Source organism: Allobosea sp. P4_H5, from assembly GCF_056400825.1.
Map to the genome: position 1 here is coordinate 161,782 of NZ_JBFUKM010000008.1, position 110,296 is coordinate 272,077.

At 66.7% G+C, this 110,296-nt stretch carries 110 protein-coding genes, 1 tRNA gene and 1 other RNA gene (2 of these 112 running past the window's edge); 77 read left to right on the plus strand and 35 right to left on the minus strand.

Features of this window, described 5'->3' with window-relative positions; all coding sequences use genetic code 11:
* Both AC1DS0_RS18105 and murB read left to right on the plus strand, forming a co-directional pair.
* Positions 1-41, plus strand: partial view of an endonuclease domain-containing protein gene (locus AC1DS0_RS18105; protein WP_476815677.1) — the 3' end only. The gene continues 388 nt to the left of window position 1, outside the view; the window shows 41 of its 429 coding nt (coding positions 389-429); its start codon lies off the left edge, out of view; the stop codon is at positions 39-41.
* Positions 42-45: 4 nt separating this feature from the next.
* Complete coding sequence (murB, locus tag AC1DS0_RS18110; RefSeq protein ID WP_476815678.1) at positions 46-969, plus strand: UDP-N-acetylmuramate dehydrogenase; 924 nt, start codon at positions 46-48, stop codon at positions 967-969.
* Here the strand turns inward: murB and AC1DS0_RS18115 are convergent.
* Positions 924-1,844, minus strand: coding sequence for a DMT family transporter (locus AC1DS0_RS18115; RefSeq protein WP_476815679.1), 921 nt, complete (start codon positions 1,842-1,844; stop codon positions 924-926). The genes murB and AC1DS0_RS18115 overlap by 46 nt on opposite strands.
* Before the next feature lie 105 nt (positions 1,845-1,949).
* On the opposite strand from AC1DS0_RS18115, the gene AC1DS0_RS18120 reads away from it, so the two are divergent.
* The 8 genes from AC1DS0_RS18120 (at position 1,950) to recN (ending at position 11,803) form a co-directional block, all read left to right on the plus strand.
* Positions 1,950-2,465, plus strand: a complete 516-nt coding sequence (locus AC1DS0_RS18120) for a MarR family winged helix-turn-helix transcriptional regulator (RefSeq protein WP_476815680.1) — start codon at positions 1,950-1,952, stop codon at positions 2,463-2,465.
* A 110-nt stretch (positions 2,466-2,575) separates the two neighbouring features.
* Positions 2,576-3,490 (plus strand): D-alanine--D-alanine ligase, encoded by a 915-nt coding sequence (locus tag AC1DS0_RS18125; protein ID WP_476815681.1) that lies wholly within the window; start codon positions 2,576-2,578, stop codon positions 3,488-3,490.
* Positions 3,487-4,422, plus strand: a complete 936-nt coding sequence (locus tag AC1DS0_RS18130) for a cell division protein FtsQ/DivIB (protein WP_476815682.1) — start codon at positions 3,487-3,489, stop codon at positions 4,420-4,422. Before AC1DS0_RS18125 ends, AC1DS0_RS18130 begins: the two co-directional genes overlap by 4 nt.
* Positions 4,419-5,744: a cell division protein FtsA gene (ftsA, locus tag AC1DS0_RS18135; protein WP_326875064.1), complete on the plus strand. Its 1,326-nt coding sequence runs from the start codon at positions 4,419-4,421 to the stop codon at positions 5,742-5,744. Before AC1DS0_RS18130 ends, ftsA begins: the two co-directional genes overlap by 4 nt.
* A gap of 129 nt (positions 5,745-5,873) precedes the next feature.
* Positions 5,874-7,583, plus strand: coding sequence for a cell division protein FtsZ (ftsZ, locus tag AC1DS0_RS18140; protein WP_476815683.1), 1,710 nt, complete (start codon positions 5,874-5,876; stop codon positions 7,581-7,583).
* Positions 7,584-7,913: 330 nt separating this feature from the next.
* Positions 7,914-8,861: a UDP-3-O-acyl-N-acetylglucosamine deacetylase gene (lpxC, locus tag AC1DS0_RS18145; RefSeq protein WP_476815684.1), complete on the plus strand. Its 948-nt coding sequence runs from the start codon at positions 7,914-7,916 to the stop codon at positions 8,859-8,861.
* A gap of 278 nt (positions 8,862-9,139) precedes the next feature.
* Entirely contained in the window at positions 9,140-10,054 is a 915-nt protein-coding gene (locus AC1DS0_RS18150; RefSeq protein ID WP_476815685.1) for an outer membrane protein assembly factor BamD, read from the plus strand.
* 60 nt (positions 10,055-10,114) lie between these two features.
* Complete coding sequence (gene recN / locus AC1DS0_RS18155; RefSeq protein WP_476815686.1) at positions 10,115-11,803, plus strand: DNA repair protein RecN; 1,689 nt, start codon at positions 10,115-10,117, stop codon at positions 11,801-11,803.
* Positions 11,804-11,979: 176 nt separating this feature from the next.
* On the opposite strand, the gene aidB is transcribed toward recN, so the two are convergent.
* Entirely contained in the window at positions 11,980-12,798 is an 819-nt protein-coding gene (gene aidB / locus AC1DS0_RS18160) for an AidB family quorum-quenching N-acyl homoserine lactonase (protein WP_476815687.1), read from the minus strand.
* 233 nt (positions 12,799-13,031) lie between these two features.
* On the opposite strand from aidB, the gene AC1DS0_RS18165 reads away from it, so the two are divergent.
* The 4 genes from AC1DS0_RS18165 (at position 13,032) to AC1DS0_RS18180 (ending at position 18,458) form a co-directional block, all read left to right on the plus strand.
* Positions 13,032-15,137, plus strand: coding sequence for a DEAD/DEAH box helicase (locus tag AC1DS0_RS18165; RefSeq protein WP_476815688.1), 2,106 nt, complete (start codon positions 13,032-13,034; stop codon positions 15,135-15,137).
* Positions 15,138-15,509: 372 nt separating this feature from the next.
* Positions 15,510-16,736, plus strand: coding sequence for an ABC transporter substrate-binding protein (locus AC1DS0_RS18170; protein ID WP_476815689.1), 1,227 nt, complete (start codon positions 15,510-15,512; stop codon positions 16,734-16,736).
* A gap of 52 nt (positions 16,737-16,788) precedes the next feature.
* Positions 16,789-17,658 carry a carbohydrate ABC transporter permease gene (locus AC1DS0_RS18175; protein WP_476815690.1) on the plus strand — a complete coding sequence of 290 codons (870 nt, stop codon included), beginning with the start codon at positions 16,789-16,791 and terminating at the stop codon, positions 17,656-17,658.
* Positions 17,655-18,458 carry a carbohydrate ABC transporter permease gene (locus AC1DS0_RS18180; protein WP_476815691.1) on the plus strand — a complete coding sequence of 268 codons (804 nt, stop codon included), beginning with the start codon at positions 17,655-17,657 and terminating at the stop codon, positions 18,456-18,458. Before AC1DS0_RS18175 ends, AC1DS0_RS18180 begins: the two co-directional genes overlap by 4 nt.
* 166 nt (positions 18,459-18,624) lie before the next feature.
* Here AC1DS0_RS18180 and AC1DS0_RS18185 read toward each other — a convergent pair whose 3' ends face one another.
* A complete protein-coding gene (locus tag AC1DS0_RS18185; protein WP_476815809.1) occupies positions 18,625-19,404 on the minus strand; it encodes a DUF2189 domain-containing protein in 780 nt (259 codons plus the stop codon).
* Positions 19,405-19,626: 222 nt separating this feature from the next.
* On the opposite strand from AC1DS0_RS18185, the gene ligA reads away from it, so the two are divergent.
* Positions 19,627-21,777, plus strand: coding sequence for an NAD-dependent DNA ligase LigA (gene ligA / locus AC1DS0_RS18190; protein ID WP_476815692.1), 2,151 nt, complete (start codon positions 19,627-19,629; stop codon positions 21,775-21,777).
* A 205-nt stretch (positions 21,778-21,982) separates the two neighbouring features.
* On the opposite strand, the gene pepT is transcribed toward ligA, so the two are convergent.
* Positions 21,983-23,212: a peptidase T gene (gene pepT, locus AC1DS0_RS18195; protein ID WP_476815693.1), complete on the minus strand. Its 1,230-nt coding sequence runs from the start codon at positions 23,210-23,212 to the stop codon at positions 21,983-21,985.
* Complete coding sequence (locus AC1DS0_RS18200) at positions 23,187-24,257, minus strand: AraC family transcriptional regulator (protein WP_476815694.1); 1,071 nt, start codon at positions 24,255-24,257, stop codon at positions 23,187-23,189. The genes pepT and AC1DS0_RS18200 overlap by 26 nt, the downstream gene beginning before the upstream one ends.
* A 72-nt stretch (positions 24,258-24,329) precedes the next feature.
* Here AC1DS0_RS18200 and AC1DS0_RS18205 point away from each other — a divergent pair, with 72 nt between their 5' ends.
* The 5 genes from AC1DS0_RS18205 to AC1DS0_RS18225 all read left to right on the plus strand — a co-directional run bounded on the left by AC1DS0_RS18205 (position 24,330) and on the right by AC1DS0_RS18225 (position 28,497).
* Complete coding sequence (locus AC1DS0_RS18205; protein ID WP_476815695.1) at positions 24,330-25,541, plus strand: MFS transporter; 1,212 nt, start codon at positions 24,330-24,332, stop codon at positions 25,539-25,541.
* Positions 25,542-25,626: 85 nt separating this feature from the next.
* The gene (locus AC1DS0_RS18210) at positions 25,627-26,490 is read left to right on the plus strand and encodes an AraC family ligand binding domain-containing protein (protein ID WP_476815696.1); all 864 of its coding nucleotides are present in this window, start codon (positions 25,627-25,629) and stop codon (positions 26,488-26,490) included.
* A gap of 17 nt (positions 26,491-26,507) precedes the next feature.
* The gene (locus AC1DS0_RS18215; RefSeq protein WP_476815697.1) at positions 26,508-27,218 is read left to right on the plus strand and encodes an AzlC family ABC transporter permease; all 711 of its coding nucleotides are present in this window, start codon (positions 26,508-26,510) and stop codon (positions 27,216-27,218) included.
* The gene (locus AC1DS0_RS18220; protein WP_476815698.1) at positions 27,215-27,514 is read left to right on the plus strand and encodes an AzlD family protein; all 300 of its coding nucleotides are present in this window, start codon (positions 27,215-27,217) and stop codon (positions 27,512-27,514) included. The genes AC1DS0_RS18215 and AC1DS0_RS18220 overlap by 4 nt, the downstream gene beginning before the upstream one ends.
* A 20-nt stretch (positions 27,515-27,534) precedes the next feature.
* Positions 27,535-28,497 carry a PLP-dependent cysteine synthase family protein gene (locus tag AC1DS0_RS18225; protein ID WP_476815699.1) on the plus strand — a complete coding sequence of 321 codons (963 nt, stop codon included), beginning with the start codon at positions 27,535-27,537 and terminating at the stop codon, positions 28,495-28,497.
* Between the two features lie 159 nt (positions 28,498-28,656).
* Here AC1DS0_RS18225 and AC1DS0_RS18230 read toward each other — a convergent pair whose 3' ends face one another.
* Positions 28,657-30,495, minus strand: a complete 1,839-nt coding sequence (locus AC1DS0_RS18230; RefSeq protein ID WP_476815700.1) for an aminopeptidase P family protein — start codon at positions 30,493-30,495, stop codon at positions 28,657-28,659.
* A 299-nt stretch (positions 30,496-30,794) separates the two neighbouring features.
* On the opposite strand from AC1DS0_RS18230, the gene AC1DS0_RS18235 reads away from it, so the two are divergent.
* Both AC1DS0_RS18235 and AC1DS0_RS18240 read left to right on the plus strand, forming a co-directional pair.
* Complete coding sequence (locus AC1DS0_RS18235; protein ID WP_476815701.1) at positions 30,795-31,040, plus strand: hypothetical protein; 246 nt, start codon at positions 30,795-30,797, stop codon at positions 31,038-31,040.
* Positions 31,041-31,098: 58 nt separating this feature from the next.
* Positions 31,099-31,227: a hypothetical protein gene (locus AC1DS0_RS18240; protein WP_476815702.1), complete on the plus strand. Its 129-nt coding sequence runs from the start codon at positions 31,099-31,101 to the stop codon at positions 31,225-31,227.
* 26 nt (positions 31,228-31,253) lie between these two features.
* Here AC1DS0_RS18240 and AC1DS0_RS18245 read toward each other — a convergent pair whose 3' ends face one another.
* A complete protein-coding gene (locus AC1DS0_RS18245) occupies positions 31,254-32,201 on the minus strand; it encodes a 50S ribosomal protein L11 methyltransferase (protein ID WP_476815703.1) in 948 nt (315 codons plus the stop codon).
* 110 nt (positions 32,202-32,311) lie between these two features.
* On the opposite strand from AC1DS0_RS18245, the gene AC1DS0_RS18250 reads away from it, so the two are divergent.
* Positions 32,312-32,704 carry a VOC family protein gene (locus AC1DS0_RS18250; RefSeq protein WP_476815704.1) on the plus strand — a complete coding sequence of 131 codons (393 nt, stop codon included), beginning with the start codon at positions 32,312-32,314 and terminating at the stop codon, positions 32,702-32,704.
* Positions 32,705-32,788: 84 nt separating this feature from the next.
* On the opposite strand, the gene AC1DS0_RS18255 is transcribed toward AC1DS0_RS18250, so the two are convergent.
* Positions 32,789-33,544 (minus strand): SDR family oxidoreductase, encoded by a 756-nt coding sequence (locus AC1DS0_RS18255; protein WP_476815705.1) that lies wholly within the window; start codon positions 33,542-33,544, stop codon positions 32,789-32,791.
* A 124-nt stretch (positions 33,545-33,668) separates the two neighbouring features.
* On the opposite strand from AC1DS0_RS18255, the gene AC1DS0_RS18260 reads away from it, so the two are divergent.
* On the plus strand, positions 33,669-34,064 hold the full coding sequence (locus tag AC1DS0_RS18260; RefSeq protein WP_244543479.1) for a winged helix-turn-helix transcriptional regulator: 396 nt from the start codon (positions 33,669-33,671) through the stop codon (positions 34,062-34,064).
* Positions 34,065-34,093: 29 nt separating this feature from the next.
* On the opposite strand, the gene AC1DS0_RS18265 is transcribed toward AC1DS0_RS18260, so the two are convergent.
* The 6 genes from AC1DS0_RS18265 to AC1DS0_RS18290 all read right to left on the minus strand — a co-directional run bounded on the left by AC1DS0_RS18265 (position 34,094) and on the right by AC1DS0_RS18290 (position 39,696).
* Positions 34,094-34,582, minus strand: a complete 489-nt coding sequence (locus AC1DS0_RS18265; RefSeq protein ID WP_476815706.1) for a hypothetical protein — start codon at positions 34,580-34,582, stop codon at positions 34,094-34,096.
* A gap of 125 nt (positions 34,583-34,707) precedes the next feature.
* On the minus strand, positions 34,708-35,292 hold the full coding sequence (locus AC1DS0_RS18270; protein WP_476815707.1) for a TetR/AcrR family transcriptional regulator: 585 nt from the start codon (positions 35,290-35,292) through the stop codon (positions 34,708-34,710).
* Between the two features lie 110 nt (positions 35,293-35,402).
* A complete protein-coding gene (locus tag AC1DS0_RS18275; RefSeq protein WP_476815708.1) occupies positions 35,403-35,822 on the minus strand; it encodes a GNAT family N-acetyltransferase in 420 nt (139 codons plus the stop codon).
* A 124-nt stretch (positions 35,823-35,946) separates the two neighbouring features.
* On the minus strand, positions 35,947-36,117 hold the full coding sequence (locus tag AC1DS0_RS18280; protein ID WP_476815709.1) for a hypothetical protein: 171 nt from the start codon (positions 36,115-36,117) through the stop codon (positions 35,947-35,949).
* Between the two features lie 191 nt (positions 36,118-36,308).
* Positions 36,309-38,690 (minus strand): UvrD-helicase domain-containing protein, encoded by a 2,382-nt coding sequence (locus AC1DS0_RS18285; RefSeq protein ID WP_476815710.1) that lies wholly within the window; start codon positions 38,688-38,690, stop codon positions 36,309-36,311.
* A 121-nt stretch (positions 38,691-38,811) separates the two neighbouring features.
* A complete protein-coding gene (locus tag AC1DS0_RS18290) occupies positions 38,812-39,696 on the minus strand; it encodes an alpha/beta hydrolase (RefSeq protein ID WP_476815711.1) in 885 nt (294 codons plus the stop codon).
* Positions 39,697-39,885: 189 nt separating this feature from the next.
* Here AC1DS0_RS18290 and AC1DS0_RS18295 point away from each other — a divergent pair, with 189 nt between their 5' ends.
* Both AC1DS0_RS18295 and AC1DS0_RS18300 read left to right on the plus strand, forming a co-directional pair.
* Positions 39,886-41,532 (plus strand): acyl-CoA dehydrogenase family protein, encoded by a 1,647-nt coding sequence (locus AC1DS0_RS18295; RefSeq protein WP_476815712.1) that lies wholly within the window; start codon positions 39,886-39,888, stop codon positions 41,530-41,532.
* 103 nt (positions 41,533-41,635) lie between these two features.
* A complete protein-coding gene (locus AC1DS0_RS18300) occupies positions 41,636-42,493 on the plus strand; it encodes a DMT family transporter (protein WP_476815713.1) in 858 nt (285 codons plus the stop codon).
* On the opposite strand, the gene AC1DS0_RS18305 is transcribed toward AC1DS0_RS18300, so the two are convergent.
* Both AC1DS0_RS18305 and msrB read right to left on the minus strand, forming a co-directional pair.
* Entirely contained in the window at positions 42,484-43,371 is an 888-nt protein-coding gene (locus tag AC1DS0_RS18305) for a LysR substrate-binding domain-containing protein (protein ID WP_476815714.1), read from the minus strand. The two genes, AC1DS0_RS18300 and AC1DS0_RS18305, sit on opposite strands and share 10 nt — an antisense overlap.
* A 275-nt stretch (positions 43,372-43,646) precedes the next feature.
* The gene (gene msrB, locus AC1DS0_RS18310; RefSeq protein ID WP_476815810.1) at positions 43,647-44,081 is read right to left on the minus strand and encodes a peptide-methionine (R)-S-oxide reductase MsrB; all 435 of its coding nucleotides are present in this window, start codon (positions 44,079-44,081) and stop codon (positions 43,647-43,649) included.
* Positions 44,082-44,297: 216 nt separating this feature from the next.
* Between msrB and AC1DS0_RS18315 the strand changes: the two genes are divergently transcribed.
* From AC1DS0_RS18315 to AC1DS0_RS18330, 4 genes are all read left to right on the plus strand, one after another.
* Complete coding sequence (locus AC1DS0_RS18315; RefSeq protein WP_476815715.1) at positions 44,298-45,548, plus strand: BtaA family protein; 1,251 nt, start codon at positions 44,298-44,300, stop codon at positions 45,546-45,548.
* The gene (locus AC1DS0_RS18320) at positions 45,545-46,210 is read left to right on the plus strand and encodes a class I SAM-dependent methyltransferase (RefSeq protein WP_476815716.1); all 666 of its coding nucleotides are present in this window, start codon (positions 45,545-45,547) and stop codon (positions 46,208-46,210) included. The genes AC1DS0_RS18315 and AC1DS0_RS18320 overlap by 4 nt, the downstream gene beginning before the upstream one ends.
* Before the next feature lie 46 nt (positions 46,211-46,256).
* Positions 46,257-47,057, plus strand: coding sequence for a potassium channel family protein (locus AC1DS0_RS18325; RefSeq protein WP_476815717.1), 801 nt, complete (start codon positions 46,257-46,259; stop codon positions 47,055-47,057).
* Positions 47,058-47,164: 107 nt separating this feature from the next.
* Positions 47,165-47,758 carry a YdeI/OmpD-associated family protein gene (locus AC1DS0_RS18330; protein ID WP_476815718.1) on the plus strand — a complete coding sequence of 198 codons (594 nt, stop codon included), beginning with the start codon at positions 47,165-47,167 and terminating at the stop codon, positions 47,756-47,758.
* Between the two features lie 22 nt (positions 47,759-47,780).
* On the opposite strand, the gene AC1DS0_RS18335 is transcribed toward AC1DS0_RS18330, so the two are convergent.
* Entirely contained in the window at positions 47,781-48,347 is a 567-nt protein-coding gene (locus tag AC1DS0_RS18335) for a thioesterase family protein (protein ID WP_476815719.1), read from the minus strand.
* 152 nt (positions 48,348-48,499) lie between these two features.
* Here AC1DS0_RS18335 and AC1DS0_RS18340 point away from each other — a divergent pair, with 152 nt between their 5' ends.
* Positions 48,500-49,933 (plus strand): FAD-binding oxidoreductase, encoded by a 1,434-nt coding sequence (locus tag AC1DS0_RS18340; RefSeq protein ID WP_476815811.1) that lies wholly within the window; start codon positions 48,500-48,502, stop codon positions 49,931-49,933.
* A gap of 97 nt (positions 49,934-50,030) precedes the next feature.
* Positions 50,031-53,783, plus strand: coding sequence for an AsmA family protein (locus AC1DS0_RS18345; protein WP_476815720.1), 3,753 nt, complete (start codon positions 50,031-50,033; stop codon positions 53,781-53,783).
* Positions 53,784-53,878: 95 nt separating this feature from the next.
* On the opposite strand, the gene AC1DS0_RS18350 is transcribed toward AC1DS0_RS18345, so the two are convergent.
* Positions 53,879-54,487 carry a LysE/ArgO family amino acid transporter gene (locus AC1DS0_RS18350; RefSeq protein ID WP_476815721.1) on the minus strand — a complete coding sequence of 203 codons (609 nt, stop codon included), beginning with the start codon at positions 54,485-54,487 and terminating at the stop codon, positions 53,879-53,881.
* A gap of 93 nt (positions 54,488-54,580) precedes the next feature.
* On the opposite strand from AC1DS0_RS18350, the gene AC1DS0_RS18355 reads away from it, so the two are divergent.
* On the plus strand, positions 54,581-55,489 hold the full coding sequence (locus AC1DS0_RS18355; RefSeq protein WP_476815722.1) for a LysR family transcriptional regulator ArgP: 909 nt from the start codon (positions 54,581-54,583) through the stop codon (positions 55,487-55,489).
* Here the strand turns inward: AC1DS0_RS18355 and AC1DS0_RS18360 are convergent.
* From AC1DS0_RS18360 to AC1DS0_RS18385, 6 genes are all read right to left on the minus strand, one after another.
* On the minus strand, positions 55,473-55,715 hold the full coding sequence (locus AC1DS0_RS18360) for a ribbon-helix-helix domain-containing protein (RefSeq protein ID WP_476815723.1): 243 nt from the start codon (positions 55,713-55,715) through the stop codon (positions 55,473-55,475). The two genes, AC1DS0_RS18355 and AC1DS0_RS18360, sit on opposite strands and share 17 nt — an antisense overlap.
* A gap of 10 nt (positions 55,716-55,725) precedes the next feature.
* Positions 55,726-55,926 carry a DUF4169 family protein gene (locus tag AC1DS0_RS18365; RefSeq protein ID WP_476815724.1) on the minus strand — a complete coding sequence of 67 codons (201 nt, stop codon included), beginning with the start codon at positions 55,924-55,926 and terminating at the stop codon, positions 55,726-55,728.
* 6 nt (positions 55,927-55,932) lie between these two features.
* Complete coding sequence (gene fumC, locus AC1DS0_RS18370) at positions 55,933-57,327, minus strand: class II fumarate hydratase (RefSeq protein WP_476815725.1); 1,395 nt, start codon at positions 57,325-57,327, stop codon at positions 55,933-55,935.
* Between the two features lie 18 nt (positions 57,328-57,345).
* Complete coding sequence (locus AC1DS0_RS18375; RefSeq protein ID WP_476815726.1) at positions 57,346-57,939, minus strand: SspB family protein; 594 nt, start codon at positions 57,937-57,939, stop codon at positions 57,346-57,348.
* A gap of 273 nt (positions 57,940-58,212) precedes the next feature.
* Positions 58,213-58,599, minus strand: a transfer-messenger RNA (tmRNA) gene (gene ssrA / locus AC1DS0_RS18380).
* Between the two features lie 93 nt (positions 58,600-58,692).
* Complete coding sequence (locus tag AC1DS0_RS18385; RefSeq protein ID WP_476815727.1) at positions 58,693-58,989, minus strand: hypothetical protein; 297 nt, start codon at positions 58,987-58,989, stop codon at positions 58,693-58,695.
* 297 nt (positions 58,990-59,286) lie between these two features.
* On the opposite strand from AC1DS0_RS18385, the gene AC1DS0_RS18390 reads away from it, so the two are divergent.
* The 8 genes from AC1DS0_RS18390 to AC1DS0_RS18425 all read left to right on the plus strand — a co-directional run bounded on the left by AC1DS0_RS18390 (position 59,287) and on the right by AC1DS0_RS18425 (position 65,972).
* The gene (locus AC1DS0_RS18390) at positions 59,287-60,081 is read left to right on the plus strand and encodes a thymidylate synthase (protein WP_476815728.1); all 795 of its coding nucleotides are present in this window, start codon (positions 59,287-59,289) and stop codon (positions 60,079-60,081) included.
* Positions 60,078-60,560, plus strand: coding sequence for an N-acetyltransferase family protein (locus AC1DS0_RS18395; RefSeq protein ID WP_476815729.1), 483 nt, complete (start codon positions 60,078-60,080; stop codon positions 60,558-60,560). Before AC1DS0_RS18390 ends, AC1DS0_RS18395 begins: the two co-directional genes overlap by 4 nt.
* On the plus strand, positions 60,523-61,080 hold the full coding sequence (locus tag AC1DS0_RS18400) for a dihydrofolate reductase (RefSeq protein WP_476815730.1): 558 nt from the start codon (positions 60,523-60,525) through the stop codon (positions 61,078-61,080). Before AC1DS0_RS18395 ends, AC1DS0_RS18400 begins: the two co-directional genes overlap by 38 nt.
* Positions 61,081-61,249: 169 nt before the next feature.
* The gene (gene hflK / locus AC1DS0_RS18405; RefSeq protein ID WP_476815731.1) at positions 61,250-62,443 is read left to right on the plus strand and encodes an FtsH protease activity modulator HflK; all 1,194 of its coding nucleotides are present in this window, start codon (positions 61,250-61,252) and stop codon (positions 62,441-62,443) included.
* A complete protein-coding gene (gene hflC, locus AC1DS0_RS18410; RefSeq protein WP_476815732.1) occupies positions 62,440-63,366 on the plus strand; it encodes a protease modulator HflC in 927 nt (308 codons plus the stop codon). Before hflK ends, hflC begins: the two co-directional genes overlap by 4 nt.
* 136 nt (positions 63,367-63,502) lie before the next feature.
* On the plus strand, positions 63,503-63,688 hold the full coding sequence (locus tag AC1DS0_RS18415; RefSeq protein ID WP_091840576.1) for a DUF2065 domain-containing protein: 186 nt from the start codon (positions 63,503-63,505) through the stop codon (positions 63,686-63,688).
* Between the two features lie 262 nt (positions 63,689-63,950).
* Positions 63,951-65,489 (plus strand): Do family serine endopeptidase, encoded by a 1,539-nt coding sequence (locus AC1DS0_RS18420; protein ID WP_476815733.1) that lies wholly within the window; start codon positions 63,951-63,953, stop codon positions 65,487-65,489.
* A 141-nt stretch (positions 65,490-65,630) separates the two neighbouring features.
* Positions 65,631-65,972, plus strand: coding sequence for a DHCW motif cupin fold protein (locus AC1DS0_RS18425; protein ID WP_476815734.1), 342 nt, complete (start codon positions 65,631-65,633; stop codon positions 65,970-65,972).
* A gap of 3 nt (positions 65,973-65,975) precedes the next feature.
* Here AC1DS0_RS18425 and serB read toward each other — a convergent pair whose 3' ends face one another.
* A complete protein-coding gene (serB, locus tag AC1DS0_RS18430; RefSeq protein ID WP_476815735.1) occupies positions 65,976-66,866 on the minus strand; it encodes a phosphoserine phosphatase SerB in 891 nt (296 codons plus the stop codon).
* Between serB and miaA the strand changes: the two genes are divergently transcribed.
* The 9 genes from miaA to AC1DS0_RS18475 all read left to right on the plus strand — a co-directional run bounded on the left by miaA (position 66,834) and on the right by AC1DS0_RS18475 (position 75,247).
* On the plus strand, positions 66,834-67,829 hold the full coding sequence (miaA, locus tag AC1DS0_RS18435) for a tRNA (adenosine(37)-N6)-dimethylallyltransferase MiaA (protein ID WP_476815736.1): 996 nt from the start codon (positions 66,834-66,836) through the stop codon (positions 67,827-67,829). The two genes, serB and miaA, sit on opposite strands and share 33 nt — an antisense overlap.
* A gap of 210 nt (positions 67,830-68,039) precedes the next feature.
* Positions 68,040-69,803: an acetolactate synthase 3 large subunit gene (locus tag AC1DS0_RS18440; protein ID WP_476815737.1), complete on the plus strand. Its 1,764-nt coding sequence runs from the start codon at positions 68,040-68,042 to the stop codon at positions 69,801-69,803.
* Positions 69,804-69,934: 131 nt separating this feature from the next.
* On the plus strand, positions 69,935-70,642 hold the full coding sequence (locus AC1DS0_RS18445) for an aspartate/glutamate racemase family protein (protein ID WP_476815738.1): 708 nt from the start codon (positions 69,935-69,937) through the stop codon (positions 70,640-70,642).
* On the plus strand, positions 70,639-71,352 hold the full coding sequence (locus tag AC1DS0_RS18450) for a glutathione S-transferase family protein (protein WP_476815739.1): 714 nt from the start codon (positions 70,639-70,641) through the stop codon (positions 71,350-71,352). Before AC1DS0_RS18445 ends, AC1DS0_RS18450 begins: the two co-directional genes overlap by 4 nt.
* Positions 71,349-71,885: an acetolactate synthase small subunit gene (gene ilvN / locus AC1DS0_RS18455; protein ID WP_476815740.1), complete on the plus strand. Its 537-nt coding sequence runs from the start codon at positions 71,349-71,351 to the stop codon at positions 71,883-71,885. The genes AC1DS0_RS18450 and ilvN overlap by 4 nt, the downstream gene beginning before the upstream one ends.
* Positions 71,886-71,905: 20 nt before the next feature.
* Positions 71,906-73,180 (plus strand): FAD-dependent oxidoreductase, encoded by a 1,275-nt coding sequence (locus AC1DS0_RS18460; RefSeq protein WP_476815741.1) that lies wholly within the window; start codon positions 71,906-71,908, stop codon positions 73,178-73,180.
* Positions 73,177-73,392: a hypothetical protein gene (locus AC1DS0_RS18465; RefSeq protein ID WP_476815742.1), complete on the plus strand. Its 216-nt coding sequence runs from the start codon at positions 73,177-73,179 to the stop codon at positions 73,390-73,392. The genes AC1DS0_RS18460 and AC1DS0_RS18465 overlap by 4 nt, the downstream gene beginning before the upstream one ends.
* 70 nt (positions 73,393-73,462) lie before the next feature.
* Entirely contained in the window at positions 73,463-74,203 is a 741-nt protein-coding gene (locus AC1DS0_RS18470; protein ID WP_476815743.1) for a helix-turn-helix domain-containing protein, read from the plus strand.
* 318 nt (positions 74,204-74,521) lie between these two features.
* Positions 74,522-75,247, plus strand: a complete 726-nt coding sequence (locus AC1DS0_RS18475) for a haloacid dehalogenase type II (RefSeq protein WP_476815744.1) — start codon at positions 74,522-74,524, stop codon at positions 75,245-75,247.
* Positions 75,248-75,261: 14 nt separating this feature from the next.
* Here the strand turns inward: AC1DS0_RS18475 and AC1DS0_RS18480 are convergent, their stop codons facing one another.
* From AC1DS0_RS18480 to AC1DS0_RS18490, 3 genes are all read right to left on the minus strand, one after another.
* The gene (locus AC1DS0_RS18480) at positions 75,262-75,816 is read right to left on the minus strand and encodes a DUF924 family protein (RefSeq protein ID WP_476815745.1); all 555 of its coding nucleotides are present in this window, start codon (positions 75,814-75,816) and stop codon (positions 75,262-75,264) included.
* Between the two features lie 70 nt (positions 75,817-75,886).
* Positions 75,887-76,177: a type II toxin-antitoxin system RelE/ParE family toxin gene (locus AC1DS0_RS18485; protein WP_476815746.1), complete on the minus strand. Its 291-nt coding sequence runs from the start codon at positions 76,175-76,177 to the stop codon at positions 75,887-75,889.
* A complete protein-coding gene (locus AC1DS0_RS18490; protein ID WP_476815747.1) occupies positions 76,165-76,443 on the minus strand; it encodes a CopG family ribbon-helix-helix protein in 279 nt (92 codons plus the stop codon). Before AC1DS0_RS18490 ends, AC1DS0_RS18485 begins: the two co-directional genes overlap by 13 nt.
* Before the next feature lie 188 nt (positions 76,444-76,631).
* Between AC1DS0_RS18490 and AC1DS0_RS18495 the strand changes: the two genes are divergently transcribed.
* From AC1DS0_RS18495 to AC1DS0_RS18525, 7 genes are all read left to right on the plus strand, one after another.
* Positions 76,632-77,282, plus strand: a complete 651-nt coding sequence (locus AC1DS0_RS18495; RefSeq protein ID WP_476815748.1) for a TetR/AcrR family transcriptional regulator C-terminal domain-containing protein — start codon at positions 76,632-76,634, stop codon at positions 77,280-77,282.
* A 34-nt stretch (positions 77,283-77,316) separates the two neighbouring features.
* Positions 77,317-78,336 carry a ketol-acid reductoisomerase gene (gene ilvC, locus AC1DS0_RS18500; RefSeq protein WP_100963369.1) on the plus strand — a complete coding sequence of 340 codons (1,020 nt, stop codon included), beginning with the start codon at positions 77,317-77,319 and terminating at the stop codon, positions 78,334-78,336.
* A 283-nt stretch (positions 78,337-78,619) separates the two neighbouring features.
* Positions 78,620-78,805 (plus strand): hypothetical protein, encoded by a 186-nt coding sequence (locus AC1DS0_RS18505; RefSeq protein ID WP_476815749.1) that lies wholly within the window; start codon positions 78,620-78,622, stop codon positions 78,803-78,805.
* 26 nt (positions 78,806-78,831) lie between these two features.
* Positions 78,832-79,053, plus strand: coding sequence for a hypothetical protein (locus tag AC1DS0_RS18510; protein WP_476815750.1), 222 nt, complete (start codon positions 78,832-78,834; stop codon positions 79,051-79,053).
* Positions 79,054-79,333: 280 nt separating this feature from the next.
* Positions 79,334-80,161, plus strand: coding sequence for a helix-turn-helix transcriptional regulator (locus tag AC1DS0_RS18515; RefSeq protein WP_476815751.1), 828 nt, complete (start codon positions 79,334-79,336; stop codon positions 80,159-80,161).
* Positions 80,162-80,251: 90 nt separating this feature from the next.
* Positions 80,252-80,632, plus strand: a complete 381-nt coding sequence (locus AC1DS0_RS18520; protein WP_476815752.1) for a DUF1127 domain-containing protein — start codon at positions 80,252-80,254, stop codon at positions 80,630-80,632.
* Positions 80,633-80,656: 24 nt separating this feature from the next.
* On the plus strand, positions 80,657-80,809 hold the full coding sequence (locus tag AC1DS0_RS18525) for a hypothetical protein (protein WP_476815753.1): 153 nt from the start codon (positions 80,657-80,659) through the stop codon (positions 80,807-80,809).
* A 60-nt stretch (positions 80,810-80,869) separates the two neighbouring features.
* Here AC1DS0_RS18525 and AC1DS0_RS18530 read toward each other — a convergent pair whose 3' ends face one another.
* Complete coding sequence (locus AC1DS0_RS18530) at positions 80,870-81,238, minus strand: ComEA family DNA-binding protein (protein WP_476815754.1); 369 nt, start codon at positions 81,236-81,238, stop codon at positions 80,870-80,872.
* Positions 81,239-81,544: 306 nt separating this feature from the next.
* Positions 81,545-82,081 (minus strand): DedA family protein, encoded by a 537-nt coding sequence (locus tag AC1DS0_RS18535; protein ID WP_476815755.1) that lies wholly within the window; start codon positions 82,079-82,081, stop codon positions 81,545-81,547.
* 190 nt (positions 82,082-82,271) lie between these two features.
* Here AC1DS0_RS18535 and AC1DS0_RS18540 point away from each other — a divergent pair, with 190 nt between their 5' ends.
* The 3 genes from AC1DS0_RS18540 (at position 82,272) to AC1DS0_RS18550 (ending at position 85,364) form a co-directional block, all read left to right on the plus strand.
* Positions 82,272-83,141, plus strand: coding sequence for an ABC transporter ATP-binding protein (locus AC1DS0_RS18540; protein ID WP_476815756.1), 870 nt, complete (start codon positions 82,272-82,274; stop codon positions 83,139-83,141).
* Positions 83,138-83,929, plus strand: a complete 792-nt coding sequence (locus tag AC1DS0_RS18545) for an ABC transporter permease (protein WP_476815757.1) — start codon at positions 83,138-83,140, stop codon at positions 83,927-83,929. Before AC1DS0_RS18540 ends, AC1DS0_RS18545 begins: the two co-directional genes overlap by 4 nt.
* 67 nt (positions 83,930-83,996) lie before the next feature.
* Positions 83,997-85,364: a DUF3592 domain-containing protein gene (locus AC1DS0_RS18550; protein ID WP_476815758.1), complete on the plus strand. Its 1,368-nt coding sequence runs from the start codon at positions 83,997-83,999 to the stop codon at positions 85,362-85,364.
* Here the strand turns inward: AC1DS0_RS18550 and AC1DS0_RS18555 are convergent.
* On the minus strand, positions 85,361-85,873 hold the full coding sequence (locus AC1DS0_RS18555) for a hypothetical protein (RefSeq protein WP_476815759.1): 513 nt from the start codon (positions 85,871-85,873) through the stop codon (positions 85,361-85,363). The genes AC1DS0_RS18550 and AC1DS0_RS18555 overlap by 4 nt on opposite strands.
* Positions 85,874-86,128: 255 nt before the next feature.
* Here AC1DS0_RS18555 and AC1DS0_RS18560 point away from each other — a divergent pair, with 255 nt between their 5' ends.
* Entirely contained in the window at positions 86,129-87,154 is a 1,026-nt protein-coding gene (locus AC1DS0_RS18560; RefSeq protein WP_476815760.1) for an ABC transporter substrate-binding protein, read from the plus strand.
* A 166-nt stretch (positions 87,155-87,320) separates the two neighbouring features.
* Here the strand turns inward: AC1DS0_RS18560 and AC1DS0_RS18565 are convergent, their stop codons facing one another.
* The gene (locus tag AC1DS0_RS18565; RefSeq protein WP_476815761.1) at positions 87,321-88,058 is read right to left on the minus strand and encodes a cupin domain-containing protein; all 738 of its coding nucleotides are present in this window, start codon (positions 88,056-88,058) and stop codon (positions 87,321-87,323) included.
* A gap of 345 nt (positions 88,059-88,403) precedes the next feature.
* Between AC1DS0_RS18565 and AC1DS0_RS18570 the strand changes: the two genes are divergently transcribed.
* The 7 genes from AC1DS0_RS18570 to AC1DS0_RS18600 all read left to right on the plus strand — a co-directional run bounded on the left by AC1DS0_RS18570 (position 88,404) and on the right by AC1DS0_RS18600 (position 95,096).
* Positions 88,404-88,820 carry a hypothetical protein gene (locus tag AC1DS0_RS18570; protein ID WP_476815762.1) on the plus strand — a complete coding sequence of 139 codons (417 nt, stop codon included), beginning with the start codon at positions 88,404-88,406 and terminating at the stop codon, positions 88,818-88,820.
* Positions 88,821-88,885: 65 nt separating this feature from the next.
* Positions 88,886-89,293, plus strand: a complete 408-nt coding sequence (locus AC1DS0_RS18575) for a nuclear transport factor 2 family protein (protein WP_476815763.1) — start codon at positions 88,886-88,888, stop codon at positions 89,291-89,293.
* Positions 89,294-89,391: 98 nt separating this feature from the next.
* Positions 89,392-90,240: a pyridoxal kinase PdxY gene (pdxY, locus tag AC1DS0_RS18580; protein ID WP_476815764.1), complete on the plus strand. Its 849-nt coding sequence runs from the start codon at positions 89,392-89,394 to the stop codon at positions 90,238-90,240.
* Between the two features lie 5 nt (positions 90,241-90,245).
* Positions 90,246-91,367: an endonuclease/exonuclease/phosphatase family protein gene (locus AC1DS0_RS18585; RefSeq protein WP_476815765.1), complete on the plus strand. Its 1,122-nt coding sequence runs from the start codon at positions 90,246-90,248 to the stop codon at positions 91,365-91,367.
* Positions 91,364-92,263 carry a PhzF family phenazine biosynthesis protein gene (locus AC1DS0_RS18590; RefSeq protein ID WP_476815766.1) on the plus strand — a complete coding sequence of 300 codons (900 nt, stop codon included), beginning with the start codon at positions 91,364-91,366 and terminating at the stop codon, positions 92,261-92,263. Before AC1DS0_RS18585 ends, AC1DS0_RS18590 begins: the two co-directional genes overlap by 4 nt.
* Positions 92,260-92,997, plus strand: coding sequence for an NUDIX hydrolase (locus AC1DS0_RS18595; protein WP_476815767.1), 738 nt, complete (start codon positions 92,260-92,262; stop codon positions 92,995-92,997). The genes AC1DS0_RS18590 and AC1DS0_RS18595 overlap by 4 nt, the downstream gene beginning before the upstream one ends.
* Positions 92,998-93,020: 23 nt before the next feature.
* Complete coding sequence (locus tag AC1DS0_RS18600; RefSeq protein ID WP_476815768.1) at positions 93,021-95,096, plus strand: M3 family metallopeptidase; 2,076 nt, start codon at positions 93,021-93,023, stop codon at positions 95,094-95,096.
* 7 nt (positions 95,097-95,103) lie between these two features.
* Here the strand turns inward: AC1DS0_RS18600 and AC1DS0_RS18605 are convergent, their stop codons facing one another.
* The 3 genes from AC1DS0_RS18605 to AC1DS0_RS18615 form a co-directional block, all read right to left on the minus strand.
* On the minus strand, positions 95,104-95,838 hold the full coding sequence (locus tag AC1DS0_RS18605) for a YbaY family lipoprotein (protein ID WP_476815769.1): 735 nt from the start codon (positions 95,836-95,838) through the stop codon (positions 95,104-95,106).
* 109 nt (positions 95,839-95,947) lie between these two features.
* Positions 95,948-96,277 (minus strand): hypothetical protein, encoded by a 330-nt coding sequence (locus AC1DS0_RS18610; protein ID WP_476815770.1) that lies wholly within the window; start codon positions 96,275-96,277, stop codon positions 95,948-95,950.
* A 74-nt stretch (positions 96,278-96,351) separates the two neighbouring features.
* Positions 96,352-97,041 carry a YoaK family protein gene (locus AC1DS0_RS18615; protein ID WP_476815771.1) on the minus strand — a complete coding sequence of 230 codons (690 nt, stop codon included), beginning with the start codon at positions 97,039-97,041 and terminating at the stop codon, positions 96,352-96,354.
* A 117-nt stretch (positions 97,042-97,158) separates the two neighbouring features.
* Between AC1DS0_RS18615 and AC1DS0_RS18620 the strand changes: the two genes are divergently transcribed.
* The 9 genes from AC1DS0_RS18620 to AC1DS0_RS18660 all read left to right on the plus strand — a co-directional run.
* Complete coding sequence (locus tag AC1DS0_RS18620) at positions 97,159-97,644, plus strand: hypothetical protein (RefSeq protein ID WP_476815772.1); 486 nt, start codon at positions 97,159-97,161, stop codon at positions 97,642-97,644.
* 311 nt (positions 97,645-97,955) lie between these two features.
* Positions 97,956-99,518, plus strand: a complete 1,563-nt coding sequence (locus tag AC1DS0_RS18625; RefSeq protein ID WP_476815773.1) for a 2-isopropylmalate synthase — start codon at positions 97,956-97,958, stop codon at positions 99,516-99,518.
* Positions 99,519-99,682: 164 nt separating this feature from the next.
* Entirely contained in the window at positions 99,683-102,172 is a 2,490-nt protein-coding gene (locus AC1DS0_RS18630; RefSeq protein ID WP_476815774.1) for a tetratricopeptide repeat protein, read from the plus strand.
* A gap of 200 nt (positions 102,173-102,372) precedes the next feature.
* Positions 102,373-104,592, plus strand: coding sequence for a tetratricopeptide repeat protein (locus tag AC1DS0_RS18635; RefSeq protein ID WP_476815775.1), 2,220 nt, complete (start codon positions 102,373-102,375; stop codon positions 104,590-104,592).
* 166 nt (positions 104,593-104,758) lie between these two features.
* The gene (locus AC1DS0_RS18640; RefSeq protein ID WP_476815776.1) at positions 104,759-106,036 is read left to right on the plus strand and encodes a solute carrier family 23 protein; all 1,278 of its coding nucleotides are present in this window, start codon (positions 104,759-104,761) and stop codon (positions 106,034-106,036) included.
* 194 nt (positions 106,037-106,230) lie between these two features.
* Positions 106,231-106,306: transfer RNA gene (locus AC1DS0_RS18645), tRNA-Lys, on the plus strand.
* 1,056 nt (positions 106,307-107,362) lie between these two features.
* Positions 107,363-108,517, plus strand: coding sequence for a transporter substrate-binding domain-containing protein (locus AC1DS0_RS18650; RefSeq protein WP_476815777.1), 1,155 nt, complete (start codon positions 107,363-107,365; stop codon positions 108,515-108,517).
* A gap of 10 nt (positions 108,518-108,527) precedes the next feature.
* Entirely contained in the window at positions 108,528-109,223 is a 696-nt protein-coding gene (locus tag AC1DS0_RS18655; RefSeq protein ID WP_476815778.1) for an ANTAR domain-containing response regulator, read from the plus strand.
* 237 nt (positions 109,224-109,460) lie between these two features.
* A protein-coding gene (locus AC1DS0_RS18660) for a transporter substrate-binding domain-containing protein (protein WP_476815779.1) crosses the window boundary here: on the plus strand, positions 109,461-110,296 show its 5' portion. Its footprint extends 412 nt past the window's final position; the window shows 836 of its 1,248 coding nt (coding positions 1-836); the start codon lies at positions 109,461-109,463; the stop codon falls past the right edge of the window.

Sequence of the window (110,296 nt, forward strand, 5' to 3'; positions counted from 1 at the left end):
GCCACCTTCTCCCCCGAGGGGAGAAGGAGACGCGCGGGTAAGCTCATGCCGTTTCAAGACATCACCCCTGACATCCGTGCCGCCGCGCCCGAATTGCGTGGGCGTTTGCTCGCCAATCAGGAGATGGCGGGGCTGACCTGGTTTCGTGTCGGCGGGCCGGCGCAGGTGCTGTTCACCCCGGCTGACGAGGCCGATCTCGCCTATCTGCTCGGCAAGCTGCCGGCCGAGATCCCGGTCACCGTGGTCGGGCTCGGCTCGAACCTGATCGTGCGCGACGGCGGCATTCCCGGCGTGGTCATCCGCCTTGCCGGCAAGGCCTTCGGCGAGATCGTCCGTGAGGACGGCGACCGGCTGCGTGCGGGGACGGCGGCTCCGGACGTGAAGGTGGCGCGTGCTGCTGCCGACGCATCGCTCGACAGGCTCGCCTTCTATCGCGGCATTCCCGGCTGCATCGGCGGGGCGCTTCGGATGAATGCCGGCGCGCATGGCGGGGAGACCACCGATGTGCTGGTCGAGGCGCGCGGCGTCACCCGCAAGGGCGAGATCGTGACGCTGTCGCATGCCGATATGGGCTTCAGCTACCGCAACTCGACGGCGCCCACCGACATCATCTTCACCTCGGCGCTGTTCCAGGGCCGGCCGGGCGACCAGGCCGAGATCCTTGCCGAGATGGACCGCGTGACCTCGGCGCGCGAGGCGGCGCAGCCGATCAAGGAGCGCACCGGGGGCTCTACCTTCAAGAACCCGGACGGCGGCAAGGCCTGGCAACTGATCGATGCCGCCGGTTGCCGCGGGCTGCGCATCGGCGGGGCGCAGGTCTCCGAGATGCACTGCAACTTCCTGATCAACACCGGTGGCGCGAGCGCCGCCGATATCGAGGGGCTGGGCGAAGAGGTCCGCCGCCGGGTCAAGGACAATTCAGGCTACGAGCTGCACTGGGAGATCAAGCGGTTCGGCGTCGCGGCCTGAACCGGTGCGATCGCCGCGGCGGGTTTGCGCCGTGACAGCATGATGCCGACGACGGTCGAGCCGAAGATGATGGCGATGCCGAGCCATTGCTGGGCATTGAACCACTCGCCCAGCAGGGCGGCACCGAGGAAGGTCGCGACCAGCGGGCTGAGCAGGCTCAGGAAGGCGACGCCCGTGCCGATAGTGGCGATGCCGCGCACCCAGAGCCAGTAGGCGAAGGCGGTGCCGATCACGACGAGATAGCTCAGGCCGGCGAGGTTGCGCATGGTCGGCAGGGGCGGCAGGCCCTCGACCAGGAGCGCGACCGGCAGGAGCAGCAATCCGCCGAGGGTGAGCTGCCAGGCGGCGAGCGCCAGCGGCGTCCCGACCTTGCCCCAGCGCTCGATCAACACGGTGCCGGTCGCCATCGAGGCGGCGCCGATCAGTGCGGCGATGACGCCGATCGCATCGAGCTTCACGGTATTGTCGATCACCAGCAGGCCGACCCCGAGCGTGCCGGCGAGGGCGGCGAGCACCTGCCCGAGCCTCGGCCTCCGCAGCAGCAGCGGCCAGGCGAGGAAGGCGACGAGCAGCGGCTGCATCGAGCCGAGCGTCGCGGCGAGCCCGCCGGGCAGACGTGAGGCGCTGAGGAAGAGCATCCCGAAGAACAGGCCGATATTGGCGAAGCCGATGATGGCGAGCGGCAGGAGCTTGTCGCGCGGCGGCAAGCCGGGACCGAGCAGCATCAGGAGGATACCGGCGGGCAAAGCGCGCAGCGCCCCGACCAGCAGTGGATGCTCGACAGGAAGCGTCTGGGTGAAGACGACATAGGTCGAACCCCAGAGGATCGGCGCCAGGATCGTTGCGAACAGGATGCGGGTCTTGCTGTCGGCCATGATGGCCTCCCTTTGCATCGACGGGTATGTATGCGTAGGATTATTTGATGAAAGATAATTCGATATCGAATTATTTGATGCGGGATAATTAGGTGTGGGACTTCCATGAGTCAAGCTGACGAGGCCGGGCAGGGCGGCCCGCTCGATTCGATCCTCAGGCAATGGCGCCGGGCGCGACCGGACATCGATCCGAGCCCGATGGCGGTCTGTGGCGCAATCTGGCGTGCGGCGGAGCGGGTTCGCCTCGGCGTCGGGCGCAACCTTACCGGTGAGGATCTCGATTTCGCCGGCTTCGACGTGCTGATGACCTTGCGCCGCCAGGGCGAGCGCGGCGGCTCGCTGACCCCGTCCGAACTCGCCAAGGACATGATGCTGTCGACCTCGGCGATGACGAATCGACTCGACCGGCTGGAGAAGCGCGGGCTGGTCGCCAGGCAGGCCGATCCTCAGGATCGGCGCAGCCTGCGTATCGTGCTGACCCCTGAGGGTTTCGCGCTGATCGAGCGGCTGGTGGTTTCGCATGTGGCGACGGAAGAAGCGCTGATTTCGGCGCTCGATCCGGCCGAGCGCGTGCAGCTCAAGGCCCTGCTGGCCAAGGTCGCGGCCGGGGAAGGGGAGTGAGTCCGGCGCGCAACAGCCGGCTCGTCATTAACCGGCCGGGCGCATCGTTAACGCGCCGTTAACCATCTCGGCTCAGGTTCGGACCCAGGAATTCGGTGTCAGGAACCTTGATGAGCAAGCATGTCGCAGTGCTGATGGGCGGGTGGTCCGTCGAGCGTGAGGTCAGCCTCAGCAGCGGCGCGGCCTGTGCTCGGGCGCTGGAAGGCGTCGGCTATCGCGTCACGCGCGTCGAGGTCGGCCGCGACGTTGCCGAGGTGCTGGCCAAGCTCAAGCCCGACGTCGCCTTCAATGCCCTGCATGGCCGCTTCGGTGAGGACGGCACCATCCAGGGTGTGCTCGAGATCCTCGGCATCCCCTATACCCATTCCGGCGTGCTCGCGTCCTCGCTCGCCATCCGCAAGGACAAGGCCAAGATGGTCGTGGCGGCCGCCGGTGTGCCGGTGGCGAAGGGCGTGACCGTGTCGCGCTTCGAGGCTGCGAAACGGCATCCCCTGCCGCCGCCTTATGTGATCAAGCCAATCGACGAAGGCTCCTCCGTCGGGGTGGTGATCGTTAAGAAAGGCCGCGAGCACCCGCCACAGGAGATCGCCCGGCCGGACTGGCCCTGCGGCGAGACCATGCTGGCCGAAACCTTCATCGCCGGGCGCGAACTGACCTGCGCGGTGATGGACGGCAAGTCCTTGGGGGTAACGGAGATTCGGGCGGCGACGGGCGAGTTCTACGACTACGACGCCAAATATGCCAAAGGCGGTTCAATCCACATCTGCCCGGCGCAAATTTTACCGAATCTTTACCGCCAAATCGAAGAGTGTGCGTTAACGGCGCATCAAGCAATCGGGTGCCGCGGCGTCAGCCGTTCAGACTTCCGCTACGACGACGAGAGCGACACGCTCGTCTGGCTGGAGGTCAACACGCAGCCCGGCATGACTGAAACCAGCCTTGTGCCTGAATTAGCCGCCCATGCGGGCATGAACTTCGGTGAGCTCGTCAAATGGATCGTCGAGGACGCCTCCTTGAATCGGTGAAGGTGGAACCGGTGTTCGCCGGGGCCAACCTGCCGATGCGCGTGACGGGGCCACAGCTCCTCGTCGGCGAGCGCTCGCGCCGCTGGTTCCGCGGCTCGCGGCGCAGCGCCGTCGCGGTGCCGCTGGCCGAGCGGCTGCCGAGCGGCCTCGGCTCCTTCCTGGCGATCGGCTTCCTGGCGCTCGCGGGCGTGAGCGGCGCGATCCTGGGCGGCCATTACGAGACCTTCCGCGAGAACTACGGCGAGCCCAGGCATGCGCTCGCCCGGCTCGTCGGCCTCGGCATCGACCGCATCACCATCTCTGGCCTCAGCGGCCTCTCCGAGATCGAAGTTCTGGTCGCCGCCGGCATCGACCCGAAGATCTCGCTCGCCTTCTTCGACGCCGACGAGGCGCGCAAGCGGCTCGAGGCGACGCCGATGATCCGCGAGGCCTCGGTCCGCAAGCTCTATCCCGGCGAGATTTCAATCAACCTCACCGAGCGTGAGCCTTATGCGCTCTGGCAGGTCAAGGGCGATCTCTTCCTGATCGCGCAGGACGGCACGGTGATCGACAAGATGGATGATGGCCGCTTCGCCTACCTGCCGCTGGTCGTCGGGCCCGACGCCAACAAGCGGGCGAAGGACTACATCGCGCTGCTCGGCGAAGCCGGTTCCTTCGGCTCGCGTATCCGCGCCGGCAGCCTCGTCGCCGGCCGGCGCTGGAACCTGAAGCTCGACACCGGGGCTGACGTGCGGCTGCCGGAGCAGGGCGCCGGCGCTGCGCTGAAGCGCCTGGCCAGCCTCGAACAGGACTTCCGAATCAGCGAGAAGGACTTGATCGCCATCGACATGCGCCAGCCTGACCGGGTGACCATGCGCCTGACCGAAGAGGCCGCGACGACGCGGTTCGAGCAGCTCAAGAGCAAGACCAAGAAGAAGGGCGGCGAGGCATGAGCTTGACCTCGCAAGGCCTGACCCCGCGGATGCGTCCTTTGTCGTCGCGCAAGAGCGCGACCTTGTCGATTCTGGACATCGGCACGAGCAAGGTTGTCTGCCTGATCGCCGAATTGAACCCGGCCGAGGCGAACGAGCGGCTGCGTGGGCGCACCCATGTCGCGCGCATCATCGGTATCGGCCACCAGCGCTCGCTCGGGCTGAAGGGCGGCGCGATCATCGATCTCGAAAGCGCCGAGCGCGCCATCCGCGCCGCGGTCGACGCGGCCGAGCGCATGGCCAAGGTCGAGGTCCAGTCCGTCATCGTCAACCTGACCGGCGGCCGGCTGAACTCGCAGCACTACCAGGCAAGCGTCGATCTGCGCGGCGGCTCGGTCGGCGATTCCGACGTGAAGCGCGTGCTCGCAGCGGCTGCGACCCATGCGATCCGGCCGGGCAAGGCGGTGTTGCATGCGCTGCCGACCGGCTACGCCCTCGACGGCTCGCCTGGCGTCCTCGATCCGCGTGGACTGATCGGCGGCTCGCTCTCGGTCGACATGCATGTCGTCGCGGCGGAAGCGGCGGCGGCGCGCAATGTCATGCTCGCGGTCGAGCGCTGCCATCTCGAGGTCGAGGCGGTGGTCGCCAGCCCCTATGCGGCGGGCCTTTCCGTCCTGGTCGACGACGAAGCCGAGATGGGCGTTGTCGTGGTCGACATGGGCGGCGGCACCACTTCGCTCGGCGTCTTCTCCGGCGGGCACCTGACCCATGCCGACGCGATCGCCGTCGGCGGCAACCACATCACCATGGACGTGGCGCGCGGGCTCTCGACCCGTGTCTCCGCCGCCGAGCGGCTGAAGACGCTGCACGGCTCGGCGATCGCCAGCCCGTCCGACGAGCGCGACATGATCGCAGTGCCGCAGGTCGACGACGACGAGCGGGACACGCCGAACCACCTGTCGAAGTCGCATCTGGTCCGGATCATTAAGCCGCGCGTCGAGGAGATTCTCGAACTGGTGCGTGATCGGCTGAAGGCGTCCGGCTTCTCGGCCGAGGCTGGGCGGCGCGTCGTTCTGACCGGCGGTGCCTGCCAGCTCACCGGTATGCCGGAAGTGGCGCGGCGCGTGCTCGGCGGCCAGGTCCGTACCGGCCGCCCGCTCGGGATCAAGGGTTTGCCGGAAGCGGGCAAGGGCCCGTCCTTCGCGGCGGCGGTCGGCCTGCTGGTCTATCCGCAGGTCGCGCATGTCGAACATTTCGAACCGCGGGCGGGGGCGTCGTTCTTCGCCCATGCGACCGATGGCTACTTCTCCCGCGTCGGCCGCTGGCTGCGCGAGAGCTTCTGAGTGTAGCGGGCCGCGGCGCCGAGAGGCGAGGCGACCCGGGGTGAGTACGAGCAGAGCGGGGCTCAGGCCCCTGGCGTGGAAGACGGGACGGCCCGCCAGGAGCCGGACAAGACAGTGAAAGAGGCAATCATGGCGATGAACCTGCAAGCCCCGGACATCCGGGAACTGAAGCCCCGGATCACCGTGTTCGGTGTCGGTGGCGCCGGCGGCAATGCCGTGAACAACATGATCGAGGCCGGTCTCGACGGCGTCGATTTCGTCTGCGCCAACACCGACGCGCAGGCGCTCGCACTCGCCCGCGCTCCGCGCATCATCCAGATGGGCCTCCAGGTCACCGAGGGCCTGGGCGCCGGCTCGCAGCCTGAAGTCGGCCGCGCGGCCGCCGAGGAGGTGATCGACGAGATCCGCGATCATCTCGCCGGCGCGCACATGGTCTTCATCACTGCCGGCATGGGCGGCGGCACCGGCACCGGCGCTGCCCCGGCGATCGCCCGCGTCGCCCGCGACATGGGCATCCTCACCGTCGGCGTCGTGACCAAGCCGTTCCAGTTCGAGGGCCAGCGCCGCATGCGCATGGCCGAGGCTGGCATCGGCGAGCTCAACGAAGCCGTCGACACGCTGATCGTCATCCCGAACCAGAACCTGTTCCGCGTCGCCAACGAGAACACCGGCTTCGCCGACGCCTTCGGCATGGCCGACCAGGTGCTCTACTCGGGCGTCGCCTGCATCACCGACCTGATGGTCCGTCCCGGCCTGATCAACCTCGACTTCGCCGACGTGCGCGCCGTGATGCGCGGCATGGGCAAGGCGATGATGGGTACCGGCGAGGCCCAGGGCGAGAAGCGCGCGCTCTCGGCCGCCCAGGCCGCGATCAACAACCCGCTGCTCGACGACGTCTCGATGAAGGGCGCGCGCGGCCTGCTGATCTCGATCACCGGCGGGCGCGACATGAAGCTCTACGAGGTCGACGAGGCCGCCACCCGCATCCGCGAGGAGGTCGACTCCGAGGCCAACATCATCGTCGGCGCCACCTTCGACGAGGCGCTCGAAGGCACGATGCGCGTTTCGGTGGTCGCCACCGGCATCGACAAGCCGATGACTGCCCAGGGCGAGCTCGACCCGACCGAAGCCCGTATCGCCGAGGTCGCCGAGCGGCTGAAGGCCGAGGCCCGGCTGCGTTCGGCCGTCCCGAACATCCGCACCTCTGCCTCAGCGCCTGCTCCCGCGCCCATGCCGGCTCCCGTCGCCGAGACCATGATGCCGGAGCCGGTCCGCGCTCCCGCGCCGGCCCCGGTCAGCTTCGCTGCCGATGTCCGCATCGAGCCGGCCCAGCCGCGTCCGGCGATGGTCGCTCCGCCGGTCGTCGAGGCGCCTGTCGCCGAAGCCTTCGTGCCGCATCATGAGGACAGCTTCATCCCGCCGATGCCCGAGCGCGCGGTGATCCGCCCGACCCGCATGCCGCGCGTCGAGGATCTGCCGCTGCCGGCCCAGCACCAGATCGCGCAGAGCCGCGGCGCGGTACCGGCTCCCGCGCCGGCCTCGGTCGAGCAGAAGCGGATGTCGCTGATGCAGCGCCTCGCCTCGGTCGGCTTCGGCCGCAAGGAGGACGAGTATGCCGAGGTGCCGATGGCGCCGCCGGCTCCCGCCCCGCGCCAGGCTCCGCCGGCTCCGGCTGCCGGCCCCAGCGCCGCCCATGCCGAGTTCATGCGCCGCCCGCCGGCGCCTGCCACCCGGCCGGCCCAGGGCCAGCTCGACCAGCTCGGCCGCGCAGCTCCGGCCCGCAATACGGAAGAAGACCAGCTCGAGATCCCGGCCTTCCTGCGCCGCCAGTCGAACTGAGCTTTCGAACCGAGCTTTCCTGGCCGGTTCAACCGGTTTAACAAAAGGCCCGGCGGCACTGCCCGCCGGGCCTTTTTTAACGTCTGAAAAACCATATACATCAAGCAGATGGTTAAGATTTTCTGGCTTTGTAACCTCTGTTACAGAGCGAAAGAAAGCGTGATTTTGAAGCCAATGCGCCTGCGCGTATCTTGCAGCGCATCACCGGGTAAGGGGATTCGGGATTAATCCCGAGTTCGCTGCACATCAGGGAACCGCATCGATCGTCAAAGAGGTTGCGCCGTAAGGCGCCGGCCCAGAGATCGTCGCGCTTAAGATCGGATACTGAGTATGATGGCTGAACGGCAGACGACCCTACGCTCGCCCGTGACCCTCCAAGGCATCGGCGTTCATTCCGGGGCTCCCGCCTGCCTGACCCTGCGGCCCTCCACTGCCAATTCCGGCGTCGTCTTCCTGCGCAAGGGCCTCGAAGGCGGTCATGAGCAGCTGATCCACGCCCGCCACAACAAGGTCAGTGCCACCGAGCTGTGCACCGTGATCGGTGACCAGGTCTCCGGTTCCGTCGCCACGATCGAGCATCTGATGTCGGCCTGCGCCGGCCTCGGCCTCGACAATGTGCTGGTCGAGATCGACGGTCCCGAGATGCCGATCATGGACGGCAGCGCCGCCGAGTTCGTCACCGCCATCGAGGCGACCGGCCTCGTCGCCCTCGGAGCGACCCGCCGCTACCTCAAGGTCCTGCGCCCGGTCCGCATCGAGCAGGGCCGCGCCTTCGCCGAGCTCTCGCCGTCGGAGAGCGGCTTCCGCCTTGATGTCGAGATCGACTTCGACACCAAGGCGATCGGCCGCCAGCGCAAGATCTTCGATCTCGACCCCGAGGCTTATGCCCGCGAGATTTCCCGCGCCCGCACCTTCGGCTTCATGCGCGATGTCGAGCAGCTCTGGAAGGCCGGCTTCGCGCTCGGCGCCTCGCTCGACAACACCGTCGCGATCGGCGACGACAAGGTGATCAATCCCGAAGGCCTGCGCTACGCCGACGAATTCGTGCGCCACAAGGTCCTCGACGCGGTGGGCGACCTTGCGCTCGCCGGCTACCCGATCCTCGGCGAATTCCGTTCCTATTGCGGCGGTCATCGCATGAACGTCCGGATCCTCGAGGCCCTGTTCGCCGACCGCGCCAATTACGCGATCGTCGAGGCCCAGCCGGTCTTCGCCCACCATGCGGTGCAGATGGCGGCCGGCCCGGTGCCTGCCGCGCTCGCGCCCGACCTGCACTGAGCAGGGTACTACGCGACGCTACGCCTTGCATTCGCCCGTTTCCTGTTGGAAACGGCGAATGCACTGCATGAAGCGCCCGTCACGCTTGGCGAAAAGGCTGCTTCTGAGCTAGAGCATGTTCCGCAAAAGTGGGGACCATTTTTGCGATGAGAGCATGCTCCAGCACTAAGTTGGCGCGAATTCTGATCGTTCGACCGTTTCGGTCGAACGGAAAGCGCGCTAAGCCAATTCGCGCGCTCTTACCGAAGGGCGTCACAAGGACGGATGAAGTGAGCGTCATGCGGCTGAAGACAATCAACTCCGGCGAATCGACCAGCGGCGGCAAGCGCCTTGTGCTGGCCTTTGCCCTCGCGGCTACGCTCGGTGGCTGCGACACGATGAGCTCGCTCAACCCGTTCGATCGGCCTGAGACCTACAAGCCCGAGGTGGTAGCTGAGGTTCCGGCCGACAAGCTCTACAATGAAGGCCTCGCCCGTCTCCAGAACGGCGACACCGAAGGCGCGAACAAAAAGTTCGACGAGATCGACAAGCAGGCGCCGTTCTCGCCCTATTCGAAGAAGGGCCTGATCATGGCCGCTTACTCGAATTACGAGGCGCAGAAGTACGACGACGCGATCACCGCCTCGAAGCGCTTCCTGGCACAGAACCCGGCGAGCCCGGACGCGGCCTATGCGCAGTACATCCTGGCGATGTCCTATTACAACCAGATCCCGGACGCGACGCGCGACCAGGAGCGTACCGACCTGGCGCTCCGTGCGATGCAGGAGCTGCTCAACCGCTATCCGAAGTCGGAATACGTCATCGACGTGCGCGAGAAGATGCTGGTGGCGCGTGACCAGCTCGCCGGCAAGGAGATGAATGTCGGGCGTTTCTATCTCGAGAAGCGCAACTACACCGGCGCCGTCGGCCGCTTCCGCGACGTCATCACCAAGTACCAGACCACGCGCCATGTCGAGGAGGCGCTGATGCGCCTGACCGAGGCCTATATGGCGCTTGGTATCACCAACGAGGCGCAGACCGCCGCTGCGGTGCTCGGCCACAACTTCCCTGACAGCCCCTGGTACAAGGACGCCTATACGCTCCTCGAGAGCGGCGGCTTGCAGCCACGTGAGGATCGCGGCTCCTATATCAGCCGGACCTTCAACGGCTTCACCCGCGCTGTCGTTGGGATAACCGGTCTCGGCCGCCTCTAAGTCGGTCTGCTGGTGCCCCGGCGAGGCCATCTCCTGCCGGCACAAGGGAGCTGAGTCACCATGCTCGCTCAGCTCTCGATCCGCGACATCGTTCTGATCGACCGGCTCGACCTGGGCTTCGAGGACGGGCTCAGCGTGCTGACCGGCGAGACCGGCGCCGGCAAGTCGATCCTGCTCGATGGCTTCGCGCTGGCGCTGGGCGCACGCGGTGATGGCGGCCTGGTGCGCCATGGCGAGACGCAAGGCCAGGTCAGCGCCGTGTTCGACCTGCCGATGGCGCATCCGGCGCGGGCTCTCGCCCAGGCGCAGGAGATCGACACCGACGGCGACCTGATCCTGCGGCGCGTGCAATATGCCGACGGGCGTACCCGCGCCTTCGTCAACGACCAGCCGGTCAGCGTCCAGATCCTGCGCATGATCGGCGCGGCGCTCGTCGAGATTCATGGTCAGCATGACGACCGCGCTCTCACCGACCCGGCCCAGCACCGCACCATCCTCGACAGCTTTGGCGAGTTGACCGGGCAGTCGGCCGAGGTCGCCCGTGCCAGCGAGACGCTGAAAAAGGCGCGCCAGGCCCTGCAGAGCCAGCGCATGCGGGTCGAGACGGCTCGCAAGGAGGCCGATTTCCTGCGCCATGCCGTGGCCGAGCTCGGCAAGCTCGCGCCCGAGCCGGGTGAGGAAGAGGCGCTGGCAGCGCGGCGCCAGGGCATGATGGCTACCGAGAAGGTCGCCCGCGACATCATCGAAGCCTATGAGGCGGTCGGCGGCACCACTTCGCCTGTTTCCGCGCTGTCGGGCGTACTGCGCCGGCTGGAGCGACGTGCGAGCCAGGCGCCGGAGCTGGTCGACCCGTCCATTGCTGCGCTGACCACGGCGGTGGTCGCGCTGGAGGAGGCGGGGGAGACGCTGCAGGCGGCGGTACGCGCTGCCGAATTCGATCCGCGCGTGCTGGAGCGCGTCGAGGAGCGGCTGTTTGCGCTGCGCGCGGCGGCGCGCAAATTCGATGTCCCGGTCGATGCGCTGGCGGCGCTGGCGCAGACCATGGCGGCCGATCTCGCTGCGCTCGACGAGAGCGAGGGCTCGCTGAAGCGTCTGGAAGCGGAGCTCGCCGAAGCCGAAGCGGCCTATGTCGGGCTGGCGACGGCCTTGTCCGCAGGGCGCATCAGGGCTGCTTCGGCGCTCGATGCGGCGGTGAAGGCGGAATTGCCGCCGCTCAAGCTGGAGCGGGCGCGTTTCATCACGCAGATCGACAGCGACCCCGATGCGCGCGGGCCGGAAGGGCTCGACCGCGTCGAGTTCTGGGTCGAGACCAATCCAGGGACGCGGCCGGGGCCGATGATGAAGGTCGCCTCGGGCGGCGAACTCTCGCGCTTCATGCTGGCGCTGAAGGTGGTGCTCGCCGAGCGCGGCTCGGCCCCGACCCTGGTGTTCGACGAGATCGACACCGGCGTTGGCGGCGCGGTGGCGGATGCGATCGGCGAGCGGCTGGCCCGGCTGGCGGCGCGGGTGCAGGTGATCTCGGTGACGCATGCGCCGCAGGTCGCGGCCAAGGCCGGCCAGCATTTCCTGATCGCCAAGTCGGCTGATGGCGGGGAGGGCGTCGACGAGCGCACCGTCACCCGGGTCTCGCCTTTGCAGGATGGTACGCGGCGCGAGGAGATCGCCCGCATGCTCGCTGGCGCTTCGATCACGGAGGAGGCGAGGGCGGCCGCCGGCAAGCTGCTCGATGCGGCCGGGATGCGCGGCTAGCTAAGCGTCTTTCCGGGACTTCGCGCAGCGAAGGGCCCGGAACCCAGAACCGATGCCGGTTGCGATGCCGGCGCGGCTCTCGACTCGCTCTTGCTATGCTTGTTTCGGCTCTGGGTTCCGGGCTCAGGCCTGTCGGCCTGCCCCGGAAAGACGGTGCGGCGCCATGCGAGCATAGGTCAGGCCAGGATCAGCTCGTATCCAGTGCCCTTCTCGACGACGCGTCTGAAACCTTCGATATGGCCGCCCGAGACGAGCCAGCCCTCATCCGCTGCGCGAGCAAGGATGGCGCGGCGGGAGGCAAGGGCGGTGGCGGCGTCGAAATCATAGACGAAGCCGATCCCCGGATCGGTGGCCTGCAGATCGGAGAGATGCAGCGCATCACCCCAGAGCAGCAGGCTCTGCTCGCCTTCGATCAGGTAGCCGCTATGACCGGCGGTATGGCCGGGGAGAAGGATCAATCTGATGCCGGGTCGCACGATGCCGGCCGGGGCAGGGTGGATGCGATCGGCATAGTGCTTCTTCACCGCCGCCGTGACGGCGAAGCCACCTTGCCGGTTCTGCGGTGTCTTTGCGCGGTTGGCCTCCTCGCCAAAGAAGCCGAAATCGGCTTCGGGCACGATGATCTCGGCATTGGGAAAGCGGTCGCGCTCGCCGTCGAACAGCCCGAGTGCATGGTCCCCATGGAGATGCGTGATCAGGACACGCTCGACCTGCTCGGGTGCAATGCCGGCGCCAGCCATGGCGGCGGGAGCATGGCCCATCGCCGAGCCCCAGGAGGGGCCGGTGCCGGCGTCGACGAGGGTGATCCCGTCGGCGCCCTTCAGGGCGAAGCAGTTGACGGGGATGCTGACCTTCGGCTTGCCCCAGCGCGCCACGGCCTCGTCGCGAGCGGCCTCGCCATCGGCATGGATCAGGACGTCGAGCGACGCCTCGAAGATCCCATCGTGGAGCGTGAGCACATCGTAGGAACCGAACCGCCGCCAAGTCTCGCTCATCTCCGCAGATCCCCGCTCCGGTGTGATATGCTTAGACCATGCAGCTCTCTGCGCCGACAACGGAGCGGGCGGCATGGCCGGCATCCGCTGCCGCATACGGGATGGACCGATGCTGCATTCCCTTTTCCTGCGATTTCCTCTATGTGCAGCGCAATATCGCGGTGCCGTGTCCGGCGCTGCCCCTCGTTCTGCGTGCTGCCGACCCGCCAGCTGCAATCTAAGGCCTGACATCGATGTCCTTCATCTCCACGAGTGCGCCGCTGGCGCGGGCGCTCGCCGATCGTAATTACAGCGAGCCGACCCCCGTCCAGGCCGCAGTGCTGGAAGAGGCGGCCGCCGGCCGCGACCTGCTGGTCTCCTCGCAGACCGGCTCGGGCAAGACCGTGGCCTATGGCCTCGCCATCGGCGCCGACCTGCTCGGCGACGCCGAGGCCCTGCCGCGGGCCGAACGACCGCTGGCGCTGATCGTCGCGCCGACGCGCGAGCTCGCCCTCCAGGTCCAGCGCGAGCTCGGCTGGCTCTACAAGCAGACCAATGCCCGCGTGATCTCCTGTGTCGGCGGCATGGACCCGCGCCGTGAGGCGGCTCTGCTCGACGAGGGCGCGCACATCGTCGTCGGCACGCCCGGCCGTCTGCGCGACCATATCGAACGTCGCCGCCTCGACGTTTCGGGCCTGCGGGCGGTCGTGCTCGACGAGGCCGATGAGATGCTCGATCTCGGCTTTCGCGACGATCTCGAATTCATCTTGAAGTCTGCGCCGGAAGAGCGCCGCAGCTTGTTGTTCTCGGCGACGCTGCCGAAGGCGATCATCGCCATGGCGCGCAGCTATCAGCGCGATGCCCTGCGCATCGAGGTCGCTGGCGGCGAGCGGGGTCATGCCGATATCGAGTACCGCGCCATCCGCGTTTTCCCGAAGGAGGCCGAACTCGCGGTCGTCAACCTGCTGCGCTTCCACGATTCGCCGACGGCGCTGGTGTTCTGCAACACCCGAAACGCGGTGCGTCATCTCGAGGCGATCCTGCTGGAGCGCGGTTTCTCGGCTGTGGCGCTCTCGGGTGAACTCAGCCAGAGCGAGCGCAATTCGGCGCTGCAGGCCTTGCGCGACGGTAGAGCCCGCGTCTGCGTCGCGACCGACGTCGCGGCGCGCGGCATCGACCTGCCCGGCCTGACACTGGTCATCCATGCCGAGCTCCCGAACGATCCCGAGGTGATGCAGCATCGCTCGGGCCGCACCGGCCGCGCCGGCAACAAGGGCACCAGCGTGCTGCTGGTGCCGGCCTCTCGCCGCCGCAAGGCCGAGATGCTGATCGCCGAGGCCAAGATCGAGGCGAGCTGGGCCGGCCCGCCGACGCAGGACGAGATCCGCGTGCTCGACGAGCAGCGCCTGCTGAGCGATCCCCTGCTCTCCGGTGAGGCGAGCGAGGACGATGCGCCGATGGTCGCAGCCCTGCTTGCGGGGCGCTCGACGGAGGAGATCGCGGCGGCGCTGGTGCGTGTCTATCGCTCGCGCCTGCCCGCGGCCGAAGAGGTCGGCGATCCCAATTTCGGCCGTGACGAACGTCGCCCCGTGCGCAGCGCCGAGGATTACGCAAGGCCGCGCGAGCATGGTGGCACCGAGCGGCCGGAGCGCCGCGAGAGGTCGGGTCCGCGCGGCGATACCGTCTGGTTCCGCCTCAATATCGGCCGCAAGGACGGCGCCGATCCGCGCCAGCTCCTGCCGATGCTGTGCCGGCGCGGCAAGATCACGCGCGACGAGGTCGGCGCGATCCGCATCTTCGACAAGGAGACCAAGGTCGAGATCGATGCCGAGGTCGCGGAGCGCTTCGCGCAACTCGCCAAGGCGGTCGACCGCGACAAGATCATCATCGAGCCGGTGACGGGTGAGGACGAGCGCCGTCCGGCCAAGCCCTTCGCCGAGAAGGCGAGCCATGCGCCGCGCGGCGCTCACCCGGCGCGCGAGCAGCGCGACGAGCGTTCGACGGCGCCGGCGCGCAAGCCCTATGAAGGCAAGGGCAAGCCATTCGTCGCCAAGCCCTATGATCCGACGCGGCGTGACCGCGAGCCGGCATATGAGGAGACCGCGATCCTGCGGCCCGAGCGGCCCTTCGACAAGAAGGGTGAGCACGGCGGCAAGCCATTCGCCGGCAAGTTCAAGGGCGGCAAGTTCGAGGGTGGCAAGAAGCCATTCGGCGCACCGAAGGGTGGCGAGCGTCCGGGCGCCGACGATGGCCGGCCGGCTGGCAAGAGCTTCGGCGATAAAAAGCCGTTCGGAGCCAAGAAGCCCTTCACTGGCAAGAAGCCTTTCGGAGCGAAGAAGCCGCGCCGCGACGATCGCTGAGGCGTGTTGTCGTCATGGTCGGGCTTGTCCCGACCATGCCTGTCTTCTTTCGTCGAAAGTGCGGTTCAAGACGTGGATGCTCGCCCCAAGGGCGAGCATAACGAGCTGGATCAGCGCAGCCCGAGGAAGGACAGAATCGCCAAGACGACGACGACCAGACCGACGATGTAGATGATGTTGTTCATGGCGGAGCCCCCTCCGGTTGTGCTGCCGTCGCATCGCAACGGCCGATGATCGGTGCGGCAGTGCCGCAACACCAGTCGAACGCGGCGTAGCGCGGGATTGTTCCGAAATCGTCGTATATCTGTTGCACTCGCCAGCCATCCGCTCCCACAATGCCCGGCCGGGCAGAGACCCGGACGGGGGATCGCGATGAGGACGATGGGTAAGGCGCTCGGCGCCGTGTTGATGTTGGCCGGGCTCGTTCTGCCCGCCGCCGCGCAGGATCGGTTGGTGATCGCCGGGCGCGATGCCGGCTTCGCCCCGGCGCTCGCCAAGATGGTCGAGCTCTACCAGGCCAAGAATCCGGCTGTGAAGATCGAGCGGCTCGAGCTCGGCGGCGGCCCGCTCTATGAGCGCCTTGCCGTCGGCGCGCGCGAGAAGACGGCTGCGACCGACGTCGCCATGCTCGACGACATCTGGGCGCCGGAGTTTATGGCGCGCGGCTGGCTCACCGACCTCGACACCGTCGGCGGCCTGCCGGGCGAGTTCGTCAAGTCGGCGATCGATGTCTCCAAGCACAACGGCAAGCTCTATGCCGCGCCCTTCGTCGGCAACATCGCCATGTTCGCCTATCGCAAGGATCTGCTCGCCAAGCACGGCTTCGAGCGGCCCAAGACCTGGAGCGACGTCGTCAAGGCGGCTCAGGTGATCCAGTCCAAGGAAGAAGGCGTCTCCGGCCTCGTCTTCCGCGGCATCAAGGGCAACCCGATCGTCACCTCCTTCCTGCCGGTGCTGTGGGCGCATGGCGGCGACGTGGTGAGCGCCGACGGCAAGGCCGTGCTCGACACGCCCGAGGCCGAGAAGGCGCTGACCCAGTTCCTCTCGTTCAAGGCTCTCGCGCCGAAGGGCGTCGAGACCTACAACGCCACCGAACTGCGTGACGCGATCCAGCAGGGCCGCGCCGCGATCGCGGTCGAGATGTGGTCGTCCTGGGCCGGCACGCTCGACGGCAACGCCTCGAAGGTCGCTGGTCAGGTTGAAGTCGTCGCCACACCGGGCGAGGTCAAGGGGCCGGCGCCGATGCTGGGCGCCTGGCTGCTCGGCATCCCCGCGGATTCGCCGAACAAGGCGCGCGCTGCCGACTTCATCCGCTTCGTCACCAGCCCTGAGAACCAGAAGCTGATCGCGCTCGAAACCGGCAACCCGCCGACGCTCACCGCGCTGTTCAACGACAAGGACCTCGTCGCCAAGTATCGCTGGTACCCGGCGCAGCTCGAGGCGCTGAACGTTGCCCAGGCCCGTCCGCGCATCAGCCAGTGGGCCCGCGTCGAGACCATTCTGGGCGACTATCTCCAGCTCGCCCTGATCGGCCAGCTGCAGCCCAAGCAGGCGCTGACCGAGGCCAACGCCCAGATCGCCCGCGCCCTGACGCGCTGATCGTCACACGGGCCGCCTCCTCGCGAGGCGGCCCGCTTTCCGTCTGGACGTAATGACCGCTTCCCGCCGCCTGCTGCCCTGGCTTCTGCTGACGCCAGCGCTCATCATCTTCGCCGGGCTGACGCTCTATCCGCTCGGGCGGACGCTGGCGCTGTCCCTGTTCGCCACCGATTACGGCTTCGAGAACGCCAAGTTCGTCGGGCTCGAGAATTTCCAGGAGCTCTGGGACAGCCGCTTCTTCCGGCAGGCGGTGACCAATACCGTGCTGTTCACGGTGGTGGCGACGGTACTCGAAGTCGCGGCCGGCCTGGGGCTAGCGCTGCTGCTCGACCGGGCCTTTCCCGGCCGTACGCTGATCATGACGTTGCTGCTCGCGCCCTTCGTGCTCTCGACCATGGTGGTCACTGCGATCTGGCGGGCCTGGTTCCATTTCGACCTCGGCTTTCTGAACAACCTCTTGCGCACCGTCGGCCTGCCCGGCGTGCCCTGGCTGTTCGACCCGAATCTCGCGCTCTGGTCGATCGTGTTGGTCGATCTCTGGCAGACTGCGCCCTTCGCCTTCCTGATCATCTTCGCGGGCCTGCGCCTGATCCCGCAGGACGTCTATGAGGCGGCCCGCGTCGACGGCGCAGGGCCATGGCGGCGCTTTCGCGACATGACGCTGCCTTTGCTGGCGCCCTATCTCTTCGTCGCGGCGCTGCTGCGCTCGGTCGACAGCTTCAAGCTGTTCGACAAGGTCTACGCCATGACCGGCGGTGGGCCGGGACAGTCGACCGAGACGGTCTCGATGTTCGTCTACCGGCAGGGCTTCCGCTTCTTCGACATCGGGCTGGCTTCGGCCGCCGCCGTGGTGATGATCGTCGTCGCCGGTTTGCTCGCCGTCGTTTATGCGGCCTCGCTGCTGCGGGGGGCGGGCCGATGATCCGGATCATCGCCGCCTTCGGGCTCTGCGCGCTGTCGCTGATCCCGCTGCTCTGGATGGTCGCGACCTCGTTCAAGCCGCCGGCCGAATATGTCTCGACCTCGATCGCGCTCTGGCCGCAGGATCCGACGCTGGCGCATTACCGCGTGCTGCTCGACGGCGGGATGTGGCGGCTCGGGCTCAACAGCGTCGTGGTGGCGCTGGGCACGGTGAGCCTGTCGCTCCTGGCCGGTTTGCCGGCGGCCTATGCGCTGGCGCGCTTCGAGCTGCCCAGGCGCTTCGATGTCGTCTTCCTCGGCTTCGTGCTGGTGATCAAGCTGGCGCCGCCGATCGCGCTCGCGATCCCGCTCTATCAGGTGCTGCGGGCCCTCGGCCTGCTCGACACCCATCTCGGGCTGATCCTCGCCAACCAGATCCTGGCGCTGCCTTTCGCGATCTGGATGCTGCTCGGCTTCGTCCGCGACGTGCCCTATTCGTTCGAGGAGGCAGCGATGCTCGACGGTGCCGGCTTCGTGAAGCGGCTGCTTCAGATCGTGGTGCCGCTGCTGATGCCCGGCCTGGTCGCGACCGCGGTCTTCGTCGCGATCATGAGCTGGAACGAGTTCCTGTTCGCGCTGCTCTTCATCCAGACGCCGTCGAAGTTCACCCTGCCGGCCTTCATCGCGACGCTGATCAACGAGGATGAGACCTTGTGGGGCAGGCTCTCGGCGATGGGGCTGATCGCCTCGCTGCCGGTGCTGCTCGCGGTCGGGCTGGTCAGGCGCGGGCTGACGCGCGAGGTGTCTGTGGATCAGCATTGAGGGGCGCTCGTCATTCCGGGGCAGGCCGAAGGCCTGAGCCCGGAACCCAGAACCGATGCGGGAATGATCAGGACGCAACGACCCGACCGCCTCCTTTGTGCCGCGGCATCGGTTCTGGGTTCCGGGCCCGCCGCTTACGCGGCGTCCCGGAAAGACGAGGAGCTGCCTACCGCGGCACGACCTTGCGGTAGAAGTGCCAGCTGGCATGGCCGAGGATCGGCATGACCAGGATCAGGCCGACCAGCACCGGCAGCGAGCCGAGCACCAGCAGCGCCGTGATCGTCAGGGCCCAGTACAGCATCACCCGCGGGTTCTTCTCGACAGCGGCCATCGAGGTCTTCACCGCGGTCGCCATGCTGACATGCCGGTCGAGCATCAGCGGGAAGGAGACGACCGTCATCGAGAACACCAGGATGGCGAAGAGCAGGCCGAGCGCATTGCCGAGGATGACCATCGTCCAGCCATTCACCGTGGTCAGCAGCGGCATCATGAAGCCCTCGAAGGATTCGAGCGGCACATCGCCCATCAGCCAGCGATAGATCACCCAGGCGCTGAACAGCCAGGTGAGGAAGACGCCCGTCAGCACCGCGCCGAGCAGCGCGATCTGGCCGATGCCGGGCGAATGCACGACATCGAGCGCATGCTTCCAGGAGGTGTCCATGCCGAGCTCGCGGCGGCGGCTGATCTCGTAGAGGCCGATCGCGGCGAACGGGCCGAGCAGGGCGAAGCCCGAAGCCAGCGGGAACAGCAGCGGGAAGATGTTGTAGCTCACCGTCAATCGGGCGAGCAGGATGCCGGCGATCGGATAGATCAGCGCGATGAAGAGCAGGTGGCTCGGCTGGGCCATGAAGTCGGAATAGCCCTGCTTGAGCGCGTCCTTGATGTCGGCGACGCGGATTTCGTTGACCGGCAGGGCATCGGCAGGCGCAGCATCGTTCGCCGCCATCGGGGGATGATGGATATGGGTATCGGCCATGGCGTTCTTCCCGGTTGCGGCCCGGTTCGCCTTGGCGGTCCTGACGCGATCCTCCGGTCAAGACCTGCGAGGCGTCGAGCATCCATTTCAGCGGGGGTAGCTTACACCCGGCACGCTCCTGCCACAAATCGGCGTACCCAAATCGTGAAACAGGAGCTTCGCAGGATACTTCCCCTGAACTAGAACTGCGCCATGCCTCAGACTGTTCCCACCCTCGTCGAAGATTTGACGCCCGAAGCCGCCCGCGCCGAGCATGAAATGCTCGGGCCGGAGATTGCCGCCGCGAATGCCGCTTATCACAGCGACAGTGCGCCGATCATGGACGATGCGACCTTCGACGCGAAGTTCCGCCGGCTCACTGCCCTGGAAAACGCTTTCCCCGAGCTCAAGGGGGCTGAGGCGCTGTCCGAGAAGGTCGGCGCCAAGCCCTCGGGCAAGTTCGCCAAGATCCGGCATCGCGTGCCGATGCTCTCGCTCAACAACGCCTTCGCCGACGAGGACATCGCCGATTTCGTCACGCGCGTGCGGACTTTCCTCGGTCGCAAGGACGACCAGCCGCTCGCCTTCACCGCAGAGCCGAAGATCGACGGGCTCTCGCTCTCGCTGCGCTATGAGAAGGGCGAACTCACCAGCGCCGCGACGCGTGGCGACGGCGAAGAGGGCGAGGACGTCACGGCCAATGCCCGCACGATTTCCGAGATCCCGCATCGGCTGAAGGGCAAGGACGTGCCTGATATCGCCGAGGTGCGCGGCGAGATCTATCTCGGCCATGCCGATTTCGCGGCGATCAACCAGCGCCAGCGCGAGAAAGAGGAGCGCGAGTTCGCCAATCCGCGCAACGCCGCCGCCGGCTCGCTGCGCCAGCTCGACGTCTCGATCACCGCGAGCCGCCCCTTGCGCTTCTTCGCCTATGCCTGGGGCGAGATGCCGGAGCTGCCGGCGCCGACGCAGTTCGGCGTGGTCGAAGCCTTCGCGCGCTGGGGCTTCAAGACCAATCCGCTGATGGCGCGCTGCGAGAGCGTCGAGGAACTGCTGGCGCATTACCGGTCGATCGAGGCGCAGCGTGCAACGCTCGGCTACGACATCGACGGCGTCGTCTACAAGGTCGACGATCTCGCGCTTCAGGCAAGGCTCGGTTTCGTCGCCCGCGCGCCGCGCTGGGCGATTGCGCACAAATTCCCGGCTGAGCTCGCGACCACGGTGCTGGAGGCGATCGACATCCAGGTCGGGCGCACCGGCGCGCTCTCGCCGGTGGCGCGCCTGAAGCCGGTGACGGTCGGCGGCGTCGTCGTCACCAATGCGACGCTGCACAACGAGGACTATATCCGCGGCTTCGATTCGAAGGGGCTGCCGATCCGCGACGGCAGCGACATCCGCATTGGCGATACCGTAACGGTGAAGCGCGCCGGCGATGTGATCCCGCGCGTCGAGGCGGTCGACCTTTCAAAGCGCCCGGCCGACGCGCAGCCTTACGTCTTCCCGGCGACCTGTCCGGTCTGCGGCTCGGATGCGGTGCGCGAGCATAATCCGCGTTCGGGCAAGGAGGATGCGGTGCGCCGCTGCACTGGCGGGCTGATCTGCGAAGCGCAGGCGGTCGAGCGTCTCAAGCATTTCGTCTCGCGCGACGCGCTCGACATTGACGGGCTCGGCGACAAGCAGATCGAGTTCTTCCACACCGATCCCGATCTGCCGGTGAACGAGCCGGCCGACATCTTCACGCTGGCGCAGCGCGACGCCGCGAATCTCAAGAAGCTGAAGGACAAGGAAGGCTTTGGCACGACCAGCACCAAGAAACTGTTCGAGGCGATCGACGACCGGCGGAAGCCGCCGCTCAACCGCTTCATCTTCGGGCTCGGTATCCGCCATATCGGCGAGACCAATGCGCGCTTGCTGGCGCGCCATTACGGCTCGTTCGAGGCGTTGCAGGCCGCCTGCCTCGCCGCCGAGAACCCGGAGAGCGAGGAGCGGGCGGCGCTCGACGCGATCGATGGTGTCGGCCCGACCGTGGTCGAGGCGCTGCTGCAGTTCTTCGCCGAGGAGCACAACCAGCAGATGCTCGCCCGGCTGCTCGGCGAGGTCACGCCGCAGCCGCTGGAAGCGGTTGCCTCGTTCAGCCCCGTCGCCGGCCAGATCGTCGTCTTCACCGGCGCGCTCGAGCGCATGACCCGTGACGAGGCCAAGGCGATGGCCGAGCGGCTCGGCGCCAAGGTCGCTGGCTCGGTCTCGTCGAAGACCGATTTGCTGGTGGCAGGGCCGGGCGCCGGCTCGAAGCTCAAGGATGCGGCCAAGCACGGCGTCAAGGTGATCGACGAGGCCGGCTGGTTCGAGCTGGTGGGTGGGTAGGACTCACCGCAGCCGAGATTGCCTCATTGCGAAATGAAGGGCGCGGGGAACCCTTCTCCCGGATGGGAGAAGGGCAGGGATGAGGGCCTGCCCTATCCGGAGAAGGCGCTCCGGCGCCGTTGCGCTTCAATAATCAGCGGCGGTCCCTCACCCCTACCCCTCTCCCATCCGGGAGAGGGGATCCCGCGCTTGTTGGGCTGCTTTTTTACCCCCGCTGCGCCGCCAGCGTGCAGATCATCCGCGCCACCTCATAGGATTTCTCGAAGGCGGGAACGGGAAGGAACTCGTAGCGCGAGTGGAAATTATAGGCGCCGGTGAAGAAGTTTGGCGTCGGCAGGCCGCGGGCGGAGAGGGCTGCGCCGTCGGTGCCGCCGCGCATCGGGATCTGCTTCTTCCTGATCTGCAAGCGCTCCAGTGCGCCGAAGAGCAGCTCGACCGGGCGCTGGTCGTCGCCGAGGCTGTCGTGAATGTTGCCATAGGTGTCGCTGACCTCGCACTCGACGCGGCCGGTTGGGTAGAGCGCGGCGATCTCTCTGGTCACTTCTTCGATGCGGCGCTTGCGGGCTTCGAAGCTCTGCCTGTCGAAATCGCGGATCAGCGCACCCAGCCTGGCTTCGCTGGCATTGGCGGTGATGGCGTTGAACCAGACATAGCCCTCGCGGCCTTCGGTGTTCTCCGGCGTCTCAGAGCGGTCGAAGCGGCTGATGAAGTCCTGCGCCATCAGGACCGGGTTCACCAGCACGCCCTTGGCCGACATCGGATGGGTGCTGACGCCTGTGAGGGTGATCTCGACGGCAGCCGCATTGAAGTTCTCGATCACCACTTCGCCGAGCTCGCAGCAGTCGATCGTATAGGCGAAGTCGCAGGGGAAGCGGGCGAGGTCGAGAACCTTGGCGCCGCGCAGGCCGATCTCCTCGTCCGGTACGAAGGCGACGGCGATGTCGCCATGACGATCTTGCGGGCTGAGGTCGGCGAGCAGGGTCATGATCACCGTGATCGCCGCCTTGTTGTCGGCGCCGAGCACGCTGGCGCCGTCGCTGGCGATGATCTCGGCACCCTGCCAGTCGCGCAGTTGCGGATGCTCGGCGACGCGCAGCCAGATGTCCTGCTCAGGGTTGAGGCAGAGGTCCTCGCCCTCGAAGCGCAGGAGCTGCGGGCGGATATCGGGTGAGAGGCCTGCGTCGAACGTGTCGAGATGCGCGATGAAGCCGATCTTCGGTGAGCCCGGCACGGTGCCGCGTTTCAGCGCGGTGACGGTGGCGTGGTCGTCGATCTCGACATCGTCGAGGCCGAGCGAGCGCAACTCATCCGCAAGGAGTTCGGCAAGGCGCTGCTGGCCCGGCGTGCTCGGCAGCGTCGTCGCCTTGATGTCGCTCTGGCTGGTGACCGCGACATAGCGGAAGAAGCGCTCAATCAATTGCTGGCGGATGCTCATGGTCGTCCCGTCGAAGGCTTAGCGGTCTGTGGTCGGCAAGGCGCCCCGAGGGGCTGCCGGCAGGGGAGGCGTCGACCGGCCGCGTTGCGGGGATCGGCGGCTCGGCATTGCGGAAATGGCTTGGCGGCTTGCCGATCACCCGCTTGAAGGCGCGGCTGAAGGACGCCTCCGAATCGTAGCCGAGGCGGCGGGCGACGGCGGTGATCCGGAGCTTGTCGCGCTCCAGCCATTGCCTGGCCTGGTGCATCTGGACTTGCAGGACATAGCGGGCTGGCGTCTCGCCGACGACGCCGGCGAAGCGCTCGGCGAAAGCGGAGCGCGAGGCGTGCATCACCTTGGCGAGCGCATCGACCGTCCAGTCCTCGCTCGGATTGAGATGGATCGCGGCGAGGACGCGGCCGATGTCGGGGTCGCGGGCGGCGGCGATCCAGCCGGTGGCGCTGCCGCAGCCACGCTCGACCCAGGAGCGGATCAGGGCGGCGGCGACGACATCGGCGAGACGGGTCAGGATGCCGCCGGCGCCGACGCGATCGAGCGCGAGTTCGCAAGCCATGGTGGTCAGCAAGGCCGGGATGGCCGGCTCGTGCACCGCCATCTCATGGACCCACATCAATTCCGGCATCATCCGCAGCATCGGATGCTGGGAGTCGACGTTGAAGCAGAGGCTGGCGCTGAAGAACAAGGTCGCCTCGCCTTCTCCCGCGCCGCCGCGTGCCTCGGCGATCTCGCCGCAGCAGTGCTGGAAGGCGCAGTGGCCATTCGGCGTCGCCGAGAGGCCGGGTTCGCTGGCGAGCGCGTGCTCAACGCCGCGCGGCATCAGCACGGCATCGCCCTGTTCGAGCCGGCACCATTCGCCTTCGGGGGTACGCAGCCAGCAGCCGCGCTCGGCCATGAAGTGCAGGCGCGCCGCCGGCTGAGCCGGGAACAGCAGGCACCAGGGCGTCGTCATCTCGTAGCGGGCGTAATCTACGCCCTCGAGCCGAAGGCCGCGGAGCATCTCCGTGAGCGGGTCCGGTCCCGATCTTCTGGACGATTGGTCAAGCATGCCGGGTTTTTTAGCATGGAAGCTCCAGGTGGTCACGCCTAACTCCGGTGTCCGATCTTCCTGGAGCGACCTATGTCGGATTCCTTGTCAGCCACAGCCGATGCCGAACTTGTCGGTATCGTGCCCGAAGAGCGCACGGCCGCCTGGCCGGCGGTCTTCGCTCTCTCCATGGGCGTATTCGCGCTGGTCAGCGCCGAATTCCTGCCCGCCAGCGTCCTGACCTCGATCGCCGCCGATCTCTCGATCAGCGTCGGCGCCGCCGGGCAGACGGTCACGGTGACTTCGCTGGTCGGCGTCGCCGCGGCGATCTTCACGCCGATCGTCACCAGCCGTTTCGACCGGCGGTTGGTGCTCTGGTCATTGCTGTCGTTGCTTGCCCTGTCGAGCCTGGTCACGGCGCTGGCCAACGGCTTTGCCATGCTGCTGGCGGCGCGCTTCCTGCTCGGCCTTGCCCTCGGTGGCTTCTGGTCGATGGCGCCGGCGCTGACGCTGCGGCTCGTGCCGGCGCAGTCCGTGCCGCGGGCGCTGGCGTTGATCTCGGCCGGCGTCTCGGCCGCCTTCATCGGCGGCGGGCCGCTCGGGGCCTATCTCGATTCCCTGATCGGCTGGCGGATGGTGTTCGGGCTCTCGGCCGGGCTTGCCGGCGTCGCCCTGCTGGCGCTGCTGACGACGATGCCGCCGCTGCCGCCACAGACGGCGCCGCGGCTGGGCACGCTCGGAGTCCTGCTCTCGCGGCCGAGCATTCGGCTGATGCTGATCTCGGTGCTCGTCATCATCTCCGGGCAGTTCACCGGCTTCACCTATATCCGGCCCTTCCTCGAGCATGCGCCGCAGCTCGGCGTTGCGGCGATCACTGTCGTGCTGCTCGGCTACGGCCTCGGCAATGTCGTCGGCAATTTCGCCGGCGGGGCGGTGGCGGGGCGCGGCGTCAAACTCGCGATCGTCTCCTTCGCGCTGGCGATCGGCGTGCTGGCGCTGGTCATGCTCCAGTTCGGCGCCTCGCCGATCGTGGCCGGGATCGCGGTCGCGCTCTGGGGCTTCGCCTTCGGCTTCGCGCCGGTCGGCTTCCAGACCTGGATGGTGCGCGTCGCGGCCGACCATGCCGAATCGGCGAGCGGGCTGGTGACGGCGGCCTTCCTGGTCGCGATCGCCAGCGGCGCGGTGCTCGGCGGCCTGCTTGTCAACCATGTCGGCGGCCTCGGCCCGATCGGCTACATGGCGGCGGCGACGCTCGCCGGCGCGCTGCTTGTGCTCGTCGCCGGCAAGGAGCCGCCGCGGCCCTGACTCCTGACAGATGGCGACGGTTGCGTGATCGTCGCCATCACTTTTCTTCAAGACATGGGGCCGCGGTTCCGCTCTATCTTGCGTCATGGAACTGATCAGCCAAGGCGACGCATTGCAGGAGATGCCGCTCCGGGAGGGCGAGCACGCCCGCCTGTTCACGGCGGCGCGCTTCTCCGGGCTGGAATGCCTGTCGGCGCGGTTCTCGACCCATACCTATTCGCCGCATGCGCACGAGACCTATGCTGTCGGGACCATCCTCTCGGGCTGCGAGCTCTGGCATGCCCGCGGCCGCACGCTCTTCGCCCGCACCGGCGATCTCGTCTTCAACCATCCACTCGATGTCCATGATGGTGCGCCGAGCGAGGGCGGCTATCGCTACCGGATGACCTATCCGACGATCGAGCTGATGCGCGAGGTCGCGATCTCGCTGACCGGCGACGAGACGATCGGCACCCCCTTCTTTCCCGAACCGACCGTGCAGGACCCGGAGGGCTCGGCCCTGTTCTCGGAGGCGCATCGGGCGCTGGAAGAGGGCGGCGATGGCCTTGCCGGTGAGGAGGGCCTGCTGCGCGCCTATGGCTGGTGCCTGTCGCGCCATGCCGACCTGTCCGTCCGTGAGATCGGGCGCGAGCGCGGGCCGATCGCGCAGGCCAGGGAACTGCTCGAGCAGCGCTATGACGAGGACCTGTCGCTGGCGGACCTCACCCAGCGCTCGGGCCTGCCGCGGCATCACCTGATCCGGGCTTTCCGGCGCGAGACCGGGCTGACGCCGCATGCCTATCTCGTCGATGTCCGCGTCCGCCGTGCGCGCGAGCGGTTGCGGCGCGGCGAATCCCCCGGTGCGGTCGCGGCCGCCACCGGATTCTGTGACCAGGCGCATCTGACCCGCGCCTTCAAGGCGAGGCTTGGCGTGACGCCGGGCGTCTTCCGCGCCGCCCATCACGGCTGACGACATCAGGAAACTCCATGTCCTGGAAAGACGAAGCCCGTGCAGGGCTCAATGACATCTGGCCGGCTGCGCTGGCGGCGGTGCCGATCGGCCTGCTCTTCGGTGCACTCGCCGCTGGCAAGGGCCTCTCGCCGTTCGAGGTCTTCCTGATGAGCGTGCTCGTCTTCGCCGGCGGGGCGCAATTCGCCGCGGTCGAGCTCTGGACGCACCCGGCGCCGATCTTTGCGCTGGTGTTCTCGACGGCGCTGATCAACGCCCGCCATATCCTGATGAGCGCCTCGATCGCGCCGAAGCTCAAGGGCTTCTCCAACGCACAGATTTTTGGCGGGCTCTACTACATGGCCGACGAGAACTGGGCGCTGGCCGAGAAGCGGGCGCGCAGCCATCCGGTCACGCCAGCCTACTGGTTCGCCATGATCGTGCCCTTCGTGCTCGGCTGGCTGACGACCTCGACCACCGGCGCGATCATCGGCGCCGCGCTCGGCGATCCCAAGCGCTATGGCGCCGATTTCGCCTTCACCGCGCTGTTCATCGCGCTGACCGCCGCCTTCTGGAAGGGGCGCGTCACCGCCTGGACGGTGGCCGCGGCCGGCATCGCCTCGGCGCTCGCCTATAAGCTCGCGGGGCCGCCCTGGCATGTGCTGGCGGGGGCGCTCTGCGGCCTCGCCGCGGCCTGGATCGCCGCCGGCGACCTCGCCGAGAAACCCGTCGAAAGCCCGGCCGAATGAGCCTCGATCCGATCAACCTCGCCGCCTTCCTCGGCATGGCGCTGGTGACCTATCTCACCCGCATCGCCGGCCTTGCCCTCGTCGGCCGGCTCAACCTCTCGGCCCGGGCGCAGGCCGCCTTCGACGCGATCCCGCCGGCCGTGCTGATCGCGGTGATCGCGCCGAGCGCGCTGGCGACGGGCTGGCCGGAGACGGTCGCGGCGCTGGTCTGCGGCCTTGCGGCGACGCGGCTGCCGCTGCTCGGCGTGGTTGCCGTCGGCGTCGCGACCGTGGTTGCCTTGCGCATGGTGGCCTGAAGCCGGCCGGGAGGAAACGCATGCGCCCCGTGATGGATTCCGTGGTCGAGGCGATCGGCGACACACCGTTGGTCCGGCTCGACCGGCTGACGCGGCATCTCGGCGTCAGCGGGACCGTCCTCGCCAAGCTCGACTATCTCAATCCCGGCTTCTCGAAGAAGGACCGGGCCGCGCTCGGCATCATCGAGGAGGCGGAAGCGTCGGGCGCGCTGAATCCGGGCCAGACTGTCGTCGAACTCACCTCCGGGAATATGGGCACCGGGCTTGCGATCGTCTGCGGGATCAGGGGCTATCCTTTCATCGCGGTGATGTCGAAGGGCAACTCCGAGGAGCGCGCCCGGATGATGCGGGCGCTCGGGGCGGAGGTGGTGCTGGTCGACCAGCTTACCGGCTCGGTGCCGGGGCAGGTCTCGGGCGGCGATCTCGAACTCGTCGACCACGAGGCCAAGCGGATCACAAGGGAGCGCGGCGCCTTCCGCGCCGACCAGTTCCATCGCGACGGCAACTGGCTGGCGCATTACCAGACGACCGGCCTGGAACTCTGGGAGCAGAGCGGTGGGACGATCGACGCGTTCGTCGATTTCATCGGCTCGGGTGGGAGCTATGCCGGGGTGACCAAGGCGCTGAAAGAGCGCAGCCCGGCTGTGCGCTGCTATGTCGTCGAGCCGGCCGGGGCCGCGGCTGCAGCGGGCGAGGCGGTCATCAGGCCCGATCATCCGATCCAGGGCGGCGGCTATGCGATGGCCGATCTCGCCTTCCTCAGGGATGTGCCGGTCGACGGCTATCTGCAGGTGACGGGCGAGAAGGCGCGCGAGACGACGCGGCTGCTGGCGCGGTTCGAGGGGATTTTCGGTGGGTTCTCGGCCGGCGCGAATGTCGCGGCGGCGGTTCAACTGCTCGGTGGAGCCGAGGCCGGGAAAACGATCGCCGTCATCGTCTGCGATTCCGGGCTGAAGTATCTGTCGACGGATTTGTGGGGGTGACGCGGGCTCTTCCTTCTCCCCTCGGGGGAGAAGGTGGCAGCGCGAAGCGCTGACGGATGAGGGAAGTGTAGCGCTGCGCTTTAAAGCGGCTCACTCGGTCGAACCGCCCTCATCCCCCTGCCGGGACCTTCTCCCCCGAGGGGAGAAGGGAGCAAACCGTTACAACGGCAAGCACGCCTGCTCCAGCCAGGCCTTCGCCTCGCCCTCGACCAGCGGTGCGAGGTTGCTCCAGACCTGCGCGTGATAGGCGTTGATCCAGGCGAGTTCGCCCTCGTCGAGCAACGAGAGGTCGATGAGCGCGCGCTCATAGGGGCACCAGGTCACCGTCTCGAAGCCGTACATGGTGCGGTCGCCGCCGGGGATCTGGCGCTCCTCGACCACGATCAGGTTCTCGATGCGGATGCCGTAGGCGCCTTCCTTGTAATAGCCGGGCTCGTTCGAGAGGATCATGCCGGGCTCGAGCGGGGTGGTGCCGAGCTTGGAGAGCCGCTGCGGCCCCTCATGCACCGAGAGATAGCTGCCGACGCCATGGCCGGTGCCGTGGTCGAAATCGAGCCCGGCCTGCCAGAGCGGGGCGCGGGCGAAGGCGTCGAGCTGGGCGCCCGATGTGCCCTTCGGAAAGACCGCGCGCGAGATGGCGAGATGGCCCTTGAGCACGCGGGTGTAGCGGTCGCGCATCTCGGCGCTCGGCTCGCCGACCGCCATGGTGCGGGTGATGTCGGTGGTGCCGTCCTCGTACTGGCCGCCGGAATCGACCAGGAAGATGCCGGGCTCGATTCGGCGATTGCTGGATTCGGTGACACGGTAATGCGGCAGCGCCGCGTTCGGGCCGGCGCCGGCGATGGTCGTGAAGGAGACGTCGCGCAGTTCGCCGGTCTTCAGCCGCTCGGCCTCGAGTGCCGCGACGGCGTCGATCTCGGTCAAGCCGCCCTTGGGTGCCTCGCGCGCCAGCCAGGACAGGAAACGGACGATGGCGGCGCCATCGCGCAGATGCGCCCGGCGGCTGCCGTTGAGCTCGGCCTCGTTCTTCCTCGCCTTCATCAGCGCGATCGGGTCGGTGCCGGCCTCGGGCGTGCCGCCGGCGTCCCGGATCAGCGTGGCCAGCGCCGAGGCGGCCGTGCTGGAATCGAGCCGTACCTTCGCCTTGGCGGCGCCGAGCGCCTTGAGCTGCTGCTCCAGCGCCTGCGGCGGAGCGATCTCGCCGAGTGCGCCGATGGCATCGCCGGCCTCGTTGGTGATCTTCTCCGGGGCGAGGAAGACGGTGGGGCGGCCCTCGCGCGGCACGATGGCATAGCCGAGCGGCAGCGGCGTGTGCTCTACATCGCCGCCGCGGATGTTGAAGGTCCAGGCCAGCGCGTGCGGGTCGGAGAGGACGAGCGCGTCGACCTTGGCCCTGGCGAGCTCCTGCTGAATGCGGGCGAGCTTGTCGGCGCTACTTTCGCCGGCATAGGCGGCCGGATGCGCCTTGACGGGTGCGGTCGGCGGTGCCGGGCGGTCACTCCAGAGCGCATCGATCGGGTTCGGCGTCACTGCGACCAGCATGCCGCCTGCGCCTGCGACCGCCTTCTCCAGCTTCGCAACGCCATCGACGGTGTGGAGCCAGGGATCGTAGCCGAGCTTGCCGCCGGCCGGCAGGTTGGCCTCGACCCATTTGTCGAGTGGGGTCTCTTCCATCCGGGTCGGGGTGACGACATTCGTGTCGGTCTGGGCAGCCGACTGGATGGTGTAGCGGCCATCGACGATCAGCGCCGCCTTGTTGGCGAGCACGACGGCATTGCCGGCCGAGCCGGTGAAGCCGGTCAGCCAGGCGAGGCGAGCCATATGGGCGGGGACGTACTCGCCCTGGTGTTCGTCGGCACGCGGGACGATGAAGCCGTCGAGCCCCTGCTTCGCCAAAGCGGCGCGCAAGGCGGCGACGCGTGGCGCGACCTGCGAGGGATCGCTCGGCTCGGAGAAGGACTGGAAGCGGCAGGCGGTCTTGGCGTGGGAATCGGTCATGTCAGGCTCTGGCTGGGATTGCGGCCATGCTCGCCTCCGCCTGCCTGAAAGGCCAGTGCAAAACTGTCGTTTCGCCCCTGCTTTCGAAGCAGGCGCGCATTGGCTCCAAATTGAGCGGTCTGCCGTTTGGTTATGCGATTTGCGCAGTCGTTAACGGATTTCGTTTTTCGTCATGCGTTTTTTGCATGTTGTGCATATGCGAACATATCTTCTCGCAAGTGCGAAGACGGCCCACTTTAGTCGCATAAGAGAACGAGGAAGCGACCGGGACTGTCCTTCGTGATCTGAGGAGAGACCCTATGACCTATGTGCTGAATTCCACTGACGTCCTTCCGGCCGCGACCCGCGCCGAGACGACGGAGACCAAGACCGCCGGCCAGGGCTTCTGGCAGCGCCTCTATGCCGCGATGATCGAGAGCCGTCGCCGTTCGGCCCTGCGTGAGCTGCGCGCCCATAGCTATCTGGTGCGCGAGAGCGAGCTGCTGCTCGGCGGCTTCCCGGCGACGACGCTGAAAAGCGACGCCGAGCTGCCTTTCAACCGCTGACCTTCAAGCGCCGCTGGCCGCGAACCGCGCCGCGCGCAATAGACAAGGAACCAAGACCATGATCGCCATGATCAAGCATGCCTATAACTCGATCGTCGACGCCGCCAAGTTCGCGGCCGCGGTCTGGCACGACGCCCGCGCTTTGCAGGCGGAAGCCGAAGGAAAGTACGGCCATCTCGGCTTCTGAGCGCAACAGCGCTCGAAGCGTAGGGCCTAGTAGAGGCGGCGCGGCCTGGCGGCTGCGCCGCCTCTTTTCATGACCAGGGTTGCCCAGCCCTCGCGCGAGGTGCGCTTGGCCAGCGCCAGCCCCTGATGACGATAGGCCGAGACCACGCCGGCGACGTCCATTTCCAGCAGCCCCGACAGGATCACCACGCCGTCGTCCGACAAAGCGCGCGCGATCGCGGGGCTAAGCTTGCGCAGCGGGCCGGCGAGGATGTTGGCGAAGATCAAGTCGAAATGGCGCGGCCGGTCCGCCTTGGCATGGCGCAGGCCCGGCGCGACATAAAGTTCGAGCGCCTGCGGGGCGTGGTTGACTCTCGCATTATGGGCCGAGACCTCGATCGCGATCGCGTCGATGTCGCCAGCGACGACCTTGCGCTTGACCTGCTTGGCGAGCGCCAGCGCCAGGATGCCGGTACCGGTGCCGACATCGATGGCATTGCGCGGCCGGCGCTTCTTCAGCTCAGCGTCGAGTGCCAGCAGGCAGCCGGCGGTGGTGCCGTGATGGCCGGTGCCGAACGCGAGCGCCGCTGCAATCTCGATGGCGATGTCGTTGACCTTCACCGCGTCGCGGTCATGCGAGCCGTGGACGAGGACGCGCCCGGCACGCACCGGCTGCAGGCCCTCCAGGCTGGCCGCGACCCAATCCTTCTGATTGACCGTGGTGAAGGGGGTGGCATCGATGCTGTCGCCGACGATGGGGCGCAGCATGTCGCGCACCGCCTCCTCGTCGGGATGAACAGCGAAATAGATCTCGACCTTCCAGGGTGCGTTCAGCGACAGGGTGGTGACGCCGCTCTCGACCTCGAAGGCGGAGACGGCTGTCTCGGTCGGGTCGAAGACCTCGCCCAGGAGCTCGGTCAAGGCACGCGCCTTGTCGCCGCTGGTTTCGAGTTCGAGGACGGTCGCGACCGTCGAGGGGAGGAGGCCTTCGCGCATGGGCGCGGCTTAGCAGGGGGCGAGGCGGATGTCATGCGCCGTCGTGCTGCTGCTTGGCAGGGACGTGATCTCGCCTAAGCTGGCTTTTTTGTCCTTGGGGAAGGTCAGCGATGTTGTCGCATGTGAGCGTCGGTACCAATGCGTTCGAACCGGCCTTTGCCTTTTACGAGGCGCTGTTCGCCGAGCTCGGCCACAGACTGCGCTTCTGCGATCGCGAGAAGCCTTGGGCGGCATGGCAGCAACAGGCCGGAGGGCGGCCGCTCTTCATCCTGTCGGCGCCGTTCGACGGCCGGGTTGCGAGCGCCGGCAACGGCCAGATGATTGCCCTGCTTGCCGGCGACCGTGCGAGTGTCGATCGCTGCCATTCCACCGCGCTGGCGCAGGGCGGAAGCTGCGAGGGCCCGCCCGGTTTGCGGCCGCACTACCATCCGAATTATTACGGCGCCTATTTTCGTGATCCGGACGGCAACAAGCTGTGCATCTGCTGCCACGAGGCGGAATAGCGAGCCCCCGAACGGCGAAGCAATCGCAGGGCATCGAAGAGGCTCCGGATTGCTTCGCCTGTGCCGGTAGTTGGTGGCTGGCGTTTAGCCGTGCTGCGCGTTGAGCTGGGCGAAGATCGCGGCGACCTGGCCGTTCTCGGCGGCGAGGCGCAGCGGCTTGCAGCGCTCCACGATGATCTCGCCCGAGGCGGGCTGGCTTTCGAGCAGCGCCATCACCTCGGCGGTGAACTCGGCCAGCGGCATCGCTGCGGGGTCGACCGCCTGCTGCGGGCCGAGCAGTTCGGTCTGGACGTAAGGCGGGGCGATCTCGATCACCTCGACCGAAGTCGCCTTGAGCTGCTCGCGCAGCGCCATCGACCAGGAGTGGATCGCCGCCTTCGTCGCGCTGTAGGTCGGCGTCGTCGCCAGCGGCACGAAGGCGAGGCCGGAGGAGACGGTCAGGATCGCCGCGCGCTTCTGCTTCAGGAGGTGCGGCAGCAGGGCTGCGGTGAGCCGGATCGGGCCGAGCAGATTGGTCGCGATCGTGTCCTCGGCGGTGCCGAGGAAATCGCCGGCCGCGACCGCCTCGCTGCGCATGATGCCGGCATTGTGGATGACGGCGTTGAGTGCCGGGAAGCTCTCGACCGCCTGCCTGGCGAAGGCCGCGACATCGTCCTTGTCCTGGATGTCGAGCAGGAGCGCTTCCATGCCCGGATTGGCTGAGGTCACCTCGTGAAGCAGCGCCTCGCGCCGGCCGGCGATGACGACCTGGTTGCCGGCCTTGTGCAGGGCCTCGGCCAGCGCCCGGCCGATGCCGGAGCCGCCGCCGGTGATGAGGATGGTGTTGCCGCTGATGTTCATCGCAAATCCCTTTCCTGGTTGCGAGACATCAGCTGGCGTCGATACTCTTCAACGGAAAGAAGGCGCCTAAAGGTTCGATACGCACCAAAAGGAGAGTGTCAGCATGCATGCGATCCGCGAGGCGATGGCGGCGATGCACAAGCGCAGCGAGGAGATCCCGCCGGTCTCGAAGGCGGTGGAGTCGCTGGTGCGCCAGGTGATCGCGCAGGTCGCAGACAAATGGACGATGCTGGTGCTGGAGGCGCTGGAGGAGCACGGCACGCTGCGCTTCACCGAATGCGGGCGGATCGTCGGCGGCATCAGCCAGAAGATGCTGACCAAGACGCTGCGCGAGATGGAGCGAGACGGGCTGGTGGTCCGCACCGTCCACCCGGTGATTCCGCCGCATGTCGACTATACGCTGACCGAGCTCGGCCGCGAACTCAGTGCGGCCTTCTGCGGTGTCTGGACCTGGGCCGAGACCTATCATGCCGAGGTCTCGGCGGCCCGGCGGGCGTTTCGCGAGCGGGAGGAGGGGTAGGCGCCGGCAGCCAGGCCGAACGCCCTGGCTCATGCGGCAGCTGTCTTGCTCTTCCTGCGCAGGGCGATGATCTGCACGGTCAATCCGACCAAGAGCGCAACGAGGATGCCGCCCTGGACACTGAGAAGCAGTGGGGATTTCAGGTCGGTGACGAATGGGTGGCCGTCGGGGACGCGGCGCAGGATTTCTGTGGCGGTCGGCAGCATGAGCAGGAACACCGTCATGCTCAGGACGATCGTCTCGACATAAGTCGCAACTGCTCGGGGCACCGGCAGGCGGCCGATGGAATAGCCCATAGCGAGAAGCAGGAGCGTCAGCGCGCCGATGACATAGCTCACGGGCTGATGACCGACGAGAAAAACCGTGGCGGCGCCGATCACCATGGAGATCAGATAGAGGGTGCCCGCATGCGAGCGCGGCACGATCCGGCCATGGACCGCGAGCATGTAGGCCGCTGCCGGAATGGCGGGCAGGCTGCCGAGCGTATGCACCCAGCCGAGTGTTGAGATGCCGAACATGAGGAGAGTCCTTTCATTGAGTGCCTGACGGCTGCGGGAAGCAGCACCGGAAGGTCCGGTAGTTTCGTCTATCTACTAGTTGGTAGATTTTGATGTGATGGTTCTGCCTCGCGGGGGAGGCCTCTCTAGCGCTGGTTCGTGAGGCACTCGAGAAGCGGGTGAGTGATGACGCCGAACATCTTGGGATCGCCATAGGCGCGGGCCGAGAGCATCGCGCCATGGACGCTAGCCATGAACGCTTCCGCTTCCGCCTCGGCAGTGCCAGTGAAATGCAGGCCGCCTTGTTGCGCTCCGCGTTCGAGAATCGAGGCGAGCCAGGCCGAGAGCGCCCTGAAATGAGCCCGCACTTCGAGGACGATCTCCTCGGGAAGCACCGGGATCTGGCTCGCCAGCAAAGCGCAGACGCAGAATGGCGCGCTGGCGTCGGCGATGCAGGCTTCCCAATAATCGATATAGGCGCGCAACTGATCGGCAGGTTCGGAGATCTGGTGTTCGAGGGCAGCAATGCCCGCCTCGGCCTCTTCGCGATAGCGGGCGACGAGCGTGCGGACGAGCTCGGACTTGCTCGGAAAATGATGATGGATGCTGGCGTTTCGGATGCCGACCACCTTGGCGATGTCGGCATAGCTGAAGCCGTTATAGCCGCCCGCGATCAGCAGCGACCGCGCGCAACGCAGGATGTCGTCATAGGTCGTCGTGGAGCTCGCCATGCGAGTTTCTACCTACTAGTAAGTAGATTCGTCAAGGCAATGGACGACTAGGAGCTATCACGCCGTCGCGAGCCGGGGCGATCAGTGCAAAGCGACGAGATCGCCGGGCTTCACAGCATCTTGGTCAGGAAGATCCGGGTCGAGCCGGCGCGCGGCGCGATCTCGCCGAAGACCTGCCAGCCATGGCGCTTGTAGAACTCCGGCGCCTGGAAGCTGACGGTGTAGAGCACGCCGGCGCCGCAGCCACGCGCGCGCGCCTCGTCCTCGGCCATGGTCAAGATGCGGCTGCCGAGCCCCGAGCGGCGCAGCTCCTTCGGCAGGTAGAACAGGTCGATGAACAGCAGGCCCATCGAGGTCCGCCCGACCAGGCCGCCGATCGGAGTTCCGTCCGAGCCCTTGATCGCGATGGCGAGCGGCTTGCGGTCGCGCGCCCCGCCCATCTGGGCATTGTAACTGCCGAGGCCTTCTGAGATCGCGGACTGCAGGGCAGGGTCGATGCTGTCGGTCAGGCTGACGGTCACGTCAGTCATGCGCTGAAGTCCTCAGCCGGTCGGAGAGGGCGAAAGACTATTCCGCCGCCGGCTGGAAGGCGAGGCGCGGCGCCGGAATGAGCGCCATGACATGGGCGGCCTTCAGCTCACTTGGCATCCGGGATCAGCGCAAGGCGAGACCTTCGCAGCGCAACTGCTCGCGGCCGCCTTCGTAGCGCCGACGATTGCCGTGCTGCATGTTCTTGTGATTGGCACAGCACCCGTTTGCCTTGTGCGGCTTGCAGAGCAGACAGCCGGCGCGGGTGTTTTTCGGGCGTTTGCGCTTGTGGTGCATGGTGACCTCCCGGCTGCCAAATACCACAGCCGAGCCGGATGGTCACAACAGTCAAACGTCGTCCCGGGCGGAGCGCAGCGTAGACCCGGGACCCATTCCGGAACCACTATCGGAAAGGTTCCGGAATGGGTTTCGGATCGACGCGGCTTTGCCGCTTGTCCGGGATGACACGCGTTTGGCGTGGAGCTTCGCTACCCCGCCTTCTGCACGAAGCTATCCAGCACCATCTTCCTACCGGCCTTGTCGAAATCCACCGTCAGCTTGTTGCCATCGACGCTGGCGACCGAGCCGGGGCCGAACTTGACATGGAAGACGCGGGCGCCGGGATCGAACGCCGAGGCGCCCGTCGACTTTGCCGTCAATTCGCCCTCGATCAGCGTCGGGCCGCGCTGGCGGCCGCCGAAGCCTGTCCCTTGACCAAAGCCGCGCTGGCCGGCGTCGGAGAAACCCGAGCCGCCGCCCGAATTGAACTTGGCCTTGTTCTCCTGGGCCCGCTGCCAGCCCGGCGTCTGGTAGGACGAGCCGAAGCTTTCCATGCGCTCGAAGCGCGAGGCGCCGTAGCCGCCCTGGCTGTAGGCCGTGGGCGCCTGGACGACCTCGACATGGTCCTCCGGCAGTTCGTCGATGAAGCGCGAGGGCAGGCTCGATTGCCAGAGGCCATGGATGCGGCGGTTCGAGGCGAAATAGAGCTTGAGGCGCTTGCGGGCGCGGGTCAGGCCGACATGGGCGAGGCGGCGTTCTTCTTCGAGGCCGGCGCGGCCGTTCTCGTCGAGGGCGCGCTGGCTCGGGAACAGCCCTTCCTCCCAGCCGGGCAGGAAGACGGTGTCGAATTCCAGCCCCTTGGCGGCGTGCAGCGTCATGATCGAGACGCGGGCGCCACCATCGCCGCTGTCGGCATCCATCACCAGCGAGACGTGCTCGAGGAAGGACGGCAGATCAGGAAATTCGTCGAGCGAGCGGACGAGTTCCTTCAGGTTCTCGAGGCGCCCGGCGGCATCGGCCGAACGGTCCTTCTGCCACATCTCGGTGTAGCCGCTCTCCTCCAGCACCAATTCGGCGAGCTCGCCCTGCTGCATCGCCTCGGCCTTGCCCTGCCAGCGGGCGAAGGCCTCGACCAATTCGCGCAAGGCGGTGCGGGCCTTGGGCTTCAGCTCGTCGCTCTCGACCACGGCCCTCGCCGACTGCATCAGCGAGAAGCCGGTGGCGCGGGCATGGTTGTGCAGGATCTGGATGGTGGCGTCGCCGAGGCCGCGCTTGGGCACGTTGACGATGCGCTCGAAGGCGAGGTCGTCAGTGGGGCTCACGACGCAGCGCAGATAGGCCATCGCGTCGCGGATTTCGGCGCGCTCGTAGAAGCGCGGGCCGCCAATGACGCGATAGGGCACGCCGACATGAATGAGCCGCTCCTCCATCTCGCGCATCTGCGCGGAGATGCGCACGAGGATCGCCACTTCGGAGAGGTTCTCGCCCTTGGACTGCATCGCCTCGATCTCGTCAGAGATCAGGCGGGCCTCTTCCTGGCTGTCCCAGGCGCCGGTGATGGTGACCTTCTCGCCGGCCTCGTCCTCGGTGCGCAAGGTCTTGCCGAGGCGGCCCTCATTGCGGGCGATCAGCTTCGAGGCGGTGGCGAGGATATGACCGGTCGAGCGGTAATTGCGTTCGAGCCGGACCACGGTCGCGCCGGGAAAATCGTGCTCGAAGCGCAGGATGTTGTCGACCTCGGCGCCGCGCCAGCCATAGATCGACTGGTCGTCGTCGCCGACGCAGGCGATGTTGCGCCGGCCCTGGGCCAGCAGCCGCAGCCAGAGATACTGGGCGACGTTGGTATCCTGGTACTCGTCAACGAGGATGTAGCGGAAGCGCTCGTGATAGCTCGCGAGCAGCTCCGGATGCTCGCGGAACAGCGTCAGGCAGTGCAGCAGCAGATCGCCGAAATCGACGGCGTTCAGCGTCTTGAGCCGATCCTGATAGGCGGCGTAGAGCTTGCCGCCCTTGCCGGAGGCGAAGACGCCGGCTTCGCCGGGCGGCACGTCCTTGGGCGCGAGGCCGCGGTTCTTCCATGAGTCGATGAAGCCGGCCAGCATCCGGCCGGGCCAGCGCTTCTCGTCGATGCCCTCCGCCTGGATCACCTGCTTCATCAGGCGGATCTGGTCGTCGGTGTCGAGGATGGTGAAATCGGAGCGCAGATCGACCAGCTCGGCATGGCGGCGCAGCAGCTTGGCCGAGATCGAGTGGAAGGTGCCGAGCCAGGGCATGCCCTCGGCGACCGGGCCGACGAGATGGGCGACGCGCTCCTTCATCTCGCGCGCCGCCTTGTTGGTGAAGGTCACCGACAGGATTTGCGAGGGATAGGCGCGGCCCGTCGAGATCAGATGGGCGATGCGGGTGGTGAGGACGCGGGTCTTGCCGGTGCCGGCGCCGGCCAGCACCAGCACGGGTCCGTCGGTCGCCTCGACCGCCAGGCGCTGCTCCGGGTTGAGGCCCTGCAGATAGCTGGCAGCAGGCTGTGCTGCCGCGCGCGATGCGAGGCCGCCGGGGCGGGGCAGGGGGGCAGAGGTGCTCTGGTCGGACAAGGGCTTGGCTTAACGTGATCGTGATTCGTTCACGGTCAATATAGGGGCAGGCGCCGTGGATTGCTCGCCATCGCGGACGGTTTTCCGCGATGGCGTCCGGGGTACTGTAAACCCGACGGCGTCAGCGCGCTGGCAGGAGATATCTCAGCCCTTGCGTGAAGCCGCGCGGGGCGACGGTGAGGTGGTCCTCGTCGTTCAGAACCACCGATTTCAGGCTGAGGCCCGGATATTTCCGCTCCTTGAGCGCCTTCTCGAAGGCGCGGTTGTCGCCGACCATGTCGCCGGTTCTGTTGAAGCGCGGATCCCCCTTCCGGACGGTCTCGTACTCGCCGACATAGAGGAAGACCTTGGCCGGCAGGTCCTTGCTGCGGGCGGCATAGCCGGATTCCATCTCGCGATAATGCTCCCGGGCGAACCAGAAGGACGGGCTGCCGAGGATGTAGCCGCTGAAGAGATCGGGCTCCGTGAGCAGGATCTGCGCCCCGAGCAGGCCGCCATAGGAATGTCCGAGGAAGACGCTGCGGCCCGGATCAGTGCGATAGCGCTGGGTGATGAACGGTTTCACCTGATCGCGCAGATAGGTCTGGTAGGCTTGTGCCTTGCCATGGGCCGTGTCACCGGCCCCCTTCGGCATCGGCGTGTAGTCGCGGCGGCGGCTGACCGCGCCGTCTTCGCCCTTGGCATAGGACAGGCCGACCAGGATGAATTCCTCGACCTTGGGCCCCTCGCCATTCAGGCGGCGGCTGATCTGGCGGATGATCGGGAAGGCGTAGTCGGCATCGGTGACGTAAAGCACCGGATATTTCCGCTGCGGCTCGCTGGCATAGGAGGGCGGCAGGGCGACGAAGACCTGGTAGCCGCGGCGCGACACCGGATCGGGCACGTCCCAGACCTCGCTGTCGGCGATCTCATAGGGCCGACCCTCGCTGGTCTGCACCTTCGGAATGGATTGGGCCTCGGCCGGGACATGGGCGAGGCCGAAGCCAGCGATGAGGGCGATGATCAAATTGCTCTGCAAACTACTCGGGACGCGTCGCAGCACGTGAAGGCTCTCCATGGGCCGCGCCAATGGCGGCGCGCGGGGCGAGGTGCGAGGAGAACTCGGGCGGCAATCGGGCAGGCTCGCAATTCCCGGGCATCGGCATAGTCTGCTGGTTAATGACGGGGGGCGGTTCGCGGATCGGAAGGGAAGCCCATGGCCCAGGCATCGCACGCCCACCAGGTCACCAACCAGGTGCCGCCGCTGGCCGATTACGACGCCTATGCCGCTGATCCGGTGCTGAGGGCGGTGATCGCGGCCTTCGATGCCGGCTGGGCCGATGAGCGACTGCACGATGCCGGTCGGACGGTCGGTGCTGCCGAGACGATCGAGATGGCGCGGCTCGCCAACCGGCACGGGCCGGAACTGCGCAGCCATGACCGCTTCGGCAACCGCATCGACCAGATCGAGTTCCACCCGGCCTGGCACGCGCTGATGGCCCGCGCCATCGGCCAGGAAACGCATGCGCTCGCCTGGAACCGGCCGGGGCCGGGGGCGCAGGTGGCGCGGGCCGCCCTGCAATATCTCTGGTATGGCTGCGAGAGCGGCATCTGCTGCCCGATCTCGATGACCTATTCGGCGATTCCAGTGCTGAAGCAGGACCGGACGCTCTGGGCGCAATGGGGCGCGCTGATCTCCTCCAAGACTTACGACAAGCGCCAGGGGCCGGCCGCAGGCAAAACAGGGGCGACCGTCGGCATGGCGATGACCGAGACGCAAGGCGGCTCGGACCTGCGCCAGACCCAGACCATCGCCTATGACAATCGCGACGGCACCTATTCGCTGCACGGAAGCAAATGGTTCTTCTCGGTGCCGCATTCCGACGTCTTCCTGACGCTGGCGCGCAACGAGGAGGGCATCTCCTGCTTCGTCGTGCCGGGCTGGCGGCCTGATGGCGAGCGCAACGGCATCGCGATCCAGCGCCTCAAGGACAAATGCGGCAACCGCTCGAACGCCTCCTCCGAAGTCGAGTTCAGGGGCGCCATCGGCCATATGCTCGGCGATCCCGGCAGGGGACTGCGCACCGGCCTGTCGATGAACCACAATACACGGCTCGACATCGCCGCGGCTTCAGCCGGGCTGATGCGGCAGGCGGTGATGCTCGCCGGCCATCACGCCCAGCACCGCACGGCCTTCCAGCGCCTCCTGATCGACCAGCCGATCATGCAGAACGTCCTCGCCGACCTCGCCATCGAGGCGGAGGCGGCCGCCTGGCTCGCCTTCCGGCTCTTCGCCGCGGTCGACCGGCAGGAGCGGTCGGAAAGCGAGAAGCTGCTGGCCCGGATCGGCGCACCGCTGGCGAAATACTGGGTGGCGAAGCGCACGCCGGCGGTCGTCGTCGAGGCGCTGGAGTGCCATGGCGGCAACGGCTTCATCGAGGAGAACCCGATGGCGCGGCATTATCGCGAGGCGCCGCTGAACTCGGTATGGGAAGGCTCGGGCAATGTCATCTGCCTCGACGTGCTGCGCTCGCTCGAACGGGAGCCGGGCTCGCTGCAGGCGCTGCGGGCGGAGCTGCACTCGGTCTCCGGCCAGGACCGGCGCTATGATGCGGCGCTGCAGGCGCTGGACAACGACCTGCACGACCTCATCCGCCATGAAGGCCAGGCCCGTCTGCTGACCGAGCGCCTGGCGCTGATGCTGCAGGGCGCGCTGCTGATCCGCCATGCGCCGCATGCGGTCGCCGACGCGTTCGTCGCGACGCGGCTCGGCGGGCACTGGTCCGGCCATTTCGGCGATCTGCCGCTGGCGGTCGATGCGGTGACGCTGGCACGCAGGGCGGTGCCGGAGATCGGTCCATAAGCGCCGCTGATCCTGGCATCCAAATTCGGGATTTCTCCAGCGCCAGCGATTCTGAGAGCCTTTCCGCATGTCATGCGAGGCATTCGGAATGGACAAGCGACAATTGACCGGCATTTTTCTGCTCGTGATCGCGCTGCAGATCCTGCCGATCTCGGATACTTTGGCGAAATATCTCTCCGCGTCATTGCCTGTTCTGCAGGTGATCTGGGTGCGTTTCTTCTTCCACTGCCTGGCGACGGGACTCTATAGCGCCTGGCGATATGGCCCCCGCCTGCTGCTGCCCAACGTCTCCCGGACGCTGACCGCCAGGAGCGCCGCGCTCTTCTTCGCGGTAGCGCTGTTCTATGTCGCGATCCATCATATGCCGCTGACCACGGCACTGACGCTGTGGTTCGTCGAACCCTTCCTCCTGACCGCTCTGGCACTCCTCGTCTTCAAGGAGAAAATCGTTCCGCTGCAATGGCTGGCGATCGCGGTCGGCTTCCTCGGCATCGTCCTGGTGATCAGGCCGAGTGCCGAGACCTGGCAGTGGAGCTATCTCATCGGCCTCGCGGCGGGCATGGGCTATGCCGTCTTCCTGCTGCTGACGCGGGTCGTCGAGAGCAGGATTCCGGCGATCGTCTCGGTCTACCAGACCGGGCTCGTCGGCTGCGTCCTGTCGAGCCTTGCGGTCGTCCCGGTTTGGCAATCGCCGAGCGCAGTCCAATGGCTGCAGCTCATGGCGACCGGCTGCGTCGCCGCGCTCGCGCATCTGCTGATCGTCAAGGCGTTTGAGCGGGCTGAAGCGAGCCTGCTCGCGCCCTTCACCTATGCGGAGGTGATCACCGCCACGATCCTCGGTTACCTCGTCTTCGGCGATGTCCCTGATCGCTGGGCCTATGCAGGCCTTGCGCTTATCATCCTGAGCGCGATCGCCGTCGTGCCGCGTGAGCCACGGCGCGAGGTCGCGCCTCAGACGTGATCGGCTTGCGGCTCGTACCGGAATGGCGTTGGCGAGAGTTCGATCCGGATCTCGTCGGCGAGCGCATCGAGGACTGGTGATGCCCTGTCCCGGTTGAGCTTGAGGCAGAGGTGCACGGGAGCGAGCAGGGGCAGGCCTTCGGCCTGATCCAGAATCCGCACGCCCGCCGGGACGAGGCTGCGTTCGGCGGCGCTCACTCCCAGGCCGGAGCGGACGGCAGCATGGATCGCGCCGATATTGTCGCTGCTGAAGCCGATCCGCCAGTCGCGCCCGGCAGCATCCAGAGCCTCGGCCATCGTCGCCCGGCAGACGCAACCCTCGGGAAATACGGCCAAGGGGAGGGGGCGGCTCTTCGCTTGGGATGCGGCAGCAGCGATCCAGACCAGCTCTTCCGTCCTGACGAGCTCCTCGTCTGCGACAGTGCCGCGGCAGGCGACGAGCGCGAGATCGATGAGCCCGTCCTTCAGCCTGCGCTCGATGGCGACGCCGTTGTCGCAGACGATGTCGACCTGAACCTCGGAATGGATCTGGGCGAAACGCTGCAGTATCGCTGGCAGCAGCATGTTGGCGTAGTCATCGGAGGTGCCGATGCGGACGATGTCCGCCAGGCTGGCCTGCCCGATGCGGCTCATCGCCTCGTCGCTGAGCGAGAGGATGCGCCTGGCATAGTGGAGCAGGACCTCGCCTTCGCGCGTCAGCTGGATCTGGCGCCTGGTCCGGTCGAACAGCTCCTTGCCGAGCGCCTCCTCCAGCCGCCTGATCTGCATGCTGATCGCCGGCTGGGTCCGGTGCAGCCGGTCGCCGGTTCGGGTGAAGCTCCGCGTCTCGACGATCGTGACGAAGGTCTTGAGCAGATCGGTATCGATCGGCGGCCGCATCCTCGCTCTCCGGCATCAGCTCGATGGAACGTACAGGGCGGGTCAGGCTCTGGCGAGACCGAGGGCACCGGTCGCCGATTGAGGCTCGGACAGCGCGGGGAACCCTCTCCTGTAAGGAGAGGGCAGGGTGAGGTGTAGGCCGCTGGACCAGTTCCGCTCGCGCTCACCGCGCGGTTGAGTCGAGGCCAGACGTTTCTGCTCCGAACACCTCACCCCTGCCCCTCTCCTTCCAGGAGAGGGGTTCCCCGCGCTTCACTTCCGAGAGAGGCGTTCGTTCAACCGGCTTCCGGCGCGAAATCCATCGCCACGCCGTTGATGCAGTAGCGCAGGCCGGTCGGGGGCGGGCCGTCGGGGAAGACGTGGCCGAGATGGCCGCCGCAATTGGCGCAGTGCACCTCGACCCGGTGCATGCCGAAGCTGTAGTCCTCGCTCTCCTCGACCGCGCCCTCAAGCGGCTGGTCGAAGCTCGGCCAGCCGGTGCCGCTCTCGAATTTCTTGTGCGACCTGAACAAGGGCTGGCCGCAGCCGACGCAGGAGAAGGTGCCGGCGCGCTTCTCGAAATTCAGCGCGCAGGAGCCGGCCCGTTCGGTGCCGTGGCCGCGCAGCACCCGGTACTGCTCCGGCGTCAGCTTGTCGCGCCACTCCGCATCGGTGAGCTGGAAGGGGAATTCGCGTTCCGCCGGCTTCCCCGTCTTGGCGAACATGTCCATCAGGCCCATGCGAGGCTCCTTTCCGCGTGCTCTTGCTTGATTGTCGCGCGAGATATGGGGATTTGTCTTCCTGATTTCACGGGGGCGCAACGCGACCTGTTTCACGTTCGCGTTCAATGGCGAGGGCGCTCTTCTCCGGCGTCGTCCCGCGTCACCCAACCGTCACGCGACTCCTCTAGTCGGCTCGCCATCGCAAAGGGCGCGAACGAGGGCCTCGTGACGCAGACGATCCGCGCGGTGAAGCGCACGACGAACCTCGGGCTGACCAGCGCCGTCCATCGCAGCAAGCCGCTCTCGCGCGCCGGCGTGCTGGAGCGGATGTTCACGCTCGCCTTCTCCGGCCTGGTCTATCCGCAGATCTGGGAAGACCCGGTCGTCGACATGGAGGCGCTGGCGCTGCAGCCCAGCGACCACCTCGTCGCGATCGCCTCGGGCTCGTGCAACATCCTGTCCTATCTCACCGCTGATCCGGCGAAGGTCAGCGCGATCGACCTCAACGGCGCCCATATCGCCCTCGGCCATCTCAAGCTCGCGGCGTTGGCCGAGATCGACGACCACACGGTCTTCCGCCGTTTCTTCGGGCAGGCGCAGTCGAAGGACAATGTCGCGACCTATGACCGCCTGATCGCGCCGCGGCTCGACGCGGTCAGCCGCGCCTATTGGGAGGGGCGCAACCTCACCGGCCGGCGCCGGATCGAGGTCTTCGCCCGCAACTTCTATCGCTACGGCCTGCTCGGCCGCTTCATCGGCACCGGGCATTTCCTGGCGCGCCGGCTCGGCTGCGACCCCAGGGTGATGCTGCAGGCGAAGACGATGGAGGAACAGCGGGCGCTGTTCGATCGGCATCTGGCGCCGGTCTTCGAAACGAGGCTGGTGCGCTGGCTGGTGCGTCAGCCGGCCTCGCTCTACGGGCTCGGCATCCCGCCGGCGCAGTACAAGGCGCTCGCCGCCGATGGCGATGCCGGTATCCGCGCCGTGCTGCGCCACCGGCTGGAGCGGCTTGCCTGCGGCTTCGACCTGAAGACCAATTACTTCGCCTGGCAGGCCTTCGGCCGCGGCTATGGGCCGGAGCCGGATGCGGCGGTGCCGCCCTATCTGGAGCAGGGTAATTTCGAGACGGTGAAAGAGCGCGCCGGGCGCGTGTCTTATCATCAGAGCGCGATCACCGCCTTCCTCGAGAAGCAGCCGGCCGAAAGCTGCAACGGCTTCGTGCTGCTCGATGCGCAGGACTGGATGAACGACGCCGATCTGACGGCCTTGTGGACGCAGATCACCCGCAGCGCTGCGCCGGGTGCACGGGTGATCTTCCGCACCGCCGCCGACGAGCGCCTGCTGCCCGGCCGCGTGCCGGAGGCGATCCTGGCGCAATGGCAGTATGACGAGGCGCGCAGCCGCGAATTCGGCGCGCGCGACCGCTCGTCGATCTATGGCGCCTTCCATCTCTATGTCCGCGGAGCAGCCGCATGAGCGGGGTCGAGGGCCGAGCGGATGCTGCCGGCCTGATGGACCGGATGTATCGCTTCCAGCGGCATATCTACGACGCCACCCGCAAGTTCTATTTGCTCGGCCGCGATGGGCTAATCGCCGATCTGAAGCCGCCGCCGGGCGGGACCGTGCTGGAGATCGGCTGCGGCACGGGCAGGAACCTGATCAAGATCGCGCAGCGCTATCCGCATGCGCGCTGCTACGGGCTCGACGTCTCCGAGGAGATGTTGCGTACCGCCCGCGAACAGGTGGCGAAGGCCGGCCTCGCCGAGCGCATCACGCTGGCGCAGGCCGATGCGACCAGTTTCGATCCGCAGGCGCTGTTCGGCCGCGCCGGGTTCGAGCGGGTGGTGATCTCCTATGCGCTCTCGATGATCCCGCCCTGGCGCGAGGTGCTGGCGCAGGCGATGCAGGTGGTGGCGCCGGGTGGCGCGCTGCACATCGTCGATTTCGGCGATCAGGCGCATCTGCCCGGCCCGTTCCGGGCGCTGCTGAACCGCTGGCTGGCGCTGTTCCATGTCACGCCACGCTGGGACCTCGATGCGGTCGTGACCGATCTCTGTGCCGAGACGGGGACCATTGGCGGGACCACACGGCTGTTCGGCGGCTATAGCGTGCAGGCGGTCGCGATCAGGCCGGCGTGAGCGCCGGGGCTGGACGCCGTCGCCGCCACGCTGCTACGCCGATGGGATGAGTGCAGCCGCCGATCCCGACGACAGCAGCAGTGGACGTTCCGGGCTGCGCGACCGGCTCCGGCAGCTCTATCACGGCCGCACCCCGACGGCGCTGCGGTTCCAGTTCGCGACGCTGATCGTCGATATCCTGATCATCGGCTTCTTCGTCGCGACGCCGATGCTGCGCGACCGGCCGGAATTCCTCTGGCTCGACTATGCCGTCGCGATCATTGTCGCCGCCGAGATCGCAGCGCGCTTCCTTGCTTCCTCCAACATGCTGCGGCTGCTGCGTCAGCCCACGATGCTGCTCGACCTCTTCATCCTGGCGACGTTGCTGGCGCCGCAATGGCTGGAGAATTTCGGCTTCCTGCGCATCCTGCGGCTCTGGTCGCTGTCGCAGCGCGGCCTGATCTGGGCGCAATTGCGCGAGACGCGCTACCGCGACTGGGAGGACGTGGCACGGGCCCTGGTCAATCTCGCGACCTTCCTCTTCGTCGTCAGCGGCTTCGTCTACACCTTCTTCTTCATGAGCCGACCGGGCCTGGAAGGCTATGTCGAGGCGCTTTATTTCACCGTCGCGACGGTGACGACGACCGGCTTCGGCGACATCACCCTGCCGGGCATCGCCGGCAAGCTGACCTCGATCGTGGTGATGATCACAGGCATCTCGCTGTTCGTCCGGCTGGCGCAAGCGGTGTTCCGGCCGCACAAGGTGACCTTCCCCTGTCCGGAATGCGCACTGCAGCGGCACGACCCCGACGCCGTGCACTGCAAGGCCTGCGGCCACCGGCTGAAGATTCCGGACGACGACGAGTGATCGGCAGGCCCTGGTCAGCAGCTTCGGTGCTGACAGGAGCGAACCACCCCGATGCGTAGAGGGGGGCGTCCGGCCGTCCGGTCGAACTGAGAGCATTTGGAGCAGCGATGGCGCCGGTTGTGGTCGACCCTGACAAGGTCCGGGAATTCGAGGATGCCGCGAGCTTTTACAACTGGCTCGGCGAGCACCACGACCGTGCGGACGAAGTCTGGATCAAGATCCACAAGCTCTCATCCGGCCTGCCGTCGATCACGCCGAAGGAAGCGATCGACGTCGTGCTGTGCTGGGGCTGGATCGATGGCGTCAAGAAGAGCCTCGACGAGCGCAGCTATCTGCAACGCTACACGCCGAGGACCGCCAAGAGCATCTGGAGCCAGATCAATGTCGACAATGTCGCCCGCCTGATCACGGAGGGGCGCATGACCAGTCATGGTCAGGCGCAGGTCCATGCGGCCAAGGCCGATGGCCGCTGGGCCCGCGCTTACGGCGCGGGCCGAAACCTGAAGATCCCCGACGACCTCCAGGCCGCGATCGACGCAGAGCCGCAGGCCAAGGAGATGCTGTCGAAGCTGAGCGCGCAGAACCGCTTCGCGCTGGCGTTCCGCGTCCATAATCTCAAGACGGAAGCCGGGCGGCGCAAGAAGATCGCGGCCTTCGTCGAGATGCTCAAGCGCGGCGAGACGATCTACCCGCAGCGCTAGAAGGGCCAAATAGCGAGCGCGGCTAGTGCCGCGTCTCCGTCTCGCGTTCCGCTTCCTGCACCGGCTCGCCGAGGGTGATCGCGCTCTTCTGCGGCATGCCGATCATCCGGCCGACCGTGGCCGGGCGCGGCATCTGCGCGTGCGCCGCCTTCATGATCGCAAGATTGGCGAGGATGTCGGGCGGGAAGGGTGTCACCCTGCGATCGGTCATGTCGACATGCAGGGAGAGATTCTCGGAGGTCGCAGCGAGCCAGCCTTCGCTGGCATGGCGCATTTCGAGATAATAATGCAGCCGCTTGTCGTCGAAGGCGATGAGTTGCGCGGTGACGCGCACGAGATCGCCTTCCGTCAGCTCGCGCTTGTAGAGCACGTGGCATTCGGCAGCGAAGAACGAAGCGTGCCGGCTCTCGACATAGTGCTGGTTAAGGCCGACCAGCGAGAAGACCTCATCGACCGCGCGGTCGAACAGGACATGATAGTAGGCCATGTTGAGATGGCCGTTATAGTCGATCCAATGCGGCTCGACCCGCATAGGGGACGAGACGAAGGGAGCGAAAAACAAAGCGGGCGTGCGAATATCGTCCGGCATCGGCTCCTCCTTTCGGTCCGTCTCTCGTCGATGCGTAGGCGGCTCTGCACCGCCGGCTCTTGCCGGCGCGGTCGCGGCGCGTGAAAACAACACGAGCCGCTGCTCTCAAGGCCGAACCATTCCAGACTAGGCGAAGTTCTCCAGCCATGACAATGCCTTCTACCGCTTCTGTGTCCCCCCATGCTCCTGCTGCAGAGCTGCCGCCATCGCCGCAGGCCGTCGCCGCGCTGACGCAGGCGCTGGCGGCACTGTTCGGCAATCGGCTCGTCACCAGCCTCGCGGTCCGGCAGCAGCACGGCCATACCCTGACCTGGATCCCGAACCAGCCGCCGGATGCGGTGGTCTATCCTGAGAGCACCGAAGAGGTGGCCTCCATCGTGAAACTCTGCGCCCAGCATGGGGTTCCGGTGATCGCCTTCGGCACCGGCACCTCGCTGGAGGGGCATGTCAACGCGCCTTTCGGCGGCGTCTCAATCGACATGAGCCAGATGAAGCGGGTCGTCGCCGTGCACGCGGAAGACCTCGACTGCACGGTCGAGGCCGGTGTCACCCGCAAGGAGCTGAACGAGCACCTGCGCGATCAGGGCCTGTTCTTCCCGATCGATCCGGGCGCCGACGCCTCGATCGGCGGCATGGCGGCGACGCGCGCCTCCGGCACCAATGCGGTGCGCTACGGCACGATGAAGGACAATGTCATCGCGCTGACCGCGGTGATGGCCGACGGCTCGATCGTCAAGACCGCGAGCCGCGCGCGCAAATCCTCGGCCGGCTACGATCTCACCCGCTTGCTGGTCGGCTCGGAAGGCACGCTCGGCATCATCACCGAGGTGACGCTGAAGCTGCACGGCATTCCAGAGGCGATGTCGGCGGGCGTCTGCTCGTTCCCCTCGGTGAAGGCAGCGTGCGACGCGACGATCATGACGATCCAGTCCGGCCTGCCGGTGGCGCGGATCGAGCTGGTCGACGACGTGATGATGCGCGGCGTCAACCTGCATTCCAAGCTCGGCCTGCCGGAGACGACGATGCTGTTCGTCGAGTTCCATGGCTCCGAGGAGGGCGTGAAGGAGCAGGCTGAGCGCTTCGGCGAGATCGCGGCCGAATTCGGCGGCGGAGCGTTCGACTGGGCGACCAGGCCGGAGGATCGCACGAAGCTGTGGCAGGCGCGGCATGACGCCTATTGGGCGGCGCGCGCTTTGCGGCCCGGCGCGGAATCGGTCGCGACCGATGTCTGCGTGCCGATCTCGCGGCTGGCCGAATGCGTCGACGAGACCAAGCGCGACATCGAGGCGTCGGGCCTGATCGCGCCGATCGTGGGACATGTCGGCGACGGCAATTTCCATACGCAGCCGCTGGTCGATCTCGCCGATCCCGACGAGGTCGCGCGCTGCGAGGCCTTCATCGACCGGCTGGTCAAGCGGGCGCTTGCCATGGAGGGTACCTGCACCGGCGAGCACGGTGTCGGACAGAAGAAGATGAAGTACCTCACGATCGAGCACAGCCCGGCCGCACTCGCCGTGATGCGCCTGATCAAGCGCTCGCTCGACCCGCAGAACATCCTCAATCCCGGCAAGATCATCGCCTTGTGACATTCCGTTCGGGGATCATTCGCAAGAATGTCGTGATCCTGCCGCGACTTGCGTGCATGATCGCGCCCGTCGACATATCGAGGATTGATGCAAGAGCGTGCGTGAGGCCCTGACCTTACTGGCCGGGCTGCTCGTCGCGGCGTTGCTGGCCGCGCTGCTGGGGCCGGGCTTCGTCGACTGGCGCGAGTACAGGCCCCATTTCGAGCGGCGCATCAGCGCTGCGCTCGGCGTGGAGACGCGCGTCGCCGGCGAGATCGGGCTGCGGCTCCTGCCATCGCCGCGGCTGGTGCTGGGCCAGGTGCGTCTCGGCTCCAGCGGCAACGCGGCAAGCGCGGCGACCATCGAGACATTGACGGCCGAGCTCGCCCTGGCGCCGCTGGCACGCGGCGAGTTCAGGCTGGTCGAAGCCGAGGCGGATGGGCTGACGCTCAATCTCGTTGCAGACGAGACCGGCGCCATCGCCCTGCCGGCCCGCGAGGGGACGGGCCTTCCGAGCGAGACGGCCATCGATCGCCTGGCGATCCGCCGCTCGGCCGTGATCTGGCGCGAGCCCGGCAAGGCGGCGCAGACGCTGGCGCCGATCTCCGTCGACGTCTCGGCCGTTGCCCTGCACGGACCCTGGCGTGTCGAGGGCGAGATCGCCGGCTCGTCCTTGCGCTTCGCCACCGGTGCGATCGAAGCCGATGGGCGGCTGCGGACTAAGGCCTCGGTCACCGGCGAGCAGACGCAATTCGGCTTCGACGGTTCGCTGATCCTGGCTGGTGCAGAGCGGAGTGTTCGGCCCGGGCTGGAGGGCAGCTTCACGATCGCGCCCGGCGGCGCGGTCAGTCTCGCCGGACGGGTGAGCGGCGACAGCCGGCGCCTCGACTTCTCGGGCCTCGCCATCGAGATCGCCGGCGGAGCCGCGCGGTTGGAAGGCGAGGGCTCGTTCAATCCGGCGGACAGCAAGGGCAGCCTCCAGCTCAAGGCGCGCCGGCTCGATGCCGATGTGCTGCAGGAGGCGCTGGCCCAGCGGCCGGGCTACCAGCGCGCCTTGCAGGCATTGCTGGGACCGGTCGAGCTTTCGCTGGATCTCGACCAGATCGTCTGGCGCGGCGAGGACTTCAGCGGCTTTGCCCTGCGCGGCAAGCTCGATGGCGATGGGCTCGATGCAGGCAGCGCCACGGTCAGGATCGCCAATGCCGTCATCGAGGCGCGCGGCGCGCTCGACGGCCAGGGCTTTCGCGGCACTGTCGAGGCGAAAGCGCCCGATGCGCGCCGGGCGGCGCTGGCGCTGGCGCGGCTCGGCGTCGAGGCAGGGTTGGCCGACAGCTTCGCGGCGTTGCGCAGTTTCGACGGCGTGGCCACGCTGGACTGGAGCAGCGAGCGTCTTGGGATCACTCGCATGACCGCACGGGCTGGCTCTGGCCCGCGGCTCGAAGGCTCCGGCGCGATCACGCCCAGCCGGCTCGATGCCAAGCTGACCCTGAACGGGCTCGACCTCTCGACGTTGCCGCCGGGCGACAGCTTCAATGCGCTCGCCGGCAGACGGGATCTCGGGCTCGATCTCACTCTGAACGGGTTGCGCTATCTTGCGACGCCGCCGGGCTCGGCCCGGCTCGCGCTGACCCGGCAAGGCAGCGACTGGCGCCTCAGCCGTTTGGCGGTCGATGGCTTCGGTGGCGTCAAGGTCGAGGGCGAGGGGGCGCTGCTGCCGGGCGGTGGCGAGATCGCCGGGCGGGTGCGTGCGCCGCGCTTCGCCGCGCTGACGGCGTTGGCCGGGCCCCTGCTGCCGGAGGGCTTTCGGCGCGTGCTGCCGCGGATCGAGGACGGGCTCGCCGGGATCGATGCCGGTTTCAAGCTGGCGCGCGCGCCGAATGGCGAGACCAGCGTCGTGGCGGAAGGCTCGGCCCAGGCCGGGCGGCTTTCGCTCAACGGCAAGATCGACTCTGCCGGCCAGTGGAGCGGCGGCGATGTGAAGCTCTCGCTCGACGACCGGCGCCGCGCCTTCGCCGCCTTCGGCTTGCCGCGCCCGGCCAGAGGCGGCTCGGGCGAACTCTCGCTCGGCTTCGGGCCGAATGGACCGGTCGGCTCGCTCGCCGGACCCGGGTTGATGCTCGTTCTGGAAGGCGCGGGAAGCGCAGCCAGGCTCAGCCTGCAGGCAGACGGACCGGATCAGGTCCTGCCGGACGGGCTGGCGCGGCTGGTTCCGGATGGCGTCCTCGATGCCTCCGGGCGCGTCACCTTCGGCGATGAGGCGCGGCTCGACGATCTCGTTGTCAATGCCGGCGGCAAGGCGGCACGCGGTGCGCTGAACTTTTCGGCCGAACGCGGGATCGGCGGGCAGCTCGATCTGCCCTATGTCGCATTGCAGCCCGCGCTGACGGCGGTGCTCGGCCAGTCGCAGCCGGTCGCGGGCAGCCAGTGGTCGCCGAGCCGCTTCCAGGGCGCGACAGGGCTCGGCGAGATCAGGCTGGCTCTTTCCGCCGAGCGGTTCGACCTGACCGACCGCATTGCCCTGACCAAGGCGCGGCTCGACCTGGCGGCGGGGCCGGACGGGCTCGTCCTCGACAATCTGCGCGGCAACCATGCCGGCGGCGAGGTCAGCGGGCGGCTCACGGCGCGCCGGGAGGGCGGGTTGGCGCAGATCACCGGCAGGCTCGGCCTCGCTGGGCTCGACCTGGCCTTGCTGACCAAGGGGGCGCTGACCGGCAAGCTGTCGGGGAGCTTCGAGGCCGGCGGCTCGGGCGAGAGTCCGGCGCGCCTGATCGCGGCGCTCGGCGGCGCCGGCTCGATCAGCGTTGCGGGCGCTGGCATGACGCGCTTTGACCCCGCTGCCATTTCGAAGGTGATCGGTGCGACGGGCGATGACGCGTCCGAAAGCGAGACCGGACGCCTGCAGGACCGGATCGGCGAAGCGCTGGAGAAGGCGAGCTGGCCGCTCGGCGACGTCACCATCCCCTTCACCCAGGCGGCCGGCGTGCTGCGGGTCTCGCCGGTCTCGATCGAGCGTGCAGGCCTGCGGGCCGACGCGACGGGGCTGGTCGACTGGCGGGCGATGACGACGGACCTGCGGCTCAACCTGCGCCCGCTCGGGGCGGCGCCGAAGGGCTGGCCGGAGCAATTGCCGCAAGTCGGCGTCGCCTGGCGCGGGCCGCTCGACGCGCCGCGACGCGAGACCGATGTCGGAGCGCTCTCCAATGTCGTGGCGGCGCGGGCGCTGGCGCGCGAGATCGAGCGGGTCGAGGCCTTCGAGGCGGATCAGCGCGAGCGGGCGATGCACATCCGCCGTCTCCGAGCCGAGCGTGAGCTCCGCGAGAACGAGCGCAAGCTCGCCGAATTCCTGAAGGCCGAGGAGGAGCGCCGCATCGCCGAGGAGAAGCGGGCGGAGGAGGCGCGCAAGGTTGAGGAGGCCAGGCTGGCCGAAGAGGCTCGCAAGGCAGAAGCAGCACGAAAGGCGGAGGAGGCGAGACTCGCCGAGGACGCCCGCAAGGCCGAGATCGCGCGGCGCGCCGAGGAGGCGAGGCAGGCCGAAGAGGCTCGCCGCGCGGAGATCGCCCGCAGGCTGGAAGAGGCACGCATCGCCGAGGAGGCACGCAAGGCGGAGATTGTGAAACGCCAGGAGGATCTGCGCAAGGCCGAGGACGAGCGGCGCAAGGCCGAAGCCGACGAGCGGGCACGACAAGCCGCGATCCGGGCTGCGATCGAAGGACGACCGGGACCGATGATCCTGCAGGGCGCGCCGCCCTCCTACATTCCGGGTGATCCGCCGGGCTATGGCAGGTCGCGTGGCGACGCGCCGCCATTGCCGCCGCCGCTCGACATCCAGTCGGTGCCGCGGCCGCTGTCACGCTCGCCGCTGCAGAACTGATTCAAGGCGCTGGGAAATTGATTCAAGCGTGTGCTGAGTAGATTCAGCGCTTGCTCGCAAGCTGCTGATCGATCTGGTTTTTTACCCCTTGTCGATCAACCGCCGTGCAGCAACTTGAAGGCAATCGCCCACATGGTGGTGGCGACGATGCCGTCGAGGATGCGCCAGGACCTCGGATCGGCGAAGAGCGGGCGTAGCCAGCGGGCGCCATAGCCGAGGCCGAAGAAGAAGAGGAACGAGGCGGTCATCGCCCCCGCAGCGAAGACAAGTTCCTGCCCCGGGAACTGGCTGGCGATGCTGCCGATCAGCAGTACGGTGTCGAGATAGACATGCGGGTTGAGCCAGGTCAGCGCGGCGCAGGTGACGAGGCTGGCGGATAGCGTTGCTCCTCCGGCGGAGCCGACCGCGAGCGCCTCGGACGAGCGCAGGGCCGAGAGCAGGCTGCGCGCGCCGTACCAGAACAGGAAGGCGGCGCCGCCATAGCGCAGCGCCGGTTCGAGCATGGGCAGCATCGCCGTTGCCTGCTTCAGCCCGACGACGCCGGCGAGGATCAGGACTGCGTCCGACAGTGCGCAGGTGAGGCAGACCGCGAAGACATGCTCGTTCCGCAGGCCCTGCCGCAGCACGAAGCTGTTCTGGGCGCCGATCGCAACGATCAGGCTGAGGCCCATGGTGAAGCCGGTGACGTAGACGGAGAAGGGCATGAGTGGCGGTCCTGTTGCTGCCGTTCCGCCTAGCTGCCCAAGCCGCCTTAGTGTAGTTAAACATCGTTATGCTGATTAAGCTGAGCTAATGCGATGCTCGACTATCCTGCCCTTCAGGCCGTCTCCCTCGTTGTCAGGACCGGCAGCTTCGACAAGGCGGCGCAGGCCCTGAACGTCACGCCTTCGGCAGTCTCGCAGCGGGTCAAGCAGCTCGAGGAGCGGCTTGGCACTGTCCTCATCATCAGGGGGCAGCCCTGCGCAGCGACCGAGCGGGGCGAATGGCTCTGCCGCCATATGGAGCAGGTCGGCCTGCTCGAAGGCGAGCTGATGACGCGGCTGCCGGCGCTGGCCGAGCCGGATCAGCCGCAGCAGCGCGTCACACTACGGGTCGCCGCCAATGCCGACAGCCTCGGAACCTGGTTTCTGGGTGCGGTCGCCGCGTTCACGAACCGGAGCCCGCATCTGCTCGACATTGCCGTCGACGATCAGGAGCACACCGCCGAATGGCTGCGGCAGGGGCGGGTGCTCGCCGCCGTCACGGCGCTGGACAAGCCGATCCAGGGCTGCCGCGTCATCCCGCTCGGCTCGCTGCGCTATCTCGCGACGGCGAGCCCGGACTTCATGGTACGTCATTTCACCGACGGCGTGACGCTATCCGCGCTGGCGCAGGCGCCGTCGCTGGTCTTCAACCAGAAGGACCGACTGCAGAGCCAGTGGATGGAGCTCGCCTTCGGCGAAAGCCCCGGCCATCCGGTGCATTGGGTGCCGTCGACACATGGCTTCGTCGAGGCGTGCCTGCTCAGCATCGGCTGGAGTGCCAATCCCGAATTGCTGGTGCGGGAGCATCTCGATGCCGGTCGGCTCTGCGAACTCATGCCCGGCACGGTGCTGGACACGCCGCTGTTCTGGCAGGTCAACCGGGTTGCGGCAGATCGGCTCGCGGATCTGACGCGCGCCGTGGTCGAGACGGCACGCCGTCTGCTGGTCAGTCCGCGGGAGTGAGCTTCATCGGCTCGGAGCGCCCGCGATAATGCGCCAGCACGCGCAGCCGCAGCGCCGAGGAGAGGTTGAGCTCGCCCCGACCTGAATCGACTTCCATCACCAGGCTGGCGATGGGGCGCTTCTCGGTAGCGGCGATCTCCTTCAACGCCTCCCAGAAGGGCTCTTCGAGCGAGACGCTGGTGCGATGGCCGGCGATGGCGAGGGAGCGCTTGCGCAAGCCGGTCATGGTCTGCCGCTCACGCCTTGTCCTTGCCGTCGGGCTCGTCGGAGAGGCGATGGCCTTCGAGGTGGCGCTCGGCCAGCGTCTTCTCTGCCTCGGTCAATTTGCGCTCGGCCTTGGTCCGGCCGAACGCGATCCGGTTCTGCTCGGCCTTTGCCTCGGCGCTGGCCCGATCGCGGGCCTTGCGGGCGCGGCGGAGGTTGACGACGTCGCCCATCGCGCCTCAGCCGGGGCTCAGCATGTCTTCGGCGACGACGGTCTTGTCGAAGAGCTCGGCGTCGACGCCGGCCTTCAGCGCTTCCTCGCGCAGGGTCGTGCCGTTGTGATGGGCCGCCTTGGCGATGCCGGCGGCCTTGTCGTAGCCGATCGCGGGGGCGAGCGCCGTCACCAGCATCAGCGAGCGCGAGAGCAATTCGGCGAGACGCTCGCGATTGGGTTCGATGCCCTCGACGCAGTTGGTGCGGAAGCTGTCGGCAGCGTCTGCGAGGAGCCGGGCCGATTGCAGGAATGCCTGGGCGATCACCGGCTTGAAGACGTTGAGCTCGAAATGGCCCTGGCTGGCGGCGAAGGTGACGGTCGCTTGATTGCCGTGCACGCGGGTCGCGACCATGGTCAGCGCTTCGGCCTGTGTCGGGTTGACCTTGCCGGGCATGATCGAGGAACCCGGCTCATTCTCCGGCAGGCTGATCTCGCCGAGGCCCGAGCGCGGGCCCGAGCCCATCAGGCGGATGTCGTTGGCGATCTTGAACAGGTCCATGGCGAGCGCGGTCAGCGCGCCATGGCTGTAGGAGATCGCGCCATGGCTGGCGAGCGCCTCGAACAGGTTGTCGGCGGTGCGGAAGGGCAGGCCGGTCAGCCTGGCGACCTCGACCGAGAAGGCCTTGGCGAAGTCGGGATGGGCGTTGAGGCCGGTGCCGACCGCGGTGCCGCCCTGGGCGAGCGCCAGCAGGCCGGGCAGGGTCTGTTCGATGCGGGCGATGCCGAGCTCGATCTGCGCGACATAGCCGGAGAATTCCTGGCCAAGAGTGACGGGGGTCGCGTCCTGGAGATGGGTGCGGCCGATCTTGACGAGATCGGCGAAGGCCTTCGCCTTGGCGTCGAAGGCATCCTTCAGCCGGCCGAGCGCCGGCAGCAGCTCCTTCGAGACCGCGAGCGCTGCGGCGATATGGATCGCCGTCGGGAAGCTGTCGTTCGAGGACTGGCCCTTGTTGACGTGATCGTTGGCGTGGACCGGGCTCTTCTTGCCGAGGCCGGCGCCCAAAATCTCGTTAGCGCGGTTGGCCAGCACCTCGTTGACGTTCATGTTCGACTGGGTGCCGGAGCCGGTCTGCCAGACGACGAGCGGGAAATGCTCGTCGAACTTGCCGGCGAGCGCCTCGTCGGCAGCCTGGACGATCGCGGTCTTGACCTTGGCGTCGAGCAGGCCGAGCTTCGCATTGACCGTGGCGGCGGCCTTCTTGACCATGACCAGCGCATGCACGACCGGCAGCGGCATGCGCTCGGCCGGCCCGCCGATCTTGAAATTCTGCAGCGAGCGTTGCGTCTGCGCCGCCCAATAACGGTCGTTGGCGACGTCGATCGGACCGAAGGAATCGGTCTCGCTGCGGAATCCGGTCATGATGGGAGTCCTTAGGTCTCAGGTCTTCTTGCGGAAGGCGTCGAGGCTGACGACCTGGGCGCCGCCTTCCTCCTCGGCCTTGGCTTCGGCATCCGCTTCGGCTGCTTCCTTCTTCGCGCTTGCTGGCAGCGCCTTCTGCGCCGGCTTGGGCGGAAGGGCGAGGGGCGCGGCCGGTGCGACGCTGGGCTCGGACGCGGCGCCGCGCGGCGCTTTGGCCGGAGCTGCCGGCTCGCCCGCCTGCGCTTCGCTGGCAGCGTCCTGCGTCTCGAATTTCAGTCCGAACTGGACCGACGGATCGAAGAAGGTGGTGATCGCGTCATAGGGGATCAGCAGCCGCTCCGGCACGCCGGAGAAGGAGAGCCCGACCTCGAAGGCGTGGTCGCTGACGTTGAGATCCCAGAACTGGTGCTGGAGCACGATCGTCATCTCGTCCGGATGCTTCTCGCGCAGGCGCTGCGACAGCCGCACACCCGGCGCGGTGGTCCGGAAGGTGATGTAGAAATGATGGTCGCCCGGGAGCCCGTCACGGCCCGCCTCGGCCAGGATCTTGCGGACGACGCCCTTGAGCGCGTCCTGCACCATCAGGTCGTAGCGGAGAATATCCTTGGTCATCGGGTCCGGGTTCCGTTTCCGCTCCTCTAGCGCGCTTTCCGTTCGATCGGAAACGATCGAACGATCAGAATTCGCGCAAAATCATAAAAGCTGAGCATGGTCTCGTCGCAAAAGTGGTCCCCACTTTTGCGGACCATGCTCTAGATCACGCCGCGACCGGTGGGAAGCTCCCCGAAACGAAAAACGTGACCAATTCCATTAGTTTAGAGCGTTTCTCATGCAAAGGAAGGGGCTCTGCTGCTGCTCCGCACGGCTGCTCCAGCCGCATAAAAAAGTGGAGGCTTCTGTTGCCAGGCGCCTCCGAGCCCCGCCTTACGCGGCTAAACGCAAGGGCTTTGGTTTGGGAACCAGCACCGCTTACGCGGCGACAGCAACCCGAGCATTGTTGTCGTTGGCAACTATGCTTTAGGCCCGATAACGGCGGTACCATGCCGAGCAAAAGAACAACCTTTACACCCTCGTCGATCCTATTTCGCCCCCGCCGCAGCCCTGCAACCTTGTGGCTGCAAGTCCCCTGCTGCTCGCGCCGCAGGGCTGTGGTGGAGGCGCCGGGTACCGCCCCCGGGTCCGAAAGGCTTATTCCGAAGTCCGTTTATCGCCATAGCCGACCTTGCGGACGGCAAGGCGAATATAGGCACTGAGCGCGCGCGGGGAAAGAGAGCAGGAGGCTCTCCCGGCTAATTTCTGCGCAACACAGCAAAAGCCGCGGGAAAGGCCCGCGGCTTTCGTGTTGTTTCAGGAGCCAAGCTGGGCTCAGGGCGCTGCGGCGCTGCCGACTACCGAGCCGTCATAGGCATTGAGATCGAGCGTCACCTCGACACCGCCCTGGGCGCGCCCGGCGATCTCCCAACGCCAATCGGAGAGGGCGATCTCCTCGATATGGACCAGACCGTAGCGGAAGGCGATCGAGCGCGCCTGGGACTCCGTGATCTTCAGCGCAGTGGCGGCTGCGGTGTTCTCGGGCTTGCTTTCGGCCCAGGCGGAGGCCGAAGCTTGCCCTGCCAGGCCCACTGCCAGAAGCAGTGCGGCCAGCATGGATAGTCTGCTCATGATACGATCCTCATCAGCCGGGCTTTTGATGCAGCATCGGATCGTTCCGGAAACCGGAAGCCGCTTTCATCCGATGCTCCAAGCGCAGGCCCGAAGCGCCCCTTCTGTTCACAGGGCATTCACATTGGGGCGCCCCTCCGGCATTGCAATATCCGGAGCGATCACGATTTATTTCGATGCCGTGAGACTTGGCCGCGAGGGCTGCGTGAAAAGCGGTTGAGAGCTGCGGCGGGCGGGGAGCGCGCCGGCGCGGATGGCGCTAGTATCTTGCGCTTTTCAGATTCGAATTCGGATTCAATGCACCAGTATCATGCCCTTCTGCAGCGCGTCCTCGACGAAGGCGTCCGCAAGCACGACCGGACCGGCACCGGCACGCTCGCTTTGTTCGGCCACCAGATGCGCTTCGACCTGTCGGAGGGCTTTCCGCTGGTCACGACCAAGAAGCTGCACCGGAAGTCGATCATCCACGAGCTGATCTGGTTCCTGCGCGGCGACACCAATGTCCGCTATCTCAAGGAGAACGGCGTCACCATCTGGGACGAATGGGCCGATGCGAACGGCGATCTCGGCCCGGTCTATGGCAGGCAATGGCGTTCCTGGCCGGCGCCGGACGGCGGCACGATCGACCAGATCGCCTGGCTGGTCGACGAGATCAGGCGCAATCCCGATTCGCGCCGGCTGATCGTCTCGGCCTGGAACCCGGCCGACATCCCGAAGATGGCGCTGGCGCCGTGCCATTGCCTGTTCCAGTTCTTCGTCGTCGACGGGCGTCTGTCCTGCCAGCTCTACCAGCGCTCGGCCGACGTGTTCCTCGGCGTGCCCTTCAACATCGCGAGCTATGCGCTGCTCACCCATATGGTCGCGCAGGTCACGGGCCTTGCCGTCGGCGATTTCGTCCATTCCTTTGGCGACACGCATCTCTACCTCAACCACCTCGACCAGACGCGCGAGCAGCTCTCGCGCGCGCCGCGGGCGCTGCCGACGCTCAGGCTCAACCAAGCGGTGCGCAAGCTCGAGGATTTCCGCTTCGAGGATGTCGTGATCGAGGGCTACGACCCGCATCCGGCGATCAAGGCGCCGATCGCGGTATGACGCTGACGATCCGTCCCGCCCGGCCCGACGAGGCCGGGCTGGTGCTCTCCTTCGTGCGCGAGCTCGCCGAATATGAGAAGCTGCTGCACGAGGTCGAGGCCAGCGAGGCCGATATGGCCGCCGCCCTGTTCGGGCCCGAGCCCAAGGTGTTCTGCGACATCGCCGAATGGGACGGCGCTCCCGCCGGCTTCGCGATCTGGTTCTACACCTATTCGACCTTCACCGGCCGGCACGGCATCTGGCTCGAGGACCTCTATGTCCGACCCGAGCAGCGCGGCCGTGGCATCGGCAAGGCGCTGATGGTGCGCCTCGCCAGGCGCTGCCTCGACGAGGGGCTGTCGCGCTTCGCCTGGTGGGTGCTGAACTGGAACGAGCCCTCGCGGGTGTTCTACCGCTTGATCGGCGCGGTGGCGCAGAGCGAGTGGACGGTGAAGCGGGTCGATGGCGAGGCCTTGCGCAAGCTCGCCGGTGGGGGCTGAGCCAGTGGGCAAACTCCCCGTCGTCCTGATCGCCGCGATCGCCGACAATGGCGTGATCGGCCGCGACAACCAGCTGATCTGGCGGCTGCGGACCGATCTGCGCCGCTTTCGCGAACTGACCATGGGCTGCCCGATCGTCATGGGCCGCAAGACCTTCCTGTCGATTGGCAAGCCCTTGCCGGGGCGCCAGAGCGTGGTCCTGTCGCGCGATCCGCAGTTCGGGCCGGACGGCGTCTACGTCGTGCCGACGCTCGATCAGGCGCTCGAGACGGCGCAGCGGCTTGGGCAGGCGATGGGCGCGCGCGCCGTCATCGTCGCCGGCGGCGGCGAGGTCTATGCGCAGGCGCTGCCCTTTGCGGACAGGCTGGAGCTGACCTTCGTCCATGCCAGCCCGGAGGGCGACGCGGTCTTCCCGTTTTTCGATCGCTCGGCCTTCCGCGAGAGCGCCCGCAGCGAGCATCCGGCAGGCCCGGAGGACGAGTTCTCCTTCGCTTTCGCGACGTTGGATCGGGTCTCTTGAGCCCTCAGGCGAGAGGACTGCGACGAAGGGTCTACGACCAAAGGCGCTTGCGTCGTTGACGAATCCGTGGCCGATGCCCAATTCAACGCGCATTGCGTCTGATGGCGCTGACAGCGTTCTGCCGTTCAGCTATGCACGGTCGAAGCAAAGAATGAGGAACGGCTGAGGCATGCCTTGGAGTAACCAGAGCGGTGGAAGCGGCGGCAGTGGCGGCGGCGGTGGCGGTGGTCCCTGGGGCCAGCGTGGCGGCGGCGGCAATGGCGGCGGTCCCTGGGGCGGCGGCGGTCCTTCCGGCGGCAACACTCCGCCCGATCTCGAGGAGATCATCAGGCGCGGCCAGGATCGGCTGAAGAACTTCATGCCGGGCGGCAATCTCGGCGGGCGCGGGCTCCTGCTCGTCGGCCTCGGCCTTGTGCTGCTCTGGCTCGCCACCGGCGTCTACACGGTGCGGCCCAACGAGGTCGGCCTCAACCTGATCTTCGGCAAATATGTCGGCAAGACCGGGGAGGGCCTGAACTACAACCTGCCTTATCCGATCGGCAGCGTGGTCAAGCCGCAGGTGACCAACGTCATCACCACCGAGGTCGGCTTCCGCACCGTCGAATCGGCGCGCACCTCGCGCCAGACCGACATCGCCGAGGAAAGCCTGATGCTGACCGGCGACGAGAACATCGTCGACATCGACGTGATCGTGCAGTGGCAGATCGATCCGGGCGCGCCCGAGGCCTTCGTCTTCAACATCCAGGATCCGCCGGGCACGGTGAAGGCCGTGGCCGAGAGCGCGATGCGCGAGGTGATCGGCCGGCGCAATATCCAGCCGGTGCTGACCACAGACCGCGCCGCGATCGAGACCGAAGTGCGCCAGCTGATGCAGGACACGCTGAACACCTACCGGGCCGGCGTGCAGATCCGGCTGGTCCAGCTGCAGAAGGTCGACCCGCCGCAGCAGGTCATCGATGCCTTCCGCGACGTCCAGGCGGCGCGTGCCGACCAGGAGCGCCTGCGCAACCAGGCCGAGACCTATGCCAACCAGGTCGTGCCCGAGTCGCGTGGCCGCGCCGCGCAGCTCCTGCAGTCGGCCGAAGCCTTCAAGGACCAGACGGTCAACGAGGCGCTCGGCCAGATCAGCCGCTTCAACTCGGTCTATGAGCAATACAAGAACGCCCCCGCCGTCACGCGTGAGCGTCTCTTCCTCGAAACCATGGAGCGCGTCTTCGGCGGCATGGACAAGGTGATCCTCGACCAGAACGGCACCGGCAACGGCGTCGTGCCCTATCTGCCCCTCGGTGAGATCGGCCAGCATCAGCAGCGCCGGCCGGCTGGCCAGAACCAGGGCCAGGCCCAGCAGGGAGCGACGCGATGAACGGTTTTCTCCGCGTCGCCGTGCTGGCGGTCATCGCCATCGTCGCGGTCGTCTTCTACGCCGCGACCTTCGTCGTCCAGCAGACCCAGTCGGCGATCGTGCTGCGCTTCGGCGCCGTGCGCAGCGTCGTCACCCAGCCGGGGCTCTATTTCAAGCTGCCGGCGCCGTTCGAGCAGGTCACCTATCTCGACAACCGCATCCTCGATCTCGACCTGCCGTCGCAGGAAATCATCGCTTCGGACCAGAAGCGGCTCGTGGTCGACGCCTTCACGCGCTACCGGATCTCCGATCCGCTGCGCTTCTACCAGGCGGTCAACAACATCCCGCGCGCCAATTCGCAGCTCGCCTCGATCGTCAACGGTAACGTCCGCTCGGTCCTGGCCGAGGCGACGTTCACCTCGATGGTGCGCAACGACCGCTCTCGGCTGATGAACCGCATTCGCGACGACGTGAACCGCGAGGCAGGGCGGTTCGGCATGACCGTGGTCGACGTCCGCCTGCGCCGGGTCGACCTGCCGGCTGCCAACTCGCAGGCGGTGTTCCAGCGCATGCAGACCGAGCGCCAGCGCGAGGCGGCGGAAGCGCGCGCGCTGGGCGGCCAGCAGTCGCAGGAAATCCGGGCGCGGGCCGAACGCGACGCGATCATCATCGTCGCCGAGGCGCAGCGGAAATCCGACGAGATCCGCGGCCAGGGCGAGGGCGAGCGCAACCGCATCTTCGCCGAGGGCTTCGGCAAGGATCCGGAGTTCTTCGCCTTCTACCGTTCGATGCAGGCTTACGAAGCGAGCCTGAAGTCCGGCGATACGCGGATGCTGCTGACGCCCGACTCGCCGTTCTTCCGCTTCTTCAACGACCCGTCCGGCAAGCGCGCCGGAGCGGCAACCGATGCAGCCCCGGCGACGCCGGCGGCCCCGAAGCCCTGATCCTAGAGCAGGATGCGAAAAAGTGGAAACCGGTTTTTCGCAGAAATCCTGCTCTAACTCCTTAGAAACGATCACGTTTTATGATGTTGGATCGGTTCGATCCAACATCATCGTGATCTATGACTGAGCGCTGCGCATGACAGATTTCCTCGCGGCGCTCGGCCTGGTCTTCGCCATAGAGGGACTGCTCTTCGCGTCGATACCGGAGATCGCCAAGGAGGCGCTGCGCAGCGCCTCCGAGACTCCGGCGGACCGCATGCGCCTGATCGGCATCGTCTCGGCGATCGTCGGCGTGGGCCTGGTCTGGCTGGCGCGCAGCTGACGGGAACCGGATCGCTCGGCTTGCGCTGCGAGCCGAGCGGAACCCGCTCTGAGGGCCTCAAACGGGAGCCGCTCGGGTTCTGCCGGGGCTCCGAGCCATTTTCCGGCGATCACGGCATTATGACGCAATCTTGCGTCGCCCTTCCGCCGTATTTTGGCGTTCTTAAGTTGCGTTCGGATTCCGGCTGCGCTGCAATGCCGTCAAGGCGACCCCGTCAACCTCGGTCTCTTGGCGCGACATCATCATGATCATGAGGACATCGATGGCATTCACACATTCCCACGCCTACCGCCTGGCGCGTATCGCGACAGTTGCCGGCATGGCGTTCGCGACGGTGCCCGCCTTCGCCCAGGCGACGCCGGCGCCTGGCAACGTCCAGGCCGCGCCGCAGGCCCACGGCACCACCATCTCGCTGGCCGATCTCGCCGAGCGGGTGATGCCGGCCGTGGTCAACATCGCGGCGGTGACGACCAGCGAGACGCGCGGCCGCAACCTGCCGCAGCTGCCGCAGCTCGGCCCCGACACCCCGTTCGGCGACCTGTTCGAGGAATTCTTCAACCGCCGCGGCCGCGGCGGCGAGCAGGGCCAGAACCAGAACCAGCCGCCGCAGCAGCGCCGCTCGCAATCGGCGGGTTCGGGCTTCGTGGTCGACCCGTCCGGCCTCGTCGTTACCAACAACCACGTCATCGGCGATGCCAACGAGATCACCGTGGTGTTCAGCGATGGTCTGCGCCTCAAGGCCGAGGTCATCGGCAAGGATACCAAGGTCGACCTCGCGCTGCTGCGCGTGAAGCACGACAAGCCGCTGCCCTTCGTCAAGTTCGGCGATTCCGACAAGATGCGGATCGGCGACCCGGTGATGGCGATCGGCAACCCGTTCGGCCTCGGCGGCTCGGTCTCGTCGGGCATCGTCTCGGCCCGCAACCGCGACATCAACCAGGGGCCCTACGACACCTATATCCAGACCGACGCGGCCATCAACAAGGGCAATTCCGGCGGCCCGCTGTTCAACATGGCCGGCGAAGTGATCGGCATCAACACCGCGATCCTGTCGCCGACCGGCGGCTCTGTCGGCATCGGCTTTGCCGTGCCGTCCTCGCTGGCGACCAACATCGTCGATCAGCTGCGCGAGTTCGGCGAGACCCGCCGCGGCTGGCTCGGCGTGCGCATCCAGAACGTCGATGACGCCGCCGCCGAAGCGCTCGGCCTCGGCACTGCCCGCGGCGCGCTGATCGCCGGCATCGACGAGAAGGGCCCGGCCAAGCCGGCCGGCCTCGAAGTCGGCGACGTGATCGTCAAGTTCGACGGCAAGGACGTCAAGGATTCGCGCGAGCTGCCGCGTATCGTCGCCAGCACCGCAGTCGGCAAGGACGTGCCTATCCAGGTGATGCGCAAGGGCAAGGAACTGAGCAAGACGGTCAAGCTCGCCCGGCTCGAGGATGGCGAGAAGGTCCAGCAGGCTTCGGCCAACAAGCCGGCGGCCGAGGCCGCCAAGCCGGTGACCGCCTCGGCGCTCGGCCTCGAGTTCTCGGCGCAGAACGATGATCTGCGCAAGCGTTACTCGATCAAGGACGGGCTGAAGGGCGTCGTCATCACCAAGGTCGATGCCAACTCCAACGCCGCGGACAAGCGCATCCTCGTCGGCGAGCTGGTGGTCGAGGTTGGCCAGGAGCCGGTGAATTCGCCGGAGGACGTCACCAAGCGGCTCGACGCCCTCAAGAAGGAGGGCAAGAAGTCGGCCCTGCTGCTGGTCTCGAACGCCCAGGGCGAGGTCCGCTTCGTCGCGGTGACGATGAGCTGATCGCCTCTCAACGATCGATCAAGGAAAGGCGGCCTCCGGGCCGCCTTTTTTGTTGCCGCTGATCGGCGCCATCAGGCTTTTGCATTGGAAGCGGGATCGCATCTTCGGCAGGGTCCGTAGCCGAGATCAGAGAGGCTTCCCATGCGCATGAGCGAGATTCCCTTCGGCACGACCGACTGGTCGACCGTCGAGCCCGAATATTTCGCAGGAGAGCAGGGTCAGGCGACCTGGCGCACGCGCCGCTTCGGGCCGCCGGACAACCCGATCCGCGTCAGGATGGTCGACTACTCGCCCGGCTATATCTCCGACCATTGGTGCGAGAAGGGGCATATCCTGCTCTGCCTGGAGGGCGAGCTGGAGACCACATTGGCGGATGGCCGGGTGATGTGGCTGAGAGCGGGGATGAGCTACCAGGTTGCCGACAAGGCCGAGCCGCATCGCTCGCGCTCGCCGAATGGAGCACGGCTGTTCATCGTGGATTGAGGCTCAGTTCCTGACGATCTCGTCGCCGCGATAGCCCTGGGCGTAGAGCAAAGCGGTGAGGTCGGCATGGTCGAGGCGGGCATCGGCTGCGGCTGCCACCGCCGGCTTGGCGCGATAGGCGACGCCGAGCCCGGCTTCGCCCAGCATGGCGAGATCGTTGGCGCCGTCGCCGACAGCGAGCGTCGCCTCGTCCGGCAGGCCGAAGCGGCTGCGCAACTCGACCAGCGTGTCGAGCTTGGCCTGCTTGCCGAGGATCGGCTCGGCGACGAGCCCCGAGAGCAGGTTGCCCTCGCTGAGCAGGATGTTGGAGCGGTGCTCGTCGAAGCCGATCGTCGCGCTGATCGGGCCGGTGAACACGGTGAAGCCGCCCGACACCAGCGCGGTATAGCCGCCATGGGCGCGCATGGTGCGCACCAGCGCGCTGCCGCCCGGCGTCAGGGTGATGCTTTTGGCGATGATCTCGTCGACGACGTTGAGCGCGATGCCCTTCAGAAGTGCGACGCGCTCGCGCAGCGCCGGCTCGAATTCGAGCTCGCCGCGCATGGCGCGCTCGGTGATGTCGGAGACCTTCTCCTTCAGGCCGACATAGGCGGCGAGCTCGTCGATGCATTCCTGGCCGATCATGGTCGAATCCATGTCGGCGAGGAACAGGCGCTTGCGGCGGGTCGCAGCAGGCTGAACGATGATGTCGACGGGGGCGCCGTCCAGCGCCTCGCGCAATGTCGCTTCGAGCTTGCGCGCATCGCCGGCTTCCGCGAAGAGGTCGGCCGCGATCTCGCCATCGAGGCGCTCGACCTTCGCCGGGGCGGGCGCGGCGGCGCTGAGGCGGGCGAGCAGGCCATCGTCGAGCAGGGCCTGACCATGGGCGGAGACAAGGGTGGCGACGAGCATCATGACGGAGCCGGAGACCAAGTGAAATACAGCGCGGTGCTCATCGCAGGTCCGACCGCGAGCGGCAAGTCGGTGCTGGCGGTCGAGCTGGCCAACCGCTTCGGCGGCGTCGTGGTCAACGCCGACTCGATGCAGGTCTATCGCGACCTCCAGATCATCACGGCACGGCCGACGCCGGAGGAGATGGGCGCGGCGCCGCACCGCCTCTACGGGCATGTCGACGGAGCGGTGAACCATTCGGCAGCGGCCTATGCGGCGGAAGTCACCGCGCTGTTGCAGGAGCTGGCTGAGCAGGGCGCCTTGCCGGTGCTGGTCGGCGGCACCGGGCTCTATTTCAAGGCGCTGACCGAGGGGCTCTCTGATATTCCGCCGGTGCCTGATGAGGTTCGCATCGCGTTCCGGGCCAAGGCCGAACAGTGCGAAACTAGCGAGCTGCACGCCGAGCTCGCCGGTAGGGATCCGGAGATGGCGGCGCGCCTGCGGCCGAGCGACCGCCTGCGGGTGATGCGGGCGCTGGAGGTGATCGAGGCAACCGGGCGTTCGCTGGCGAGCTTCCAGGGTTCGAGGCGGCCGGGGCCGCTGGCGGGTCAGGAGTTGCTGAAGCTTTTCCTCGCGCCGGAACGCGAGCTGGTCCGTGCCAGGATCGACGCCCGCTTCGATGTGATGATGGGCCAAGGCGCGCTCGACGAGGTCGCGGCCCTGCGCGAGCGCCGGCTCGATCCGCTGCTGCCAGTGATGCGCGCCCACGGCGTGCCGGGGCTGATCGCCTATCTCGACGGCAAGCTTTCGCTGGAGGAGGCGGTTGCTCGCGGCAAGGCTGACACTCGCGCCTATGCCAAGCGGCAGGTGACCTGGTTCCGGCACCAGATGGAGGGCTGGACCGCGGCTGCGCCGGAGGCGGCTTTGGATGTGGCGCTCGCGGCCTGCGCGAATGGCGCCTCGATTGCCGGCTCTAATCCCGCTTGACCATGCGGCGCTGCTCGTTTAGCGTCCGGCAACTTTCGTTTCGACAGGGCTGCGACATGCGCAAGCTTATTATCGTAGAGGTGCGCTGGTAGGGGCCGGTTTAACAACCGGGCGTCCCCGACGCCAGCGCACGCCCAGGCCCCTCCGAGGGCCTTTTTTATTGCCTTTTTCCGACCGACACCGACAGACAGACCTCCGCAGGAGACCGTTATGAGCGAGATGATGACCGGCGCCGAGATGGTCGTTCGCGCCCTCCAGGACCAGGGCGTGGAGCATCTCTTCGGCTATCCCGGCGGCGCGGTACTGCCGATCTACGACGCGATCTTCCAGCAGGACAAGGTCAAGCACGTGCTCGTCCGCCACGAGCAGGGCGCTGTCCATGCCGCCGAGGGCTATGCCCGTTCGGCGCCGGGCAAGGTCGGCTGCGTCCTCGTCACCTCGGGCCCGGGCGCGACCAACGCCGTCACCGGCCTGACCGACGCGCTGCTGGATTCGATCCCGCTCGTCGTCATCACCGGCCAGGTCCCGACGCATCTGATCGGCTCGGACGCCTTCCAGGAATGCGACACCGTCGGCATCACCCGCTCCTGCACCAAGCACAATTACCTGGTGAAGAGCATCGCCGACCTGCCGCGCGTCCTGCACGAGGCTTTCTTTGTCGCGGCCAATGGCCGGCCGGGCCCGGTCGTCATCGATGTGCCCAAGGACATCCAGTTTGCGACCGGCGCCTATAGCCGCCCGCGTGACAACCAGCACAAGACCTATCGGCCGGTGGTCAAGGGCGATCTGAACAAGATCAAGGCCGCGGTCGAGCTGATCGCCAAGGCGAAGAAGCCGATCTTCTACACCGGTGGCGGCGTCATCAATGCCGGCCCGCACGCTTCGGCGCTGCTGCGCGAGCTGGCGCGGCTGACCGGCTATCCGGTGACCTCGACCCTGATGGGGCTCGGCGCCTTCCCGGCCGCCGACAAGCAGTGGCTGGGCATGCTCGGCATGCACGGCACCTACGAAGCGAACCTCGCCATGCATGACTGCGACGTCATGATCAACATCGGCGCGCGCTTCGATGACCGCATCACGGGGAGGCTCGACGCCTTCTCGCCGCACTCCAAGAAGATCCACATCGATATCGACCCGTCCTCGATCAACAAGAACGTCAAGGTCGACATCGGCATCATCGGCGACTGCGCCCATGTGCTCGAGGACATGGTCCGGATCTGGCGCGAGACCTCGCCGCAGATCGACAAGACCGCGCTCACCGCCTGGTGGACGCAGATCGACGGCTGGCGGGCGCGGAACAGTCTCGGCTACAAGCAGTCCGGCTCGGTGATCAAGCCGCAATACGCGCTCGAGCGGCTCTACGAGCTGACCAAGGACCGCAACACCTACTTCACCACCGAAGTCGGCCAGCACCAGATGTGGGCGGCGCAGTATCTGCGCTTCCAGGAGCCGAACCGCTGGATGACCTCCGGCGGGCTCGGCACCATGGGCTACGGCCTGCCGGCGGCGATCGGCGTGCAGATGAAGCATCGCGACGCGCTCGTCATCGACGTCGCGGGCGAGGCCTCGATCCTGATGAACATGCAGGAGATGTCGACGGCGGTGCAGTACAGGCTGCCGGTCAAGGTCTTCATCCTCAACAACGAGTACATGGGCATGGTGCGTCAGTGGCAGGAACTGCTGCATGGCGGGCGCTATTCGGAGAGCTACTCGGCCTCGCTGCCGGACTTCGTCAAGCTGGCGGAGGCCTATGGCGGCCACGGCATCCGCTGCTCCGACCCGAACGATCTCGATGCCGCGATCATGCAGATGATCGAGACGCCCGGGCCGGTGATCTTCGACTGCCTGGTGGCAAAGGAAGAGAACTGCTTCCCGATGATCCCATCGGGCAAGGCGCATAACGAGATGATCCTGCCCGATTTCGAGGGCGATACCGGCGAGATCATCGACGCCAAGGGCAAGCAGCTCGTTTGATTGGGCAGCGTCATGCTCGGGCCTGACCCGAGCATCTCCAGCCGGATGGGCACCTCATCCCGCATGAGATTCTCGGGTCTGCGCTTCGCGCTGCCCGAGAATGACGGCATCGGCACAGCATGGGGGACCACATGGCGACCATCGGCCTGATCGGCGGAATGAGCTGGGAATCGACGGCGGTCTATTACCGGCTGCTGAACGAGGGCGTGCGGGCGCGCCAGGGCGGGCTTCACTCGGCCGATGTCCTGCTGCACTCGGTCGACTTCTCGCCGATCGCCGAAATGCAGGCGAAGGGCGACTGGGACCGCGCCGGGGCGGCGATGGGGTCGAGCGCCCGCCGGCTCGAGCAGGGCGGGGCCGTCTGCATCGTTCTGGCAACCAACACCATGCACAAGCTCGCCGACCACATCACCCAGGCGACGAACCTGCCCTTCCTGCATCTCGCCGACGTCACCGCCAAGGCGATCCGCAAGACCGCCTCGCGCCGTCCGCTGCTGCTGGCGACGCGCTTCACCATGGAGCAGCGCTTCTATCGCGACCGTCTCGGCGCCTTCGGCGTCGAGACGCTGGTGCCTGACGAGGCCGAGCGGACCGATGTCCACCGCATCATCTACGAGGAGCTCTGCCGCGGATTGGTCCTGCCGGCCTCGAAGGCGCGCTATCGCGAGATCGTCGCGCGGGCGGTGCGGGAGGAGGGCGCCGATGGCGTCATTCTCGGCTGCACCGAGATCGGGCTCCTGGTCTCGCAGGCCGATTTCGACATCCCGGCCTTCGACACCACGGCGCTGCATGTCGAGGCTGCGCTAGACTTCACATTGGCGATGGAGCAGGCGGCGTGAAGCTGATCATCGCCAACAAGACCCACTCGTCCTGGTCGCTGCGGCCCTGGCTTGTCCTCAAGCAGTTCGGCATCCCGTTCGAGGAGATCCTGATCCCATTCGGGCCGACTATGGACGATCCCGGCTGGAAGCGCATGGTCGCCGAGTACACCCCCGCCCGCAAGGTCCCCTCGCTGGTCGATGGCGCGATCGCGGTCTGGGATTCGCTCGCCATCATCGAATACATTGCCGAGACGCATCCGGAATTGCCGATCTGGCCGCGCGACAGGACGGCGCGTGCGCTGGCGCGCTCGATCTGCGCCGAGATGCACTCCGGCTTCGGCGCGCTGCGCGGCGCCTGCCCGATGAACCTCGCCTGGGTGCATCCGGCGCGCGATCGCGGTGAGGCGGTCGCGGCCGACATTGCGCGCATCACCGAGATCTGGCGCGATGCGCGCCAGCGCTTCGGTGCCGGCGGCGATTTCCTGTTCGGGGAATTCAGCGCCGCGGATGCGATGTTCGCGCCGGTGGCGACCCGCTTCACCACCTATTCGATCGCGCTCGACCCCGTCAGCGCCGCCTATGTCGAGGCGGTACAGGGCACCGCTGGCTTCCAGGCCTGGCGCCAGGCCGCTCTGGCCGAGCCCTGGATCGTAGCCGTCGACGAGCTCGACGAACCGATCCTCACCGATTTCCGTCCAAATCTCAGCCGAAGCCGAGCCCAGTCATGAACACGACGCATTATCCGACCGCTCCGACCGCCCAGCCGATCGCCCGCCACACCCTGGCGGTGATCGTCGACAACGAGCCGGGCGTTCTTGCCCGCATCGCCGGGCTGTTCTCCGGCCGTGGCTACAACATCGAGAGCCTCACCGTCTCCGAGACCGAGCACGAGAAGCATCTCTCGCGCATCACCGTCGTCACCTCCGGCACGGCGAACGTGATCGACCAGATCAAGGCGCATCTTGACCGGCTGGTGCCGGTGCATCGCGTCGTCGACCTGACCCTGCAGGGCGAGGCGATCGAGCGCGAGCTCTGCCTAGTCAAGGTCGTCGGCAAGGGCGACTACCGGGTCGAGGCGATGCGGCTCGCTGCTTCCTTCGGCGCGCGCACACTCGATGCGACGCTGACCTCCTTCGTCTTCGAGCTCACCGGTGCCACCGAGGAGATCGAGCGCTTCATCAAGCTGATGACGGTGGTCGGGCTGACCGAGGTCTCGCGCACCGGCATCGCGGCGATGAGCCGCGGCGCGGAGGCGATGTAGCTCGCTAGACTGGTTGCGGCATGAGTCGCAACCTGACGATCGCGATCATTGGGTGCGGAACCGCCGGGCTGGCGGCCGCGCTGCTGCTCGAACGGGCCGGCCATACCATCACGCTGGTCGAGCGCTTCGGTAAGCCGCAGCCGCTCGGCTCCGGCCTGATCCTGCAGCCGAGCGGGCTCGCGGTTCTCGATGATCTGGGGCTCGCTGCGTCGCTGATCGCTGCCGGCAGCCGGATCGACCGGCTGTTCGGGCTGAACGCGGCCACGGGCTCGGTCGTGCTCGATGTGCGCTATGCGGCGCTGAAGCGGGAACGCTTCGGCGTCGGTATCCACCGTGCGGCGTTGTTCGAGACGCTGTTCGACGCCGTGCAGAAGCGGCCGATTGCCATAGAAACTGGGGTCGAGATCGGCGACATCGATCCCGGTGCTGACGGCAAGGTCTTGCTGATCGCCGCGAGCGGCCGCCGCATCGGCCCGTTCGATCTCGTCGTCGATGCCTCCGGCACGCGCTCAGTCCTGCTCGGCTATGCCGCTCGCCCGGTGACCCATACGCCACTGAGCTATGGCGCGCTCTGGGCCAATGTCCCGCTCGGCGGCACCGGCTTCGACCGCCATGCGCTCGAACAGCGCTATCGCCGTGCCAGCGTCATGGTCGGCGTGCTGCCGATCGGACGGCATGGCGAGGAGCCGGAGCCGCAGGCGGCGCTGTTCTGGAGTCTGAGAGCCGATGCGCTCGACGCCTGGCGTAGCGCCGGGCTGGCGGCGTGGAAAGCTGAGGTCGAACGCATCTGGCCGGCGACCACTCCGCTGCTCGCGCATATCGTCGCGCCGGAGCAATTGACCTTCGCGAACTACCGCCACCAGACGCTGCCGCGACCTTACGGCCAGCAGATCGCCTTCATCGGCGACGCCGCCCATTCGACCAGTCCGCAGCTGGGGCAGGGGGCGAACATGGCCCTGCTCGATGCCTACGCGCTGGCCGTGGCGCTCGATCAGGCCGGCGACCTTGATGCTGCGCTTCATCGCTACGCACAGCTGCGCCGCTGGCATGTCCGGCTCTATCAGGCGGCGAGCCGGATGTTCACACCGTTCTACCAGTCGGACAGCGCCGTGCTGCCGCTGATCCGCGACCGGGTGGTTCCGCCTTTGGCGCGACTGCCGGGCATCGATCGGATGCTGGCGCTGCTGGTCTCCGGGCTGATCGGCGATCCCTTGCGAAGGCTGGGGTTGAAGGAGCCTGCGATTGCTGCTGAAAGCGACCGTCCGGCACTCGCCGGGGAGGGGGCAGAGCGGTGACGATTGGACTGAATGAGATCTCGCTCGGCCTCGGCGCCGCCGGCTTTGCCTGTTTCGCCTGGCCGATCATGCAACGGTTTCGCGGCCAGGCCGAAGCCGAGCCGCTCGGCTCGGGCAAGAGCCTGCGTTCGCCAATGTGGTGGGCCGGTTTCGTGCTGACGGTCGCGGCGATCTTCCTGCAGCGGATCGCGGCGCAGCAGATGGCAGGCTGAGCCAGGCTCTTGATCGCCTGCGCTAATCGGCGGCAAATGCGCTGCATGACCTCTTGCGCATGAGTGGATGATGTCGATCCAGCTCGAACTCCGCAGCTATCGCGGCGGCGACCGCCACCGCCACGACTACAGCCAGATCCTGCTGCCGATGCAGGGCGCGATGCGGCTCGATGTCGAAGGGCACCGCAGTGTCGTGTCGAGCCAATGCGTCGCGATCATCCCGCGCGACCACGAGCATGATTTCGAGCCGACGGCCGATTGCTGCATGCTCATCCTCGATGTCGAGGCGGGAGCCTTCGCCGGCGAGGCCGAGCCGGCGCTGCTGCGCGATCTCGTTCCGTCGCTGACGCGGATCGAGCCCTGGCTTTGGCGGATGTTTCGACAACTCGGCGCCGAGGTCGAAGCCGGTGCCTGCCGCCTGAGCGATGCGGCGCGCATGGCAATGGCGGGGCTGCAGCTGGTCGCGCCGAGTGCCATGCCTCGGCCGCTGTCGCGTGCGGAAGGCCGTGTCGCGGACGTTGCCCGTGACGGCAGAGCCGGGAGCGTGGTCGAGATGGCGAGGATTGCCGGCCTCGGCCAAAGCCGGTTCCACGCGTTGTTCCGGGCGAGCACGGGGCAGTCGCCGAAGCAAGCGCAGTTGACCCGGCTGTTCGACCAGGCTGCTGAGCAGTTGGTCGCGACGGCGCTGCCGGTCTCGGAGATCGCCTACAGTCTCGGCTACCAGAACGTCTCGTCCTTCAACCGGCAGTTCAAGCGGCGCTTCGGCCTGACGCCGTCGGAGTTCCGCGCCGCGGGTCGGGGCGACGGCTGAGCTCTCGCTGCCTTCGTCGTCCATCAAACGTGTGGTCATCCCGGACAAGCCACGCTAGCGGCGCCGATCCGGGATCCATTCCGGAGCGTTTCCGGCAAAGGTTCCGGAATGGGGTCCAAGTCTCCCGGAGCCTGCCTTCGGGCCGACTGAAGGTCGGACGCGATGGGTCGCCCGGGACGACCCGCATATGGTTGGTCTCATGGGAGGACTGGGAGAGAAGCGCAGCTTCGGTCAAGTCGTTCGGAGCTTCGCCTCATCACGGCGGTGCGGGAGCTCGCTATGGTCGATGCAACTCCGCATCCATGAGGATCACCCGCGATGAAGCTCACCGATTTCAAGGTTCTGACGTTCGACTGCTACGGCACGCTGATCGACTGGGAGACCGGCATCTGGAATGCGCTGCAGCCGCTGATCAGCGCCGGCCGGCTCAACCTCGAGCGTGAAGAAGCGCTGGCGCGCTTCGGCAAGCTTGAGAGCGAGCTGGAGGAGGCGGGGCCGTCGTTGCGCTATTCGACATTGCTCGCCGCCGTCCATGCCCGGCTCGCCAAGGATCTGGGCGTCCATATCCACGCCGATCTGAACGAGCGCTTCGGCGGCTCGGTGCCGGACTGGCCGGCCTTCCCGGATTCCGCCGAGGCGCTCGCCTATCTCAAGCGCCACTACAAGCTCGTCATCCTCTCCAATGTCGATCGGACGAGCTTCGCCGCCAGCAATCGCAAGCTCGGCGTGACCTTCGATGCGATCTACACCGCCGAGGATATCGGCTCCTACAAGCCCGCTCCGCGCAATTTCGACTACCTGCTGGCGCATCTGGAGGCTGATCTCGGCTTCAAGGCTGGCGACGTCCTGCACATCGCGCAGAGCCTGTTCCATGACCACGTCCCGGCCGAGCGGGCCGGGTTGGCGCGCGCCTGGATCGACCGGCGCTTCGGCATGGCGGGGAGCGGAGCGACGCAAATCCCCGCGAACCAGCCGAAGGTCGACTTCCATTTCAAGAACATGGCCGAGCTGGCCGAGGCTCATCGGAAGGCCGCGGGGGCCTGACTTAAGCCGGCTGATCAGCCGCTGAAGCCGCCGTCTTCGAGGAAGCGCTGCTCCTCGGTCGAGCTCTCTCGGCCGAGGACGGCATTGCGGTGCGGGAAACGGCCGAAATCGCGGATGATGTCGCGATGGATGATGGCGTATTTGACGCCTTCGGCATCTGCCGCAGCTTCGCAGAGCGCAAGGCAGCGCTCCTGGTCGTCGAGCGTCTCCGAATGCATGAACGGCATGTAGAGAAAACGCCGTTCCGGGTTGTCGAAGGCCTCGTCGAAGCCGCGCGCGATTGCACGGCCGGCGACTTCGCGCGCGAGCGGGTCGGCCGCGAAGGCATCGGCCGAGCCGCGGTTGAGATTGCGCGGGAACTGGTCGAGCAGGATCAGCAGGGCGTACACACCCTCCGGCGTCTCTTCCCACTCCGAGAGCTCGCCGCGCGCGGCGGCATCCACCAGCGGCCGGAAGCGCCTGGCGATCTCGGCGTCGAAGGCGTCGTCCTTGGCGAACCATCTGTCCGGACCAGCCTTGCGCCAGAAGGTAAGGACCTCGGCGGCGGCTGGCGGAGTAGGCTGGGTCATGCTGGTCCGGATCAAAGGCTCTCTTCGGAGAAGTGATAAGGCTAGCCGGATTCTCGCGTGGGAACAGCCTTCAGTATCCCGCTTCCTTTTGATGCCGCACGGCGAGGATCGTCACGGCGTGCTCGTCAATGCGATAGCGGACCAGATATCCGCTATCCCCGAAGTCGATGATCCATTCCCGGTATTGCTCGGGTAGCTCCTCGATGAGGCGACCCATATGAGGATGGGCACCGAGCGCCTGGACGCCCTGGACGATCGCCTCGCCCGCTCGTTTGGCCGCCGCGGGATTCTTGGGCCGCAGGAAGGCCCTGAGCCGCTCAAGGTCGCGGATCGCGGCCGGGGCGAAAATCACTCGTGGCATTCGGGCGCAGGCAGCTCGTTGTCAGCTCCCCAGCTCGACAGCCATTTTTCGACCTCTTCGGCCGTTGCGTGCAGCCCGGTCGCCTGGAACTCCTCCCAGGCCTCAAGGGTGTCCTGGCGCAGGGCCTCGCGCTTCTCCTCGCGCTCGACATACTGCGCGATCGCCTCGCGCATGATCCAATGCGAGGTGCGGCGACGCGCTGCAGCCAAGTTTTGCACGCGGCCTTTCAGTTCGTCATCGAGCTTGATGGAAGTGACCGCGGCCATAGGTCCATGATCCACTAAGAGGTATTACCTCACGCTACCTTAGCTACATTCCGATTTGCCGTCCACCGCTACTGGCCGGTTGACGCCCCAACGATGTAGCTGGGTTGAAATTTCTCAATCACGCCCTTGCGCCCCGGCAAGCCGTGCGGTAGATGCCAGAACCGTAACGTACGGTACTCTCCGGATCGATGAACGACACCGCGACCCATAGCCAAGGCGAGGCGCTGAGCGAGCGGCAGCAGGCCGTGCTCGACGCCGTGCTGGCGCTGATGGTGGAGCAGGGCGACCAGCTCACCATGACCGCGGTGGCGCGGCGCGCGAGCTGCTCGAAGGAGACACTATACAAATGGTTCGGCGATCGCGACGGCCTGCTCACCGCGACCGTGCAATGGCAGGCCTCGAAGGTCCGCGCCGACAACTACGATCGCCAGGCGCTCGACGCGGCGACGCTGCGCAAGAGTCTGCGGGATTTCGCCGAGAACTGGCTGAGCGTGATCACGAGCCAGACCTCGATCGCGCTCAATCGCGCCGCCATCGGCCATGCCGCCTCGGGCAAGAGCAATCTCGGCGGCATCGTCCTGGCGAACGGACGTGTTGCCATTGGCGAGCGGTTGAAGCCGGTTCTCGAGGCTGGTCGCGCGGCGGGACTGCTCGATTTCGACGATGCCGAGACGGCGTTCCGCACCTTCTTCGGCCTGGTCGGCCGCGATGTGCAGATCAGGTTGCTGCTGGGCGATGCGCTCGCCTCCGGCAAGACCGAGATCCAGCGCGATGCAGCCCGGGCCACCGACCAGTTCCTCGCACTTCACGGGCGGCCGAAGACCGCACCGAAAGCCTGAAGCCAAGAGATCAACCCAAGGAAGGACGCATCCAATGCGCGTTTATTACGATCGCGACGCCGACATCAACCTGATCAAGGGCAAGAAGGTCTGCATCGTCGGCTACGGCTCGCAGGGCCATGCCCATGCGCTCAACCTGCGCGATTCCGGCGTCAAGGACGTCATCATCGCCCTGAAGGCCGGCTCGGCCACGCGCAAGAAGGCTGAAGAGGCCGGCTTCAAGGTCATGACCCCGTCCGAGGCCGCCAAGGTCTCCGACATCATGATGATGCTGACCCCTGACGAGCTGCAGGGCGACATCTATCGCGACGAGCTGCATGCCAACATGAAGGAAGGCGCTGCCCTCCTGTTCGCACACGGCCTCAACGTCCACTTCAACCTGATCGAGCCGCGCAAGGACCTCGACGTGCTGATGGTCGCCCCGAAGGGCCCGGGCCACACCGTCCGTTCCGAGTATCAGCGCGGCGGCGGCGTGCCGACCCTGATCGCGATCCACCAGGACGCGACCGGCAACGCCCATGACCTCGGCCTGTCCTACGCCTCGGCCAATGGCGGCGGCCGCGCCGGCATCATCGAGACCACCTTCAAGGAAGAGTGCGAGACCGACCTGTTCGGTGAGCAGGTCGTGCTCTGCGGCGGCCTGGTCGAGCTGATCAAGGCTGGCTACGAGACACTGACCGAGGCCGGCTACGCCCCGGAGATGGCCTATTTCGAGTGCCTTCACGAGGTGAAGCTGATCGTCGACCTCATCTACGAGGGCGGCATCGCCAACATGAACTACTCGATCTCGAACACGGCCGAGTATGGCGAGTACGTCACCGGCCCGCGCATCATCACCGCCGAGACCAAGGCCGAGATGAAGCGCGTGCTCACCGACATCCAGTCGGGCAAGTTCACCCGCGACTGGATGCTGGAGAACAAGGTCAACCAGACCTCGTTCAAGGCGACCCGCGCCCGCTACGCCGCCCATCCGATCGAGGAAGTCGGCGCCAAGCTGCGTGACATGATGCCCTGGATCAAGGCCAAGGCCCTGGTCGACAAGACCAAGAACTGAGGGTCGTCCACGGTTCTTCGTTTCGCGACGGCCCGGCTGCCGCCGGGCCTTTGGGATCAAGGCCAAGGCCCTGGTCGACAAGACCAAGAACCGAGGCGAGCGCCGGGCTTCGCACGCGGATTCAAGACCGTGCGACGTTGATTCCGGAAACGCTTGCAACTGTTTGAAAATCAAAGGAACGGGCGCCCGGAAGGGCGCCCGTTTCGTGTTGGATAAACCACTCGTGGGAACCGCTTCCCGCGGCAGGCGTTGATACTCCAGTCGATAGCAGCAGGAGCGTGCGATGACCGGCCAGGACGAACTGAGGGAGAGGGCGATCGAGCGGCTGCATCAGCGCCATGCCCGCCACGGGCTCGCCGATGTCGCCAGGCCGGTGTCGTGGGAGGATCAGCTGCCGATCCTGCTGCTGGGTGGATTTCTCGCCGTCACGCTGCTGGCGAGCGTGCTGATGCGCGCCGTCGGAGGCTGATGGCGAAGGACCAGACGGAGGCCGTCATGCAAGACGACGTCAAGGTGCGCGAGGCGCGCATTCCGGAGAAGGGCGGCGAGCCGATCCCGCCGATGCGGGCGGATGTCCACTCCGACGCCGATCCGGCGGTCGAGACCCCGGTGGAAGCGCGCCAAGGCTTCCTCGACCGGCCTGTTCTGGTCGTTCTGGTCGCCGGACTGGCGCTGGCGATGGTCGGCTGGGCCCTTGCCGAAATGTGGGCCTACTGAGCCGAGTTCGGCCCGACACATCCGAGACGAAAGACATGTCCTGACGAAGCAATTTCAAGCTGAACAGATGGAGGCGATGATGACACCGATCCGATCGATGCCTGCGTCCCAGGGTTTTCAGTTCAAGTTCGCACATCTGGCGCTGGGCGCCTCGTTCGCCCTGCTGACAATGATCGTCTTTGGCGTGCTGTAGTCCGCCATGGCGCTAGAGCCGACCCGGTCAGGCTGCGTTAGCCTGACCGGGTCGGTTCTCTCTTTGAGCGCGCTGCGGAAGGCAGGGATGTCGCAGTTCTCGGTGAGCAATCTCCTCGACAGCGAGATCGTGCTGGTGCGCGATGTCGTCTGCTCCGGCGAATGCCGGCATCGCAGCGACGAGGAATGCGCGCACGCGACCCATCTGGTCTTTCCCTATCGAGGCATCTTCGTCCGCCATGTCGGGCGCGACGATGCGGTTGCCGAGAGCAACCAGGTCCTGTTCTTCAATCCGCATGAGGGCTACCATGTCAGCCACCCGGTTCCGGGCGGCGATGCCTGCCTCGATCTGCGCCTCAGCGAAGACACTCTGGACGAACTCGCGCCGGCGGAGCTGCTGCGCGAGGGGGCGGCTTCCTTCCTGATGCAGCGCCGCCGCATCGACCTACGCGCACAGGTACTTGTGGCCCTGCTGCGGCACAGCCTGCAGCGCGGCGTTGCCGAGCCGCTGGAAGCGGAGACCTTGGCGCTGACGCTGTTGCGGCGCGCCTTGGGCGAACGGACGTCGCATGCCGCCGGAGCATCGCTCGGACGGCGCAAGCTGGTCGACCGGGCCAAGCTGGTGATGGCTTCCGATCTCGCCAGGCGCTGGACGCTGGCCGAGATCGCGAGGGATGTCGGGGTCTCGCCGGTCTATCTCACGCAGGTCTTCGCCCAGGTCGAGGCGGTGCCGCTCTATCGCTATCATTTGCGCCTGCGGCTGGCGCGGGCGCTCGATCTGCTCGGCGATTATGACGACCTGACCCAGCTCGGACTCGAGCTCGGTTTCTCCAGCCATAGCCACTTCAGCGCCGCCTTCCGGCAGGCCTATGGCCGCACGCCGGCGGAGTTCCAGCGCTCGCTCAATCTCCGCTGACAGAAGCTGACACTGATCGCGAAAGATTCTGACAGCGGCTGTCAGCTCGAAGGTGTCCTGTCTCTATCATCACAACGACGGAGACAGGTCATGATCAGCTTCATCATCGGATCGGCCAAGCCCGTGCTCGCAATGGTCGAGGGGCTCGGCCGTATTTTCGGGGCGATCGGCCACTGGCTGCAGTCGCGCCGCGACTATCGCACGCTCTGCGACATGACCGAGCGCGATCTGCGCGATCTCGGTTTGCGCGACAGCGATCTGCGCGACGCGACGGCGGCGCCATTCTTCGGCGACCCGACAGCGATCATCTCGCTGCGCGCCGAAGAGCGGCGCGGCCTTGCGGGCGGAGAAAGCGTCGACGAGGTCCTGCGCGGACTAAGTGCAGGAGCGCCGGCCCGGCCCGAGCGGATCGCTAAAGAATCCGACAGCGCCGTAAGCAGCCGGGTGGTCTTTCTCAGGGCGGCCGAATGAGCGGCCCCGAGAAGGAGGAAGGCCATGAGTGGAACTTGCGCAGCCTGCGATTGCGAACTCGACGAGACCCCGATCAAGGTCACGATCGGCGGCAATACCGTCGAGGTCTGCTGCGACGATTGTGCCCAGGCGCTGCGGGAGGCCGATGCCTCGCAGGCGCAGGCGAGCGGGCACTAGCTCGCGGACAAACGAAAGAGCCGGCCGCGAAAGCGGCCGGCTCGTCTGTTCCGATCGGGATCAGAAGGTGACGTGATCCTTGATGTCGGCCTCGACGTTGGAGGGCAGCACGCTGCGCTTCACCAGATCGTCGAAGTTCTTGAACTTCGCCTTGGCGCGCTCCTCGACGATCTTCTTGGAGCGGGCTTCGCCGATGCCCTTGAGCTGCTCGAGCTCGCTGGCGCTGGCGGTGTTGATGTTGACTTTCTTGGCCTGGGCCTGAGTGGTCGGAGCAACCGGCTTCGCGGCCGGAGCGGTCGGGGCGGCAGGCGTGGTCACGGGCGCAGCCGGCTTGGCTGGGGTCGTCGGCTGGGTCGCGGTCTGTGCGAGGGCCGGGCCGGCGGCGAGAGCGAGCGCGGCGAGGCCGATAGCGAAACGAGACATCGTCATGGCGTGGACTCCTGTAAGCCCTGCCCGGGGGGAAGCTGAGCTGCGCGGATGCCGGGCCGTCCGCGCCGCCGCGCCGGTTATGAACCGGAGGATCCGGTCTCGACGCGATGGCTGGACTTTCGGCCGGCGCGGCTGAACGCGATCTGAGGCGAGCGTTCAGCTGCCGTTGTGCTCTTCGCCGGATTTTCGCCGCGATTGGCTAGATCGCCGCGCGTCCGAACGGACGCGATAGCGGCGATCGATCTATTTGTTGTCGCATCGGATTTCTCCGAAAAGTGGGATCCACTTTTCGGCCCGATGCGATGGCTACTTCCCGGTGAACTGCATCATGTATTCGGAGAAGCGCCCGGCGCCGTAGATCAGGCCGAAGCCCCAGGCGAAGGACGCCGCGAAGTTCGCGACCTGGAAGGGCCAGAACGGCATCTTCACGATACCGGCGACGAGCGCGATCACCGCCCGGATCGGTCCGAAGAAATGGCCGATGGCGACGCCGAGCACGCCCCATTTCTCGAAGAAGTCGTGGCCACGCTGAAGCAGGGCCGGGTTGTTGCGTATCGGCCAATGGTCATTGACGCGCGGGCCGAGAACGAGGCCGACCCAGTACGAAATCCAGAAGCCTGAGGCTGCGCCGAGCGCTGCCGCAAGCGAGAGCGGCACGAGGTTGAGGCCGGAGGCGCCGGCGATCGCACCGAAAGCGGTGAAGAACACCGTCGCCGGCACCAGCCAGGACAGGATCGCGACGCATTCGGCGAAGGCGATCAGAAAGACGATCGGCGCGGCCCAGTACTGGTTGACGCGCATGAACGCGACGAGCTCGTGCATCCATTGCTCGAACGGGGGCATGGGCTAGCGATTCCTCCTGCGGTCAGGCCAGCGATAGAGCAGAAGCGTCGACTTTTCGCTACCATCCGGCGGGATGGCGAGACCGGATGCCGCGGACGGGTTGCCTTCACGATCCGATCGCCTAAGTTCGCCCCGAACGGAAATAAGCCGCGCGCCGGGACGGCGCCGACGGCAGGGGACGGGATAATCCATGGAGTCCAAGGTCAGCCGGCCCGCCAATGCGGGTGCGGCAGAAGAGCAGCCGGCGGTCAGGCTCGCCGGCATCGACATCACCTTCCATCTCAAGGGCGGCAGCCGCTACCAGGCGGTGAAGGGCATCGATCTGTCCGTCGCGCCCGGTGAGTTCGTCTCGGTGGTCGGGCCGACCGGCTGCGGCAAGTCGACCCTGCTCAACGCTGCTGCGGGTCTGCTGACGCCGTCCGCCGGCAAGGTCTCGATCTTCGGCCAGCCGCTGTCCGGCCTCAACCGCCGCGCCGGCTATCTCTTCCAGCAGGACGCGCTGATGCCGTGGAAGACGGCGCTCGACAACGTCAAGGTCGCGCTCGAGCCGATGGGCATCTCCGATGCCGAGGCTGACAAGCGGGCGCGCGACTGGCTCGGACGGGTGGGCTTGCGCGCCTTCGTCGAGCGCTATCCGCACATGCTCTCGGGCGGCCAGCGCAAGCGTGTGGCCCTCGCGCAGATGCTGATCCGCGATCCCGAGATCCTGCTGATGGACGAGCCGTTCGGGCCGCTCGACGCGCAGACCCGCCAGATCATGGGCAATCTCCTGCTCGATCTCTGGAGCCGGGACCGCAAGGCGTTGATCTTCGTCACGCACGATCTCGAGGAGGCGATCGCGCTGTCTGACCGGGTGGTGGTGATGACGGCGGGGCCGGCCGCCGGCATCGTCGCCGATTACAAGGTGCCGCTGGCGCGTCCGCGCGACATCGCCGAGATCAGGCTGGAGAAGGCCTTCCACGAGATCCATCGCGACATCTGGGCTTCGCTCAGGGTCGAGGTGCAGAAGGCTTATGCCATGGGCGAGGGCAAGGAACTGGTCGAGGGGGCCGCGTCATGAATCGCGTAAAACTCCTTTCGCTCCAGATCCTGGTCATGATCGTCTTTCTGGCGATCTGGCATGTCGTCACCACCACCAGCCTGTTCGGCGACATCAAGACGACGCAGTTCTTTTTCTCGACCCCGGCCGACGTTCTGGCGCGGACCTGGAAGCAGCTCACCGGCGCCGACATCTACTGGCATCTCGGCATCACCCTGACCGAGACAGTACTCGCTTTCGTCATCGGCTCGGCGGCCGGCATCTTCTTCGGCTTCGCCTTCGCCCGGAACGAACTGCTGGCGGCGGTGTTCGACCCCTATATCAAGGCGGCGAACGCCCTGCCGCGCGTCGTGCTGGCGCCGATCTTCGCGCTCTGGTTCGGGCTCGGCATCTGGTCGAAGGTGGCGCTCGGCTTCACGCTGGTGTTCTTCATCGTCTTCTTCAACGTCTACCAGGGCGTGCGCGAGGTCTCGCCGACCGTGCTGGCCAATGCCCGCATGCTCGGCATGAACGAGCGCCAGCTCTTCCGCCATGTCTATTGGCCGTCGGCGCTGACCTGGATGTTCTCCTCGCTGCACACCTCGGTCGGCTTCGCGCTGGTCGGCGCCGTGGTCGGCGAATATCTCGGCTCGTCCGCGGGGCTCGGCTACAAGATCCACGAGGCCGAGAGCGTCTTCGACGTCACCGGCGTGTTCTCGGGCATGCTGATCCTGGCGATCTTCGTGATCCTGATCGATTCGATCGTGACGCTGGTCGAGAACCGGCTCCTGGTCTGGCGGCCGGGGCAGAGCTCGACCACCACGACGTAAGGTAAGCTTGACTTGATTTGAGGCCCGAACGAGCGCCATCATCGCCCTTCCATCATCGGGGGCGATCATGGAACTTGATGTCTGCGATCGCATAACGGCCGATCCGACGGCCGAGGACATAACCCGCGCCATCGACCAGCGCGGCGACGATCCCGACTGGTTCATCACCCTCTCCGACGATGACGGCTATGTCGAAGCGGGGCTGGAAGGGAGGGGCCGGTTCCGGCTGGCCTATCATTCGGGCAAGGCTCGCTTCGACGCCGCCGAGACGGTCGACGGCGCGACGCTGAAGCGGATCCTGCTCGCCTATCTCGGCGGCGACAAGAGCTGGCGCGGCAAGCTGGCCTGGCAGCCCAAGGTCTCGCCGGCCAAGGCGGCCGAGGCTAGAGGCGAGCCGCCGGTCTGGGCGATCGTGGCGGTGATCGCCTCGTTGGCGCTGATCTTCGTGATCGCGGAGGTGCTGCCGGAGAGTTGGATCGAGCGGCTGCCTTTCGCCGGAACGACCATGGGCAATATCGCGCTGATCGCGCTGCCGATGGTGGTGATGGTCGCCGCGATGGTCGTCAATGCCGTGCTCAAGGTCAGGCGCGCCAAGGGCTGGTCTCAGGCGCCGGGGCGCATTATCCGCTCGCAGATGGGGGTGCGGCGCCCGCCCGAGGGCAACGAGATCGGCACTGCCGTCAATGTCCCCGCCGTGACCTATTCCTTTTCGGTCGGCGGGGTGACCTATCAGGGCACGCGGGTCAGCCTCGGCGATATCAGCGGTAAATATGCGCAGGTGGCGTTGGCGCGCTTTCCGGCCGGCGCAAGCGTGACCGTCTATTACGACCCGACCGATCCCAGCGACTGCGTCCTGGAGCGCGAGGCGCCGAAGGGCGCGGTCAAGGGCTGTGGTCTCGCGCTGCTCGTCGTCGCGCTCCTGGTCTGGGGGCTTTACTGGGTAGCGACCGAGGGGGCTGAAGTCCTCAAGGCGCGCATGCCGGATGCGGATGTCCCGGTGATGCTGTTCGCCGGCCTGTTCGGCGCTGCGGCGCTGCTGTTCTTCGTCGGCCACCGGCGCTATCTCGCCCGCGCCAATGCCTGGCCGGTCACTGCCGGGGAGGTCGTCTCCAGCACCGTCGAGCAGCGCCGCTCGACGGAAAACGGCAAGACGCACACCACCTATCTCCCCGTCGTCGAGTTCGCCTATACCGTCGAGGGCAACCGCCTGCACAGCCGGCAGGTCAAGCTCGGCCTGGAGGTCTCGGGCTCGGAGAGCTTCGCGCAGGGGATCGTCGATCGCTATCCGGCCGGCGCGCCGGTCGAGGTGCATTACGACCCGCAGGATCCGTCCAACGCGGCTCTGGAGAATCCGACGGAATCGAACTGGATCCTGCTCGGCGTCGCGCTCGCCTGCTTCGCCATTGCGCTCTATGCGAGCCGCATCTTCCGCTAGCGCGGTTCTTCCGTGCTCTCCTGGCCCGGCGAGGTTCCGAGCATCCGGATCAGCTCGGCGTAACGCGGCATCAGTTCTTCGCGCCGCTGCATGTCGCGGTCGAACTGCTCCTGTTTGTCCGTCGTGCCGTCCTCGCCCTGTACTGCGGCGCTGCCCTGGAACATCTCGTCAAGCGCATGGGCCATGGTCCGGTCGCTGAGCCAGACGAGTTCCTGCTGCAGCGCCGTGTATTCCGTCATCAGCTTGAAGCGCTTTTCGACCCAGCTCGGCTCGGCCGGGTCGTCGACACCGGACCCTGGTGCCTGCGCGCTGGTGCTGCCTTGGGCGAGGGCGGTGCGAGCCTGGTCGGACAGGTCGAGGATGACGGCATCGTCCCGATCGGGCGTTGCCGACGTCACCGTGGCAGGCGAAGAGCTTGCCCTATCCGGAGCCGGCACGCCTGCCGAGGGCGCGCTCTGCGGAAGTTCATAGGGGAAAGGCGCAGTCCGGGCCGCTACTGCGTCCACCATGACCGTCTCCTGTTTCGTCCGTTCTGGTCGAAAGCCGTTATCGAGGCGTCGTCGGGAGTCACTGCATCCGGCCAATGTGAAAGCCGGGCCTTAACAAGCCTTGAATCTTTCCCGTCGCTTCCGCGGCGATCGGGGTCGGCTTGATGGTCTGCGCCGCGGCATGCCCGCGCTTGCCCCGCTTGCGGCAATGCGCCTATCTTCGTCGCGAAATCGCGCCTTTTTCGAAGCGCGTCATCGCTCAACCGGAGGAAACCGATGTTTTTCACTCGTCGTGCGGCGCTGGCCGCGCTCGCTGTTACCACGGCCCTCAGCGTCTCGCCGGCCTTCGCCCAGAATGCCGAGAAGCCGAAGCTGACGCTCGGCGTCGGCGGCAAGCAACTGCTCTACTATCTCCCGCTGACCGTGGCGGAGAAGAAGGGCTTCTTCAAGGATCAGGGGCTCGACGTCGAGATCAACGATTTCGGCGGCGGCGCCAAGTCGCTGCAGGCTCTCGTCGGCGGCTCGGTCGACGTCGTCACCGGTGCCTATGAGCACACCATCCGCATGCAGGCAAAAGGCCAGGACATCCGCGCCGTGATCGAGCTCGGGCGCTTCCCGGCGATCACCATTGCGGTTCGCAAGGACCTTGCCGACAAGGTCAAGTCCGCGGCCGATTTCAAGGGCCTGAAGATCGGCGTCACCGCGCCCGGCTCTTCGACGGCGCTGACCGCGCAATACGCCATGGTCAAGGCGGGGCTGAAGGCGACGGACGCCGCGATCATCGGCGTCGGCGCCGGCGCCAGCGCGGTCGCAGCGATCAAGCAGAAGCAGGTCGACGTGATCTCGCATCTCGACCCCGTCACCTCGAAGCTGGAATCGGATGGCGATGTGGTTTCGCTGATCGACACCCGCACGGAGGCCGGCACCAAGGCGCTGTTCGGCGGCTCGAACCCGGCGGCGGTGCTCTATCTCAAGAACGACTTTGCCGAGAAGAATCCGGTGACGACGCAGAAGCTCGTCAACGCGCTGATGAAGTCGCTGAAATGGCTGGAGACGGCTAAGCCCGAGGATGTCGCCGACCTCGTCCCGGCGGAATACCATCTCGGCGACAAGCCGCTCTACCTCACCGCAGTGAAGAACTCGCAGGAGAGCTATTCGCGCACCGGCATCCCGACCGCCGACGCGATGAAGAGCATGTACGACTCGCTCAAGCTGCTCGATCCCGAGTTGACCAATTCCAACGTCGACCTGAACAAGACCTTCATCGACTCGTTCGCGAAGAAGGCGGCGGCGGGCTCATAGCCGAGGCTTCCTTCTCCCCTCGGGGGAGAAGGTGGCAGCGCGAAGCGCTGACGGATGAGGGAAGGGCCGCGCGAGCGGCCCTTTATCGTCTCACCTAGTCGTACTGCCCTCATCCGTCTGCTCCGCAGACACCTTCTCCCCCGAGGGGAGAAGGAAGAAACCTGCCCTAAGCCCGCTTCCCGCCCACCGAAATGAACGCCATCAAGCAGGGCTCCGGCAGCGGGTTGCGCCAGCGATGCCGGGTGCCGTTCTGCACGATGCAGTCGCCCTGGCGCAGATGGATGCTTTGTCCGTCGTCCAGCTCGAGCGTCATCTCGCCACGAACCACAACCCCGTAGTCGATGGTATCGGAGGTGTGCATGCCCGGTGCGCTGAGATCGAAATGGTCGCCCATGCGTGGGACCTTCTCCGACATTTCCTCCAGCGCGCTCTTGAAGGTCACGCCGGCTGGCGGTTTCCAGCCCTCAGGGCGACGCGGCGGATAGGAGATGAGGCGGAACATCGTGCCGCCGGGGCCGGGAAAGGCGACCGTGCCTTTCAGCATCGGGTCGGGTTCCAGGCCGGTGAGCTGCGGCACGCCCTCGGTCATGTAGAGTTCGTAGAAGGTCAGCCCCGGATTGGAGTCGATCTCCACCACCTTGGACGTGACGTCGAAGGATTTGAACACCGACTTGCCGGCTGCATCGCGGCCAGTCAGCGCCCGCTTCGGTGGCGGCAGCTCGCTTGAATCCTTGGCCTCGGCCGGCGGCGACATCGCGGTCAGCGCGCTGCCGCCGACTAGCGCGGACAGCGCCTGAAGCAGGCGACGGCGATCGCCGCCTTCAGGCTGTTCATAAGACGTCTTGTCATCGTCCTGGGGCTTGTTCCTGCTTGTCGCGCGCCAAAGCCAGGAGAACTTGCTCATCGTCATCCTCCGCTGTTTCGATTCTTGATTTTTCTTTTTGGTGCCGGCCGCTGCGCTGTTGCGTCAAGCATCCGGCTTGCGGCAAGCAGGGTGATGAAGAATTCAGCTTTCTACAACTAGACCTTAGGCCCAGCTTTTTGCTCGGCAGCCGTGCTGGATTCTGGAGGGGCCTCTCGGAGGCAGAGGATTTGCCTGCTTTCGGACCAGCTTTTTCCTGTATTCGTTCGGTGGGCGGCGCAATTTGCATCAGCCGAAAGTCCAATTGTCTGCAACTGCAGGTGGATGAATATTGCGGCCTCCTCCGCTGGAAGATCCTTCCGGCGGAGGAGGCCAGAAGGTGCTCGCATGACGCCGAATGCCGCCGCCCTGTTCGCCTTCGTCATCCTGATCCTGCCGATGGGCTATCTGCTGCTGGCGGCCCCCGGCTTCCTGTTCGTGAAGCTCGATGTCCTGCCGGTCGCCCGGCTGATGCGGATGATGTTCAGTGCCTATTTCCAGGTGCTTGCCGTTGCCGCCGTCGTCGGGACGGTGGTCTTCGCCCTGACGGAACGCTGGGCCTTCGTGATCGGCGTCGGCGTCTTGGCGACGACGCTGCTGGGGCGGCGCTGGTTCCTGGCGCGGATGGATGCCCAGATCGCTGCCTGGCCCGCCGATGTCGGTCGCCGTCTGCGCCGGCTGCATTGCGGCGGGATGGCGTGCAATGCCGCCCAGCTCGCCATCGTCATCGCCAGTGTGCCCTACATCATGGGCTCGCCGGCCTGAGCGACTGCACGCTGGACTTGCAGCCACCGCGGCGCGAGAGTGCCGTTGACGCAAGGAGAGGCGCCATGACCGATCGCGCTGCCGTCGAAGCCTTGATCCGTGATGCCTATGCTGCCCGCCACCGCGGCGATCTCGATGCCCTGATGGGCTACATGCACCCCGATTGCAGCTATCGGCTGGCCGGCGGGCCGCAGGTTGCCGAAATCTTCGTACAGCCGGAAGGGCAGGCGGCCGTGCGCGAGCAGATGGCCGGGCTGATCGCGACCTATGTCTTCAGCGACATCGAGGAATTGGCGCTGACGGTCGACGGTGACAAGGCGACGTTGCATTGGCGCGCCAATGTCGCATGCAAGCCGACCGGTCGCAGCGACGCCTTCGAGATCATGGATGTCTTCACCATCGTGGACGGCAAGCTGAAGAGCGTGACCCAGTTCACCGACACGGCTGCCGTGGCGCGATTGTCGAGCCCGTAGCGCCGAGCCTGATCGCTCCCATCACCGCTTTCGATTGGCGCGGGCCGCACCAGCCGCTAGGTTCGCCGCGTCGTTCCGTCGAAGGTTGGCCTACCCCTATGAACATCCTCTCGATCCAGTCCCATGTCGCCTATGGCCATGTCGGCAATGCCTCGGCCGTGTTCCCGATGCAGCGCCTCGGCGTCGAGGTCTGGCCGATCCACACCGTGCAGTTCTCGAACCACACCGGCTACGGTGCCTGGAAGGGGCAGGTCTTCGATGGTGCCACGATCGATGAGTTGATGGCGGGCATCGGCGAGCGCGGCGTGCTCGGCAAATGCGACGGCGTGCTCTCCGGCTATATGGGCTCGGCCGATATCGGCCATGCCATCCTCTCGGCGGTGGCCAGAGTGCGCGAGGCCAATCCCAAGGCGATGTATTGCTGCGACCCGGTGATCGGCGATGTCGGTCGCGGCGTCTTCGTGCGGCCGGGGATCCCCGAATTCATGCGCGAGCAGGCGGTGCCGGCCGCCGACATCGTCACGCCGAACCAGTTCGAGCTGGAATTGCTCACCGATGTCGAGGTGAAGACGCTGGCCGACGCGCACCGCGCCGTCGAGGCGCTGCGCGATGCCGGCCCCAGGGTCGTGCTCGTGACCTCGCTGATCACCAACGAGACGCCCGACGATTCGATCGACCTGATGGCGGCGGACGGGCAGGGCACCTATCGCGTGCGCACGCCGAAGATCGACATCGACATCAACGGTGCCGGCGATGCGATCGCGGCGCTGTTCTTCGTGCATTACCTGCGCGACGGCTCGGCCGCGAGCGCGCTCGGCAAGGCAGCGTCCTCGATCTACGGGCTGCTGAAGCGGACCAAGGAAGCCGGCTCGCGCGAGATCCTGACCGTGGCGGCGCAGGACGAGTTCGTCACGCCTTCGCAGCTCTTCACAGCCGAAGCGGTCTGACTGGCATGAAGCTTCGCCTCGGCACCTTCAATGTCGAGAACCTGCTGACGCGCCATCGCTTCGAGCCCGGTGGGCGGACCGAAACGGCGGCGGCGATGTCGCTGTTCCATTTCCCGCGCGCTGACGAGCGCGATGCGGTCGAGCGTTCGCTCGCGGTCGCGCTCGAGGACGACAAGCGCCAGATGACGGCGCTCGCCATTGCCGAGGCCAATGCCGATCTCTGGATGCTGCAGGAGGTCGACTCACTGGCGAGCCTGCAGGCCTTCTTCGCCAATTATGTCCACCGTATCGCCGACCATCGCTACGGCCATTTCACCCTGGTCGACGGCAATGACCGGCGCAATATCGATATCGGCTTCGCCGCCAGGCGCGATCTGGTGCAGCCGCGGCAGGTCACGGTGCGCTCCTACAAGGGCATGAGCTTTGCCGATGCCGAGGCATTCTCGCCGGAGGTCGCCGCCTTCGGCATCGGCCCGCGTGACAAGGTCTTCGCCCGCGACTGCCTGGCGGTCGAGCTCGATTTCGGCAACCGGCGGCTTGCCCTGTTCGGCTGCCATTTCAAGTCGATGAACAATGGCCGCGACGACGGCCGGCAGGCGACCCTGCCGATCCGGCGGGCCGAGGCGCTGGCGGTGAGGAAGATCATCAAGGACTGGTTCGGGCCGGGCTGGCGCGAGGCGAACTGGGCGATTCTCGGCGATCTCAACGGCTATCGCATCGGGCTCGGGCCCCTGGCGGCGCCGGTCGACGAGGGCGACAGCGGCATCGAGCCGCTGCTCGATGATTTCGCCGTGGATCCGGTCGAGAGCCTGCCGCCGCATGAGCGCTGGACGCATTTCCGGCGCTACTGGTTGGAGGAGCGCCAGAGCCTGGTCGACAGCCATATGCCGCTCGATCATATCCTGCTCTCGCCGGCGCTCGCCGCGGCCAATCCGAACCCGGTGATGCAGATGATCCGGCGCGGCCTGCCTTATCGCGTGCCGCTCGACCCGCGCGAGGCCGATCGCTCGATGGCCAAGCTCGCCTTGACCTGCGACCGCTATCCGCGCGTCGGCTGGGACAGGCCGAAAGCCTCCGACCATTGCCCGCTGACGATCGAGCTCTCGATCCCGAAGGAAACCGCATGAGCCGCCGCTTCGTCACGCTCGACGTGTTCACGACAAGGCCGCATGCCGGCAACCCGCTCGCCGTGGTGCTCGACAGCGAAGGACTGGACGGCGCGGCGATGCAGACGATCGCCCGCGAGTTCAACTTGTCGGAGACGGTCTTCGTCGCGCCGCCGGCCAACCCTGCCCATCGCGCCGCCATCCGCATCTTCACGCCCGGGCAGGAACTGCCCTTCGCCGGACATCCGACGGTCGGCACCGCCGTGCTGCTGGCGCTGCGCGATGCGGCGGAGGGGCGGGCGGCGGACGCACTCGTGCTGGAAGAGAAGGTCGGGCTGGTCCCGTGCGTGGTCGCGCTCGGCAATGCGCGCAGCGCCCGCGCCACCTTCACCTTGCCGAAGCTGCCGGAGCAGATCGCGCAGCCGATTGACGATGCCGCGCTGGCTGAGGCGCTCGGGCTGGACGTGGCCGATCTCGGCTTCGACGCGCATCGGCCTAGCGCGTTCTCGGCGGGTGTCCCCTACACGATGGTGCCGGTCGCCAACCGCGGGGCGGTTGCAAAGGCGCGCGTCGCTGGATCATTCGAGCGCACCATGGCGGCGGCCCAGAACGGCAACGCCTTCGTCTATTGCCGCCAGACGGAAGAGGCCGGGCATCACTATCACGCCCGGATGTTCTGGCCGGAGGCCGGGGTGACCGAGGATCCGGCGACCGGCTCGGCCGCCGCCGCCTTCGCCGGCGCGATCATGGCGTTCGACCGGGCGGGTGACGGCACACATCGCCTCGTCATCGAGCAGGGCTACGAGATGGGCCGGCCTTCGCAGATCGAGCTGACGCTGACGGTCGAAGGCGGGGCGCTGGCATCGGCGACGATCGGTGGCGCGGCAGTAGTGATGAGCGAGGGCGTGCTGCTGTGACGGGGAATGGTGTCGTCGATGGAACGATCGTCGCGCTCGATCGCGTCGAGGCGCGGGTCGAGGCCTTCGACTGGGCTTTCGCTCGTGAGCGTGCCGATGAGATCGCGGCGCATTGGGATGCGATCAGCGCCGGCAAGCCGGCGATGTTCAACGGCTGCGTCATGCTGCAGCACCGGGCGGCGATCGCGGATGGCGTGTTCCATGCCGGCTATTTCGAGGCCGATTACGCGGCCTTCCTGAGCTGGCGCGATTTCGGTGTTCAGAGTCCCTTGCCGGGACCGGTGATCCGCAACGGCTTTGCCATGGCGGCGCTCAGGGCGGCCGATGGCGCCTTCCTGCTCGGCCGCATGGGCGATCACACCGCCAACCCAGGCAAGGTCTATTTCGCAGCCGGCACGCCGGACAGGGAGGATGCCCGACCGGATGGCACGCTCGACCTCGCCGGCAGCGTCACCCGCGAGCTCTGTGAGGAGACCGGGCTGACGCTCGATGAAATCACGGTCGAGGAGCGCTGGACGGCGGTGATGGTGCCGGGGCGTGTCGCCTTTATGCGGCCGGTCGCGGTTTCCTGGAGCGCCGAGGCGGCGCAGGCGTTGATGCTGGAGCGGATCGCGCAACAGGACGAGCCGGAACTCTCCGACATCGTGATCGTCCGTAATCTCGCCGATTGTGCGGCCTACGACATGCCGCCCTTCATGATGCCCTATCTCGTCCATATCTTCGGGCGGGAATGACCCTTTACCGATCGAGGTTGCCGATGGCCGATGCGTCCGAAGTCCTTGTCCTGCCTGAAGGCAACCCGTTCGGGCGCGCCTGGGAGACGCCATTCGGCCTGCCGCCTTTCGCCGAGATCACGCCGGAGCACATCAAGGCGGCCTATCCGGCGGCGCTGGAGCAGCACCGGGCCGAGGTCGAGGCGATCAAGGTTGAAGATGCGGCGCCCAGCTTCGCCAACACGATCGAGGCACTGGAGCGCTCCGCCCGCGGCATGAGCCGGCTCGGCGGCGTGTTCTACAATCTCGCCGGGGCCGACACGAACGAGGCGCTGCAGGCGATCGAGCGCGAGATGTCGCCGGTGATGTCGCGGCACTGGTCGGCGATCATGATGGATCACGAGCTCTTCGCCCGCGTCGATGCCGTGTTCGCGCAGCGCGAGAGCCTCGGGCTGGACGAGGAGCAATTGCGCCTGCTGGAGCGGACGCATCGCGGTTTCATCCGCTCGGGCGCCAAGCTCGAAGGCGAGGCCAAGGCGCGGTTGGCCGCGATCAATGAGCGGTTGGCCGGCCTCGGCACCAGCTTCGGCCAGAACCTGCTCAAGGACGAGGCGAGCTATGCGCTGATCATTGAGGACGAGGCCGATCTCGACGGTTTGCCATCCTTCGTCGTCGCGGCGATGGCGCGCGCCGCTGCCGATCGCGGCCAGGAGGGCAAGCACGCGGTGACGCTGGCACGCTCGATCATCGAGGCCTTCCTGACCTTTTCGACTAAGGCAGCGCTGCGCGAGCAGGCCTTCACCGCCTGGAGCAAGCGCGGCGAGAACGGCGGGGAAACCGACAACCGCGCCATCGTCGCCGAAATGGTGAAGCTCCGGGCCGAGAAGGCGAAGCTCCTGGGCTTTGCGACCTTCGCCCATTTCAAGCTCGACGATTCCATGGCGAAGACGCCTGAGAATGTGCGCAACCTCCTCGAACTGGTCTGGAAGCCGGCCCGCGCCCGCGCCGGGCAGGAGGCGGCCGATCTTGCCGCGCTCGCCCAGAGCGAAGGCGAGAACGCGCCAATCCGCCCGTCGGACTGGCGCTTCTATGCCGAGAAGGTCAGGCAGAAGACCTACGCGCTCGATGAGGCCGTGCTGAAGCCCTATCTTCAGCTCGACAAGATCATCGCCGCTTCCTTCGACACGGCCGGCAAGCTGTTCGGACTGTCCTTTGCCGAGCGTCCGGAGCTTCAGGGCTACCACCCGGATGTCCGCGTCTTCGAGGTGACCGAGACCGCGAGCGGCCGGCATATCGGCCTCTTCCTCGGCGATTATTTTGCCCGTGCCTCGAAGCGCTCGGGCGCCTGGATGAGCGCTTATCGCGGCCAGCGCAATTTCGACGGCGAGGTCCGGCCGATCATCGTCAATGTCTGCAACTTCGCCAAGCCCGCCGAGGGCAAGCCGGCGCTGCTCTCGATCGACGATGCCCGCACGCTCTTCCACGAATTCGGCCATGCCCTGCACGGCCTGCTCTCGGACGTGCATTACGGCTCGCTCGCCGGCACCTCGGTCTCGCGCGATTTCGTCGAACTGCCCTCGCAGCTCTATGAGCACTGGTTCCTGGCCAGGGAGGTGATGCAGCGCTTCTGCCTGCATGCCGAGACGGGTGAGGCGATCCCTGACGCGCTGATCGAGAAGATCAAGAAGGCGCAGACCTTCAACCAGGGCTTCGCCACGGTGGAGTACACCTCATCGGCGCTGGTCGACCTCGCCTTCCATTCGCTGGAGGCGCCGGCGGAGGTCGATCCGCTCGCTTTCGAGGCGAAGGAGCTGGCGCGGATCGGCATGCCCAGCGAGATCACCATGCGCCACCGCACGCCACACTTCTCGCATGTGTTCTCGGGCGACGGCTATTCGGCCGGCTATTACAGCTATCTCTGGTCCGAGGTGATGGACGCCGACGCCTTCAATGCCTTCATCGAGGCGGGCGATGTCTTCGCCCCGGAGGTCGCCGGCAAGCTCAAGCGCTACATCTATTCGGCCGGCGACACGCGCGATCCGGCCGAGGCCTATACCCTGTTCCGGGGGCGCCTGCCGACGCCGGATGCGCTGCTGGAGAAGCGGGGGCTGGCGGCTTAGGCCGTCGCTACTCTCGCGCCAGCACGACAAGCCGCGCGCCGCGCCCGCTCAGCAGGACGAGCGCGCCGCGTTCCATCCGCCAGCTCCGCGTCGCCTCCAGCGCCTCGCGGAACTGCCGCTCGATCTGCATGCGCGGCTCGGGGCAGGCCATCATCGTGCCGACCAGCGGCCCGAAGCGGAGCTGCCTGTCGCGGATCGTCGCCTGACCGCCCATGCCATTGCAGCCGCTATGGGCGGAGACGCGGCCGTCCTGCTCGATCTTGAGCGTCGCGCGCACGCCCTCAGGCAGCGGGCGGCCGCGCAGGCTCTCGACGCGCCAGGAGCCGGTGGGACCGCCGACCTCGGCCGGTGGCGCGACGCGCTGGACGACAATCTCGCCGCTCGCATCCGGCACGAGCGCGGCGTGGTGCTCCGTCGTGGTGAACCAGAGCTGGCCGCGAACCCTGATCTCGGCGCGCAGCGCGTAGCGATGGCCGGGCCGGATCACCGCATCGTTGAAACGCAGCCGGTAGGGGATCGGCACTTGTCCGCGCGGGACGATCCGGGTGCGGGCGATGGTGCGGGACGGGGTGTCGGCGAGCGAGACGTCGAGCAGGCTCACTTCGACCACGGCGCCCGGCGGCAGCGCGATCCGCTCGCGATAGGTGACCGTGCCCGAGAGCGTGCGCGGCGCGGCGAGCGCAGGCAGTGGCAACGCCGCCAGCGCGAGGGGCGCGGTGGCGAAGATGCGGCGGGTGATCATAGTCAGGCTTTCCCTCAGGTCCTGTCGGCATTCGCCCCGCGAAGGCTGTCAGTGCCGAGGGAGCGAGGCAATCAGGTGCACCTTTCCTGTGACCGAAGCGAGGCCAGGCTCACGGATAGCCGAACTTCGTCCGCGTCGCGCGAATCTGAGAGGTCGCGCCGGCGTCATTACCCGCGGCGCAGCTCTTGCGGGCCGTCTCGATCTCGGCGCTGACGCGGGTATGGACACCCTTGGTGGTGTGGCCGGTCTGCAAATCGTTGTCCATGACCGCCTGGAAGCGGTCGACCTCGCCGGCGCAGCCCGAGCCAGTCGGCATGCGGAAGGTGTTGGGCGTGACGCCGGTCGGCGCCTGCTCGGGCGATGGTGCCGGCGGGGGAGCGGCCGTTTGGCAGGCGGCGAGGGAAAGGCCGAGGGCGGCGGCGAAGAAGGCAACGCGCATAAGCGGAGCTCCGGCTGGTCGGATCGGAACCATGGTTGATTCCGCCCGAGAGGCAAAGGCCTTCCCGAATATGCTCAGTCCTGACTGGGCATGAAGAAGGCGAGGATGGTGAAGACGGCTGCTGCCATGGCCGCCAGCCAGATCGCTCCCAGCCCGACGTGCCCATGCGCATAGGCGCCCAGGAACGCGCCGACGAGCAGGCTGAGCCAGAGCACGAAATGGCGCAGGAAGGCGCGCCTGGAGCCGCCGAGCAGGGCGCCGGCGAGGCGCTGTCCCATCTTGACCAGCGTGCCGGTCATGTAGGTCAGGCCGATCGTGACCTCGCCGTCGCGCTGGAAGACGGCGTTCTCGGCGCCCATCGCCAGAGCGAGGATGCCGGCGGCGGCGATCGCCAGCCCGGCGCTGTAGAGACCGGCAGAGAGCGCCAGCGCCAGCGCGACGAAAGCCAGCACGGCGGCTTGACGCCGGTGTTTGCCGACATGGCCGACGAGCGAACCGCAGATCACCCCGACGACGAAGAGGAGGATGATCATGCCGGCCACCAGGACGCCGTCCAAGCGGCCTTCCGCCAGCTCGATGCCGAGGCGGGTGGTGTTGCCGGTCATGAACGAGACGAAGAAGCCGCCGATGTTCAGGAAGCCGAGCGCATCGACGAAGCCGGCGAGCGCCGAGAGGCCCAAGGCGAGCCCGATGGCGGGACGATCATAGCGCAGCACAGGCAAGGCACTCCATTCAGGCGGTGGGCGTCCGGTGCGCGCGGCCATGGGCCGAATCGCACCGGGCAGTTAATCCACGCAGATGGTCCACCGTGCCGATGCAAAGCGGCCTAGCGTGGCTGAAGCCTCTTACTCCCGTCACAATTCGACGGAACCCTGATCGTCATGATCGTGCTGCATACCACCGAGCTCGAAATCTTCGCCGACTACTTCCAGTTCTATCTTCAGGATGAGGCGGTCGACGAGGATTGGGGGGCGTTCTGGACCGACGAGACGGTGGAGCGGATGCTCGCCGTCGGCGACTGCTCGGTCGGTATCGCCACTGCCAGGAACATGAACGTACCCGTCGTGCTCTCTGTCCATGACGCCGCGCCGGAAGCCGATTTCAGCGAATGGGAGCTGGTCAACGAGTGCTCGTTCCGCACGCGCTCGGGCCAGATGATGCTGATTGGCTGCACCGAAGGCTCGCCGCAGGAGCGGGCGCGCTTTTCGCTGGCGCCGGGGAGGTATCGTTTGCGGGTCTCCTATGTCGGCCTCGACAGCCTGAGCGACGACGGGCTGGAAGGCGACGACTTCTACCGTTTGCAGATCTGGCCGGGACCTCACGCCGAGACCAGGACGCTGAAGGAGCGGGCCGGCGCTGCCGGCTGAGCCCGCGCACGAACGTTCAAGACCTTCCGGGCTTGCCTTCCTATCCTCCGATCCGGTAGACAGCCCAAGTCGTCGAGAGGATTGTTCGTGGCCCAATTCGCCACCCATGCCGAGAGCCTGAACCGCGCCATCGCGCGGACGGCCGGCATGTGCGCTCCCTCGCTCCTTGGTCAGCTGCTTCTTCTTACCAGCCCCTGAGGGCCGGCCGGGCACGTGTGCCTGGGCGCTCAGGGGATGACGGGAACCAAGCCTCCGACCCTACGCGCCCGCCGGAACCGAGATGCGGCGCGTCCTGACCAAGGACAAGACCCATGAGCAATGCAGGCAACACCGTGTCCGCCAAGGACCGCGTCCTGATCTTCGACACCACGCTGCGTGACGGCGAGCAATGCCCCGGCGCGACCATGACCTTCGAGGAGAAGCTCGAGGTCGCCGACATGCTGGACACGATGGGTGTCGACATCATCGAGGCCGGCTTCCCGATCGCCTCGGACGGTGATTTCGAAGCGGTCTCCGCCATCGCTTCCCGGATCAAACGCGCGACCGTCGCCGGCCTGGCCAGAGCCATTCCCGCCGACATCGCCCGCGCCGGCGAGGCGGTGCGTCATGCAGCCAGGCCGCGCATCCACACCTTCGTTTCGACCTCGCCGATCCATCTGCAGTACCAGATGCGCAAGAGCGAGGAGGAGGTGCTGGAGATCATCACCAGGACGGTGACGCAGGCGCGCAACCTGGTCGACGACGTCGAGTGGTCGGGCATGGATGCGACCCGCACGCCGATCGACTATCTCTGCCGGGCGGTCGAGACCGCGATCAAGGCCGGCGCGACCACGATCAACCTGCCCGACACGGTCGGCTACGCCACGCCCGACGAGTACCGGGCGATGTTCAAGGCAGTGCGCGAGCGCGTGCCCAATGCCGACAAGGCGATCTTCTCGGCGCATTGCCATAATGATCTGGGGCTCGCCGTCGCCAATTCGCTGGCGGCGATCGAGGGCGGGGCGCGCCAGGTCGAGTGCACGATCAACGGCATCGGCGAGCGCGCCGGCAATGCAGCGCTGGAGGAGATCGTGATGGCGCTGCGGGTGCGCGGCGATGTCATGCCCTACGACACCGGCATCGACGCGACCTATCTGATGCGCGCCTCCAGGGCGGTCTCGAGCGCCTGCTCCTTCCCGGTGCAGTACAACAAGGCGATCGTCGGCCGGAATGCCTTCGCCCATGAGAGCGGAATCCACCAGGACGGCATGCTGAAGCACCAGCAGACCTACGAGATCATGACCCCGGCCTCGGTCGGCGTGACCAAGACCTCGCTGGTGATGGGCAAGCATTCCGGCCGTGCCGCCTTCCGCTCGAAGCTGAACGAGATGGGCTACGCGCTCGGCGACAACCAGCTGGAGGACGCCTTCACCCGCTTCAAGGCGCTCGCCGACCGCAAGAAGCATGTCTACGACGAGGATATCGAGGCGCTGGTCGACGACAATCTCGCCACCGCCCATGACCGGGTGAGGCTGGTCTCGCTGACGGTGATCGCCGGCACGCGCGGCCCGCAGCGCGCCATGCTGAAGCTCGACATCGACGGCCGCGTCGTCGCCGAGGAGGCCGAGGGCAACGGACCGATCGACGCCGTGTTCAACGCGGTCAAGGCGCTGGTGCCGCATGAGGCGGTGCTGGAGCTCTACGACGTCCACGCCGTCACCGAGGGTACCGACGCGCAGGCCGAGGTCAGCGTGCGCCTGTCGAGCGACGGCGCGGCGGTGACCGGTCGCGGCGCCGATCCGGACACGCTCGTCGCCTCCTGCAAGGCCTATCTGGCGGCGCTCAACAAGCTGGTCGCCCGCGGCAGCCGGGTGCACGCGCAGGCAGCGGAGTAATCTTGCCCGATCAATGTGCGGCCGCTTCCTCTGGGCGAGAGAGGGCGGCCGCGGCGCGACGACGGTACATCCAGATAGCGGCTTGGTAATCGTATTCCGCGAAAATCATGCCAGATGCACGTCGAGTGATGATAGGCCTCGTTTGGGTAAGCTCGGGGGGCTCGATGAGGCGTTGGCGTCGGCTGTTGCGGTCGTCGATCTTGGTTGCTGGCGTGCTTGGTACGCAGGCATCGGCCTTCGCCGATTTCCGGCGATCTCCTGAGGCATCGGTCGAATTCTGGAGCGATTGCCGCTCCGACAGTGGCGAAATCGGCCAGCGTATCGACGCTTGCAACAGGGCTCTTGTGCTGGAGGCCCGTCCGGCGCAGCGCGCGCTGCTCCTCATCTCGCGCGGCTGGCAGAAGCGCCGCAGCGGCGATCGGGGCAGCAGCCTAAACGACTTCGAAGCCGCCCTGAAGCTCGCGCCGGGCAGCGATGCGGCCTTGCGCGGGCGCGCCGTGATGCTCTCGGATCTGGGGCGCTATGACGAAGCCGAGCGGGCGTTTACGGCGATGCTCGTCGACAACGAGACGCGCGCGCTGATCTATCTCGATCGCGGCCTCGTTCGTCGCCGGGCTGGTCGGCGCGAGCAGGCGCTTGTCGATTTCGATGCCGCGCTTCAGCTCGCTCCGGGCTTTGTCGATGCGTTGGTCCAGCGTGGCCGGCTGGCGCTGGACAGGAAGGATTACGCCGCTGCCCTCGTCGATCTCGATGCTGCGACGAAGAGCGATCCGAAGGATGCGCCGGCCCTGTACTGGTACGCGTGGGGGCTAAGTGAAAAGGGTGACCAGCGCGCCGCGCTGCTGGCGTTCAATCGGCTGGTGGCGGTCGAGCCTGAGGATGCCGGCAATTGGCTCGAGCGCGGAAAGTTGCAGGAAAAGCGGAGCGACTATGCCGGAGCCCTGCGTTCCTACGATCTGGGCCTCAAGCAGGCGCCGAAGAATCAGACCCTGCTGTTCCGCCGGGCCTATGTGCTCTCCATGCTTCGCCGTGACGACGCTGCGATCAATGCTTACGGCACGCTCTTGGCGGCCTATCCGCGTGACGACGTCGCCTATGGGAACCGTGCCTGGCACTTGGCGCAAAAGGGCGACTACGCGATTGCGATGCAGGATGCGGATCGTGCCATCGTGGTCAATCCGCGTAGCGGGCAGCCTCATTATGTCCGAGGGCTGATCTACTTCGAGAAGGGGGACTATCGGAAAGCCTATGCTGCGTTAGGCCGTGCCGCGGCGCTCGGCCATAAGACGATCGAGCTGATCAATATGCGTGGCCGAACTGCGCTGGCCCTGAAGCGCTATTACCATGCGGCGGCGGATTTCGACGAGGTGATCAAGCAGGCTCCAGCCGCGATGTACGGTCACTACAATCGTGGCCTGACCGAGAAGCTGCGCGGGCGCTGGGCGGAGGCTTTCGGCCATTTCAGCAAGGCGCTCGAGATCGAGCCCGAAACGCAAGAGGCCGCGATCCAGCGGGATGAAGTGCTGGTCAAGCTCGGGCGGGAGCGGGAGATCTGGCGCATCCGGCTGGTCGAGACGGCCGCAGCTATCAAGCGGGCGGCGCTGGCTGCCCAGAGCCAGGCCTCGGCGAAGCCCGGCCAGTCGACCGGGGAGCGATTGAGCAAGCTCGACGAGAGGCTGGAGCTCGATCCTTATGACGACCCGGCGCGCTTGACGCGGGCACGCCTGCTGGCCGCTGCGGCCGAAGGCCGGGCCCGCGCGCTCGACGATGTCGAGCGCTTGCTGCGGCACGATCCGGAGAATGCCGGCGCGCTGTTGGTGCGAGCCCGCATCCACTACGACGAGAGGCGTTATCCGCAGACCGTTGTCGATGCGGAGCGTGTTCTGGCGAAAAACCCGAAGGACTCCGATGCCTTCTTCTGGCGAGCTCGCGGCCGGGCGGAGCTATCGCAGAACGTGGAAGCGGTGGCCGATTATACGACGGTGATCGCCCTTGCCCCAAAGTCGCCAGGCGCGCTCTTTAACCGTGGCCTGTTGCACAGAACGGCTGGTCGCCTCGTGGACGCCGAGGCGGATTTCAGCAGGGCGATCGAGCTTCAGCCAAAAGACTACGATGCCTGGCGCTATCGCGGGCTCGTGCGCCTCAAGCAAAAGCGCTTTGGCGAAGCGAAAGTCGATCTCGAACAGGCCTTGCGGCTGGAGCCCAAACATGGCGGGGCGACGGTCGATCTTGGCAACGCGCTCTATGGGAGCGGTGACTACGAGGCGGCCGTCATCCATCTGACCGCAGCGATAGAACGCGGAGTCACCAGCGCGGCGATTTGGAACAACCGTTGCTACTATCGCGTCCTGCTTCGGCAGTTTGATTTGGCTCGTGGGGACTGCGCCGAAGCCCTGAAGCTCGATTCGGAGCGAGCGACCACGCTTCACAGCCTGGGCGCGATGAAAATGCATGAGGGGGATATCGACCTGGCGCTCGCCTTTTTCGAGCGCTCGATCCAGCGTGACCCCAGGAGCGCGTTTGCCCAGTTCGGGCGCGCCATCGCCCTTCTGCGCAAGGGCGAGGCCGGGCTTGCCCAAGAAGCATTCGTCAAGGCGCGCGCGCTCGATGGCGAGATCGACGAGCGCTATCGGGAGCTTGGTCTGGAGTTCTGAACCGAAGACGATTGGGGAGGCCGGGTGACCGGCTGCCGCGGAGGCTGATCACCACAGGTCACGCCCGCTGTTGTGAGGGCGGCACAGTGGCTGCTTTTTCGTTTCTTTTTCACTGCGCAGGCGCAGCGACCTCTGGACCTTTGGCGGCCTTTGCCGATCTCATCATCGTCGGCTGAGGGAGCCATGGTGAGAGTCCGTCGATGAAGTTGCTGCGCCTGATGTCGCTGGGCGCGCTTGCCGTGTGGGGCGCAGAGCCCGCCGCGGCCTATGCGCCTGCCGCGGTGCCCGAGCGGGCCGAGCGAGCGCAGGAGCGCATGCGCGTCTGCATGGGGGCGATCGAAGCCGGCGGCGCCGAGCGGCGGGCAGCCTGCGACGAGAGCCTGACCGGCGAGTTCAACCGCGCCGTTCGGGCCGATCTGCTCGCCAGCCGCGGTTGGATCTCCGAGGCCGAGAACGCCCTCAATGAGGCGCTGCGCGACTTCGATGCGGCGCTCAAGGCGGTGCCGAATCATCTGGCCGCCCTGCGTGGCCGGGCGCACACCTTGTCCGAGCTCGGCCGGCATGCCGAGGCGGCGGCGCTGATCGAGCGGGCGATGGTCCTCGGCGGGCGCGCGACGCTACTGGCCGACCGGGCCCTGCTGCGCGAGCGCGCCGGCAATATCGCGGGAGCGCGGGCCGATCTCGACGATGCGATCGCCCTCGATCCCTCCAATAGCTGGGCGCGCGGTACGCGGGGGCGGTTCCGGCAGGACGAGGGCGAGCACGAGGCGGCAGTCGCCGATTTCGATGCCGCCCTGGCGCTCGAACCGGAGGTCACCTCCTATCATTATCGACGCGGGCTCTCGCTTGTCGCATTGGCGCGGCCGCGCGAGGCCATCGCTGCCTTCGATGGCGCCCTGCGGCTGGAGCCGACTGTCGTGCAGGTCTGGCTGGAGCGCGGGCGGGCTTTCGAGATGCTCGGTCATGAAGGGCCGGCACTCGCCAGCTATGAGCGGGCCCTGCGCCTCGACGGCCGGCACGAGGCATCGCTGTCCCGGCGCGCCTTCCTGCTGCAGCGCATGGGCCGCGCCGAGGACGCGACCGCGGCCTATGATCGGCTGCTCACGGTCCAGCCCCAGGCTGCCTTCGGCCTCAACAATCGCGCCGGCCTGCTCGCCGGGCTCGGCCGGCGCGAAGAGGCGCTGCGCGACCTCGATCGCGCCATCGCGCTCGTCCCCGATGACCGCAATGCGTTGCGCAACCGCGCGCAGCTCCTGCTGACGCTCGGCCACAACGACAAGGCGTTGCGCGATCTCGACCGGGCCGGGCCCGGGCACGATGCCAGCGCCTGGCACGGCATGCGCGGCGATGCGCTGCTGGCGCTCGGCCGGCCCGAGCCGGCCTTGGGCGCCTATCGCGCCGCGCTTGCGCTGAAGCCGCAGGATCACGCCACCTTGTTCGGCTTCGGGTTGGCGCAGGAGATCCGCGGCGACCGCAGTGCGGCTGCTGCTGCCTATGGCGCACTGCTCGCGGTCGATCCGGAGCATGAGGGGGCGCTCGAACGGCGCGAGGAGCTGCTGCCGGCGCTCGGCCGCTCGATCGAGGTCTGGCCGGCGCGCCTCGCCGGGCTGTGGCAGAGTGCCAGCGATAGCTATGTGCGTGAGCGCGCCGCGCTGCAGGGCGTCTATCGCGCCCTGCGGCCGCAGTCGCAGGCGGTTCCGACTCCCCTGCCTGTCCCGCCCAATCCGCTCGTGGCGCTCGATGCCGCACTGGCGCTCGATGCCTTCGACGTGCCGCGCCTGATCCGGCGGGCCCAGTTCAGCATCGGCCAGCCGCAGCGCGAGGCGCAGGCGCGGGCTGATCTCGCCGTCGCCCTGCTGCTCGAGCCGGAGAACCCGGCGGCACTAGTACAGCGCGCCCGGCTGAATTTCCGCGACGGCGCCTTCATCGCGGCGCAGGCCGATGCGGATGCGGCGCTGCGCAGCGAGCCGCGCTCGATCGAGGCGCTGTTCCAGCGGGCGAGGGCGCTGACGGCGCGCGGCCAGCTCGGCGCCGCGCTCAAGGCCTATGACGATGTCGTCGCGGTCGCGCCCGCCAATGCCGCGGCCCTGCTCAACCGGGCGCTGCTGCTGCAGCGTGCGCGCGAATATGAGCGGGCGCTGGCCGATCTCGACGCCGCGGTCGCTGCCGATCGGGCCGATCCGGATGGCTGGGTGGCGCGCGCTGCGCTGCGCACGGCGCTCGGGCAGACCGATGCGGCGATCGCCGATTTCGACCGGGCGCTGTCGCTCGACGCCAGGCTCGGCCAGGCCTGGTACGGCCGCGCCCTGGCGCATCAGCGCCGTGGCGATGCGGCGGAGGCGGCGGCCGACTTCGCCAGGGCGAAGGCGCTCGACGCGCAGGCCGAGGAGCGCTACCGCGCCTTCGGCGTGGCGCCCTGAGGCGCTTCGGCAGCCGGTCCTGGGGATGAAGACCGGCTTTCAACAGGGTTCTGCGTCCTAGCGCGCTGTTTGCGGTGGACGGTGCCTGTCACTCGCTTGGCGTGCGCCCGATTCTTGCCACTATTGCCTCCCGGTGCACGCAAGCGCGATGGCTGGGAGCGGCGAGATGGCTGGCTATTTTCCGAACTGGACGCTGAAGACCTCCGGCGATGTGATGCCGGACGAACGCCTGCCGACCGGGCAGACCGTGATCGCCGGCCTGCAGCATGTCGTCGCCATGTTCGGCTCGACGGTGCTGGCGCCGATCCTGATGGGCTTCGACCCTAATGTCGCGATCCTCTTCTCCGGCATCGCGACGCTGCTGTTCTTCGTCATCACGGGCGGGCGGCTGCCGAGCTATCTCGGCTCCTCCTTCGCCTTCATCGGCGTCGTCATCGCCGCGACCGGCTATGCCGGCACCGGCCCGAACGCCAATCTTCCGGTCGCGCTCGGTGGCATCATCGCCTGCGGCGCGGTCTATGCCGCGATCGGCATCCTGGTGCAGGGCATCGGGACGCGCTGGATCGAGACCTTGCTGCCGCCGGTGGTGACCGGCGCGGTCGTCGCTGCGATCGGCCTCAACCTGACCGCGGTCGCGATCAACATGATCTCGGCCAGCCCCTACACCAAATGGATCGCGCTGTTCACGGTGGTCGCGGTCGCGCTGGTCGCCGTCTACGGCCGCGGGCTGGCGCAGCGTCTGCCGGTGCTGATTGGCGGGCTCGCCGCCTATATCCTCTATGCCGCGACGGCGACGAGCTTCGGCGCGCCGCCGGTCGATTTCGGCAAGGTCGCGGCCGCCGCCTGGTTCGGCCTGCCCAACTTCGTCGCCCCTGTGTTCGATCCCAAGGCCATCGCGCTGATCGTGCCGGTCGCGATCATCCTGGTCGCGGAGAATCTCGGGCACATCAAGGGCATCTCGGTGATGACCGGGCGCAATCTCGACGGGCTGATCGGGCGCGGCTTCTTCGCCGACGGCGTCGGCACGATGATCGCCGGCTCGGGCGGCGGCACCGGCGTCACAACTTACGCCGAGAACATGGGCGTGATGGCGGTGACGCGGGTCTATTCGACGCTGGTCTTCGTCGCCGCCGGCGTGATCGCCATCCTGCTCGGCTTCTCGCCCAAGTTCGGCGCGGTGATCGGGACGATTCCCGTGGCTGTGCTCGGCGGTCTCGCCGTCGTCGTCTTCGGCCTGATTGCCGCGACCGCCGGCCGGATCTGGGTCGAGAACAAGGTGAACTTCGCCGAGCCGAAGAATCTCCTGACGGTGGCGACCGCGCTGATTCTCGGCGCCGGCGATCTCAAGCTGCCGATCTTCGGCTACGAGCTCGGCGGAATCGGCACGGCAACCTTCGCCGCGATCGCGCTCTACCATTTGCTCAACCGCCGCTCGGTGGCCTGAAAACTCCACAAAAACGGCCTGCCGCGCCCGCTGCGGCAGGTTTTCTCCAAGTTCGCTACGAGGCGAGCCGACGTTCTCCAGAACGAGTTTGCATATTTCTGTCGCAAACGGGTGGACAGGGGCGGGGGTGTTTGCTACATCGCCGCCCGTCGGGACGCGGTCCACGCCTCGCCGACAACGTCTTCGTGGCGTACGGGTGATTAGCTCAGTTGGTAGAGCAGCTGACTCTTAATCAGCGGGTCGTAGGTTCGAGCCCTACATCACCCACCACGAACTTCAATGACTTAGCCGGTGTAGATTTCCGCCTCATGGCGGTTTGCAACCTTTTGCTGTCCACATGCTGTCCACGCTCTCGTGATTTGCGGGGCATTTGCGGGATGTGAAGGAATGAAAGAGCCAATGGTCCTCTAGGACCAAGCTCGGGAACTTCATTAGGGCTTGGGCCGTGACCTGGTCCGCTGGAAGAACACAAGGGATCGGACGTTCCGGCCGTCCGGCCAGCGAGGGCTTGTTTCGCATAGTTGGATAAGCGACTGCTTCGGGGCTTTTGATGATTTTTGCCCTATGAGCGCTTTGCGATCTCGCAGGAAGAGCAGGATAGCATCGGGGCGCTCATCGCTCCCCAGCGCCTTGCGCAGGCTGGCAGTATGCATCGTGTAGACGATACGCCCCCCGCTCGTCTCCCAATAGCCCGCCAAGCCAGAGCCAGAGCCGAAGGTGGAACCGGCCACGCGTTTGGCGAGTTTGCGCTCTCGTTTGAGTTCAAGAAGGGTGCGGGAGAGCACCGCGCTTGGATCATCACCCGGCCGGTGAACCACGGTCTCGCTTACGCCACCAAGCTGAGCCCGGGCAGCGTCACGGAACACGTTGCCGAGAATCTGGAGGAGGTCATTCGGCTCTACGGGGAGTAGCCAGGCCTCACGAGCGAGCACTCCTCCCGCGAACAAAATACCGAAGTTTTGGCATGCATGACGCCAGGCAGCATCTGGCAATTTCCTGCTCCGAGCGGTCAGGAAACTGGAGGCACACCAACTGACCAGTCTGTACGTCGAAGCAAGGTGCTGTGCGCAGCGGACATCTCGTTGACATACTCGGCACTCTGAAACTAGCATTGCTCTTACGAGCGTTTCGGGCGCAGCGACGAGGCTGCGGAAACATAACAGGCGATGCTGCCTCCATCGATCGGGTTCGACCCGGTCGTGGGGGCTTTTTTGTTTGGCGGAGGGATGGCCGGAAGGGGTTGCCTGAGCAGGGATTACTCAGGGCGAGCGAAAAGAACGAGATGCCGCCCAACGCGTTGAGGGACGCGGGAGGAGATAAGAAGCGATGAGAAAAGCGGTTCGTTGCGCAGAACGGACATCCGCTCCGTGGCGTGTGGGCGTGCTGTTTTCGCGGACCGGCTTCATGTCGGTCATCGAAGAGACGCAGCTGCGCGGAACCTTGATCGCGATCGACGAGATCAACGATCGCGGCGGTATTCACGGCCGGCCGATCGAACCGGTGATCTACGATCCGGGGTCGGATGCACGCTCCTATGGCCAATATGCCAAGCGGCTGATGGTCGAGGACGGGGTCAGCACGATCTTCGGCTGCTATACGTCTTCAAGTCGCAAGGCCGTCCTGCCCGTGGTCGAGCGACTCGACGGCTTGCTCTGGTATCCGACGCTTTACGAGGGTTTCGAGTTTTCACCCAACGTCATCTATACGGGCGCGACGCCGAACCAGAATTCCGTGCAGCTCTGCCGCGCGCTGATGCAGCAATTCGGCACCCGCTTCTTCTTCATTGGTTCCGACTACATCTATCCGCGCGAATCCAACCGAGTGATGCGCGATCTCGTCCGCAGCAATGGCGGCACGGTCGTCGGCGAGCAGTATTTGCGGCTGGAAGCGGACCGCAGCGAGTTCGTGCCCCTGCTGCGCGAGATCAAGCGCGCCCAGCCCGACGTCATCTTCTCGACCGTCGTCGGTGAATCGACCACATTCCTCTATCAGGCCTATCACGACCTCGGCCTTAACCCGAAGACGGTTCCGATCGCGAGCCTGACCACAACCGAGGCCGAGATCCGGGAGATGGGCCACGATGTCGGGGAAGGGCACTACACCGCCGCAGCTTATTTCCAATGCGTCGAGAACGAACGCAATTCGGATTTCGTCGCCCGCTATCACAAGCGCTACGGCGACGACGAACCGACGAACATGTGCCTGGAATCGTCCTACTTCCAGGTCAATGTCTTCGCGAAGTCGCTGGAGGCGACGAACTCGCTGGATACGCGCTGCTTGCGCTCCTGGGTCATGGGTGCCGAATTCGACGCGCCGCAGGGCTGCGTCTCGATCAATCCGGTCTGGGGACATGCCGATGTCTGGACGCGGATCGGGCGCGCCAACCGCAACGGGCAGTTCGATATCGTCTTCCAGTCTGCCACAAGCGTGAAGTCGGACCCCTACCTGATGGGGCAGGGCCGCGCGCTTGAGCTGTGCTGACCAGACGAGAATGGCCAACGGCCGCGACGGGGAAGAGGCGACCAGCTTCATGGCGATGTCAGGATACGCATACGAACGCGCCGGCGGGCCGCATCCCGCCGAGCCCCGAACCACCGTTTCCGAACGGCCGGTACGGCAGGGTGCCGTCGAACCGGAGCTCAATATCGCCGTGATGGTCGAGCGCGACGACCATGGCGAATTCCTGATCCGCGAACTGCAACGCCAGCGCGTCACCGTGCGGCATGTCTGGCCGCTGCCGTCGCAGATTCCGTTGCAATACGACGCCATCTTCTGTGCGCTCTCTGTGGATCTGCCGCAGCGCATCCCCTGGGTGCCAGGCGAGCCCTCCTCGGCGCTGATCCTGGTCGATGACGGCAAGGCACCGCTGAACCTCAAGCTCATCCACAACTGTGCTGCGCACGGCCTGCTGCATTATCCGGCCACGTCGCGAGCAATTCAGTCGGTACTGATGCTCGCGCGCGAGCATTTTCAGTATGAGCGGCGCCTGCGCGGCCGGATCGACAAGCTCGACGAGAATCTGCGCACGATGCGGGTTGTCGAACGCGCCAAGGTACTGTTGATCCGGCTCAAGAACCTGACCGAGGACGAGGCCTATAACTTCCTGCGCAAGCAGGCCATGGAAAAGCGCGTCACCATCGCGGCCGTCGCCACGGCCGTGATTGACTCGCATGATCTGCTCAGTTAGCGTCTTTACAGTTTCACGACGGCAAGGACGCCGTCGGCACATAGCGGGTGATGATGCCCCCACGCAGTCGCGGAAGCGAAGCGTGGGGTTTTTTGTTTTCTAGGCCCAGTTCGATACGCGTTTGCGCGGCGAAGCTGCCGCACTCCACATTCCGAGGCGAAGAAGCCCCGAACGACTCCGTCCATCCGGACGGCGCCGCTCGGGGCTTTTTCTTTTGCAAGAAAAAAGGGGAAGAGGGTGAAAAACGACAGGCGCACATTCATCAAACACGCTGCCGCGGCGGGCGCTTTCACCGCCGCAGGGTTTCCGCATATCTGGTCGAAGAACGCTTCGCTGGCCTATGCCCAGAGCGGGCAGATCAAGGTCGGCGTCCTCTTCTCGCTCACCGGCACCACCGCCATCATCGAGGAGTCGCTGAACAAGGCGACGATCATGGCGATCGAGGAGATCAACGCCGCAGGCGGCATCCACGGCATGAAGATCGTGCCTGTCGTCGAGGATCCCGCGTCCGATCCCGCGACCTTCGCCGAGAAGGCCCGCAAGCTCGTGCTCAGCGACAAATGCGTCTCGGTGTTCGGGTCCTACACCTCTGCCAGCCGCAAGGCGGTTCTGCCGGTCTTCGAGAGACAGGCGAACCTGTTTTTCTACCCGACGCTCTACGAGGGCCGCGAGTGCTCGAAGAACGTCATCTATACCGGCGCCGTCCCCAATCAACAGCAGGACGACTTCGTGCCCTGGCTGGTCGAGAAATTCGGCAAGCGCTGGTACATGATCGGCTCGAACTACATCTACCCGAAGGAAGAGAACAACTACTGCAAGAAGCTGCTGAAGAGCCTCGGCGCCGAGGTGATCGCCGAGGAATACGTTCCGCTCGGACACTCCGAATTCTCGTCGGTGATCAACAAGTTCCGCTCCGAGAAGCCGAACGTGATCTTCTCCACCGTGGTCGGGGATTCGGTCGTGGCGCTGCACCGGCAATATCGCGCCGCGGGCCTCGACCCGGCGACGATGCCGATGGCGAGCCTGACCACCTCGGAAAACGAGGTTGCGGCGATGGGCGGTGACGCCGCCGC

Bases quoted from the DNA above. Each gene is read 5' to 3' on its own strand.
- murB (WP_476815678.1), top strand. From the start codon at position 46: ATGCCGTTTCAAGACATCACCCCTGACATCCGTGCCGCCGCGCCCGAA.
- AC1DS0_RS18115 (WP_476815679.1), bottom strand. From the start codon at position 1,844: ATGGCCGACAGCAAGACCCGCATCCTGTTCGCAACGATCCTGGCGCCG.
- AC1DS0_RS18120 (WP_476815680.1), top strand. From the start codon at position 1,950: ATGAGTCAAGCTGACGAGGCCGGGCAGGGCGGCCCGCTCGATTCGATC.
- AC1DS0_RS18125 (WP_476815681.1), top strand. From the start codon at position 2,576: ATGAGCAAGCATGTCGCAGTGCTGATGGGCGGGTGGTCCGTCGAGCGT.
- ftsA (WP_326875064.1), top strand. From the start codon at position 4,419: ATGAGCTTGACCTCGCAAGGCCTGACCCCGCGGATGCGTCCTTTGTCG.
- ftsZ (WP_476815683.1), top strand. From the start codon at position 5,874: ATGGCGATGAACCTGCAAGCCCCGGACATCCGGGAACTGAAGCCCCGG.
- lpxC (WP_476815684.1), top strand. From the start codon at position 7,914: ATGATGGCTGAACGGCAGACGACCCTACGCTCGCCCGTGACCCTCCAA.
- AC1DS0_RS18150 (WP_476815685.1), top strand. From the start codon at position 9,140: ATGCGGCTGAAGACAATCAACTCCGGCGAATCGACCAGCGGCGGCAAG.
- recN (WP_476815686.1), top strand. From the start codon at position 10,115: ATGCTCGCTCAGCTCTCGATCCGCGACATCGTTCTGATCGACCGGCTC.
- aidB (WP_476815687.1), bottom strand. From the start codon at position 12,798: ATGAGCGAGACTTGGCGGCGGTTCGGTTCCTACGATGTGCTCACGCTC.
- AC1DS0_RS18165 (WP_476815688.1), top strand. From the start codon at position 13,032: ATGTCCTTCATCTCCACGAGTGCGCCGCTGGCGCGGGCGCTCGCCGAT.
- AC1DS0_RS18170 (WP_476815689.1), top strand. From the start codon at position 15,510: ATGAGGACGATGGGTAAGGCGCTCGGCGCCGTGTTGATGTTGGCCGGG.
- AC1DS0_RS18175 (WP_476815690.1), top strand. From the start codon at position 16,789: ATGACCGCTTCCCGCCGCCTGCTGCCCTGGCTTCTGCTGACGCCAGCG.
- AC1DS0_RS18180 (WP_476815691.1), top strand. From the start codon at position 17,655: ATGATCCGGATCATCGCCGCCTTCGGGCTCTGCGCGCTGTCGCTGATC.
- AC1DS0_RS18185 (WP_476815809.1), bottom strand. From the start codon at position 19,404: ATGGCGGCGAACGATGCTGCGCCTGCCGATGCCCTGCCGGTCAACGAA.
- ligA (WP_476815692.1), top strand. From the start codon at position 19,627: ATGCCTCAGACTGTTCCCACCCTCGTCGAAGATTTGACGCCCGAAGCC.
- pepT (WP_476815693.1), bottom strand. From the start codon at position 23,212: ATGAGCATCCGCCAGCAATTGATTGAGCGCTTCTTCCGCTATGTCGCG.
- AC1DS0_RS18200 (WP_476815694.1), bottom strand. From the start codon at position 24,257: ATGCTTGACCAATCGTCCAGAAGATCGGGACCGGACCCGCTCACGGAG.
- AC1DS0_RS18205 (WP_476815695.1), top strand. From the start codon at position 24,330: ATGTCGGATTCCTTGTCAGCCACAGCCGATGCCGAACTTGTCGGTATC.
- AC1DS0_RS18210 (WP_476815696.1), top strand. From the start codon at position 25,627: ATGGAACTGATCAGCCAAGGCGACGCATTGCAGGAGATGCCGCTCCGG.
- AC1DS0_RS18215 (WP_476815697.1), top strand. From the start codon at position 26,508: ATGTCCTGGAAAGACGAAGCCCGTGCAGGGCTCAATGACATCTGGCCG.
- AC1DS0_RS18220 (WP_476815698.1), top strand. From the start codon at position 27,215: ATGAGCCTCGATCCGATCAACCTCGCCGCCTTCCTCGGCATGGCGCTG.
- AC1DS0_RS18225 (WP_476815699.1), top strand. From the start codon at position 27,535: ATGCGCCCCGTGATGGATTCCGTGGTCGAGGCGATCGGCGACACACCG.
- AC1DS0_RS18230 (WP_476815700.1), bottom strand. From the start codon at position 30,495: ATGACCGATTCCCACGCCAAGACCGCCTGCCGCTTCCAGTCCTTCTCC.
- AC1DS0_RS18235 (WP_476815701.1), top strand. From the start codon at position 30,795: ATGACCTATGTGCTGAATTCCACTGACGTCCTTCCGGCCGCGACCCGC.
- AC1DS0_RS18240 (WP_476815702.1), top strand. From the start codon at position 31,099: ATGATCGCCATGATCAAGCATGCCTATAACTCGATCGTCGACGCCGCC.
- AC1DS0_RS18245 (WP_476815703.1), bottom strand. From the start codon at position 32,201: ATGCGCGAAGGCCTCCTCCCCTCGACGGTCGCGACCGTCCTCGAACTC.
- AC1DS0_RS18250 (WP_476815704.1), top strand. From the start codon at position 32,312: ATGTTGTCGCATGTGAGCGTCGGTACCAATGCGTTCGAACCGGCCTTT.
- AC1DS0_RS18255 (WP_476815705.1), bottom strand. From the start codon at position 33,544: ATGAACATCAGCGGCAACACCATCCTCATCACCGGCGGCGGCTCCGGC.
- AC1DS0_RS18260 (WP_244543479.1), top strand. From the start codon at position 33,669: ATGGCGGCGATGCACAAGCGCAGCGAGGAGATCCCGCCGGTCTCGAAG.
- AC1DS0_RS18265 (WP_476815706.1), bottom strand. From the start codon at position 34,582: ATGTTCGGCATCTCAACACTCGGCTGGGTGCATACGCTCGGCAGCCTG.
- AC1DS0_RS18270 (WP_476815707.1), bottom strand. From the start codon at position 35,292: ATGGCGAGCTCCACGACGACCTATGACGACATCCTGCGTTGCGCGCGG.
- AC1DS0_RS18275 (WP_476815708.1), bottom strand. From the start codon at position 35,822: ATGACTGACGTGACCGTCAGCCTGACCGACAGCATCGACCCTGCCCTG.
- AC1DS0_RS18280 (WP_476815709.1), bottom strand. From the start codon at position 36,117: ATGCACCACAAGCGCAAACGCCCGAAAAACACCCGCGCCGGCTGTCTG.
- AC1DS0_RS18295 (WP_476815712.1), top strand. From the start codon at position 39,886: ATGGCCCAGGCATCGCACGCCCACCAGGTCACCAACCAGGTGCCGCCG.
- AC1DS0_RS18305 (WP_476815714.1), bottom strand. From the start codon at position 43,371: ATGCGGCCGCCGATCGATACCGATCTGCTCAAGACCTTCGTCACGATC.
- msrB (WP_476815810.1), bottom strand. From the start codon at position 44,081: ATGGACATGTTCGCCAAGACGGGGAAGCCGGCGGAACGCGAATTCCCC.
- AC1DS0_RS18320 (WP_476815716.1), top strand. From the start codon at position 45,545: ATGAGCGGGGTCGAGGGCCGAGCGGATGCTGCCGGCCTGATGGACCGG.
- AC1DS0_RS18325 (WP_476815717.1), top strand. From the start codon at position 46,257: ATGAGTGCAGCCGCCGATCCCGACGACAGCAGCAGTGGACGTTCCGGG.
- AC1DS0_RS18330 (WP_476815718.1), top strand. From the start codon at position 47,165: ATGGCGCCGGTTGTGGTCGACCCTGACAAGGTCCGGGAATTCGAGGAT.
- AC1DS0_RS18335 (WP_476815719.1), bottom strand. From the start codon at position 48,347: ATGCCGGACGATATTCGCACGCCCGCTTTGTTTTTCGCTCCCTTCGTC.
- AC1DS0_RS18340 (WP_476815811.1), top strand. From the start codon at position 48,500: ATGCCTTCTACCGCTTCTGTGTCCCCCCATGCTCCTGCTGCAGAGCTG.
- AC1DS0_RS18350 (WP_476815721.1), bottom strand. From the start codon at position 54,487: ATGCCCTTCTCCGTCTACGTCACCGGCTTCACCATGGGCCTCAGCCTG.
- AC1DS0_RS18355 (WP_476815722.1), top strand. From the start codon at position 54,581: ATGCTCGACTATCCTGCCCTTCAGGCCGTCTCCCTCGTTGTCAGGACC.
- AC1DS0_RS18360 (WP_476815723.1), bottom strand. From the start codon at position 55,715: ATGACCGGCTTGCGCAAGCGCTCCCTCGCCATCGCCGGCCATCGCACC.
- AC1DS0_RS18365 (WP_476815724.1), bottom strand. From the start codon at position 55,926: ATGGGCGACGTCGTCAACCTCCGCCGCGCCCGCAAGGCCCGCGATCGG.
- fumC (WP_476815725.1), bottom strand. From the start codon at position 57,327: ATGACCGGATTCCGCAGCGAGACCGATTCCTTCGGTCCGATCGACGTC.
- AC1DS0_RS18375 (WP_476815726.1), bottom strand. From the start codon at position 57,939: ATGACCAAGGATATTCTCCGCTACGACCTGATGGTGCAGGACGCGCTC.
- AC1DS0_RS18385 (WP_476815727.1), bottom strand. From the start codon at position 58,989: ATGAGCAGACTATCCATGCTGGCCGCACTGCTTCTGGCAGTGGGCCTG.
- AC1DS0_RS18390 (WP_476815728.1), top strand. From the start codon at position 59,287: ATGCACCAGTATCATGCCCTTCTGCAGCGCGTCCTCGACGAAGGCGTC.
- AC1DS0_RS18395 (WP_476815729.1), top strand. From the start codon at position 60,078: ATGACGCTGACGATCCGTCCCGCCCGGCCCGACGAGGCCGGGCTGGTG.
- AC1DS0_RS18400 (WP_476815730.1), top strand. From the start codon at position 60,523: ATGGCGAGGCCTTGCGCAAGCTCGCCGGTGGGGGCTGAGCCAGTGGGC.
- hflK (WP_476815731.1), top strand. From the start codon at position 61,250: ATGCCTTGGAGTAACCAGAGCGGTGGAAGCGGCGGCAGTGGCGGCGGC.
- hflC (WP_476815732.1), top strand. From the start codon at position 62,440: ATGAACGGTTTTCTCCGCGTCGCCGTGCTGGCGGTCATCGCCATCGTC.
- AC1DS0_RS18415 (WP_091840576.1), top strand. From the start codon at position 63,503: ATGACAGATTTCCTCGCGGCGCTCGGCCTGGTCTTCGCCATAGAGGGA.
- AC1DS0_RS18420 (WP_476815733.1), top strand. From the start codon at position 63,951: ATGGCATTCACACATTCCCACGCCTACCGCCTGGCGCGTATCGCGACA.
- AC1DS0_RS18425 (WP_476815734.1), top strand. From the start codon at position 65,631: ATGCGCATGAGCGAGATTCCCTTCGGCACGACCGACTGGTCGACCGTC.
- miaA (WP_476815736.1), top strand. From the start codon at position 66,834: ATGGGCGGAGACAAGGGTGGCGACGAGCATCATGACGGAGCCGGAGAC.
- serB (WP_476815735.1), bottom strand. From the start codon at position 66,866: ATGATGCTCGTCGCCACCCTTGTCTCCGCCCATGGTCAGGCCCTGCTC.
- AC1DS0_RS18440 (WP_476815737.1), top strand. From the start codon at position 68,040: ATGAGCGAGATGATGACCGGCGCCGAGATGGTCGTTCGCGCCCTCCAG.
- AC1DS0_RS18445 (WP_476815738.1), top strand. From the start codon at position 69,935: ATGGCGACCATCGGCCTGATCGGCGGAATGAGCTGGGAATCGACGGCG.
- ilvN (WP_476815740.1), top strand. From the start codon at position 71,349: ATGAACACGACGCATTATCCGACCGCTCCGACCGCCCAGCCGATCGCC.
- AC1DS0_RS18460 (WP_476815741.1), top strand. From the start codon at position 71,906: ATGAGTCGCAACCTGACGATCGCGATCATTGGGTGCGGAACCGCCGGG.
- AC1DS0_RS18470 (WP_476815743.1), top strand. From the start codon at position 73,463: ATGTCGATCCAGCTCGAACTCCGCAGCTATCGCGGCGGCGACCGCCAC.
- AC1DS0_RS18475 (WP_476815744.1), top strand. From the start codon at position 74,522: ATGAAGCTCACCGATTTCAAGGTTCTGACGTTCGACTGCTACGGCACG.
- AC1DS0_RS18480 (WP_476815745.1), bottom strand. From the start codon at position 75,816: ATGACCCAGCCTACTCCGCCAGCCGCCGCCGAGGTCCTTACCTTCTGG.
- AC1DS0_RS18485 (WP_476815746.1), bottom strand. From the start codon at position 76,177: ATGCCACGAGTGATTTTCGCCCCGGCCGCGATCCGCGACCTTGAGCGG.
- AC1DS0_RS18490 (WP_476815747.1), bottom strand. From the start codon at position 76,443: ATGGCCGCGGTCACTTCCATCAAGCTCGATGACGAACTGAAAGGCCGC.
- AC1DS0_RS18495 (WP_476815748.1), top strand. From the start codon at position 76,632: ATGAACGACACCGCGACCCATAGCCAAGGCGAGGCGCTGAGCGAGCGG.
- ilvC (WP_100963369.1), top strand. From the start codon at position 77,317: ATGCGCGTTTATTACGATCGCGACGCCGACATCAACCTGATCAAGGGC.
- AC1DS0_RS18505 (WP_476815749.1), top strand. From the start codon at position 78,620: ATGACCGGCCAGGACGAACTGAGGGAGAGGGCGATCGAGCGGCTGCAT.
- AC1DS0_RS18510 (WP_476815750.1), top strand. From the start codon at position 78,832: ATGCAAGACGACGTCAAGGTGCGCGAGGCGCGCATTCCGGAGAAGGGC.
- AC1DS0_RS18515 (WP_476815751.1), top strand. From the start codon at position 79,334: ATGTCGCAGTTCTCGGTGAGCAATCTCCTCGACAGCGAGATCGTGCTG.
- AC1DS0_RS18520 (WP_476815752.1), top strand. From the start codon at position 80,252: ATGATCAGCTTCATCATCGGATCGGCCAAGCCCGTGCTCGCAATGGTC.
- AC1DS0_RS18525 (WP_476815753.1), top strand. From the start codon at position 80,657: ATGAGTGGAACTTGCGCAGCCTGCGATTGCGAACTCGACGAGACCCCG.
- AC1DS0_RS18530 (WP_476815754.1), bottom strand. From the start codon at position 81,238: ATGACGATGTCTCGTTTCGCTATCGGCCTCGCCGCGCTCGCTCTCGCC.
- AC1DS0_RS18535 (WP_476815755.1), bottom strand. From the start codon at position 82,081: ATGCCCCCGTTCGAGCAATGGATGCACGAGCTCGTCGCGTTCATGCGC.
- AC1DS0_RS18540 (WP_476815756.1), top strand. From the start codon at position 82,272: ATGGAGTCCAAGGTCAGCCGGCCCGCCAATGCGGGTGCGGCAGAAGAG.
- AC1DS0_RS18545 (WP_476815757.1), top strand. From the start codon at position 83,138: ATGAATCGCGTAAAACTCCTTTCGCTCCAGATCCTGGTCATGATCGTC.
- AC1DS0_RS18550 (WP_476815758.1), top strand. From the start codon at position 83,997: ATGGAACTTGATGTCTGCGATCGCATAACGGCCGATCCGACGGCCGAG.
- AC1DS0_RS18555 (WP_476815759.1), bottom strand. From the start codon at position 85,873: ATGGTGGACGCAGTAGCGGCCCGGACTGCGCCTTTCCCCTATGAACTT.
- AC1DS0_RS18560 (WP_476815760.1), top strand. From the start codon at position 86,129: ATGTTTTTCACTCGTCGTGCGGCGCTGGCCGCGCTCGCTGTTACCACG.
- AC1DS0_RS18565 (WP_476815761.1), bottom strand. From the start codon at position 88,058: ATGAGCAAGTTCTCCTGGCTTTGGCGCGCGACAAGCAGGAACAAGCCC.
- AC1DS0_RS18570 (WP_476815762.1), top strand. From the start codon at position 88,404: ATGACGCCGAATGCCGCCGCCCTGTTCGCCTTCGTCATCCTGATCCTG.
- AC1DS0_RS18575 (WP_476815763.1), top strand. From the start codon at position 88,886: ATGACCGATCGCGCTGCCGTCGAAGCCTTGATCCGTGATGCCTATGCT.
- pdxY (WP_476815764.1), top strand. From the start codon at position 89,392: ATGAACATCCTCTCGATCCAGTCCCATGTCGCCTATGGCCATGTCGGC.
- AC1DS0_RS18585 (WP_476815765.1), top strand. From the start codon at position 90,246: ATGAAGCTTCGCCTCGGCACCTTCAATGTCGAGAACCTGCTGACGCGC.
- AC1DS0_RS18590 (WP_476815766.1), top strand. From the start codon at position 91,364: ATGAGCCGCCGCTTCGTCACGCTCGACGTGTTCACGACAAGGCCGCAT.
- AC1DS0_RS18600 (WP_476815768.1), top strand. From the start codon at position 93,021: ATGGCCGATGCGTCCGAAGTCCTTGTCCTGCCTGAAGGCAACCCGTTC.
- AC1DS0_RS18605 (WP_476815769.1), bottom strand. From the start codon at position 95,838: ATGATCACCCGCCGCATCTTCGCCACCGCGCCCCTCGCGCTGGCGGCG.
- AC1DS0_RS18610 (WP_476815770.1), bottom strand. From the start codon at position 96,277: ATGCGCGTTGCCTTCTTCGCCGCCGCCCTCGGCCTTTCCCTCGCCGCC.
- AC1DS0_RS18615 (WP_476815771.1), bottom strand. From the start codon at position 97,041: ATGGCCGCGCGCACCGGACGCCCACCGCCTGAATGGAGTGCCTTGCCT.
- AC1DS0_RS18620 (WP_476815772.1), top strand. From the start codon at position 97,159: ATGATCGTGCTGCATACCACCGAGCTCGAAATCTTCGCCGACTACTTC.
- AC1DS0_RS18625 (WP_476815773.1), top strand. From the start codon at position 97,956: ATGAGCAATGCAGGCAACACCGTGTCCGCCAAGGACCGCGTCCTGATC.
- AC1DS0_RS18630 (WP_476815774.1), top strand. From the start codon at position 99,683: ATGAGGCGTTGGCGTCGGCTGTTGCGGTCGTCGATCTTGGTTGCTGGC.
- AC1DS0_RS18635 (WP_476815775.1), top strand. From the start codon at position 102,373: ATGAAGTTGCTGCGCCTGATGTCGCTGGGCGCGCTTGCCGTGTGGGGC.
- AC1DS0_RS18640 (WP_476815776.1), top strand. From the start codon at position 104,759: ATGGCTGGCTATTTTCCGAACTGGACGCTGAAGACCTCCGGCGATGTG.
- AC1DS0_RS18650 (WP_476815777.1), top strand. From the start codon at position 107,363: ATGAGAAAAGCGGTTCGTTGCGCAGAACGGACATCCGCTCCGTGGCGT.
- AC1DS0_RS18655 (WP_476815778.1), top strand. From the start codon at position 108,528: ATGGCCAACGGCCGCGACGGGGAAGAGGCGACCAGCTTCATGGCGATG.